Origin of the sequence: Sphingobacterium sp. DR205, assembly GCF_011064245.1 — a bacterium.
Lineage (GTDB): Bacteria > Bacteroidota > Bacteroidia > Sphingobacteriales > Sphingobacteriaceae > Sphingobacterium > Sphingobacterium athyrii.
The window spans coordinates 5,305,777-5,421,119 of record NZ_CP049333.1 but is presented as its reverse complement, the minus strand read 5'-3'; the positions used below and the strand labels follow the sequence as shown (position 1 = coordinate 5,421,119).

The following is a 115,343-nucleotide window of genomic DNA, read 5'->3' as shown; positions in this document are numbered from 1 at the left end:
TCTGGCACGGCGGAAGGGAAACGGGTGAAGAGGCCGGCCCCCTGCGGGTTGTGGATGTCATCCGGGATTCGGGCGCTGATATTGTGGCCATGCAGGAAACCTATGGGTCTGGCGAGCGGATTGCCAAAGAACTGGGCTATCATCTATACCTCCGTAGCACGAATCTATCTATCTTGAGCCGGTATCCCATCGTGGATACTTTAGACGCATATGAACCGTTTAACAGTGGTGCCGTGACCATCAATGTTCAAGGCCAGCCTGTTGTTGTCGCCTGCAACTGGCTCAACTTTCCCTTCGATTATTGGGAAATGCTGGAAAAAAGGCAGGTAATTGATTCTGCCAAATGGATCCACGCGTTCGAAGGTGAGAAAAATACGGATATCCTGCGCGGAATACTTCATAAACTGAGCTCGTCCATCTCAAATTCGGAGGATGTGCCCGTTATTGTATGTGGTGATTTCAATAGTGGTTCACATTTGGACTGGATACAGGAGACCCGGCATTTAAATAGCGGTTACGTAATACCTTTTCCGGCAACTTTGTTGATGGAAAAAAATGGTTTTGTTGATGCCTTCCGCCAGATTCATCCAGACCCAGTAAGACATAGAGGGATAACTTGGACACCTGTTAATCCCGCAGCACATCAGGATCGCATTGACTATATTTTTTATAAAGGATGCTCTTTACGTCCTATTGACGCTGAGGTCATCAATACTCACTCAGAGGTGTATCCTTCGGATCACGGTGCAGTTACCGTAACTTTCAGGATGCAGACTAGTCCGGATGATACGAGACGACCGTAGCCTCAAGAGACCTTCCTGTGACACCTCCTTTTATCAAGAAATTGTGAGGTGCCACAGGATCGTAATCGATGTTGCATTTGGGCGTTAAAATCGGAGTTATTATTTTAGGGAATTATAATTTTTGTAACGCTTGCGATTCTACGTGTGGTTGGATGTCCATCAGGTGTAATGGCTTTTACCTCATATGGAGATTTTAAGAGTAGTGTATGCAATTCACGGATAAAATTTTCAGTAAGTGGGAAACCGCCTTTAACGAGCTCTTCAATCCATTTAATTGCTTCATCATGTCCTGTTATCTCGATATGGTCTTTTAAAGGTTTTCCCTGTGCAGTAATTCCGTGCAATAGAAGAGCTTTTGTTTCACCATATGTCAACGAGTTTCCTTCTAGGGCACAGGAGTGGTAAGTCCAATCAAATCTGAATTTTTGTTTTATACTGTCTGAAATTTCTTTTTCGATAAGGAATCTACCCAATTTTATTTTCAATGACAAGATTTGTTTAATGTTCATCGATTTTCCGGCTAAAGAAAAAGACAAATGAGGCATAACTTTTCTATTTCAATTTTTTAACAGTCTTATTTTCTACGAGCGACCTCATTGGCATCATCCCTCTGAATATTAATTTTTTATTCTTATTCATACTTTTTGGTTTGATAAGTTACTCTTCTCAGTTTGAAAAAATTAGACGGAATAATTGGCTATTATTTTATTAAAATGCGAGTAACGAATAGAGAAGTCACGCGAAGTGATAAATGACCAATGTAATTAACAGTTTTTTTCCACGGGATTTAGATAAACGTAATTCATCATTTTGTCAAACATAGCCACATATAATGCAAAAATCTAAATACTATAAGAGGGAAGTAAAATTATATAGCTGCGATAATCTCTTTTAAGGATTCATCTTCAGGATCTCGAGAATTAACTGAGGGATAGAATTTATCAAGAATTTTTTGTATCAAAGAAAAGCTTTGTGGAGATTGTACTTTAGGGGCAGCTAATGCATCAATAAGCTCGCCAACAAGTTTAACCTTTTTTGCTTCATATTGAGAGGTCATGAAATCCCCATCTTCTGCATTTTTATGAAGAAGTAGAAGCGAATCAATTTTTTTGATTTCGTCCAGGAGGTCTAAAATGTTATATACTTCTGACTTGGTCATTAGATTCTCTATTATTTATTTCATTAATCCTTTTTGTATTTTAATACCCCTTCTATTACGATACCAATTTCATAAGTTATTTCCTATCCAGCGTTTAGTGTTATTGGAAAGCTATTTAAGCCAACATATTTTCCAAACCTCTCGAATTCGAGAGGTTTGGAATTAAGGTATTATTTTCTGCTAATGACTAAAATGTACTGATATATTTTTTATTAGTAATCCACTTATCAATTAGACCACTTCTTTCACCAAAAGATTAGATCATTAATTTGATTTCATTGGTCAAATTCCGGAGTAATTGTCTTTGCAATTGTGACACTACTTCCGTGTTAATGGAAGTTTCATAATCAAAGATATATTGGATGGCTTTTTGTCCGTTTACAGTAATCTTTAATATAGGATGGACGTTGTCCAAAACCAACTTTAGGTCTATTATAAGCTTGGTTTTATTATTGCCACCTTTTAGTCCAAGATTCTCAGTCCGCCAAATAATCTCGCTGATATCTTCTTTATATAGATCTACTCCAAAAATCTCTAGACTTTTCTCTCCTGTAAGCTTAGCTGCCAGATCAGCAGGTATTCCTTTTAGACCGAAGGAGGTCGTCGCATTTGCTAAAACACCACCAAATGATTGTTTATGCTGTTTTTCATCTATAAAAATAGAGGTGTTAGATTCTGCAAACAGGTCAGAAATTTCGCTTATGGTCTCTTCAAAGAAAGGTTTGGTATCCTTAATAAAGGTGTTAATTGTTCTATAAGCTAATGTAGGAGATTTTGTCTTTTTTTCTTTCTTAAGTCTCGCCTTTAGAAGCGCTAATTCTTTTAAGGCATCGTCGTCCTCTTCAATATTTTCACCCTGAGCTCCAGAAATCATTATTTGTAATGAACGGATCAGGTTCATTGCAATATAATTAATGAACGGCTCGATTTCTCCGCCATCAGCCTGCTGTAAAGCAGAAAAATAATTCTCCTTGTCTTCTGTTTTTATTATAACAGGCGGATAGCCAAATTTCATTAATATAAAATTCATGATTATTCGGGCGGTACGTCCATTACCGTCGTCAAAAGGGTGAATTCTAATGAAGCGGTAATGGAACTCTGCAGCAAGAATAATCGGATTTAAATCTGGCAGCTCGCTTTCTGACCTATACCAAGAGATTAGGTCATGCATTTTAGCTGGTGTTTCTTCTGGTGTTGCAAACCTGAAAATTTTGCCAGTTTTTGTTTTAACGTGATTTGGTGCTGTTTTATATTGTCCGACTGCGATTCTACGTGTGGTCGGATGTCCATCAGGTGTAATGGCTTTTACCTCATATGGAGATTTTAAAAGCAGTGTATGCAATTCACGGATAAAATTTTCAGTAAGTGGGAAATCGCCTTTAACGAGATCTTCAATCCATTTAATTGCTTCATCATGTCCTGTTATCTCGAAATGGTCTTTTAAAGGTTTTCCCTGTGCTGTAATTCCGTGCAATAGAAGAGCTTTTGTTTCACCATATGTCAAAGAATTACCCTCTAAATTGTTGGAATTATAATTCCAGTCCAATCTAAATTTTTGCATAATGATTTCTTCTTGCTCTTTTGAAAGAGGTCGAATAGAATCTAATTCATTTTTTAATAAAATAGCTTCCTCTATTGGTTCCATATTTGAAAAGTTATTTTTTCGTTATATTTTGCTTGACAAGCTCTAATAAATCCGTACGTGCTGCTTCAAGTTGTCTTTCAAACATTTCAATTGTTTCCTTTAAAGGATTATGGATATTTTCAACGTTTGCCGCGATATTGGACGCTGACACACCGCAATTTTCGTAGAAATTATTTGTATTGTACAAAACTTTTTCTTCGGTAAAATCACGCAATCCTTCGAAGGTGACACCAAGTGCATGCGCAACCTCTGTCAGTTTTTCATCGCTGATATTTTCTGCTTGTTCTAATTTGGAAACAGCTTGTTTCGATATGTTTAGTTTTGTTGCTAAATCAGTCTGAGTCCAACCTCTTAATTTTCTTATTCGCTCAATTTTTCTGCCTCTATGGAGACTTATTTTATTTGTTATAACTTCTGACATATCGATTCAATTACAGGTTGTTTTGATTCTTTAAAATTTCAATTTTCTCACGTTCACTAGCTAGTAATCGTTCGTAAAGCTCTATAACCTTTTCAACTGGACTAAATACTTGATGAATTCCATGTGCGTTTTCATGAATTGCCGTATTATCTATTTTGTTCTCAATACTATAGAAAGCTTGATTCTCGTTAAACTCCTTAATCACATCAGGTGTAACATTAAAAATCTGAGCTATTTGAAAAATTATTTGATCGTCTACAAAGTTCGAATTTTCTATTAATGAATACTCGGCTTGGCTGATTCCAAGTTCTTGAGCTACCGCCTCTTGTTTAAAACCTTTTAAGTTTCTAATGAATTTTATATTTGGCCCAATTTTGATTGTTTTTTCCATGATTTATGCTGGCTTATTAGACAAATATAAGATAAAAGTCAACCTAAAACAAATAAAAATCAACCTAATTTTTTCTTTTCGAAGATTAATTTATGCTTTCTTTGTGTTATTAGGAACCAAAAATGAAAAAACAGCTGTACAAAAATTTAGTCCGTTCTCCAGAGTAGCTCTCGAGGCGAAAAGTCCACAGGACTTTTTTAATCGTAAAGAGCGTGACGACCCTACTATATACCTTGGAAACTAACCAATCAAACGCCCTTCGATTTTTTATTAACCTTATTATTTATTTGTGACCTAAGCTAGGCTTAGGAGCAAAAGCGATGCATTTGTAAGTATCCGAAGGGATTCTAATCCAGCAGGTCACAGCCCGATTAACACCTTTAAAAATGACTCATTTTTACAAGGGTGGGAGTGAACTGCCTATTGGTACACCATGCTCCTGCCTAAAACAAACTAAATCGAACTGTTTAAAATTGTCAGTCCTCTTCTTGAGTATTGTAATGTTTTCTATGTTTAGTTTATCAGCTCAGACGCCCCGCAAGGATAGCGGGGCCGATGGGCCTTTAACAGTATCTGGTACTGTAGTATCGATAATAGATGGTAAGCCGATACAGGGCGTATCGGTCCGTATAGAAGATGAAAACCTCAAGACATCTACCAATAAAGATGGGTCTTTTGCCATGTATGTAAAGAACCGCAGTGGTAAAGTAAAATTCACCTATGTGGGATACAAGACCTTGGAAGCCACCTATACAGTCGGTGCTCCACTACAGATCCGACTACAGGCTAAAGAAAATCAACTGGAAGAAGTGGAAGTCGTCTCTACCGGATACCAAAAGATTCCTAAAGAAAGAGCGACAGGAAGTTTTGAACTGATAGGTAAAGAACAGTTCAATATCAATAAATCGACAAACATCCTATCCCGTCTGGAGGGGCTTTCCCCGTCATTTATCTTTGATAAACGCTCCACGGCAAGTACCCTGATGCAGCAGATGCGCCTGCGTGGACGTACAACATTCTATGGTAAAGCAAGTCCTCTGATCGTATTGGACAATTTTCCATACGAAGGCGATATCATGAACATCAACCCTAATGATATCGAAAATGTTACGATCCTAAAAGATGCCGCAGCAGCTTCCATATGGGGGTCAATGGCCGGTAACGGTGTTATTGTATTGACGACAAAAAAGGGAGCGACAACAGGAACAACAAAGGTCGATGCGAATATTGACCTACAGCTGACCGAAAAGCCGGACCTGTTCTATAGGCCTGATGCGAGCAGCCGGTCTTTTATTGAAATGGAAGAGTTTCTTTTTGATAAAGGGTTTTATGACTGGCAGCTGGCTGCGCCCGAGCGGACCATGTCCCCAATTGTGCAGCTCCTGGATGAGCTGAAAAAGAACAGAATTGATCAGGATACCTACGACAGGCAGAAAGCTATTTTTTCGGCACAGGATGTCCGAAAGGATTACCTGAAATACATCTACCGCAAGGGATTCAATCAACAGTACAATGTTAATTTTTCAGGTGGAAACCGCCTCCTGGATTTTGTAGCTTCCGGAGGATACAACAAGAGCCTCAATTCGTTGCAGTCCTCTTCGGGTGACCGCTATAACTTTCGCACCGCCATTAATGCACGGCCGACCCAGCGCCTACAGCTAAATCTGAGTACCGTACTGAGCCGCAGCAGCGCAAAGAACCTGGGCAGCGAATCTTCAATAGCGTATGGTGCGCTGTATTCCGGTGACGGGAGGTCCAATTACCCTTATATCAGATTAGTGGATGACAACGGAAATTTTAGAGACCTGGAAACAGTGACGTTTAAAGGTTCTTTTATCGATACACTTTTTAATGGGCAGCTGCTCCCTGCAAGATATAATCCGGGGAACGAACTGCAGGCCAGTGAAAATGTAAATACCACAACCGATATCATGCTCAATCTGGGCGGGCAATTTAAGATCAACGCATACCTGCAGCTGATGCTGAACTACCAATATCAGGAGTCAACAAATAAAGTTACAAACTGGCAGGGCCTGCAGTCCTATTTTACACAGCACTATATTAACCTATTCTCCCAATATTCCCACACTGCGGGACTAAAACACATCATTCCAATGGGGGATATCTATACCACGCAGGATGGAAAAGTTCATGCCAATAACCTGCGCGTGAATGCGCAGCTCGACAGATCGTTTGGAAAAGGGGAACTTTTTCGGGTCAGCGGCATCCTCGGTGCTGAGCTGAAGGATTTTCGGAACAGGATCGATGGCAATAGACTGTATGGATACGATAGGGAAACACTGAACTATCAGCCTGTCGACTTTCTTGGTACATTTCCCCTGCTGGGTGGACTCGCCGGATCGGGTGTTATCCCAAATGGCACTATGCTCGAGGAATATAGGCAGCGGTTTTTATCTGTTTTTTCCAATGCTTCGCTGACCTACAAAAATAGATATGTGCTGAGTGCCAGTGCCCGGCAGGATGCTTCTAATCTCTTTGGTGTATCGACAAATGACAAATGGCAGCCGCTATGGTCATCCGGACTGAGCTGGGATATTTCGCAGGAGCCTTTTTATAAAATTTCTTTTCTACCGTACCTGAAGCTAAGGATGACCTATGGCTATAACGGTAAGGCGGTAAATGATTACTCGGCTTATCCGACGATGGAATATGGCGGTACAAACAGCATTACGGGATTGCCCTATGGGTATATGGTCAATCCGCCCAATCCCAAATACCGGGCGGAACGTGTGGGAATACTAAATTTTGGGATCGACTTTGCTTCCCGCAACCAGTGTATTTCCGGTGCTATCGATCTGTACCGCAAAGAGGGTAAAGATATCGTCGCACGGGCAAATGTGGATCCTACCGTTGGATTTGATAATCAGGTGCTGAATGTCGCCAGCTTTGTCAGCAGGGGATTGGAGGCCTCCATCAGATCAGTAAACATAAAAACCGGCAGCTTCCAATGGTCGACCGACTGGATCATCAATTTCAATAGGAACTTTACAAAAAAATATAACTATAGGTCTACTTCCGTGTCAAGCTATATGGAAGTCGGTATTGTGCCCAATCCTATTGTCGGCAATGACCTGTATGCCATCTATGCTTATCGCTCTGCTGGCCTTGATCCCGAAACTGGCGCTCCGCGGGGATACCTAGGTGGTGAAGTAAGTAAGGATTATCCAAAGCTCACCTCGGTGTCGATAGATGATGTGCGGTTTATGGGGTCAGCGATACCGCTCTATAATGGTTTTTTGAGAAATACTGTTCAGATAGCTGATTTTAAGCTGTCCTTCACCTTACAGTATAAATTTAAGTTTTTCTTCAGACGCACAGGGATGAGTGCGCTGGCATTCGCAAACTATTGGATGTCGCATGAGGATTATGACCGACGCTGGCAAAAACCGGGTGATGAACGCATCACTGATGTGCCCGCTTTTATGTATCCGCTCAACCTGGCGATGGAGAATTTTTATAAGGCCTCGGATGTCCTTGTGGAACGGGGTGACGCTATCAAGCTGAAAGATATCAATCTTGAGTACAACCTAAAGGGGAAAATACCGGGGGTGAGGCAGGCATCCCTATTTTTAAATGCCGACAATATAGGTCTGATGCTGTGGAAGAAAACAAAATATCGGATAGATTCCGACTATGGTACGGCAATTCCTTTACCGGCTATCTATACCCTGGGACTAAATATTTCACTTTAACGAAGCTATCATGAAACCATCATGATTTATTCAATCACACAGAGGAATGAATAACCGAGCAAAGCGAGCTCATGAATGCCGCTTAAAATATACGCTCGATGAATAAATCTGATAGCTTCATCACAATTGAAACCGCCGAAGGCAGCATGAATACCTTAAAGGGAAAATGAAATAATGAATAAACAAATTTATTAGGATGAAAAAAATAAATCTATTTAGGGCGGCAGTGTCTATCTTGTTTTTTACAGCATTCTTGGGCTGTACAAAATACCTCGATATGAAACCCGACCTGCGCAAAGCAGTACCTACGACCTTAGAAGACTGCAGTGCCCTGTTGAATAATTACAGTATAGTCAATCAGGGCTATCCATATATAGGCGAACTGGCATCGGACAATTTTATGATGACCAGCTCCAATTGGCAGTCTGTTTCCATCGTTGAGGATAAGGAATTATTTGTCTGGAACACGGACATTACCCCGCCAGCTACCCAGTGGTCCGCACAGTATAAAAAAGTATATGTGGCCAACCAGGTGCTGGATGTGTTGAAAACGTTGGATGAAACCCAGCAGTCTAGAACATTAAAAGGTGAAGCACTTTTCTTTCGGGCCTACGCGCATTTTTCACTGGGCGAATTATTTGTGCCGATACCGTTAACCAACGGTACCAATAAAGACAGCGAAGCTATTCCGTACCGGAAAACGCCAAATATCGAGGATAGGGTAGAACGGTCGACCATAGGCGAATTCTATCAGCAGCTATTGCAGGACGCGAATGACGCAGCAATATTGTTGCCACCTACTGGAAATGTGCCTTCTACCCCGACCAAGGTTGCCGCCAATGCTTTGTTGGCGCGAATCTATCTTTACCTGCAGGATTATCCAAGAGCTGTGCAATATGCCAACGCCTGTCTCCGGGAAAAACCGGACCTGCTGGATTTTGAAACGCTCAACGCCGCAAGCAACAACCCCATAGCAAGATTCAATAAAGAGGTGGTTTTTCAGGCTATCGCTGTAGGGAGTGCCACGTATACCCGGACACGATGGAAGGTGGACAGTACACTGATGGAAAAATACGACGATGCCGATCTGCGGAAAGCGGTTTTCTTTATTAAAAATGCCGACGGAACCTATTCCTACAAAGGAAACTATGACGGTCAGCTCAATCAGGCCCCTTTCAGTGGCCTGGCGGTAGATGAAATACTGATCTCGCGTGCCGAAAGTTACCTGAGGACGGGAAAGGTCGATTCCGCTTTAATGGATCTCAATATGCTCCGCAGGTCCCGCTGGGTCAAGTCGCAGTTTACCCCCATTACCGAGAAAGATCCTCAAAAATTGCTGAATATCATTTTAATGGAGCGTAGGAAAGAGCTGATCATGAGGCAGCGTCGCTGGTCGGATCTGAAGCGCCTCAATCTGGATCCTTCGACCACGCAGGCTCTCTATCGAAATATAGAAAATAAGGAATATGTATTGCCTCCAAATGATGCGAGGTACACGATGCTGATTCCGCTTGCTGTTTTAGAAAACTCAACCCTACAACAAACAAAAAGATAGTTATGAAAGGTATATATAAATTGATGTGTATGGTGATGGTCGTCTATTGTTCTGTAAGGACAGCAGTGGCCCAGCATAAAGCCGTTGAGGAAATGGATCTGCCAAAAATAGGTCAGGCTGTGGAGGATCTGCATATAGGGACACTGCTGAATGGCAGACAGGGGCAGAAATTGTCCGCGTATAAAAAAGACCTTGTTGTCCTGGATTTTATGACAAGTACCTGTACGAATTGTCTGGCATCCATCCCTAAAATTAAAAAACTTCAGGAGTCTTATTCCGGGCAATTGAAAATTATTCCCGTGGCCTATGAAAGCAGGCAGATTATGACCGAAGCGTTAAAACGTTCTGGAACCCCTGACAATTTATCATTGGATTTTGTTGTGGACGATACGGTTTTCAACCGGATGTTCCCGCATCGTACGGTGCCCCATCTGGTCTGGTTGTATAAGGGGAAAGTAGCTGCGGTCACCTATGGCGAGTATCTCAATGAAAAGGTTATTGAGGAACTGCTGAACAATAAAACTATTGATCTTCCCATAAAAAACGATTATCTGGAATTTGATTATACGATACCGCTCCTGCCCAGATATACAGACAGTACCAGATCATATTCAGGTATCATAGGCTACCTGGAGGATGCTGATACAAAATTTGGCGTGCAGGTGGATTCTTCGGATGGGACTATCCGTGATTACGCGGTCAATGTCACGGCACTGCCGTTTTATTTCTATTGTTATGGAAAAATGCAGAAATTACCCTTTATGAAGCCTTCGCGGATAAAGCTGATGGTCCGCGATAAGGATCGTTTTATCCACAATCCGGATGTTGAACTTTTCGAAGAGGACTGGAAAATTAAAAATAGTATTTCCTATGAGCGAACGGCCCGTTTAACTGACAGATCTGCTGATCGCATGATGGCCATTGTACAGGATCTGGACAGCTGGTACAATGTCCGGACCAGTTTTGTAAAACAAAAGATGCCGGTCTGGGTGATCAGGGAAGGGGAGCCAGCCACCGTAGATACTGCACAGATGCGTTCTTTTGTGTCTGATTTTGCTTTTATGGCAGACTTAAATGTAGCTATTCCACCGCTAATAAATGAGGTGGATAAAAATAGGAAGATGCATGCCGGAAAATGGGATTCATTCGAGTCTTTAAATAATATGCTCAGGCAGAGTGGTCTTCAGCTGGTTGCTGAGGATAGGGAAACAACTGTTTTTTTAATGGAGGAAAGACCATAGACACAGAAGGGGCCACGCGTGGCCCCTTTAATTACTTAATGGATGATCCCATTAAGATTTCAACTGAACGTTTGTAGAAGAAGTTCTGGTGTTGAGCGCTGTAAGCATCTCATTTCTCAGATCTTCCGTGATTTCAGGATGACCACTACCGTCATTATCTGCCTGAAGTGCACAGATCTGATTATTTCCAGAACAACTTGGCGATCCCACCGGTTGGTAACTCGAAGGTTGCCCAGGATTGGAGGGATCAATTAATGAAAACCATGCCATAACTGTATGATTTAAATTTTCTAACTTTAGATTTATGAACTGATCACAATGCCGCTGTCCCATATCGGTCAAAACGTTGGACAGCACATTGGCCCCGCGTCCGCCCATAGCGGACGCTCTGGTCTGGCGGTGGGACTCCTTATTCTGCCAGACCATTTTCTCTATACCGCCCAGGCGGGAAAGTGGTAAACCTACGGCCATGTCGGTCTCTGACTGGCCCGGCGCAGCAACAGCTTCCCGGCAGGATCCATTGATCCCCCGCAATGACATGGGCTACCTCTGCCAGCCCTGCTGGATGGCCCCGCTCTGGATCAATCCACATTGAGCTGATCGGGCGCGTCTCTGAGGTATACCTGCTGTCCTGTCCTTTGCCGTTTGACTGTTGTTGCATCATTGTCATCATTTTTGTTTCATTTCTCCGGCCTTATATCAGGTATATGTAGGGTGCTCAATTTCTTTTTTTATGTGCCTGGCCCCGTCATTACCTGATCTCAATTGCCTATATGTTGATCAATCATCCAATCACCAATGGGAGAGGAGACATCCGTAATTGTCTGCCCGATCAACTACAGTAAAGTTAGTAAGCAAATCAGCCGGTCAGATCTCATATTTCTGAGAAAATGACTTCATATTTATGAGAAAATAATCTCATATTTCTGAGGTTTTTCATTTTATCTCCCTCCTTTGGAGCTATAAACTCGAATAGGTATTGGGGTTGATGCCCAAAAAAGAGCAGATATCTTTGATGCGGCAATAATGTGCAGCAAATGGATAATGATGCTTGAATGCTTCTTTTTTTTCTTTGGAGCTCATGTTGATCAGCCCGCCCCGAAAGGTGCGCTCCGACAGCAGGTGGGCGAGAAAGGCGTTGAGCTGCTCGGAAAACCGCGGGTGCTGCTGGACAATGCTGACAATATCGGGCTGACGGATCAGAATGGCCATGCTGTCCAGTTCGGCCTGAAAATAAATGTCACCCGTGCTGAGCGTATGATAGATCGCCTCATCTGAGCCGATAAAATCAAGCACCTCCGAGCGGATATGCCCAGCAGGGGAGCGGCCTCCCGTGGGTAGATCAACATTCGATTGTTTCTTTTCATTGTTCTGATTTTTGGAGGCTCCAAAAGTCATATCAGACCGGGATAGAAAGAAGGATCAGGTATGGATAGAGCATCGATCAAGTACTGCCTAAGCGTAGATACAGCGTCAATAGTGCGTCAAAGGTGCACTTATAACGCACTTACCACGCACTTAGTTCATTCCGAAACGGTACATGGCGCAACAACGCTTATCGAATCTGTGTTACCGGTTTATCTACGCTTGGTCTATACTTAACGGCAAGTTTGAACAGGGGCTGCAGCTATTGGTCTGATTCCTCTCCATGGCTTCAAGAGGCCATGTTAACAGCTTTAAGGTACCTGTTTTTTTGTAATTTACGACCTTTTTTAGCCATTTTTTCCATCCATTGCCATCTCTTCCCGATCGTTTGGGCACCCTATGCATCTTCGTATTGTCAACATCAGATAATGTCATGGCAAAACAAGTAAGTTTAATCAAATTAGAAGGAAACGTCGGGGACCTTTCCTTCTTTAAATCAAAAACAACCGGTTTTCAGGCTCGCATGAAGACCGGAGTCTCGGGCGACCGGATCGCCTCCGACCCTGCATTTGCCCGCACCCGGGAAAATGGCAGCGAATTTGGACGCGCGCAGCAATATGGTAGGCGACTGCGGGATCTGCTGCGCGATGCTTTGTTCCAGAATTCGGACAACAAATTCAGTAGCCGCCTGGCCAGTAGATTTTTAAAAGTGATCCAGAGCGATACGGAAAGCGCCCGTGGCGAACGCGTCCTGAAGGCCGAAAACCTAGTGATGCTGCAGGACATGGAATGCAATGACCGCACGAAGCTGGGGGCTATATCACTGGTGCCGATCACACTGGTTTACGACCGCCTGAGCGGTGACGGCACGCTGGAATGCATGGGGCTGATCCCGCACCTCAACATCGCCAAACTGCAGGGGGCCACGCACGTGCGCTATACGATCGTGCTACAGGAATTTGGCGGCGATGACAGTGACCAGCGGCCTGCGATAAATAGGTCGCCCTATGTACTGCTGCGCGAGACTACGCCGATGAATCTGCAGCTGACTGCCACCCTGGAGGCTGATACAGCCAGATCTGTCTTGCTGCTGGTGGGGATGGAATACTTTCAGCTGGTCAACGGAGCCTATTATCCGCTTGCCAATGGACAGTATAATGCCCTCACTATTAAACGGGTCTATGTGCCTTAGGAACGGGGAAAGCCGGCAGAAAGCGAGTCAATAATACTGCGCGGCGTTAAAGTGGCGCCGTTGTGTAAAGACCGTAGATGGCGGGGATATTACCCAAAGTCTACGGTGCTTTGCTTCCCTGATCGCCGCAATCTATCGGATGAATATTTATTTCAAACAAAGATTACTTTAAAACATTAAGAAAATGTCAATTAAACACACCTTGAGGCTCCACCGGACTTATGGAACCCTGGGCACCAACGGAACCCTATATTACAATAACCAAAAGGTCTGTCATACCATCGAGCTGCCGGACCGGAACAATCTGCGGCGCCTGAGCTGTATTCCGGCAGGTACATACAGACTCAAAAAACAACAGTTCAGCAAAAATGGTGAGCAGATTGCTATTACCAATGTGCTGGGCCGCGAGGCTATCATGTTCCATGCAGCAAATGATGCCCAGCGGGATCTGCAGGGGTGTATCGCACCAGTGACAACGATAAAAGGTGAGGGGAGAGGCGAGGAAAGCTTAAAAGCACTCAATAAACTTAAAGCGCTTGTATATAGCCTTTGGGATATGGGCGATGAAGTGTTTCTCCAGATCCGCTAATCTGTTGGATATCAAACTTGAGATCCAATTGGCGTCTTATGAACTTATTTCGAAGAGACAGGACACTTTAATGATGCCTCCATTAAAACTGAAACCGCGAAGGTAACATGAACCGAGTGCAACGAGGTCATGAATACCATTGAAAATAAATACGTATGAATAATACCTTGGTTAAAGAATAAATGATTAACAAATGAAAAAAATAATCAATAAAATTGGGCGAGTGCTACAAGTGATCTTGCTGGCACCTGTGAAATTGCCGGGGAAGGCACTGGATATTTTAAAATACCTTTCTATTGGTGTGGGGATTATTGAATCCGTGATTGATGAAAAGAAAGAACCCGAAAAGGAGGAGACTGACAAGGAAGGAGAAGGGAAGGATGAAAATCAATGATATCCGCATAGGTGCAATTGGCGGTACGCTATGTTCGCTGTGGGCGAGTGTTTCTTTTGGCGATATCCTCCAGACACTCTTGACCGCAGCCTTAGGGACACTGGTCAGTTTCGCAACAAGCCAGTTGCTAGGGAGATGGATTAAGCGAAAAAAGTAAGGGAGAAGAAAACCTATGTGACGTATTTGTGATGGTTTTACGTGAAGTTCAACAAAAAACTTTGCAAAACATACCGTTTCGAAGGATTGAAAACGGGAAGGGAGAAAGTTCCAAAATCGTCATAAGGAAAATGAAAAAGCCGTTTTACGTGAGTAAAAACGGCTTTTTTAGCAAGTGCCCCCACTGAGGCTCGAACTCAGGATCCACAGATTTTGAGTCTATAGGACTGCGTGCTTCAACAAGGTTAAAAATCTTTGTTTCCTGCTTGCCAGAGCAATGATAAACAATTTCTCAATATTCAAAATTTAGGGCCGTGACGTATCTGTGATGTTTTTTAAGGTACGTCATTTGCTGTCCAGCTAGCGTAATACGCTTATTAGCTGATCACTTAAATAAAAAATTGAACCTTATTGTTTCAACGTTGCAGCAGGATTCACCAATATCGCCTTCACGATCTGGTAGCTTACTGTGAACAAGGCTATCACCAAAATACTAATTCCGGCCAATCCGAATGCCGAGAGCGGGATGGGCGAACGGTAGGGATAATGCTGTAGCCAGCTATCCATATAGAAATAGGCAACGGGTGATGAAACGATAATTGCCATCACGTAACATCATCGCTGAACTTCTCGGCGTACTGATCATCGACGAATTGGTATTCGAAAGGTTCGGAGGGATTATAAGCCGTAAATACCTTCCCCACAGCGGCGAGTCCCGCATTGATACTTCTAGCTGGATTCAGGCGTACGGTAACGGCCAGGATATGATAGATGGAGGGTGTAACTGCCCTATACGGTGATTCGAACACAATATCCTTAATTACGCCGATAATATGGTACACCATTCCGTTCCATTCGATCATCTCCCCGATAGAGTGTTCGAAACCGATAAGTTTTCGGGCTGCTTCGTTGATAATGACACCAGACGAGTCGGTTGGGTAATCTTTTGAGAAATCCCTTCCTTCCTTGATACGCCACCCGATAGTTTCCGTACCCGTGTGTTACGTTACTGACTGCAAAACCTGCCCATTTTTCCGACAGCTGCGATTGGATTTTTCCAATTGATATTTAACAAAAGTCCCAGTTCAGGACACATTACCAATCCGGATCTTGTAAACCGTATTAAGATGTAAGCCAGTTTAACTAGATCGATAAATTAGAATCTGTTTTGATGGTTCATGCAAGGTTTATTTTGTTAATTTTGAAGTTATAATTATTTTAATTTGAAAAGAATACAAATATTAAAGGCGGGCCTGAAACTTTTTGTGACCCAGGGCGTTCATGCGGTTACCATCGCTCAGATCGCAGCCGAAGCGAAAGTGGGAATAGGTACGGTTTATCGAAACTTCAATAGCAAAGAGGATATCGTCCAACAGATATGGATACTGCAGAAGTCCGAGGAATCTGCCTATGTTTTCCAAAATTATATTCTGCAGGGTAGTATCCGCGAGCAGTTCAATTTTCTCTGGGAAAGGGTAATCCGGTATTTTTTGGAACATCCCCTGGAGTTTCATTTTTCCTACCAGTTTGCAGCATCACCTATTCTCACAAGAGAGATTCACGAGGTAGCAATGAAAGATTTTCTACAGTTTGATGAGTTGTACGAGAGGGGTCTAAAGCAAAACCTATTTAAGCCATTAACCGCAAGACGTTTAAGGCTTTTCACCTTTAGTACAATAAACGGATGGATTTTGTGGGCCCTGGATGAGAACATGACCCTTGATGATGCAACACTTGCTATGTTTCTGCAGATGTCTTGGGATTCGATCAGTGTAGCATAATTTTTCCTACAAAAACTGACGGAATATTCCGTCAGTTTTTGTAAATTCGTTTTTAACTTAAAAAAAGATATTATGTCAAAAAATGATTTGAAAGGAAAAGTAGTACTAATTGCTGGGGGAGGTAAAAACCTTGGCGGATTACTAAGCAAAGATTTTGCAGCTAAGGGGGCAAAATTAGCAATACATTACAACAGTGAAAGCTCAAAAGCTGAGAGTGAAAAAACATTAGCTGAGGTTGAGGGATTAGGAGCCGAAGCATTTTTATTTCAGGGTGATTTAACTAAAGTAGAAAATATTACCAAGTTTTTTGATGAAACGATTGCTAAATTCGGAGGTATTGATATTGCTATCAATACGGTCGGTATGGTATTAAAAAAGCCGTTTACCGAAACTACTGAAGAGGAGTACGACAAGATGTTTGGGATCAACTCCAAATCAGCCTATTTCTTTTTACAGGAAGCAGGAAAGAAGGTTAATGATCACGGTAAAATCTGTACGATAGTGACTTCGTTATTGGCCGCTTATACAGGTCTGTATTCAACATATGCCGGAGCAAAAGCTCCAGTAGAACATTTTACCAGAGCCGCTTCCAAGGAATTCGGATCAAGAGGTATTTCTGTGACGGCCGTAGCCCCGGGTCCTATGGATACTCCTTTCTTTTATGGCCAGGAAACGGAGGATGCAGTAGCATACCATAAATCTGCCTCAGCGTTGGGCGGGTTAACAGACATCAAAGATATTGCGCCATTAGTTGAATTTTTAGTGACTGACGGCTGGTGGATCACCGGGCAGACTATTTTTGCTAACGGTGGATACACAACAAGATAAAACATTTAAAGGCAGTTGAAAGATTGACCGCCTTTTTTACAATTTAAATTCACAATAGTTATGAACGAACTGAATGTCATCAGAAGACAGCCAACCCATAATCTCCCTAAAAAGAAGATTTTGTGTCTGGTATCCAATCCTGCACAGCTCCATGGCATGGAAGTTGGATTTTTTGCCGAAGAAATGACACGGCCATTTTTCGATTTCATTAATGCAGGTTATGATGTAGATGTTGCTTCTCCAGATGGAGGTCGCGTTATTTTTGACGGTCATAGTAACCCAGAAAACCCAAAAGGAGCTTATCCGAATGACCTGATCAGTATCGGTTTTGTACATCACGCGACATTTGGCAAATGGATGGAGGACACCATTCCTATTGCAGCGATAAATGTTGCTGATTACGATGCTATTTGCGTAGCTGGCGGAGGTGCACCACTGATTACATTTAAGGACAATGTAAAATTACACCAGCTCATCGCTGACTTTTATGAAGCCGGAAAAATTACCTGTTTAATTTGCCATGGCACATCTTTACTTCTATGGACAAAATTAAGCGATGGGACACTTTTGGCTGATGGCAAAACCTGGACCGGATTTGCCGACAGTGAAGAAGAAATGATCAATCAGATGTTCGGAATGACGGTAAACGATTATACGATCGAAACAGAAGCCCGGAAAAATCCAGATACCAATTTTGAGGTGGCTGGCCCGCTAGAGCCATTTGCGATCAGAGATGGCAGACTGATTACCGCACAGCAACAGCACAGTAGCTTTTTGGCATCCCAATTAGTTATTGAAGCTTTATCTGACTAATCTGCTTTCTAATCGAAAGAAAAGGAAACGTTGAGATCTGTTAGGAAATCATGACACAATGCCAAAAAAAACAATAAATTATGAACAGGTACCAATCAATATTCGATAAACAAAAGGAGTTTTTTTATACCGATATCTCCAAAACTTACGCATGGCGGCTGTATCAATCAGACCAACTTGCATTGCTGGATAGACAGCCTGCCATTTGGCAGGGTTGGTTATGCCGGTATGGGAAAATATTATGGAAAAGCAGGCTTTGATGCCTTGAGCAATACCAAAGCCATGTTGATTGGCAATCCGGATCTGGAACTGGATGTGTTTCCACCTTATGAAGGAAAAGACATTGCGAAAAATTTAAGTGTTTTTGGATAAATATGGAGCAACAAGAAGCTATTGATTTGATTGGAAAAGCGATACCGCAGCGTGCCAGTCCTCAATTATGGGCAGATCTGGGTTGCGGAAGGGGAACTTTCACTGGCGCATTGGCACACTTACTGCCAAAAGGAAGTCATATATATATGCAATAGATGCTCAATCGCAAAACTTGTCAAAGGATATAGGGGACAATGTTTTCATTGATTTTATAAAAGCGGATTTTGAGATATTTGATTTTGATTTCTCGAACCTTGATGGAATTTTAATGGCGAATGCTTTACATTATATAAAAAATAAACAGTTGTTGATCCATAGGCTGGAAAAGTATCTGTCGGCAGATAAGAAGTTTATCATTGTAGAATACGATACTCAAATTGCGAATCAGTGGGTGCCGTATCCGATAGATTTTACAAACCTAAAAGAGTTGTTTACAGCCCTCGGTTATTCAAAAATTAGTAAAGTAGGAGAACAACGATCAATATATGGAAAAGGCAATCTGTATGCCGCTGCGATTGAAAAAACTAATTAGAAAATAAAAATATGATCTTAAGAATTATTAGTTCGATATTGATGCTTGTTGCAGTATTTATGGGTTTAAAGCAGGGTTGGGCGATGTTCTCCGGAAAACCTGAAATGTTAGCCATGTTCGGTAAATGGAATATCAATAAAACAGGCTTAATGGCTATTGGAGCAGTCACCATGTTAAGTGCATTATTGATCATTTTCCCAAAAACATTTGTGTGGGGGAACTTTTTGATGGCAGCGGGTATCCTATTGATTATCTGTTTTCATCTTTTTGACAGAGATCTTAAAGGAGTAGCCATCGAATTACCATTTCTCTTGCTGAATCTGATCATTATCTATTTACAGCATCCACTTAAAAACGGGTCATTATGAACAGTAAATTTCCAACGATGAAAACACTTCCGATCAGTCTTGTTCTTGCTGTTGGTCTGTCATTTACGGCCTGTGGACAATCAAAAACTCAAAAATCAGAAACAACAACTAAAGAAAAGCAAAAAATGGACACGAACCAACTGACAAACGAAACTGTAAAAGCAGCTTTTGGTGCATGGCAAAAGGGCGATAGCAAAACCTTTTTATCCTACTTTGCCACAGATGCAAAACTTTACGATGACGGCAATCCCCGAAACTTTCAAAATTTTGTAAAGGAAGCCTGTGGGCGTGAACGATTTACCAGCATAGGAAAGGTAGAAAATGAAGGAAAAGATATTACCGGAAACTTTCATACGGAAAGCTGGGGCGATTTCAAGACCTATTTTAAGTTTAGCATCAATTCGGATGGTAAATTTGACAGATTAGATATTGGGCAGGCTAAGTAATTGAATTCTAAAGTCTATTTCTGCTTCGATGAATAACACGATAGCTTTTCTTCAAAATAGAAAATACGAATTATTGCTTTTGGCATTACTTCAGCATCTTTTTATAGGCATTTTTCTGACCGATCTTCATTTTTACACAAGGGTCGTGTGGCCGATAAATATGTTGATATTGGGATTGGGAAGCATTTTTATATTTACAGGCAAGCACAGCTGGAGACATTGGTTCAGGAACATTCATTTTATAATCGTACTGCTCCTGCCTATTGGCATTCCTTTTTTTAAAGATGTACCTTGGTATTTCACATTCCTGAATATCAATTATGTCATATTTTTTGTATTTCTGTTTCTAGAATTATTGCGTTTCTTAATGAGGCCGGGATATATCAATAGTGATATCATTTCTGCTTCTGCATGCGGATATTTTTTATTGATAGAAATTTCAGTATTCCTCTTGCAGACTTTTGAGTATTCCGATCGCAGTTCCTTTAAAGGACTTGATACAACGTCTCCGGCAGGTATTTTTATAGACTTGGTCTATTTTTGTTCCATCACTTTCACCAGTATAGGCTTTGGAGATATTACGCCATCTACTCATATTACCAAATTGATTACAGCTTTTATCGGTATAGCCGGTCAATTTTATACCGTGGTGCTGGTCGGAATTTTAATAAGCAAATTTTCATCAAAAAATTAGTCATATGAATATAGGTTCCCATTATAAACTTTATCATTTTATTCCCTGGACAAGGGTAAAGATTTATAAAATGCTCGTTTTGAGTATTATTCCCACATTGCTGTTTTGTTTTGTAGGCTGGAACTGGCTTGCTATCCCCTGGGTTCCTGTTGCATTATTGGGAACAGCGGCAGCATTTATTTCGGGGTTCAAAAATACCCAAACATATAACCGTAGCTGGGAAGCCCGTCAGGTCTATGGGGCTATCATCAATAACAGCCGTAGTTTCGGTATTTTGGTAAAAGATTTTATTAGAACGGATGATAAGGTAGAGGAGTCCGCTTTACATCAGCAGGTTATTTACCGTCATTTTGCCTGGCTTACAGCATTACGATTTCAACTCAAGGAAACAAAAAGCTGGGAACATGTAAAGACAAAAAGCTACAATAGAGAATATCTACAATATTATAAAGTCCCTGAATGGGAGGGGAAAATTGAAGATGAACTCAAAGCTTATTTAAGTGATACTGAACTACAGTATGTGTTTTCTACCAAGAATAGAGCGACGCAGATCATTGCCCTACAGTCTGCCCAGTTGAGAAAACTGAACGAAGATGGTAAAATTTCAGATTACAATTATACGGCACTGGAAAATCAGTTCAAAGAATTGTATGATCAGCAGGGAAAATGTGAAAGGATCAAAAATTTTCCTTATCCAAGGCAGTTTTCAAGTATCAACCTTTATTTCACGAATGCTTTGTGTTTTTTGCTTCCTCTAGGGTTTTTAGGGGAGTTTTCAAAAATGATCGAAAAATTTGGAGACAATATAGTATGGCTTACCATTCCGTTTAGTGTGCTTTTAGGCTGGGTATTTTTGGTTTTAGAACAGATAGGGGAGAGTACGGAAAATCCATTTGAAGGCAATGCCAATGATATTCCTATTACCCAGATCAGCAGGAATATCGAAATTGATCTACGTGAGATGTTGGGTGAGAAAGAGCTTCCACCTGCCATACAGCCCGTTAATAATATTGTCATGTAAAAAATAAAAAAATATGAGTATAGCATCTGTAAGAAAATGGTATCCGAAGGCGTTAACGTCTATTGATACCGTCAATCGGTTGTTGGACACGATTGAAACACATCTGGAATTAAAACCTAATCAGTTAATGCACGCGGACAGTATGTGCTGTGATGATGTCAATGCGATACAATATCCACCCAGAGCTTATGAAATGCTTGGCCCATTTCACATGGGTGGGCTTGACGGCTTTCCCTTTGCAGGTATTACAGGAATGAATGCCTTTGCACATCACGTTCCGGAAGACGGAGCGGTTGTCATATTTTATGCACCGCACATTGGGATTACCAAAGATGGAAATATAGGCGAGATAAGCAGGATAGGGCAGCGTAGTAATTCCGCCTGCTGTGGTGCAGCTAAAGGTGCTTTGGGAAAACTTTCTGCGGGTCAGATTATTGAGGGAAATGTAACATCACTGGATTTTCAGATGAATACTATTGAACAGATTTTCCTGCACAGCAAAGAAAGGATACTGAATGCAGAGAATCAGCTATTTGAGGCAACTGAAGTAATGTATGAAGCTATAGATGAACGCATTGAAGTATTGGTAAAAGAAACCAGCTATCCTTGCAAATACGTAATCCTTGTAGGCGGCATTTTTATTAATGGCGATAAAGATATGGGATCATTCTGTCAATACAAAAAGTTTGAATACATCAACCTTGAATCGGGTGAAAGAAAAAGTCTGATGACCGAATATTATGAATAATTAAAAACTATCATCCAAAAATATCAACTGCGTGTGTTGCTTTTTTGATGTAAATAAGTAGGCAGAATAAAAAGAGCATTATTATTGATTAAGTATCCTTAAAAATGTTCTCTATTTTTATGATAAATTATGCCATTGAAATTGTTTAATAGTGAATTAGAATTTGTAAAGCCTGATTGGAAAGGCAATACGTTAAATAGTGACGGCTTGTATACTAACTTGTATGGCGATGATATTAAGGGGTTTGGTGATCTGTGGCGTTGGATGTCCAGCACCAGGCCACTTACAAAATTTAAAAAAGGACAAGCATCACCCTTAAGTTGGAAACCTATAAGCAATATTATAGATAAAAGTAGAAATGGAATTATTCCTATAGGCCACGCCTGCTTTATTATTGATTTAAATAATATCCGGATACTAATTGACCCTGTTATTGCTCCTAACCTTTTTATGAAACGATATACAGAAGTGCCGTTTCAGATAAATGAGTTAGTTAATGTTGATTACCTTTTACTGTCACATAATCATCGCGATCATATTGATAAAAATAGTGTTATTCAGTTGTGCAAGTATAATCCTGGAGCCATTATTTTAACAGGGTTAGAAATCGGAAAAATTTTAAAAGGTTGGGGCCTAAAAAATGAAATTCAGGAAGCAGGATGGTATCAACGATATAAAACGAAAGAAAACCTTGCTATTGACTATTTACCAAGCCAGCATTGGTCAAGACGATGGATTACCGACACAAACCTAAACCTGTGGGGTTCGTTTATGATACAGGATAAGGTAGCCCAAAAGAATATTTACTTTGCAGGAGACAGCGGCTATGGGGATCATTTCAGTGATATTGGGTATGACTACAATATAGACTTGGCATTGATAGGAATTGGAGCTTATGAGCCTCAATGGTTTATGCACTCAGCACATACAGGGCCATCAGATGCGTTTAAAGCATTCAAAGACTTAAAAGCAAAGTACTGGATGCCTATGCATTATGGAACATTTGACCTTAGTGATGAACCCATTTATTATCCTGAAAAAATACTAAGGGAAAAACACCCTGAAGCACTTACCAATATAATCTGGATGCAAATTGGAGAGAAGATAACTATATCTTAAGTAGTTCATCTACAGCTAGCCAATATCTGAAGCTAAAAAACTCCATAACAGCGAGATGATATGCAATATATTTATCATTTCTGATTTAAAAGCAAATGCATTACATAGCGTTACCATTCATTGCATTATAAAATTGCTATTTTAGTATAGCAAAGATAAAAAGCACCAAATTGGATAGAATTGAAGAGTTTAAACCGGACAATTTTAAAAAAATAATCAATGTCGACCGACTGGCTACCAAAGGTATTTTCAGCGATTTTGTGATTGAATCCCTTACTTCTTTAAATGAAACGGCAATTCTACCTTCCGTTCCTCATCGTAAGACAGTGAACGATTTTGTTTTCATAACAAAGGGTGAGTTGTCAAAAATGGTCTGCTCGGATGTATTCATATTAAAGTCTGGAATGTTGATGCTTTTGCCTGCTTATAAGATCCGGACGATCTTAAAAAAAACAGGAAATATTGAAGGCTTTTACGGTCATTTTTCAGATGATTTCATCAGTGATCTTTCGTCTCAAAAAAAGTTAAAAGAAATTTATAATTATATTGAACTGATCTATAACCCTATTTTCAGTTTTGATAAGGAGGCTGAAAATCGAATTCAATATTTGCTACAGCAGCTCTTTTTACTTTATGAAAAAGATATGGGAGGTAGTCTATTAAAATCCTATTTAAATACCGTCCTGCATGAAATTGCCAATTTCATCCAAACGCTACCGTCGCCTGTATTTTCTCCGAAGGAAGCATTAATACAACGCTTTAGGAGATTAATTACTGATAATATTCAAGAGACCCACAAAATACAGGTGTATGCAGAAATGCTCAATATCACACCCAATCATTTAAATAAATGTGCAAGATCTGTAACAGGGAAAACGGCATCAGCTATTATAAACGAAGCACTAACCATGGAGGCAAAGGCACTTTTGTCATTACCCAACCATACGGTTTCTGAGACTGCATTCGTCCTGGGATTTGAAGATGTTTCCTATTTTTCCCGGTTTTTCAAAAAACATACTAACCTTCAGCCTAGCGAGTATCGAAAAAAGATTGATTTATCCTAGTCTTTGATTTTTTTGTTCTACAATTATGATTAGGATCTGAAGAAATTTGTACTGTCATAAAAGTTAAGAACAAAAAATCAATGGACAGGATATTTTTAATTAATGTATTATTTCTTTTTTCCTTCAAAATTTTCGCGCAGGAAAATGCTGTTCGGGAAGTGAAAAACCCGCCTGTTGTGTTCGAAATTTTACCGGGAACAAGTGGATATGCGGCACAAATGACAGTTAATAAAACATTTCGTGACTTTCCTAAATTCGGATTTTTCAGTGTTACCAATTTTTCCTCGAAATGGAGGGAGACCTATTCCAGAGATATGATGAATCAGATTCATCTCACTTATCAGTTTGCCAAGGGGCTTAAGATTTTAGTAGGAACACATTATACACCCAATTCCGGTTTGCGTCCGAATACGGCGGTTTCATATACTTATTCCTCCCGAACACTTATGTTTTCCCTGATGCCAAGGATTGATTTGTCTAAAAATAGTAATTGGGAAGGATTTGCTATGCTGGAATATAAGCCGCAATTGAATCAGCACTGGAATATTTACACCCGGGTGCAAGGCCTGTATTGTGCAACGGTGAAAAATGGAGATCATGCAAGAAGCTATCTGATGCTCAGGGCAGGATTGAGTTATAAAGATTTTCGTTTTGGTTTAGGAGTCAATTGGGATACATACGGACCAGAGAAAACAAGCAAAGAGAATTACGGAATTTTTATAGCTTCCAACGTCTTCAATTAAAAATGATCGGTAAGCAAAAAACATCTGCATTATTATTCCCAGCGAAATATGGTCATCAGTTGAAGCATAGGGGGGCGGATTATCAATTGTTTCAGATGCTGCTATAAACCGGGATACAATTTCAATAGGGTCACAATTAAATATTCAAAATAATGAAACACATAATTTTTAAAACTTACAGCACATTCACCGGATTAATATTACGGTGTACATTGGGCCTCATTTTTCTGCCACACGGCCTGCAAAAAACAGTAGGATTGTATGGTGGTGCAGGATTTACCGGGACGATAAAAGTCTTTACCGAGCAGCTGCATCTTCCGGCAATTATAGCATTCGCGGTCATTATGATAGAATTTTGTGGGGCTGTTTGCCTCTTGTTGGGACTGGTTACACGATTCTGGGCAATTGCTTACGTAGGTTTATTGTTAGGTATCATGTTTACAACACATTTTGAAAATGGTTTTTTTATGAACTGGTTTGGAAACCAAAAAGGGGAAGGCTGCCAGTTTGATTTATTAGCCATAGGAATAGCAGTCGCTTTAATTGTGGAAGGCGGGGGCAAATATTCAATGGACACATATATTTTTCGAAAAATATCTTTAATATCAAAATAAAGTAATATAGACTTGAACATACAATCATATTTTGAAAAGATTCAATTTCAAAATATTGCCAAGCCAGATTATGAAACACTGACACAATTAGTAAAATTGCAAACACGGTTTATTCCATTTGAAGATGTTGATGCGTTTACTGGCACATCACCATCCCTGCAAATGAATCTATTTTTGAAAAATTGGTTTATCAACAGCGTGGAAGTCCGAATTCTCTACTTTTAAAATAATCCAGTTTTTTTTGGGAGAGGTCAATTAAAGTTCCGAAAAGTTCACCATAAAATCTACAAATGGGATGAAGATCTTTGTAATATCAATTTTAAAACATTAAAATAAAAAGAAAAATGGCAAGAAACGATTTAAATGGAAAAGTAGTCTTAATTGCGGGAGGCGCGAAAAACTTAGGCGGCTTATTAAGCCGTAATTTGGCAGCAAAAGGTGCCAAAATCGTTGTTCATTACAATAGCGATAGTACGAAATCAGACGCCGAGAATACATTGGCAGATATTAACAGTGCAGGCGGAGAAGCATTTATATTCCAAGCAGATTTGACTAATGTAAAGAATATTACTAAACTATTTGATGCAGCAATTGAGAGGTTTGGCGGTGTTGATATTGCTATTAATACAGTAGGAAAGGTTTTGAAAAAGCCTTTTGCCGAAACGACTGAGGAAGAATACGATAGTATGAGTGACATTAATGCCAAAGTGGCCTATTTCTTCATTCAGGAAGCGGGCAAGAGATTAAATGATAATGGAAAAATAAATACAATTGTCACTTCTTTACTTGCAGCATATACAGGGTTTTATTCAACTTATGCAGGTGCTAAGGCCCCAGTTGAGCATTTTACAAGATCAGCCTCCAAGGAATTTGGAGGTAGAGGTATTTCGGTGACTGCCGTTGCTCCGGGACCGATGGACACTCCGTTTTTCTATGGTCAGGAAACAGATGATGCAGTCGCTTATCACAAATCAGCCTCCGCGTTGGGAGGACTAACAGATATTAAGGATATTGCTCCTCTGGTAGAATTTTTGGTAACTGATGGCTGGTGGGTGACGGGGCAGACCATTTTTGCAAATGGCGGGTACACGACGCGATAATGGAAAAAAATAGGACTATAAATTCTTAACAAGTAATAGCCGCCTCTTTGAGGTGGCTTTTTGCATCATAAGCTTACATGCTTAAACCTTTTTTAAACAAAAATATTTGCAGTCTATTAAACCAAACCTTTCACGGACTTGTTCCAGTTGAAAATAATTACCACAATAAACAGCCTATGAATAATCCGGATAAAAACAAATGACCCTAAAGAAGAAAGAGACAACACGACGAATGAAGAATCACAAGTTGAAGAACGCGAGTGGAAAATAGATGAACAGCTTGAGCAATCGTTTTCAGCCAGTGATCCGCCATCATATTCCCGGCCGGGAAACGATAGTGCCGAGTATTGGTAAATTTAAGATCCTAACGACATTTTCTGCATAAAAATTTATTTCGAAATGCCAATATAATACTTTTTTGTGTTTGGTAATCATATGCACTGGTTGGGATCCAATGGGGAATATCAAGATAAAATAAATAGCGATTTTTTCTAGCGGTTGCTGTTAATGGAGATGCTATTAATATATAATAAAGGTATAACCAGATGCCCCAGTTTTTTGAACCCCAAAAAAGGAGCGAATCTTATTCCCTTTGATTAATATATATTGCTCTATTGTATTTTTTGGACTTAGCCTGTATACATTGGTGCGATCTTTCTCCTCTAGATAATGGAATTTGGTCTTTTCATTTTCACCAAATGAATCAAAATGTGAAATTACGTAATCTCTATTTTCAATATCCTTTTTTAATAGAGAAAAATGCTCATTAGCATTGCTCAATGGCTGTCTCAGACTCTTTACCGAGCCTAATGCATGTTCGAAGCCAATTGTGTCTGAATAAATGATATGATCCTTTACAATTTGTTCAGGACTGATGTTCAGATCATAAATTTTTTTATAAAATAGCTCAATTAATTGGCGCTGATCATTTTGGCCTTTATAGAAAGTTGATAGGGCTATGAGCATATTGAATAAGAGAAGTAGAGCTTTCATAATTCATTTACTTTAATAATTATGTCTTCTTTTTGAAAAAGCTTAGTCGCCAGACTCACATCAAAAGGGCCTGATGTTAATCAGACCCTTTCTCTTAGCGTTTATCTGCACAGTAATTTTTATGTTTCCTATCGTTTCCTCTTTTTTGTTTCGTCATCCAATGTGCTTTGAATACTATCGGATTTTCACTGTACGACGCCGATTTTTATGGTTGACCTTTCTGATGAAAGGTAGCTTGTCAGCGGTTTCTATAGGAAGAACAGGAGCTGATCTGAAATAGTTTTTTGGAAAAATTGTTTTTTGGGTTTTTAATACCTGTTACTTCACCTGCACATTTTCACAATTCACCGAGTTTTTCCGATCGTTGGTCTAAAAGCTATAGCCGATAGGTCTGCTGTATTGTAGTTTTGTATCAGCATCTCCAAGGAAAAATGATGCAACAATATTAATATCCTTGCGACAATTAGAAAAGATTAAAAAACTAACAATATAAACTCCATGATGATGAATACTTCCGTAAAAACATTTGTAGTAACAGCCCTAGTTGCGGTATCAACTTTTGCTGTGGGCGCTGAAAAATCAGTATTTATATCAGAAAAATCAACAGTAAATCTATCAACTGCAGATTTTGCACTCGCCCACTACATTGCGGTAACTACCGAAGGTGCGTCAGCAGCTGTTGAGCAGTTGTTTGCTGATGATTTCATCCAAAAGATTCAAGCTTCCAGTCAACAGACTTACGGACGCAGCGCTGTGATTAAATGCTTAAAAAAACAAAAGGGAGAAATTCTGAATTGTAAGGTGATTACGAAGATCGTTGAAAAGTCTGCAGATTATATGATTGCAAAAATTATACTGAAGTTTGAGCGCTTTAGCATTACTGACCTTGTGACGCTGGTCTATGAGGACGGTAGTTGGAAGGTCTCCACTTCGGTTTATTCCTATTAACAAAAAAGAGTTATCAAAAAGTATGTGCTGTAAGCCGTATTATGATATAACGCCTTTTCACATCAAAAGGCCTATTGAAGGCCCGTTTGATGTGAAAATAATGGAGCGCGAGATCAGATCAGCTATAGAGGCTGAATAATAAATTGGCGAAGCAGGAGATAAATGGTCTTAACTGCCCATTGTTGGCATATTGGCGGCTCTTGTCTGTCAATGCGAAGACTAACAAACACACTGAAATCAATAAACCATTAAAAAAGCAAAGAGCTGAGTACCTGAACTGTATGGTGAGCATCGGTTTCTTTCAAAAGTTAGCAGGTTATATGGTGGTCAAGGCGAGCTTCGGTACACCAAAAATGATTTATACAATATATTCTATTGCTAAATTGTTAAAAATGGTTATTTTCTTTACCAATACGGCCGTTTTTTGCTACAATTGTTTGTAATTGTAAACTAATACAATCCATAATAAGATAACGATTTGATTAACCTCAATGGTTAGTCTTCTTCTTGGATAATGCTGTTCCATAAATCGAAGATGGGCCTTGTCTGTTGAAAATCTTATGTAAGGCAGACCGGAGATTCTAAAAGGTGTATGTTAACTTTTAACAATTTATATGTTAACGAATAAAAACTTATGTTTTGTAGCTTTTGCTATGCTATCAGGATTTTGCTGTTTTGGGCAAGGATACAATCGGGTCAAAGTTAAGATAAATCTTCATGGAATTGATAATGAAAAGCTCGTTGTAAGGTTTGATGATGGCATAGTATTGGATGAACTTAAACCAAATCAGGGAGATTCTACCTTGCTTATCGATAGGCCAATTAATACCCCCTATCCCAGAATAGGTATCATTTATAACCGCAAATATTGTGAAAATTACTTTATAGACGACAACGTAGCCGTTTTGAATCTTTTCTACGATGCAAACAAAAAAAATACGCAGGTTTATTCAGATAAAAATATCAATATTACTGTGATTGATACCATTTCCAATAAATTTTATGGGGATCTGAGAAAGGATCAAGAGGTCGAACTATCCAGGTTGACTCCCTTTTTTAAAAAGCATGGCCACGAAATACGCACTAACGATTCTGTTAAATATGAGCTAGTCAGTCTTATAAAAGCAATAAATGCAAAATCAATGAATTTTCTAGCCGCTAACGCCGATGATTTTTTCTCTTTTTACTATTTTAAAGATCAGGTGCTTGGGTTTACAAGTTTTATGGAAAGTGATTCTGAATATTTTACGCATCTTTTAGCGTATTACAATAGCACATTCCCAGAAAAATTCAGACAGACCGGCGAGGGGAAACAGATCGCGACAGATTTAAAGCAGCATATATCTCCTGTGCTCCTAAAAGAGAATATGACTATGCCAGAGATCCATTTTAAAGATAGCCATGGAGACAGCATCTTATATAAGAATCAAAAGGAAAACTTCGTCTTACTTGATTTTTGGGCTAGCTGGTGTAGCCCTTGTGTACAACAAATTGCCGATATAAAAGCATTAGCTGAGCAATTTTCAACGGACAGTCTGAAGATCGTCAGCATTTCCATAGATCGTGATTCGATAAGCCATATCAATAGTATAAAGCAACATAAAATGGATTGGGTACATAGCTTGGATAGAGGAGCGGTACTGAGCGGATCACTGGGAGTCACTAGTGTTCCAACTGTGCTATTGTTAGACCGAAATAGAAAGATTGTTTACTATAAAAATGGCGGGAAACTTGATGTCGATAGAATACGGGCAATCATACGGAAGGATTGATATTCTTTTGTTACAAAAAAAAAAGGAAGATCATGTTGTTTTTTTTATCTTACGGGATAGATTTTCGATTAGCACACTTATTTTAATCAATTCACATGAAAAAATCTTCAAATCCACTTTCTATTTTCTCTTTCTGGGTATTGTCATTTTGCCTGCTTTTATTTATTTCCTGTTCCAAACAAGATGATACAACAGGGGAGAGATTAGTCGCGCTGAATTTTAAGAATATCGTCCTAAGTACAGGATTCACAGATAATGTCGTACCTATCAAAGCCGATAAATGGATCATTTCCTACGTTAAGGATGGATTAACTGGGGAGCTGCTAAGAGATTCTAGTGGCAATGTGCTAGAATTGGAAAGTGTAGGCACAATCCAAATGAAAGAAGGATGGCTAACTTTGGAGAAGACAGCCGACAATGAGTTAAAACTAACGTTGCTGGAAAACTTCAATGAGCAGCCGCGAAATTTTGTGATCGGTATCCAATCGACGGATAGACAAGATGAAATGAGCTTTACTCAATCAAGAGGTGAAGAATACGAACTGATCAATAAAGAAATTGAAGAAGTAAAGGGCAGCCGCAAAGTATATGTTAGCAGCGAGGGATGTAGTTCGATGGTAATAAGAAATGACTCAGGTAAGGAGAAAAATGTAGAGACATTTGAGATCTTTAAAGATGTCAGGTATAGTTCCGAATTCTTGAGCAACAGTTATGGCGCTTTTGACTGGAACAATAAAAAAGATGTCAGTATTTTTATGGATGAGATATTGATAGACGGCGCTAGCCATTGGCAGGGGAAGGTCCCTTACGTTAAAAACAAGACCTTTGAAAGCTATCTTAAACCGGGCAATAGTCAAAAGATATTGCTCAGAGCCCATTCAAGCCTTTCTGTGCGTGGCGAGTTTACCTATCTTGAGCGGATCTGTAATTATACATTTACAATAAAAAATAAAAACTCAGGACATCGATTCAATATAAAGGGAATCTGGAAGCAGAAGGTACCATTGACTCCTCATACGATTCTTGAATAAACAGGTGAAAATTAGTGCGAATTTGCATTTCCATACCTCTCTATACTCCATAGTGGCCAGTTCGCGCAGGAAAAACTTATTGAAAAACTGTGCGGACTATTAACGTATCCTTGGGATATGGAACATGTCACCCACCTGCCGCAACCAGCGTTGCCACATTACCCAAAGATAAAAAAATAGATTCCTGGACGGTTCAAACGCTTTATTGTCAATTGAAATGATAACCAAGCGGAATTTAGCTGTTACATACAGACCATCATCACCGATGGGGACTTTTGCGAGACTCATACCAATCAATTGCAAATAAAAATCAGATATTGTATGGCCTCCAAAAATTAAAAACAGCCGAGCTCGATACTGAGGACGAGGAAGCCATCGCACACTCGTATTCTATATTTTCGCTAAAACATAAAATCGAAATCACAATCGACCTCAATCTATTTATCGCGAATACTTTCCACCCTGTAATATAAACCGGCCAATCCACCGCTAATTCCTTTCTTGTACAGTAAGAACAACAGTCGATTTGAAGTAGTTTAAAAAAAAATATGTACTTTACATGCGGTATTATTGCTGTAGTACATATTACAAAAAGTAATTTTACGATGAAACTAAAAGTTCTCGTTGCCCTTTTAAATACAAGCTTTTTCCTTTGTTCTTGCAATTACAAGAGCTTAACAAATTCGACATGGAAAAATTGTGGTGATAATGTTGGTTTACAGGATATTATTGTATTCGATAGCAGCCATAATTTCGTGCGAAATGACACGGTTTATAATAGGTTAAGTATCGACTCGCCCATCGCGGTAATTGACAGGATTGATACTTATTATGGCGAAAGGAGATTATATCTGAAAAGGCTTTCTGATCGTAAAACGTATAGATTTTGTGAGCAATAATTGACCATGTTAAAATATTTTGATTTATCTAATCAACTCAATATTGACCACCGGCAGATCATAGATTTTTTTGCCCGCAATTACCGCTGATATTCTTATCAATTATGGATGCAGCTAAAGATTTTAAGTACGGAAATATTATTTTGTTTTCTTGCCTTATGATAAGCGCTGAAAGGTTATTTATCTATACTTTTATTTTAGTCAAAAATGATCTTGGGGGAAGAGATAGTTGTGATCCAGGATTATAGATAAAAAGTAACCTTATTATGAGAAAAATCAGCGTTTTAAACTGGGTATCGATCGATGGTTTTATTGCAGGTATTCATGGGGAGACAGATTGGTTTCCCTGGGATAACGAGATTGAGGATTTCTATGAACAGCGGCAGAATAAAGCGGATACCGTTATTTATGGCAGGGAGACTTATGAAGTAATGTCTCAATACTGGTCCGATGAAACTTTGACTGCATCTGATCGCCCATCGTTTGTTAATTTCATGAACAATACACCAAAGATTGTATTTTCAAAATCGCTTGCCAACGCTGTATGGAACAATACAAAAATTGTTAGGGAAGTTAATAAGCGTGATATTGAGTATTTGAAGTGCGGGCAAGGAAGCGATATTCTTATTTACGGAAGCGGTACTATTGTTTCTCAGCTCTCAAAGTTGAAATTAATAGATGAATATGCATTAATGGTGTATCCCGTTGTTCTCGGTTCGGGAAAGCCTTTATTTCCCAATATATCAGATAGGATCAAACTCGATTTAATCACTACTAAACGTTATTCTTGTGGTAGTAATTTACATACTTACCGTCCCTATAATTAATTTTGAAATTAACCTTTAAACAGCAGATTTTGCACTAGACCATTATGTTGCGGTAACAGCAGGAGGTGAATCAGCAGGAGTAGAGCAATTATTTGCTGAAGATGAGATTGAATCACAAAATTGACCGTAATGTTTCAGTGCTGATTTTTAAGTTTCGTTTGGCACCGGAGGATTTAATAAGGTTTATCAAACGAATATTTATACGATCTGTTGATAATATTGCAATGATAACAATTATTAATACAGGTTGAAGACAATCCACCAGTGAATCATGTTTTATTAAGGCTGGGTCGGGAAACGTGGCTTTTTTATATCAAAAGGGCCTGATGTTAATCAGACCCTTTCTCTTAGCGTCGTGTTGTACAGCAATTTTTATGTTTCTTATCGTTTCCTCATCCAACGTTTTTAGCATACTGGATTCTCACTGTACGACGCCAATTTTATGTTGATCCTTTGTCTCGAAAGACAACTAATAGGCATTTTGTATAGTAAGAACAGCAGCTGATTTGAAATAGTTTTATTGAAGCATATTTTTATCAAATAGAACTGTTTTCCACCAGTTTTTTTGCCGTCCATTCAATCTTACTTTTTCCATTCCTTAGCGAATTAAAAAAGGCCGGTTCATTATTTTAACATTTACGTAGATCTTTCATATATCTGAGAACAGAATCCTCTGCTTTATTGTAAGAAATTTTGTCGTTGAATAAATCTTGACGTAAGGTTTTGTAAAGTTGTACCGCATTAGAGAGCGCATTCAGTAGGGATTCTTTATTGTTAAAGGATAATGTACTTTCCAAAGATTTAAAGTCATCATGTGCCAATGTTGTCTCTACTCTGCGTACACCTCTGGGAAGATTTTTATTTTTGATATGAAGAAGAGGACCGAATATTACCATACGTAAATACGCCATAAAATCAAGTGCTTCAAAATATTCACCCCTTCCAATTTTTGTTAGCCCATAATGCAGCCATGTCCAAAATCTGTCCTCGATCCATTGGTAGTCAGGAGTAGGAAATTCTGCTTTAGTCGTGCTAATTATCTTTTGCAACGCTTCGTCGTTATCTAATAAGATGACCGGATCTTCAATTCTGTCGCAAAACTCATCAAGTGTGACAAATTTGATATCAACGTGTAAAAGCGGTTCGTCATACAGACAGATTAATAATCTTTTTTCACCAACATGTTCACCTGTAAAAGCCGATAGCAGGTTTCCGAAACGGCTAGCATACTCGACCATCAGCGATTTGTCTGCGTTCAGATTATCTTTGGTGACTATTACCAAGTCCAGGTCTGACCACTGATCGATTTCATTGGTGACCCACGATCCAGCTCCTGCCAGTCCGACAATAGTCGGGTCATTTTTTAGGATATGAATGACATTTTTTGCAAATTCTTTCTGCATAAGAACCTATTTTGAAATAGCAATATAACGCTTTTTTGTCTGTGATACTAACGTTTTATTTTCGGGTCTTTGTTAATATTTTTGATAGTTCGTCGGGTTTGATATCCAATTACCTTACAGTTTTGGAATTCACCTCCCCATTCCCGCTATTTACCGAGTTTTCCTGCTCATTAATCTAAAGCCCATAGGCTAGGAGCGTGTTGTGCCGTAGTTTTGAGTCAACAAATAAGAACAGATAAACTAACACGATAAAATAAAGACATTATGAACTCATTCGTAAAAACATTCGCAGCAGCAGCCTTGATCGCAGTATCCACTTTCGCTATGGCAGCTGATAAGACAGCACCAAAGACGGAAAAAGCAACAGTAAACCTTTCCACAGCAGATTTTGCGCTGGAGCATTATGTGGCGATCACAAGCCAAGGCGAATCAGCTGGCGTAGAGCAATTATTTGCTGAAGATTTCAGCCAAAAGATCCAGGCTTCCAATGCACAATCTTATAGCCGTGTTGCGGTGATCAAATCCTTGAAAAAGCAAAAAGGTGAGCACCTGAACTGTGCCGTAAGTACCAATATTATCGAAGAGTCAGCCGACTATATGGTGGCTAAGGTGACCATGAAGTTCGAAAACTTCACCAAGACTGACCTTTTGACTCTCGTACGCGAAGGCAATAGCTGGAAGGTATCCAAATCAATCAATTCGTATAAATAAGAGCCATCTCAAGTAAATATATAAATGTTGTAAAGCCATACCGAAAGATGTGGCTTTTATTTTTATTGCGCAAACGCCATTAGAGCGGTCAATATTGATTGAGCTGTAATAAAAAATTAAAAATTATAGTCTATTCCAAAGCTTATGTACCGGGGTAAGAGCCGGTATTCGGTGGTGGATCGCGAGATGTCCGTGAGCATAGCGTTTCTGAAGGATCGGGTGTTAAAGATGTTTTTGGCCGTTATGTCAAAGCGGGTTTTGTACTTTTTGAGGTCGTAAAATACTGAAAAATCCGAAAAATAATAAGTTTGGGCCTCTTGTTGGGGCATAGTTCCAAATCGATAAACTTCGTTCTTGAGGCTCATCTGCAAATTGTCGCCAAAGCGCAAAAAGAGATTCAAGAAAGCTTGACCATTGGTCAAGGTGTTTGTTATACCTTCCGTGCGGTAGCTGTTGGTTTGCAGGAGATAACCTGTATATATATTGAAGCTGGATTTCCATGAACTTCTAAACGATAGCCCATAATCGTATCTATTTGTGCGGATTTGCCTGCGCCCTAAGCCGCTGACCAACGTCTCGTAGTCAGACCTGTTGAAGCCTACATTCAAGCGCATATTTCCGTTTAAGGGTTTCAGATAATAATTCAGTTCTCCTTTAAAATAGGTAAGGGTTTTGTTTTTGAGCATGTGCTGTTGCACGAGGTTAAAATTGGGGTTGAGGTCGCTTTCCGTTCCAATATAGTCAAACAAGATCTGATGCCCGATTTGAAGGTTGGCAAAAAAACGGTCGCTCATATTGCCGTAGGTGTACAGGAGTGTTCCACCCGAACTACTCATGGTAGCTAAATTATCCATACCTTTTACAAAATTGCGTACACCGATGGTGTAATAGTTAGGTATCAAGTCGGTAAGACTGGCGTTCTGCTGTTGAAAAAACAAATCGGTTTCCAGCCGTCCTTTGTGGTGTATTGCCCATTTGGCTGATAGTCCGGGCGAGAGCTGTAGGTTGTTTTTGTGTTTTTGCTCTTCAAAATTAATCAGCCCACTATATGCCATGCCCACTTGCAGCTGGGGAGTAACTTCCCAAGTGCGGTGTTTTACCGTGTATTTAGAAATAAGATTAGTCTGAAACAAACGGAGGGTCATTTCGTTGGCAAATTCTGGTGGATACATTATCGTTTTGCGTTCCGCTTCCGGGCCGGGCAGTAGCCGCAATTGGCTGTTGAGCTGCTGCTGCTGATAGGTTGAACTTAACCCGAGTTCGAAAAAATTGCCGTTTTGTTGTCGGCTGACATAATGTGTGGTAGCCCCCAGGTAGTGCAGGTTGTTGTCTATATGCTGTTGTACCTCACTCACCGAGTGGGGGCCGAAGAGGTCTTTGTAATAGTATTGATTGATGCTGTAATCAACCGGCGACTGCTGGTTGATGAAGCGTATAGAGCTCACCAGTGCTTTCCGCTCCGACAGTTTGTAGCTGTACGTTAGGTTGTGGTTGGTGAGGTAGCCTTTGTTTTTGGTGGTTTCTAAGCTAGCTATGTTATTAAAAAGCAGTGTGCCCACCTCATTGGTGTTCAGAGATCCCAGCGTACCAGTATAGTTCAGTGTGGTTTGTGGGTTGGGTTCGTACTGCACTTCCAGTTTGGTGAAATAATTGTCGATTTTGCGGGCAAAGTCATAATTTTCGGTGGTGGTAAATTGAATGTCTTCCAAGCTGTACTCCTGCACGGTATTGCGGTAAAATGATTTTTTTGTAGGGTTGGCAAATCCTAGCCATTTAATCTTGAATGCAGCTGTAGGGTTTAAAATGGTATTTAATGAGATGAGTCTGTCGTTGTTGAAATTCGTGCGCCGATAATCGAAGTTAGGCAGGTTGGGCGTATTGTCAATAAGGATAGGTGTTCTTACATCCACACCAATCTGGCCGGGTTCGTTGGCCGAACCAGACTGGATAAGGTGGTTGATGCTGCTTACGGCATCGTAGCCATTGTTGTTGGCGCTGGCCAGCAAGTAATATTTGTTGCGCTTGCCAAAATTCATGAGGTTGGCGCTTGCTTGGTTATATTTGGGGTCAATTGGTGAGCCCTGTAAACCCACCGAACCCAGCCACTGGCTTTTGCTATCAGCTTTCAGTTGCAGGTTAAGGGCTACCTTGTCCGAGTTTTCGATGCCTTTTAATTGTTTGTTGTTGGAATAGCGCTGCAATACCTGAATTTTTTCCAGCGGCTGCACGCTCATATTTTGTGTAAGCAGGCGGTAGCCTTTTTCAAAGAAATCGTCACCTTCTACCATTACCTTTTCCACTTCTTTGTTACCAATCTTGATGCTGCCATCGGTACCTACGTTGATCCCCGGAATTTTGCGCAGCAAATCTTCTACGTTGCGTTCATCGCCCTGTAAAAAAGAGTTTACCGCCAGTTCGATGGTATCTCGGCGATGTAGGTAGGGTTGTTTGGCGTGTACAATTACTTCTTGTAGCCGCTGGACGCCACCGACTTGCATCTGCACGTCAATAAGGGTGTCTGCTTGTGTCGGAGCAATGGCTAGGCTAAGTGGTTTAAAGCCAAGTGATTTGAATTGTAAAATGAATTTTCCGCTTTGCTTGGTCTGCAAGCGGTAATTTCCCTGGGCATCGCTAAAAGAATAGGTCAGCATTTGGGAATCGGCGGCAAGGCGCAAAGCAATGCGCACACCGCCCAGAGCTTCATTTTTTACGCTAACCCTGCCATGTATGACTACCTGTGCCTGTGCAAATAAGGGCAACAGGCATAGCCCGAGCCATCCTATTAACTGCTTAATTTTTTTCCCACTCATATACTTGCTCTACACTGCCACGAACTTTTTTGCGTTCCACGGTTACGCCTTCTATCAGGGGCATTTTACTCATCATCATGCGCATCCGCTCTTCGGTTTCGAGATCTTCTTTTTTTATGAAGCTCTCCAGGCTGAGTTTGGGCAGCGCATTCATGTATTTTTCGTTAACGGGTACATCGCCTGTGTAGGGGTATTCAATTTCTTTTAGCAACCAGTAGTGCGGGTTGGCCCCTTCGTTGTATAGCATGACGATAAGACCAGGCAGACCGCCAAATTTGTAGGGCCCGGCGGGTACCGGAATATCGTTGGTATAGTAAGCTACTAAGGTAGTACCACGGTAGGTGACGGTGGCCTTGTGGCATATATGTTTGCCCAGGGTATCGACATCGGTGTAGCTGGTGTTCCACGCCAGGGGCGGAAACTCGTCGCTAACGAGGTAGTTGCTGCCTTTGAACGAGCGGGTTTCGACCAGTTGGGGCGCATTACTTTTTTGGATAATGATGTTTCTGTATGTTTTGCCCATATCAAGGGTAACGGACATGCTGCCGCTCAGTTCTTCTTCACTACTGTTAGGGGCCTGGGGCTTGAGCTGCGGCAGCGAATCGCGAACGGACGTTTTTACCCCGTTCTGAAAATAAACCTCTTCCCGAAAAGTAGCTATGGGCGATAGCAGGTATTCGTACACTGCCTTTAGTTCTTGGCCATACGAAACTGTTGTAGCCAATAAAAATAGAAAGAATAGAGAGTATTTGTACATGATCGTTGGGTTTGAAAAAGCGAGGCCTGAGCCCCGCTTAAATTTTTGCATTTGTAATTCAATTGAAATATAGTTCTCAGACTATATCCCTAGTTCGCCACTTGCAAGCATATGTCTATAAATCGTTCTGCAGTTGGCGAAGAATCCTGAACAGGAATTTTCTACGTAAGTTTGCGAAGTGAAGGTGTCAATCACTTGGCCGCTGCTATTGTAAACATTTAGGGTATAAACACATTTTGTCAACATGCTTTTGCTTTCCTTTGACGCTTCGGTAACTTTAACCTTAGCGTTGTTTTTAGCTAGCTTGTAATTGGTTGTTTTTACATTTGCATTTTCTTTAGAAACTTTTGCACCTGTTCCGGCAAATGCCGCAGTTGATAACGTAGCTACTGCGAGCAGACTCATGACTAATTTTTTCATTTTTTTATATTTTTTTGTTTAACCATACATGCCTTTTTGGGACATGTTTTAATTATCTGGTAATAAAAGTAGGACAAGGAAACGAATTGATTTTGGCCGTTTGGTATTCGCAAAGGTTGAACTATTATTCGCCCTGACTTATTCGATTTTTAGTTTTTGTTAGACCCTTAAAGCATTGTACATATCCGAACAGTATGTTTAAAAACTGTTCGTATGCGCACATTTCCATTTTAGAAAAGCTCATTATAGAGTCTAGGAGGCATAAATAAGTTCATTGGGGCGACCATCCCACGTCGCGGTATGTGGCTTTTACTTTTAATGATATGGAGACAGTCGGTTGTCAAAGAATTGGGAATCCTACAACGAAGGTGATCTTCAAAAGGGACTATTTCAAAGAGACATCACATTCATATAATAGAAGTGGAAATATGTTGGATGATGTAGTTAATCTGCTGTTGGTTGATCCATTCCGATTATGGGAAACCAAAGTTTAGTTAGTCTGGACTTTTTAACACACAAAAATCCCCTGTTTGTACAAAAATGAACCATTTCTGAACAAATCAATACCATTAGCCTAATGGAGGATAGCTACTTTTGTTTACCGCCCAGATAAATTAACAGTGATTGAAACAAAGTGTTAACGTTTTAACATGAAGAAGAAAGCTGATAATACGGGCACTAAATAACCAGCTAATGTATGAGAAAATAGCGGGCTTAAACGTATTCTATATACGAGCGATGTAGCTTCATGATTGGATTTCTAAAATACGATAAATAGAGAGCGGTAGAGATAAAGACCTTCTCAGAGATGGAATAACAAATAGACAGATGATATTGAAAAGAATACCTAAAATTATTTTATTAGCCATATTATGCGCTTCTGTGTTGCTTGGCTTTAGTCAAAAAGATAGCGGTCAGAATGACCTGAGCAATGGCGATTATATTATTTTAAAACCCAAGTACGACGACCATTCGTTCCTACGCAACCCTTTAAATGGCTGGGTAATGTATGCCCCCCGTAACGCCGACGATACATATTGGGATATCGAATATTTTGTGCCGGCATTGGGAAAAAAAGTGAAGGTCATCGATTATGCTTCGACATGTTATGTGCGTACGAGCTGGTCTTCTCTGAACCCTAGTGATGGTGTTTATGCCTGGGATGACCCAAACTCCAAAATAGGAAACCTCATTAAAGGAGCACAAAAAAGAGGGTTACCCATTGCGCTGCGTATTGTGGTAGACGGTCGTGACCAAGGTCAAAATACACCCAGATTTGTGTTTGAAGCTGGCGCCAAGTATTATCTGGAAAATAAAAAGTATCCTGATAGACAGACCCCTATCCGCAGGATGCGGTATTTAGAAAATATTACAGCAAATTTATCACAGCTCTAGCACAAGAATTTAATGATCCTGATAAAACTTCTTTTATTGATGCCTATGGTTTGGGGAAATGGGGCGAAGCACATTTTGTAGTTTATGAAGATCCAACAATAGCAACTACCGAAAGTACCGAAAAAATAAAGGAAGAAACGTTGGATTGGGTAACCAATTTATATGCTCAAACCTTTACCAAGGTGCCTTTGGTTATCAACTATCATCGTTTGGTCGGTCATCCGGAAAGTTGGGGAGCCGTTAATCCAAATAGTGATCGCTTATTGGACAAAGCGATTGAGAAAGGTTATAGCCTACGCCAGGATGCTTTTGGTATGACAGGCTACTATCAGGATTGGGAAAAAGATTTTGCAAAGAAATGGAATTTCAAGCGTCCTATCATTATGGAGGGCGGTTGGATTATTGCTCCGGGTAAGCATCGTTACTGGAAAGATCCAAGTGGAAAATATAGAGAAGGGCACGATGAGGATGTGCGAAAAGGAGAATTTGACGCTTCGGCCGAAGCTCATGTCAACATGATGGATTTTAGGGCGGGAGGAGAAACCGAATCCTGGTTCAAATCCTTTGATCTCGTTCAACGGTTTAATACGGAAGGGGGATATCGCCTATATCCCCAACAGATCAAGCTGCCTAAACGTATTAAATCCGGTGCGGTAGCGCTAATTTCTCATCGTTGGCAAAATAGGGGCTGGGGCTATTTTCCTAACAATATTCCACAATGGAATTTCAAATATAAAGTCGCTTTTGCGCTTTTAGATGCCAAAGGGAATGCGAAAAAGATTTTTGTAGATCAGCAAAGCGAACCGTCTACATGGTTGAAAGATGCTACCACAGGTTACGAATTACATGCTAAAATAGATCTGCCTGCTGGAAATTACAGCTGGGCAGTCGCTATTGTTGATACCGCAATGAAAAATAAACCAGCAATTCAGCTAGCTCTTGATGAAGCTCCACAGGTTCATGGTTGGACAAAGCTGGTAACGTTGCAAGTACGCTAACTTAAAAACCAAATTGTTGTGCTTCCCTTTCTCATCAGCACTAATAATCGCTATGAATGTATTCGGTCGATGTGCCATGTTGAAAACGAGGAAATTTAGTGAATGTGCGACTTGCATTTACAATTTTATTAAGAAGTAAACCTATTATGATAAAGCTGAGCAATCTATATTTGATATTGTCCCTGTTTTTTAGTCTGATCACCGTTAAGGTTGTCGCGCAGCAAAACATGACCAATGTGTATGGTAGGCGTGTACAATCATTAAACGGAAAATGGGACGCCATTGTAGACCTATACGACCAGGGCAGAAAAAATAAAATCTACCTGAATAAAAAACCGGAAAGCAAGACCGATTTTTATGAATATTCCTTTGATAACGGTCTACGTCTGAATGTGCCTTCGGATTGGAACAGTCAGCTGCCTGAACTTAAATACTACGAAGGTACCATCTGGTATGGTCGAAAGTTTGACACAGTGAAAGAAAGCAATGGGAGATTGTTCTTATATTTTGGTGCTGTAAGCTATCGTTGCCGTATTTACCTCAACGGAGAAGAAATAGCACAGCATGAGGGCGGTTTTACGCCCTTTCAGGTGGAAATAACCGATGCGGTTAAAGAAAAGGATAATTTTTTGGCAATCGAAGTCAATAATACCCGGCAGGTAGATGCCATTCCGGCAATGGCCTTTGACTGGTGGAACTATGGCGGCATTACCCGTGATGTTTTTTTAGTAAGCACGCCAAAAGTTTTTATTGACGATTATTTTATTCAATTAGACAAAACCGAAGCCGATAAAATCAATGCTCATGTAAAGCTTTCAGATAAGCTGGCCAATTCTTCCATCACCATCGAAATACCGGAATTGCAACTTACTCAAACGCTCAGGACAGATGCTCAGGGAGAAATAAAGACATCATTTATAGCAAGGAAAATTATACGTTGGTCGCCAGCTGCACCAAAACTGTATAAGGTAAAGATTTTAAGCCAAGAGGATCAGATCGAGGAGGAGATAGGCTTTCGCAATATTGGGGTTAAGGGGGAAGATATATTTCTGAACGGCCAGCCTATTTTTCTAAAGTCCATTTCGTTTCATGAGGAAATACCGCAACGCAAAGGCCGTGCTTTTTCGCAGGCAGATGCAGTAATGCTGCTTTCAGAAGCTAAAGCTTTAGGTTGCAATATGATTCGATTGGCACATTATCCGCAAAATGAATATATCGTGCGGACGGCCGAAAAAATGGGCTTTTTGTTGTGGGAAGAAATTCCCATATGGCAGGGGATCGACTTTGAAAATGAATTGACCAAAGAAAAAGCGGGCAAAATGATGCGCGAAATGATCTCTCGAGACAAAAATCGCTGTGCCCTCGCTTTTTGGGGGGTAGCTAACGAAACCCAGCCGTCCGAACCTAGAAATAATTTTATCAGGCATTTGATAACAACCTGCAAAAGTATGGATACCACCAGACTGGTTACCGCCGCTTTTGATTTGGTCCGTTTTCAAAAAGAGAAACAGGTATTTGTCATGGACGATCCTTTTGTTAACGAATTGGATGTAGTAGCCGTTAACAAATATATGGGCTGGTATCATCCCTGGCCAATCACCCCTGATAAAGCCAGATGGGAAGTGGCAAGAGGAAAACCGTTAATTATTTCTGAATTTGGGGCAGAGGCGTTGTACGGCAAGACCGGCGATGCAGATGTTGTCAGTTCATGGAGCGAAGATTACCAAGCAACCTTGTATAAAAATAACCTCGAAATGTTTAAGCATATTCCAAACCTGCGCGGAACTTCGCCCTGGGTACTTTTTGATTTCCGTTCGCCATTCCGTTTTCATCCGATCAACCAAGATGGCTGGAACCGCAAAGGATTAGTATCAGATCAAGGCTACCGAAAAAAAGCCTGGTTTTTAATGAAGGAATATTATGATAATAAATAAGACCTCAATCCTTGCACTTCCAAAACAGAACCTAAAGAAGATTATCACAATGACACTTGTTTTTTCATCGTCGCGTACAAAAATATTTAATAAAAGAATGAAAGCACATAAAAAATCGAATCACAAAATGGACGAATACAAGGTAAGTATATACAAATACGCTAAGATGCTATGCTTACTGGGGCTCTTCGTGCAAGCAACCCTATTAAGAGCGCAAGATGTCATCGATTTATCGGGTGCTTGGGGTTTCCAGACCGATGTCATGGATTTCCGTAGAGGTTCGTTGTCGCCGCGCTATAATCACGTTTTACAAGAAACGATCAAACTTCCTGGCATTACCGACGATTATCAGATAGGATATAAAAATCCGTATAAATACATTGACCGTCTGACCCGAAAATACGAATACATGGGGCCGGCATGGTACCAACGGGATATCGAAATCCCTGCCGACTGGAAAGGTAAAAAAATATTCCTATATTTTGAACGCACCCACTGGTTAAGTTCAATTTATGTGGATACCAAAGAAGTTAGCAGCATCGATTATGTAAGTGTACCCCACAACCACGATCTTACAGCATTTGTAAAGGCCGGAAAAACGCATCGAATTACAGTCTGTATCGATAATAGGTTTCAGTATAATACCCATAAGTGGAACCATGCACATACCGAATTTACCCAAATTAATTGGAACGGTATCTTAGGAGAGATGAAATTAATGGCCATCGATCCGGTTTATTTGGAAGACCTTCAAGTTTATCCCAACATAACTGATCATTCCATAAAGGTAAAATTACAGGTAAATAATGTGACTAAAAAACAGGTAAAGGGCAAGGTTTCCTTTGCTATCGCTGGAACAAACTACAGCCTTAAAAATGAAATCGCATTAGTAAGTACCGATTCGATCACGTATGTGGAGACGAATATTCCCTTGGGTAAACAGATTAAACTGTGGGATGAGTTTAACCCCAATCTCTATCGGATCAGCTGTCAGTTGAATACCTCCGACGGCAAAAATAGCTACCGACATGAAAAATCGACGACCTTTGGTATGCGTGAAGTAAAACAAGGGAAAAACCATGTGTTGCTCAATAATCGCCCTATTCATTTACGAGGCAACGTAGAAAATGCAGTGTTTCCAAAAACAGGACATGCTCCGCTCGATGATGCCTCTTGGGAACGGATTATGGTGCTGATGAAGGAATACGGGATGAACCATTTACGTTTCCATTCCTGGTGTCCCCCTGCGGCGGCCTTTCGCATGGCAGATAAACATGGAATTTACTTTGAGGTGGAGATGCCCATGTGGGGCAAAGATGCGGAACCTGACGAAGCCAGATATAACTTCTTCCGTAGGGAAATTAAGGCTATTTTGAAAGAGTACGGCAACCATCCTTCGTTTATTTTGTACTGTAACGGCAATGAAATTACCGGCAACTTCGATTTTATCGAAGAACTGACCGCCGAAGGCAGAAAAGCTGATCCACGACATTTATATAGCGGTTCTACGGCTAGAACACGGGTCAAATCGGATCAATATTACGTATCCCAGCAGACCAACAAGGGGCCTGTAAAGGTTTACGAAGGTCTACCCGGTACCGACTGGGATAAGAATATGGAATCTGATGTAGATGTTCCTGTGATTTCGCACGAATCGGGACAACGATGTATCTATCCGAATTTTGATGAGATAAAGAAGTATTCCAACAGCCCCGTTGAAGCGCGCAATTTTGAAGTATTTAGAGATCTGCTGCAAAAAAATGGCATGCTGGATCAAGCGAACGATTTCTTTCGGGCATCCGGTGCACTGACCGTACTGGAGTACAAGGCCGTGATCGAAGGCTTGTTGCGCTCCGGTAAATCAGCAGGCTTCCAGCTCTTGTCAATGAACGATTTTCCTGGACAAGGGTATGCTCCCGTAGGAATCTTCGACCCATTCTGGGATTCTAAGGGGCTGGTTACCGCCGAAAAATTCAGGGAGTTTTGTGCGCCGACAGTCGCTCTATTGCGATACGATAAAAGTAGTTATTTCAATACCGAAACATTTAAGGGAAAAGCCGAGGTCTATAACTTTAGCAATTCAGCCCTTGAAAATGCCAAAATTAAATGGTGGTTGACCGATACAGCGGGCAGAGTATTGCAAAAAGGATCGCTGAAAAAGCAAACCATTGCCAACGAACATGTATCGCCAGTGGGTGAATTTGAGATTCCCCTAAAAAACATCAGCAGCCAGAAGGTTACGGTTCATCTTGCAGTTAATGATAAGATTAAAAACAGCTGGGACATTTGGGTATATCCAAAACATCAAAATCTGATGCAGTCTACAGATAAAGTATTATACACCGATATTTACGATGATGCGGCAAAAAAACAGTTGGCTCAAGGCAAAACAGTTGTTTTTTATCCATCGCCAGCCAGCGTAAAAGGTCGAAAATCAATGTTTCATAATCATTTCTGGAACCCCATTATGTTTGCTTGGGCACCGATGACGATCGGTAACCTGGTCCATCATGAACAGGCCATGTTTAAGGATTTCCTTACTTCGTCCCATACCGATTGGCAATGGTGGGATATCCTGAACAATGCAAAAGTAATCGAAATGCAACATGCACCACAAAAACTGCGTCCCTTTATACAGGTCATCGACAGCTACGATAACAACCAAAAATTAGGTATTGGTTTCGAAGCAAAGGTGAATGGCGGGAAACTGCTGTTGCTGGCATTGGATACAAAAACAGATATGGATAAGCGTCCGGCCACCCAGCAGTTGTTGTACAGTATTGATAAATATGTGAATAGCGATAAATTTTCGCCGCAGGTACCCTTGGACGAAACTTTTATTCAATCATTTTTAACGAAATAAGGAAGGTTTAAACGATGTTAAGAACAGTTGTATTTCCGATGATGACGTTTCTTTTAGGCCAGACCCTAATGGCACAGGAAATTATATTTGAGCGAAAAGCTCCTGTATCCCAAGTTTATAAAGAGGCGGTGGAAGCCGAAGATGCATTGCCCATGAACGATTTGAACATCGAATTTGGCTATGTGCTTTATCAGACCGAGATAAATATAGATACCGAAAGTAAAGAGCTGGAATTGGAAAACGTACGGGATTATGCCGTGGTCTATGTGGACGGCAAGTTACAGGGTACCCTGACAGATCAGGATAAAACGTTGATCATCCAAGTAGATCCGGGCAATCACACACTCCAATTTTATGTAGAGAACATCGGGCGGATCACCTATGGACCAGAAATTACGGATAATTCAAAAGGGCTGTTTGGCAACGTTACCTTAGATGGAAACAACATCCAAAACTGGAAAATGGTTCCCCTAAATGTACGCAATTACCCAATAAAGGATTTGGTGTTTGAACAAAACCCAGGCACTGATACACCCGGTTTCTATCAAGGTCAATTCGATTTCAATCATCCTCAAAATATGTATCTTAATATGACCGGATGGGGAATGGGAGAGGTATGGTTAAATCAACGGTATTTGGGGTCTTACTGGGAAGAAGAGAAGCAACAATCAATATTAATTCCATCTGAAAATCTAGTGACCGGCAAAAATGAACTTGTGATCTTTGAACTCAAAAACAATCAACAAAAGAAAATAAGTTTGTCTCCAACCCCTATTTTTAAGTAAATAGGAGTTACGGTTTTAGGATGTATCTGAAAAAGAGTAAAAAGGAACGTATGTCGAAATTTTGACACAGCCCTTTGGATAATTAAAAGAGAATCGTAGCTTAAAGAAATGCTTGTCTTAATAAAATACAGCTCGGCATTTTGACAGTAACCTAGCAAGTGGAAAAATTTTTGATTGAACTTAAACAGCTTTAGTAGGATTGGTAAATGAATAAATACAGTCTGGTCATATGTTTCATTGTTTTTTTTGGACAATCTGTTCTCGGTATTGATCTCTCGAGGTACAGATTTCACCTTATGCCCGAAACTTCGTATTACGGCGGTATACAAAGCATTGCAAAAGACAGCTTAGGGCGTATCTGGTACACCGGTCCCGATGCGCTATTCATGTACGATGGCAATAGCTTTTATCAGTTAAACGATATCGTTTCTGCGATCAAACCGAAACAGAAATGGGGATACGGTTCGTTAATCCGGGATAAAAAAGGAAATCTATTTTTAGCTTCGGGCCACGGCTTATTAAAATTTGATTACGAGCGATTTTCTTTCATAGTCGTGGTTCCGGGAAAAATCCGATCATTATGTGTACATGGTGATGGCCAGCTTTACATGCTTTCAGACAATAGTGTACTTCGTTATCATCCACAAGATGGAAAAACAGAAAGCTTTTTATTGCCCAAAGACAAGTCTTTCCAAAATATATTGAGTACCAGCGACCATGTGTTTTTAACGCAAGGCGCGATCATCTACAAAGTAGAAATGACTAAAAAAAGCCTGGTCCGGTTTGCGGATTTTGGCAGTACAACCAATCAAGTGAACGATGCGATCGCATACCGTGGCTCCTATTACTTTTTGACACAGCGGGACGGGATCCATGTAACAGATTTGACAGGCACCTTAAAACAGAAAATTCCCGTAAGCATGGGAGGGAACCCATCTGTTTTAACCAAAAAATTGTATGTGGACCACACTGGGGTGATCTGGGTGGCTACGCAAGCTGGATTATTTCTTTATGATCCCGCCAATGAGAGCAGCAGCGCCTTGCAGATGAATCTCAACGATGCTTATTCATTGCCTAATAACTCGATATGGACAATCTATGCGGATCCGGACCAGGGGGCCTGGATAGGTACCTACGGTGGTAAAATTGCCTATTGTTCGCTCTACGACTCCAGGGTACGCTACTTTAAACCCAGTCCAGGAGGTCTAAACCATCCCATTGTCAGCAGCTTTCAGGAGGACCATCTGGGAAATATATGGATCGGCACCGAGGGGGGGAGTCTCAATTATTGGAATAGAGAAAAAGATCAGTTTAGTCGCCCTGAGCAATCGCAGGGCAGTTCTTCAAGCCCCAATATGATTAAACGCCTGAAGTTTGATGGCATGAGCAAAAGCCTATTGATTTCGGCCTACAATGGTGGTATTGGCCGTTATGATGTGGTCAATCACCATTTCAACAGTTTCGATTTTCGCTCTCCGGAAAGCAGGCAGCCGCTTACGGTTTATGATTTTGTAAACGACAAGGAAGGTACCTGGTGGATGACAGATCCCGATAAATCATTTTTATATCGCAAGAAGCCACTGGGTCCGGTAGAAATGGTGAGCGTCATCGACGCTACTGGGGGGAAATTGAATCTGGAAGTCGAAGCATTATATGTGAATAACCAAAATCAGCTCTGTTTAATTAGCCATCAAGGTTTTTTTGTTGTAGATGCCCATACCTTAAAGGTGTTGAAACACTACCTGGTCAAAGATGCCTCCTATTCTGCAAATTACCTGTGCAGTTATACACTCACCTCGAATGGCGAAGTCTGGTTGGGAACATTGGGCAAAGGTGTAAATGTGCTCAAAAAAGATGGAACATACATCAATTATAGTGCAAGTAGCGGATTTCCGGCGAAAATGGTATTTGGCCTATTAGAAGATAACGCCACGAAAAATGTTTGGTTAAGTACCAGTGATGGTCTTTATTGTTTCGATCGGAAATCCAAAAAATTTGAGAAAGCCAGGTTCTACCAGGAAAATAAGATTGGTTCGTTTTACATTCATGCCGCTTACAAGACATCCAGGGGTGAAATGCTGTTTGGTGGCACCAATGGATTTCTGCTGTTCGACCCCGCATACCTCAATAAAAATATGCAAAAGCCAAAAGTGTTTTTTACAGGATTTTTGGTCAACAACAAATTAGTGAAACCAGATGAAGGCTCGTCAATTTTAGCCAAAGATATCAGTAGCCTTTCTAATCAAAAAGAAGATCAGATAAGACTCTCCAGTAACCAGTCTAATGTCGAAATCAAGTTTTCGGCAAATAGCTATCTTTCAGCGGATAAGAATCAGTTTGCGTACCGGATGTTGGGACTTGGCGAAGAATGGCAAATTAGTCATGCAGGTCAGAAATCTGTACAGTTTCTCAATCTCCCGGGCGGAGATTATACCTTCGAAATCAAGGCTTCCAACAATGATGGGCAGTGGGGCGATCAAATATCGCGATTGTATATCCACGTTGATCCGCCATTTTTCTTGTCCTGGTGGGCCTATTGTTTCTATGCGGCACTTGTTTTTGCCCTGCTCTTTTTTATTATGCGGTATTACAGCAATAAAAGAGTGTTTAAGGAGCGTTTGGCACTTGAGCGTTTAAAAGAACAGAATATGCAAGAGCTGAATCAGGCGCGTACAGACTTTTTTACCAATATCTCGCATGACTTAAAAACGCCGCTAACCTTGGTTTTACAACCACTTAAACAACTCAAAGAAACAATTGTGGCCAATGATACTGCTTTGGTTTACATGGATTTAATAGAGCGGAATGTCTCCAGAATACAGCGGATGATCAGCCAATTGCTACGTTTTCGCGAAATCGAAAGCCAAAAAATTACACTCAATCCGCAAAATGGCGATTTTATCAACTTTGTAAAGGATATATTTGGCCTATTTGAACTCTATGCCAATAAAAAAGGCGTTGAAACCAATATTTCGGCGCATAAGGACAGTTTATATGCTGCTTTTGATTATGATATTATCGAGAAAATATTGACTAATCTTTTCTCCAATGCTCTAAAGTATACACCTGACAATGGGTATGTGGGCGTACGTATCTATCCTGCTACAGCAGAAGAAAAAGAACGGTTTTCGGTGCTAAACCCAGAGGGGACAGAATATATCTCCATCGAAGTTTTAAATACCGGCGATTGTTTTTCCGAAGAACAGATTGCAACGTTGTATACCTCTTTCAATCGGCTGTCGTCGCATAGGCCAACTTTTGAAGAAAGTTCAGGACTAGGGCTTGCCATTGTAAAAGAACTGGTAGATGTGCTTGAGGGCAAAATATGGATGGTCAATAAGACCGATAAAATTTCATTTACCATTTCCTTACCTTTAAGAAAACAGGCCGGTTCAGGCGATATGCAGTCTAACGTGTATGATTATACTGTTTCTGAAATCGACGAGATTATCACGCAAGATACAGTAATGCCTGAAAGCGGATCTATCCCTATCAAAAAAACAGATAATATCCTGCTCATTGAAGATGATCAACAACTTCGTGTCTATCTGGAGCAGCGCCTGGCCGAAAAATATAATGTATATACGGCAAGTGACGGAGAAGAAGGCTTAACAAAAGCTGAAAAAATATATCCGCAACTCATTATTACCGATCTGATCATGCCAAATCGCAGTGGTTTGGAAGTCTGCCGTAGCCTTAGACAAAATTTTAAGACGAGCCATATTCCTATTATCATGATTTCGGGTACCGGAGATGATAATCAGAATAAAATAAAAGCATTGGAATATGGGGCCAATGTGTTTATTGATAAACCCTTTCATGTCGATTATCTCTTGCAACAAACAGAAACTATTTTAAGAAATCAGCAGGAACTAAAAGAAAAATACAGCAAACATATTCAGGTGGATCCCTCCAATGTTACCGTCACCTCCATGGACGAGGAACTACTGATTAAGGCCATTCAGGTCATTGAAGAAAACATTGACAATGCCAGTTATTCTGTAGAGGATTTTGTGGCTGATATGAACGTGGGCAGAACCATTCTCTATCAAAAAATACATGATATTGTTGGGATGTCGATCAAAGAATTTATTTTGAACATGCGCCTGAAAAGAAGTGCTTACCTGTTGGAGAAATCGGATTTGACCGTAGCAGAGGTTGCTTACCAGACCGGGTTTAACAATTCCAAATACTTTAGCGTCTGTTTCAAAAAGCAATTTGAACTGAGCCCTTCCGAGTTTAAGAAAAAGGTTTCCAGTGGAAAGAAATAAAAAGAACAGCCAATTTTGACCGATAACCCTTTCAGCTGGGAGAAAGGCAATTCTATATTTTTGAAATCCTAATGATAATGAAAATGACAATTTTTAAAAAAAAGCTTCTGCTCACCTATTTGATTTGCTTGTGTAACGTATTTTATCTGGCAGCGGCCGTCAGCCAAAAGGTAGAAGAGACTTTTATCAGCCCCAATAAATACAAAACTGGTTCCCAATCAGAGCGGATACAAAAAGCCATAAAGGAAGCAAAAAATACGACTGGAAAAGTAGTGATCCCTAAATATGATGCGGTAGCGAAAAAAAGTGTCTGGCTCATTGATCAGGCCATTTTGCTTCCCAGTGATTTTGAACTCGAATTGAACAACTGTACCATTAAGCTATCGGATAAATGCCGGGATAATTTTATCCGTTCGGCAAATGCCGGATTGACCATCAAAGACATCGTACCCTTAAAGAATATCCGGATTATTGGCAAAGGCAATGTCCTTTTAGAGGGAGCTGATCACCCCAGGGCTACAGGTGACCACAATAAAACTTTGTCCCTAAACCCTAACGGATTTGGACAATCCTACGGTACCGATGCTGGCAAACCGGGAGTGAACCAAAAAGGCGGATGGCGAAATCATGCCATTATATTGGCTTACACTGATGTATTTGAAGTTAGCGGTATTACGCTAAAAGATTATCATGGTCATGGATTAGTACTGGAACGCTGTACAAATGGTAAGGTGAGTGATATGACCTTTAACGTGAGGCAGGCCGTCACTGTTGATGGAGTGGACAAACAGATCTTAAACCAGGACGGCATGGGCGTACGTTTTGGCTGTAAAAATATTCTTATTGCAAATTGCAAAGGTAAAAGTGGCGACGACTTTATTAATATAGGGTTGACAGATACGGGAGTCGGAGCAGGCGAAGAAAATGTAAATGTGGTCAGTGGTTCGATCTATAGGGGCGAGATAGACAATATTTCAACTATTTATCTCCAGAACTGGCAGGACTTCTATTCCATTTCACACCGATCCATACGGATTATGCCCGTGGGTAAACTTCGGATAAGCAATGTTTTTATCGAGAATATGGTCATCAGTCCTTTAGCGAAACAAGGTTTGGTTGTCGAATATGCCGAACATGTGAAGGGCCTATTCGTACGAAATCTAATCAGCCATCAGCCTATAAAAGCCAAAGGTATCTCGCAGGCTAGTTTCAGGGATATTATTTACCAAGGCAAGGATGAAGCGATCGATGTACAACAAAGTGAAACAGTTGTCCTTGATCATGTAATGCGTATAAAGAATTAATTATAAATCGCTCTATATCCCTATTATAGCGCGAAAAACACCTGTTTTTGCCTTTTGTACAAAATCAAACCATTTTCGTACAAAAACGAACCCTATGAATTGGTTATGATGATAGTTTTGTCTTAACCAATTTTAAAAAAGCAAAATATGTGTATGAAAATTCCTCCTGACCACGTGATTAAGCTCACGAAGGGTAACCCCAACTTTACAAAAAACATGAGCAAGGCGCAACAGAAGTTTATGCTTCGCCAATGAGTCCGAAAACGAAATTTTTCGATCAGCATCGCGCATGCATTTGCAGCAATGAAATGTTATTTATCACAAGAAGTTAAATTAAAAATCCAAGCCTATTGAAGCAGACCTATTTTTAAACTCATAGTCTTTACGAGAAAGGGAACGTAAAGAACGCAAGTAAATTTTAAACTAACCAATATAAATCAATGATACAAAAGATACATATCTGGCTCAGGAGCTGGGTAATGAGTGCCACCCTATTATCGGTGGCGTCCAATTACGCTTATTCGCAAGCAACAGATCAAATGCAAGTCAAAGGTCTGGTGGCCAATGATGCAGGAGAAGGACTTAAGGGTGTTTCCGTCATGATTAAAGGTGCGAAAAACGGGGTGCAAACAGATGCAAATGGTCATTATACCATCCGGGCGGCATCCACTGCTACGCTACTATTTACCTATACCGGTTTCAATAGCCAAGAAATAAAGGTCAATCCATCTGGAGTCATCAATGTGAAGATGTCCGGAAACAATGTCCTGGACCAGGTCGTGGTCGTAGGTTACGGTACCGCCAAGAAAAAGGATCTAACAGGTGGTTTGGCTGTCGTCGGAAAAGAGCAGCTCAGCATGGTATCTACCTCCAACCTGATGGATCGTTTGGTGGGACAAGTGGCCGGTTTCTCCATTACTACCGGAGAGGCCGCGCCAGGAGCATCGCAAACCTTGTTGATACGCGGTGAAAATTCTATCTCGGCAAATAATAGTCCACTGATTATCTTGGATGGTATTCCGTATAGCGGTTCACTGGCAGATATAGATCCTAACAACGTGGAGAACCTTTCTATATTAAAAGATGCCTCCGCGGCCGCTATTTACGGTTCGCGTGCGGCCAATGGGGTTATTCTGATACAAACCAAAAGGGGGGCATTGGGTAGAGCGCAGGTAAATTACAAAGGTTTGATCGGTATGGCCGAGCCCATGCAACGCATCAATGTCATGGGCCCAAATGAATACATCCGCTTTCAACAAGATATTGCCCGTATCAGGCAGGGATACACCGGTGCTTTGTTGGATCCTATTGCAGGCGATATTATTAGCGTAACGGAGCGTGGCAATTATGCGAAAGGTATTACTAACAATTGGCAGGATTACGTCTTTCGAAAAGCCATGACCATGGATCATCAGCTGAGCATTTCCGGTGGTACCGAAAATACAAAGTATATGGCTGCTCTGGCAGCTTTAGACCAAGAAGGTGTGGTGTACAATTCCAAGTTGTCACGTTTAAATATAACCACAAATGTAGATCAGACTTTTAATAAGTGGTTAACGACTGGTGTTGGCCTGCAATATACCCGAAAAAGCGACGGTGGTATTACGCCCAATTTGGAACATGCTATAAAACAAAGTCCTTATGGCAGCTATAAAGACGAATCGGGAAAGTATGTGCCCGAGCCCATGGAGTATTCATTGATTGTCAATCCGATGCGCAACGTCAATGCCATTCAGGATAGGTATAATAACAACTTCTTTCTTTCTGGCTACGCCAACATTTTGCTGCCTGTGGAAGGGCTCTCCTTACGATCAAATTTTGGTTATAATTACCGGAACGGATTTACAGGAACCTATTACGGACGCAACACCTTTGAAGGCAGGGATCAAGGTACACAGGCCGGAGGGAGTGCTTCCATCAACAATTCCAATTATAACGATTATACCTGGGAGAACCTGCTCAAATATGAGCGGCAGATCGGCGATCATCGTTTTGATGTGACGGGTTTATTCAGTATGCAAAAAACAAAAAGCTGGTCAACAGCCCAGAGCGGAGCAGGTTTTGTAACCGATGATACCGAATACTTTATGATCGGTTCGGCCAGCCGGCTTGTTTCCAACAGCGCTTCCTTATCCGAATCCGCAATGTTATCCTATATGGGCCGAATAAATTATGCTTATAAAGGCAAGTATCTATTGACCTTAACCGGGCGTACGGATGGAGCTTCCGTATTTGGTATAAACAATAAATACGCATTTTTCCCAGTTGCCGCAGCGGCATGGCAAATCGGAGAAGAGCGTTTTCTGAAAGATAACGCCAAATGGCTGGACATGCTTAAAATTCGTCTTTCTTACGGCGCCAATGGTAACCAAGCGATTACACCCTACCGCACATTGGACCGTCTTTATTCAAATGTAAAATACATTTGGGGTGACGATGGAACGGCCGTTACAACAGCCTATTTGGCGGGAGATGGCGTGGGTAACCCTAATTTGAAATGGGAGACCACCTATTCGACCAACCTGGGGCTGGACTTTCAGTTATTTAATAACAGACTGGGGGGAACTATCGATGCCTATCTCTCTAAAACGAAAGATTTACTGATGACCCGTACTGTGCCTATCATGAACGGGTATAACCGGATTTGGGACAATATTGGTGCGACTCAAAATAAAGGGATTGAGGTCACCTTAAACTCAGCGAACGTTAAAGGAGAAAATTTTCAATGGAATACGACTGCTGTGTTTTCCTTAAACCGAGACAAAATTGTCGAGTTGAGGGGGGATGGTATCGATGATATTGCCAACAACTGGTTTATTGGTCAACCATTAAGAGTATTCTACGATTATAAAATGATCGGTGTATGGCAAAATGGAGAAACCATTACTGTTGATGGGGCAGCGCCCGGAGCCGCCAAACTGTACGATCGCGATGGTAACGGCAAGATAGAGACCAGCGATCGAATGGTTATAGGGTCTAAGAACCCACGTTATACCGCTTCGTTGGCCAACAGATTTTCGTACAAAAATTTTTATGCATCCGCGTTGGTTACAGGTGTTTTTGATGTATGGCGCGATGATCACATGGCCAATCTAGGGGCCTGGACTTTCGGAATTACCAACTATGTACACGATGCCAATTATTGGACGCCCGAGAATCCCAATGCGACGATCGTTTCGCCGGGCTATCTCAATCCATTGGGACACGGCTATTATAAAGAGGTGAGCTACGTACAGGTAAAGAACATCACCCTTGGCTATAAGTTGCCACACAAAATTGCTAAAAAGGTAGGTGTAAATGGTATTGATGTAAACGTCAGCGTCAACAATCTCAATACTATTTCTAATATCAGGGAGGTACTCAATTACGACAACACCTGGATGGCCTCTTATCCAACGGCACGATCGTATATGTTTGGCTTAAATGTAAACTTCTAATCGAATAGGATATGAAAATGAAAAATATTATCACAACAAGTTTGGGGCTTATGGTATTGTTCTCTCTAGGGGGCTGTAAGAAGTTTCTGGAAGAAGAGCTGAAAACTGAACTGGCGCCATCCAATACCTATACCAGCACCTATGGTTTCGAGGTGGGCAGCGCAGGTTTATATACACTCACCCGGTCAGAATACAATACCTATGGCGAAGGTGGCGCCTTTATCCACAATGGTGCCTGTCCATACGAAGCCTTGCAAGTATCTACGGATATCGCTGATGCCATCAATAGCGATGGCTCACTGACGGCTTTTGCCAACCTTACACTTACAGCCTCAGAGCGGTTTGTGGGTACCTACTGGAATTGGGCTTACAATCTTATTTCATCGGCAAACCTCATGCTGGTGTATTCCGAGAAAAATACCAATTGGGATACGCCGGAAGATAAAGCCCGTTTTCAGGCTGAGGCCCGCTTCTTTCGGGCTTACGCCTACCGTACCTTGGTTTATCTCTACGGCGATGTCCCTTATGTAGAAACCATTCTATATGATTTTCAGCTGAATTTTACCCGTACACCAAAAGCCGAAGTTATCGGACATATGGTAGACGACCTGAAGTTTGCCGTAGATAACCTGCCCACCAATCCGGACGGCGTCAAAGAAGGGAAGCTGACCAAATGGGCGGCAAGCCATTTGCTGAGCGAAATCTATCTGTTGCAGGGCAATCATATCGAAGCCGAAAAGGCGGCATTGGCGGTCATTAATAGCGGTTATTATACCCTCATGAAAAGCAGGTACGGTGTCAATGGCAGCAAACCGGGCGATGTATTTAGTGATCTATTTCTGGAAAATAATCAAAATAGAAAAAGTGGCAATAAAGAAAGTATATGGGTTTTGCAATTCCAGTTTAACACGATTGGCGGTGGTACCAATTCGGATGATTGGACGCGCAGAGCCTGGATACCGAACTACTCGACGATTACCGGATTTGTTTTGGCGGATACCCTAGGTGGTCGTGGTATCGCACAACTGGTTCCGATGAAATGGTGGGTAGGCACCGCGGGTACCAATGCCTCGGGCAATGTCCCCGGTATTTTTGAAGCAAATGATATCCGTAATTCGGGCTACAACATGAAGCGCAACTGGTATTACAACAACGCGAACGAGGCTTCACTACACGGCAAGAAAGCTAATATTACCGAACAGACCTGGTTTACGACAAAAAGTTTATTTCCGGCGATTACCAAATTTTTTTACGGACGTACTGAAAATTTAAGCTTGACTGGTAGTTATAAAGATCGCATGAAATTCCGTTTGGCCGAAACCTACCTGTTGCTTGCCGAAGCCTATCTGGGGCAAAATATGCCTGATAAGGCCGCGCAGGCCGTCAATGAGGTACGGAAAAGAGCGGGGGCATCCGAAATTACCGGCGCACAGATGGATATGGATTTTCTGCTCGATGAGCGTATCCGCGAATTAGTCGGGGAAGAAAGCAGAAGGTTTACTTTGGTACGTACCAACAAATTGGTGGAGCGTGTCAAAAAGTACAATAACGCCATTAAAGATAAGATCACAGATAATAACATCTTGTGGCCTATTCCGCAGGTGATCAGGGATGCAAATACAGGAGCACCATTCCCTCAGAATCCGGGTTATAATTAATGGTAGCGGGAAGCTGTCCGAATAGCATTCGTATTTTCGGCAGCTTCCCGGTCTGATGACAAAACAGCAGCTGCGCGAGTCAAGCGCGTGATACTATCCAAATGTTCGTAAAAATATAAACCAATGAAAATAATCAATTATTTATACAAAGCTTTATTTTTCTTATGCATGGTACTGTGCCAGGTATCGTGCAAACAGGAAATTCAGGATATACCCAAAGTCAATGAAACGATGGAGCTTCAGCCCTCGTCAGAAAACATTACACTGGACGAGGTCAATATGACCAAAGATATTGTCACATTTAACTGGAAGCCCGCCAGGGCACAGTCAGATGATCATGTGGTCAGCTATATTACCATGTTAGATGTGGTTGGGAACAATTTTGGCACCGGTACAGCCATATTCAATTATGAAGATGATAATGTATTCAGCAGAAGCTTTACTTCTGAACAATTGCAAAATTGGGCTAACGAAAAATGGGGCATACCCACAAATAAGAGCTTTACGCTGGAGTTTAGGGTGGTTGCCCAATGGGAGGGTGGCGCCACTTTTCAGGCACCCGAAGTACGGACCGTAAGAATTACCGTTAACCCAATTAAAACGGTCGTTTTTGATGCCGATAAAGTGTTCTTAAGCGGAAGTGCCGTTGGCGAAAGTAAGGTGGAGATGCCTAAAACATTGGAAAACCTAGATCAATATGCCTATGTATTGAATTTACAGCCGGGCGAACTCGAAATTCCGGTCGAATTTAACGGGGAGACCAATTATGTGGTTACTGCCGATGGAAACACAGTATTAAACGATGGAAACGCTGTCGGTATCAAGATGAGAGAGCGTGTGTTCTCCTGGAAAATAGAAACTGCTGGAGAATACCGCGTGGTGGTCAACATGCAGAAAGCCACAGCAACGATCTATTCACCGGCAAAAGCCCTCGCAGCAAAGACCGTGACCTGGACGGGAGATCAACCTTATACGACCACTGTGACGGATTTATGGATGCACGGAAGTATTAATGGTTGGGGAACTCCGGTTAAAATGGATTGCCAGGTAAGTTTGGCCGACCCGCAAGTTTTGGTCTATACCGGCGGTAAAGTGGGCACTACCAAGTTTATCGTGACTGGGGATAACAGTAATAACAAAAATCTAGCTTACGCATTTAGCGCTCCACCCACATCTGATGGTGTGGCCCAGACTCTGACGCTCACTTTAGGAAAAGTAACCGAAATGGGAGGGGGAACTGTAAAAGGTAATCGCGATTCTTATTTCACCATTCCCGCCACGACCAATGTGCTGATTTTTGATTTAAGAAACATGACAATTCTGGCGTTAAAACGATAAGCGATCGTATAAAAGCGCATAAATTAACTTTAACATTTTTGAAAGTGAAAAATATAAACTATAAAAAATCCTGTCTCAAAGCATTTGCTGTCATGCTTTGCTTTCTAGCAGTTTCATGTAAGAAAGATGGCGCTGATATTGAGCATGCTATGCCGGGTACCTTAGTGAAACCCAGTTACAACAGGAGTTCTATGTTTCGTAACCCTTTAAACGGCTGGGTCATGTACGCTTCAGCTTCGGGCAATCCCTCTTATTGGGATACCCAATTCTATGTACCTGACTTAGGTAAAACGGTCAAAGCGATTGACTATGCATCAGCCTGTTATATCCGTACCAGCTGGCGCACCTTTAATCCTGCCGATGGCATGTATGCCTGGAGAGATCCCAGCACTTCAATCTATAAAATGATCAAGGGGGCACAAGATAAAGGATTGCCAATCGCCTTTCGTATCGTCGTCGACGGTCGAGACCAGGGGGCAAATACACCGCAGTTTGTGTTCGATGCAGGAGCCAAGTATTATGTCGCCAATGCATCTTTTCCGGACAGAAAAACGCCGGTGCTGCAAGATCCTATTTTTAGAAAATATTATAGCAAGCTGATCGAGGAACTGGCAAAGGATTTTAACGATTTAAATAAAACCTCTTTTGTAGATGCCTATGGACTCGGATTGTGGGGCGAGGGGCACAGTGTCATTTATGAAGATCCCAATAACCCCTCCGGTCAAAATATTGAGGTCATCAAAGAAGAAGTCGTAGATTGGATTTCGGATGTGTATTCGAAGAACTTTACAAAGGTCCCCTTGCTGATCAATTATCATCGCGTAGTCGGCGACCCAGCGGGCAATGGAGCTCCAAATCCTAATTCGGAGAAGCTGTTGAATAAGATGATCAACAAAGGGTACAGCCTGCGTCAGGATGCTTTTGGGATGACCGATTATTATCAAAGTTGGGAGAAAAATTTTGCCAAGGCCTGGAATTTTAAACGTCCGATTATTATGGAAGGCGGCTGGATTACTACAGGCACCCATCGTTACTGGACTGATCCAAGTGGTAAATACCGACAAGACCATCCCGAGGACGTTCGGCAGGGCGAATTTGACAGCTCCTTGGAAGCAGGCGTAAACATGATGGATTTCCGTATCGGTGAAATTGAAAGCTGGTTTACCAAATCCTTTACCTTATGTCAGCGTTTTATTTCTGAGGGTGGCTATCGTTTATATCCTGATCGGGTTTATTTGCCGGAGAAAGTCAATGCGGGTAGCGAAACGATAATTAACCATCGCTGGCGGAATATGGGCTGGGGTTACTTTCCGAATAATATTCCCCAATGGAACTATAAGTATAAAGTAGCTTTTGCACTTCTGGATGAAGAAAATAACGTAAAAAAAGTTTTTATTGATGACAATGGAGAACCTTCAACCTGGATAAAGAATACTTCAATATCGTATGAGTTAAAGGCGAACGTGGATGTACCTGCCGGCAATTACACCTGGGCTGTCGCTATTGTAGATACGACAAATGAAAATCAGCCGGGAATACGGCTTGCCGTAAATGGGGATATGACCAGTACCGGATGGTTAAAATTATTGAAAGTACAGGTGCAATAAAAAGTACCAAGTGATAATCAAAAACAGCCACCAGTAGTTATTGAGGGCACTGAAAAAGTTCTTTAAAGCTTTTAACAAAAAAAGGAGTGGAAAATCTTAGATTTTCCACTCCTTTTTTTGTATCTTATAGTTGTATTTTATGTTCATCCAATGTTAGTTCAACAACAAAAAATCCAACTTAGTGAATATTCCAGGCTCTACGATCTGATTGTTCCTAAAGACAATCTACTTCGCAAGATCAATGAAATGATAGATTTTAGTTTCATTTATAATGAGCTTTTGGATAAGTATTGTTCAAATAATGGGCGGGCTGCAGAAAGCCCTGTCCGGATGTTCAAATATCTGTTGTTGAAAACCATATTCACCGTTTCAGATGTTGATGTTGTGGAGCGCTCCCGTTACGATATGTCCTTTAAATATTTTTTGGAGATGTCACCTGAAGAGGATGTCATCAATTCCAGCTCTCTGACGAAGTTCCGTAAACTGCGGCTTAAGGATATGGATCTGTTGAATTTATTGATAGGGAAAACCGTTTCCATAGCATTGGAAAAAGGTATTATCAAATCCAAGTCCATCATCGTTGATTCGACCCATTCGCTTTCCCGGTCGAATCCATATTCCCCACTTGAGGTGCTCAGACAACGTTCAAAATTACTGCGTAAGGCTGTATATTCGATGGATGAGGATTTCAAGGATCAAATGCCTCAGAAAAATGAGTCAAATGATATCCAGAAAGAAATAGCATATTGTAAGGCGCTTCAAAAGCTGATTGAGTCTGATACGACTTTAAGCGAAATTCCAGCTGTAAAGGAGAAACTAAACCTGCTAAAAGAGACCGTTGAAGATACCCAGGAGAACTATATAATTTCCAAAGATGTGGATGCCAGAGTTGGGCACAAGACCGCAGACAGTAGTTTTTTTGGTTATAAGACGCATTTGGCAATGACAGAAGAGCGTATCATAGCAGCAGCAGTTGTTACCTCAGGAGAAAAGGGGGATGGTCCTGAACTACCAAAACTATTGAATCAGGCCCGGTCCAACGGAATGGAGGTAGATACCATCATAGGTGATGCGGCCTATGCTGGAAAGGAAAACCTGAAGCTTAAAGACCAACAAGGCAATAAAATCAAAATTGTAGCCAAGATAAATCCTGCAATCACCCATGGTGCCAGAAAAGAGGAAGAAAAGTTTGACTATAACAAGGATGCAGATATGTTTGTCTGTCCAGCAGGGCATCTGGCAATGTACAAGCGAGTGCAGGGTACAAAGATACACCGGTGCAACCAGACAATGACGTATTATTTCGATGTCGAAAAATGCAAGGTATGCCCACTAAGGGATGGATGCTACAAACCGGAAGCTAAAAGCAAAACATATTCAGTCTCTATACGAACAGATGAGCATATAGAACAGGAGGTGTTTCAGCAGAGCGAATACTTCAGGGAAAAGTCGAGGCATAGATATAAAATTGAAGCAAAAAACAGCGAGTTAAAGAATGTTCATGGATATGACAGGGCGGATTCCTACGGCCTGGAAAACATGAAAATGCAAGGAGCACTGGCTATATTCGTAGTAAATCTAAAAAGAATACTCAAATTCTAGATTTGAGAGTCTCATTTCTGAAAAATCCTTTTCGAAAGTAGAAAACGCTCTCTAGATTCAAAAAACATACCAAAGTCGACCTTAGAGGAAAAAATAATATGCCGCTAAAAAATGAAGCGGATGAACATCTTATGATCTGTTCATCCGCTTATCTTTTTATAGACTATTTTATGTCTACTTTTTCAGTGCCCTAGTAGTTATTGGGTGGCTGTTTTACGTCAAAAGGGCCTGATTCTCATCAGACCCTTTCTCTTAGCGTTTATTGTACAGTAATTTTTATGTTTCCTATCGTTTCCTCTTTTTTGTTTCGTCATCCAATGTTTTTAAAGACAATTGGATTTTCACTGTACGACGCCAATTTTTATGTTGAACCTTTCTTTCGAAGGGAAGCTTGTAGTCGTTTTGTATAGTAAGAACAGTAGCCGATGTGAAATAGTTTTATTTGAGTAAATATTTTTGATAACTTGGATTAACATGAGCTTATCTAAAAATTTAAGCACGAAAACAACTTTTTTTCTTGCCTTATGGTAAGCGCTTAAAGGTTATTAATCTATAATTTTATTTAAGTCAAAAATGGTTTTGGAGCAAGTAGCATTATGATCCAAAAATTACACGTGAAATTAAGCTTATTATGAGAAAAATCAGCGTTTTAAACTGGGTATCGATTGATGGTTTTATCGCCGGTACACATGGCGAAACAGATTGGTTTCCCTGGGATAGCGAGATAGAGGATTTTTATGAACAGCGACAGGATAAAGCTGATACTATTATTTATGGCAGAGAAACCTATGAAGTAATGTCACAATACTGGTCCGATAAGACTTTGACTGCAGCTGACCGGCCATCGTTTATTAATTTCATGAATAATACGCCAAAGATTGTTTTTTCAAAATCGCTTGCTGAGGCCGACTGGAACAATACGAAAATTGTTAGGGAAGTCAATAAACACGATATCGAACAATTGAAGCGTGGTTCGGGTGGTGATATTCTTATTTACGGAAGTGGTACTATTGTTTCTCAACTGGCAAAGCTGGATTTAATAGATGAATATGCATTAATGCTATATCCTATTGTTCTCGGTTCGGGAAGGCCATTATTTCCCAATATATCAGATCGGATCAAACTCGATTTAATCCGTACTGAAAGTTATTCTTGCAGAAGCAATTTGCATATTTACCATCCTCATAATTGATATCTAATGAACTTTATTGCGAATTAATGCTGGTGTTGCATTTTAATGACTGTCGGAAATTCTTCACCTCCCTATTTCCGCCATTCACCGAGTTTTCCTGTTCGTTAGTCTAAAGCACGTAGGCTAGGGGCCTATTGTGTTGTAGTTTTGAATCAACAAATAAGAACAGATAAATAAACTAACAGAATAAAATAAAGACATTATGAACTCATTAGTAAAAACCTTCACAGCAGCAGCCCTAATCGCAGTATCCACTTTTGCGATGGCCGCTAACAAACCAGCATCAAAAACTGAAAAAGTAACCGTTAACCTTTCTACAGCAGACTTTGCCTTAGAGCACTATGTTGCTGTAACTACGGAGGGAGAATCAGCAGGGGTTGAGCAATTATTCGCGGAAGATTTCAACCAAAAGATCCAAGCTTCCAATGTACAGTTTCATAGCCGTAGTGCGGTTGTCAAATCCTTGAAAAAACAAAAAGGGGAGAAGCTCAACTGTACGGTAGCTACTGACATTATCGAAGAGTCTGCCGACTTTATGGTTGCTAAAGTAACACTAAGATTTGAAGACTTTACCAAGACTGATCTGGTAACTTTGGTACGTGAAGGTAATGATTGGAAAGTGTCCAAATCAATCAACTCATTTAGATAGTCTCCAATAACTAGTGGTGAGTCCAGTCAACTCAGGGCTGACCACTAGTGAATCATATGTTTATTTAAGGCCACCTCGTTAGATGTGGCTTTTTTACGTCAAAAGGGCCTGATTCTCATCAGACCCTTTCTCTTAGCGTTTATTTGTACAGTAATTTTTATGTTTCCTATCGTTTCCTCTTTTTTGTTTCATCATCCAAAGTGTTTGAATACTATTGGATTTTCGCTGTACGACGCCAATTTTTATGTTGGTCCTTTCTTTCGAAAGGTAGCTTGTAACCGTTTTGTATAGTAAGAACAGTAGCCGATGTGAAATAGTTTTAAAATAAATATTTCGATACTTTAAATTGATATGTTTTGAAATAAGCTTATACATATTGGGATTACAATCGTAATTCCTAATCCAAATATCTCCTCGCCATTTTTTCTATCAGCAATTTGATGTCATCATATCGGGCGAGGTTCAGAAGCCAATCTTTAGGTATACCTTCCAGCCCATAGTACAAACCAGCTAATCCACCGGCAATCGCAGCTCCGGTGTCTGTGTCTTCGCCAAGGTTGATAATAGCTAATACAATATCCTTATAATTGTCTTTCTCCATAAAACACCATAGGCTTGATTCTAAACTATCAATCACATATCCACTAGACCTTAGTTCGGCATATGATTTAGATCGAATGTCATGCAAAATAGTACTATTAAAATGAATTCTTTCTGAATCAGGAAAATTGCTGTCTTCCCAGAATTTGGAAATTTGGTTTCGCATTTCAGTATAAGCCTGCTCTTTGGCCAGGCCAAGAAAAATGAGTTCGGCTAATTTGAGATAGATAAAACATGCCATTGCAGCTCGAATGTGCTTATGCGTTAAGGCGGAAATCTGCCAAATTTTCTCAAATTGTTCCGCCGACCTAAGTCCTTTGATTTCAAATAAAAGTGGCAGGATTCTCATCAACGAACCATTGCCGTTGTCTTGTTCTTTTGCCCGATATCTTAGCAAATGTAGCTCACTAATTTGATCGGATTCAACAATACATTTAAGTTCACTGATTGATTTAGCTGTAGTGATACCGATATCAAAGACTTCCCCTCTTGCCGTCCACAATATGCCTTCCTTCCAGTCTATAAATTTTTTGGACACATCCACCAAATCATATTCACCTAAAAGCGAGTCTGCAAGACACAAAGTTAAAGATGTATCATCAGACCAAGTACCCATAGGTTGATTATGGCTGCCAAATCCAATCATGTGAGTAGCTGGATTTTTTTGCATATCTTCTTTCGACCTGAATTCAAATGGTACACCAAGGGCATCACCAACCGCAATGCCATACAATGCTCCATACATTTTACTTTTCGCTTGGCTAGTAGGCGTATTTGGATCACTAGCGGATATGTTTGATTGTTCGTTCATAAGTGATTGGACTATTGATTTTACATTAATATAATAAAAAATATTTACCTTCCCATTTCCGCCATTCACCGAGTTTTCCTGTCTGTTGGTCTAAACCCCATAGGCTAGAAGCGTATTCTGTCGTAGTTTTGAGTCAACAAATAAGAACAGAAAAAAACTAACACAATAAGATAAAGACATTATGAAAGCATTAGTAAAAACATTCGCAGCAGCAGCTTTAATCGCAGTATCAACATTCGCTATGGCGGCTAACAAACCAGTATCCAAAACTGAAAAAGCAAACGTAAATCTTTCAACAGCGGACTTTGCACTTGACCACTACGTTGCGGTAACGACCGAGGGTGAGTCAGGAGGCGTGGAGCAATTGTTTGCCGAAGATTTCAACCAAAAGATCCAAACCTCCAATGCACAATCTAACGGTCGCAGCGCGGTTGTCAAATCCTTGAAAAAACAAAAGGGAGAGAAACTAAACTGTGTGGTAAGCACCGATATCCTTGAGGAATCAGCCGACTTTATGGTTGCTAAAGTAACTTTGAAATTTGAAGATTTTATCAAGACTGATCTGGTGACTTTGGTTCGCGAAGGTAATGACTGGAAAGTGTCCACATCAATCAATTCATACAAATAAGAGCCATCTCAAATAAATATATAAATGTTGTAAAGCCACCTCGTTAGATGTGGCTTTTTTACGTCAAAAGGGCCTGACGTTAATCAGACCCTTTCTCTTAGCGTTTACTTGTACAGTAATTTTTATGTTTCTTATCGTTTCCTCTTTTTTGTTTCGTCATCCAATGTTTTTGAAGACAATTGGATTTTCACTGTACGACGCCAATTTTTATGTTGAACCTTTCTTTCGAAAGGAAGCTTGTAGCCGTTTTGTATAGTAAGAACAACAGTCGATTTGAAATAGTTTTATACAAAATATCTTTTCAAACCATTGTTCCAAATCAGCTTGTCAGATTGACAAGCTCTGTCAAAATTATTACGATTTTTCCACACGGGTACCTGTCTCGGACTGTTTGATCGCAAAGGCGATCTGTGCTATCGCTTTTCCTCCCTTTTAAAATTAGTAATTCATCACCGAATTCTCTACTTTTAAATGCTCCAGTTTTTTGGGGAGAGGTCAGAAAATTAGTTATGATGAAAAGCGTGTGTATTAGTGAATTTTTGAGAGCGATAAAGTTCATCGGCATCGGCATAATCTTAATACTTTCTTTGAGTTCCTGTCATAGAAGGTTTAAAGAGAAAATTTTGATTAAAGCCGTAACAGTAAATAGTGACATGTTTGGAGCTGCAGATTACGCTGTTGAAATATTTGAAGACTCATCCTATCGGATGACTGATTATTCAATGGATCTTGATTCTGTTACATTAGAATTAATAGATCCTAAAGAAAACCCTCAAATGTTAGCAAAGAATACACTTGTAGGTAAAACTCTAATAGATGGAAATGTTTTATTCTTTACTCCTGTTTTTAACAATGTGAATAGAGCAATTTTAGAAAACGGCTATATGGATTTATATAGTGGAGAGAGTTTTTTTAGAAGGCTTTCTTTGCAAAAAGGGGAAATTTATTCCATAAATTATTTCGATCAAAAGAGATTTAGAGATTATGCTGTTTTTAATGCGCCAAGAGATACAATTTTTGACAAGATTTATAATCTGAAACAAAAAGATTTAATTTTTATTGATTCTGTATTAACATCAGTTCTGACCAAAACAGTAGGTAACAATGCCTTTTACAAACAACTTAAGGTCTATAGCAATTCGGATAGTACAATTGTTGATGTAAATATGTTTTTAAAAAACGACAAAAGCCTGAAGGATATTTATAAATTTTACCCTATAATTTCTTTTGACGCACCGACATATGAGGGCGCTTATGGAAAATTAGAAATCAATCTTTCTAGACGTACTTCGTCGAACGTCTTTTTTGATAATTTGTAGTATTGGAGGCTCGATAGATTTAATCATTATTTCAAATTTAAGATTTTTTATTGTTCTTAACTTGATATGCCGACTAAGTTAGCAACTCCAGTTTTTTATACCTGACTACCGTTCTCGATCTATACGACCGCAAATGTATCGGTTGGAGTATTAGTGATGGGATGAAAACCGAAGAAACCTCCTTGGCCGCTTGGAAAATGGCAATTAAGAACCATAAACTTTCTCCCGGTCTAATCTTTCATTCAGATCGGGGTACGCAGTATGCATGCGAAAAATTTAGTAACATGTTAGATTCCTATAAAATCGTTTCCTCTTTTTTGTTTCGTCACCCAATGTGTTTTCTATACTATTGGATTTTCACTACACTACGCCAATTTTTATGTTGATCCTTTCTCTCGAAAGGTATTTAATAGCCGTTTTGTATCGTAAGAACAGTAGCCGATTTGGAATAGTTTTATTTGAGCAATTTTTTTGATAACTTGAATCGGCTATTAAAAATGGAGGAGACCTTTTTTATAAAAAACTTTTAGCGCACTATATTTCCAATTTGGGACAGGAGTTATAGCATTGACTTGGTAAAAAAGTTCATCTCGGGATAATGTCTACTTGCAAAGTAATCTTTATGTTTCTGATTCAGTGTGACATGCTTGAAAACATAGATTTAGATTTTTGAAAAAAAGAATGAAATGGAATGTAGGATTGTTCAAGTCCTATAATTGGTATTAAAAAGAAAAAAATAGTTATGTTTAACCTATTTAAGAAAAAATATCGAAAATTAAGAGGTTGGGAAATAACAACTTTACAGCAAGTGTTTAAATTATTAGGCAGTAGGTACGAACACTATATGGGGCAGCTAGAATTTGTACATAAAGTTGGTATTAATAGGTCTGACATCCCCAATATAATTAATTGTCAACATCCTGTTTCATTCTATAAGGAATTCGAACGTGAATTGGACGAAAATTTTAAAGTGGAAGGAATTATAATTGGAGATTTAATAAAAAAAGAAAGTGTAAATGTTACGCTATATTTTGGACACAACATATTTTTGGGTTATTCAACAGATTTACAAGTAGGATCATTTCAATTTGACGATAAAAATATTGATATTTCTAAAATTAGAAAAAAGTTCTGGGGCGATGAACGTAGTATTATTGCTAAAAAAATTCTTACGAATAAAGAATTAAAATACATCAATATCGGAGATATTTATATAACCAACATTGATGGAAAAGATTATTTTCACTTAAAGGAGCTTGAAGAAGGAGATTTTCTAGGGTTTGATCAAGATGGCAATTTTTTTATACTTACTCATGACCCATTTAAAATACAAGATATCGATCGAGAAAGCGTAATCTATTTTTTGACCTAATGAATACTTTTATGGCTATACTGAATTGACAAAAAACTGTTAAGCTATCACTTATGGTATAAATGATGCTTAGACATCTGGGGCAAAAGAAATATGCATTAAAATGAAAAACCGACTATTAATTATACTATTTCTGATAAGTAACTATGCCTATTCGCAAAAGGCTACATTTGTGATAGGAAAAAACTATGAAGGGGTTATTTTTCCAAAAGAGCATCCTATTTGGGGGTTTCCTCCCGAAAGTGGACGTTATACACCAAGTGAAGAAGATATTACAAGAGCAGAAAAGATCTTACAGGATAGCATTGGGACGGATTATATAGCAGAGAATCAAAGGCAGTATAAGAAGCTAACCATAAATAAGAAAACGCTGAGGAAATATATTCGTCAATATCTTGGTTATTTGACCTCGGAGGGTAATGTCATTATCCGAGTATATTTATACAGAGGAATAGAAATGGATGACGAAAAGTTATCAAAGGATATTATTGAGATTCAAGACGGAGGAAGTAATTATTGGAATATTGATATAAACTTGTCTACAAAAGAACTATCCGGCATGAGTGTGAATGGAATAAGCTAAACAAGATCATGCGAAATGCTGAGTTATCCATAGAAAGATATACCTTAATTTACTATTATGGATCAAATGATTATGAAATGTATGGTTTTCTTAGTTGCTGTAGTATCGTCGTGCAGGGTGAAATCGGACTTTGTGACAGTGAAACACGTTGTCTATAAGGGAAGTATATATAAATTGGATATTCCCCGCGGATATCAATTTACAGGCTTTGAAGCCGGTGTCGAAAACGAAAATATTTATCTGTATCCTGACTCTAGCCATATTTATATTACCGACTTTAAGCATACGCCTAATGCAAATAATATTAAAGCACTTGGAGATAGTATTTTTCAGTTAAGATTCCAAAATGAAGACCTGCTAAAAGAGGTAAATAGGAGTATTGGAATAGAAGTAGCAAAAGTGCTGCCTGATACTTTTGAACTTTTGGGAGTTGACAAAGAAGGGAAGTATTGGAAAGATGTGAATATAGGAAAGACAGCTGTTGGTTATAGTAAGGTGCCTGAGGGCAAAGTGCCGATCTATGAACGGGTATTGTCATCGTTTAGAAGGTATTAGTTGATGGTTTCCTCCTTCGTGGAAGAAGTAATTAAGTATAAATTTTTCGTGCATATATTCAAGTCTGGCAGTATAAAAGCATACATTGAAATAGTGGAACATATGACTAAAATAATCCTAACGCTTATTCACTTTCTTATATTGATTGGCTGTAAATCGTCTATTGAATCGACTGACTATTTTGGGCAGGCTCCTCCTGATTCTATCCCCACAATTTTTGCTCCAGGTATTGTTTCAGTGGAAGGCCGATTAGAGCATGGTATTTCATTTACACCCGATGATCGGGAATTAGCATTTGGTGTACTCAACAAGGACGACTTCAGTGGGAAAATATTTTATGCTAAAAAGATTGATAAAAAATGGACTGAACCTGTGATTTTTGAACCATTAAAAAGTGAATGTGCCTATCTTCCTTACTTTTCCCCTAATGGTAAATCCCTGCTTTTTACTCAAGGTAAAGTTGATGCTGATAACGCCTATACTGATATTTGGATAGTCGAGAAAGTTAATGATGGGTGGGGGGCTCCAAAAAAGCTAGAAGCTCCGATAAATTCGGCAAGTAGAGAAGCTAATGCCAGTATGACATCTGATGGTACTATCTATTTTTCTTCTAACAGAAATTGCGAGGGTAAAGATAACTGTCACACTGCGGATTTGTACTCTTCAAAACTTAATGATAATGCATATCAAATCGTTGATATTATTTCTGAATTTGTCTCATCAAATGATGAGGAAAGTGTATTCATTTCGCCAAAGGAGGATTACATCATCTTTTGTAGATATACAGACAATGAAAGCGGGGTGGATTTATATATCAGTTATCGTGATATCAACAATCACTGGGTTGAACCCCAGTTGGTTGATGAAACCATAAATTCAAAAGATTGGGAGAGAAGGCCATTTGTGAGTATTGATAATAAGTTTCTATTTTTTACCCGACTGCAAATTGGAGAAAAAGGAATAAACGAATCAGATATCTATTGGGTCAACGCGTCAAAACTTTTTAAGCCGTTTGTTTATAATGCTCTTTCTGATATAACGCTTAGAATAGGAGAGAAATTCGAGATATCCGTCCCTAAAGATTATTTTAAAGATATAGACGATGGACGATTGGCTTACAGCGTTAACCACCACCAGTTTGACTGGCTCAACTTTGATAGTGCGCAAATGAAATTATCGGGGCGCCCAACCGTGGCTGGAGATTTTGAGCTGACTTTCACAGCAAGTGATATGCATTTAAATAAGACAAGCCATAAGGTTATAGTAACCGTAAAAAAATAATCATTGCTTTAGGGCTTTTGATTAACCTCCCCATTCCCACCATTCCCCGAGTTTTCCTGTCCATTGGTCTAAAGCCCATAGGCTAGGGGCGGATTGTGTCGTAGTTTTGAGTCAACGAATAAGAACAATATTTGTCAGATGCTTTAGGTAAAGGTTTTTCAGAAGCCAATTTATGGAACATGAGGCAGTTCTACCAAGTGTTCCCTGAATTTGACCAATTCTCTACGCAGCGCGTAGCGAATCTTAGCTGGACAAATATCCGTTTGATTATGAGGATCGACGACCCCAGTGAACGGGACTATTATATCAAGGAGGCCACAGGGCAAAATTGGACATCCCGTGTATTGGAACGGAATATCAAGAGCGGTTACTATCGTCGCTTACTTTCTACCCAACAAGCTCAAGCACTTTCTGATCTGGAGAAATATAATCCGGCCGATTTTATTAAAGACCCTTATATTGCCGAATTTTTGGATGTGCCTGAAGATTTGACTGGAAAAGAGTCTATTTTAGAAAAAGCATTGATCAACAATTTGCAAAAGTTTCTACTTGAATTGGGAAAAGGATTTTCCTTTGTCGAGCGTCAGATGCGCATCAGTACGGAAACTTCCCATTTTTATGTGGATTTAGTTTTCTACAACTATCTGCTCAAGTGCTTTGTGGTAATTGATCTGAAGACAACCAAGCTCAGCCATGGTGATATTGGCCAGATGGATATGTACGTTCGTATGTTTGATGCACTGAAGCGTGGAGAAGACGATAATCCGACTATTGGCATTATACTTTGTGCCGAGAAGGATGAAACTATCATAAAATATTCCGTTTTAAAAGAGAATAAGCAGCTGTTTGCTTCGAAGTACAAAACGGTATTGTAAGAAAACAATAGTCCATGGGAGGCTTTTGAGAAGAAAAATTACTTTTCTGCAACGCTCACAATTTCAATTCCCATGGATTAAAGTCAGTTCCTATTATAATTTTTTGTATTTTAGTTTTACTTCCTACCAGAATAATTTCGGAATAAAATTAGGCTAAACTCAGTTCATAGAATGGAATAATCAGTCGGGAATAATTGAGGTATTTTTTTATTAAAATTTATGGTGGATAAGTATTAATCTATTCAGGAAATTCAGCGTATGTATCAGTTTTTTAGACAATACCTTAATACAATTACTTCAAGCATTATCTGCGATGAAGAATTCCAGCTTATCGAAGAAGCATTTACTTTGAAAGCAATGAAAAAGAAACAATTCCTTTTGCATGAAGGCACTGTATGCAGATATATGGCTTTCATCATAAAAGGAGCGATGCGTCAGTATTCAATTGATGATAAAGGAAATGAGCATATTGTCCGATTTGGTATAGAAGGCTGGTGGATGAGCGATAGGGAAAGCCTAAGGTCATTGAAGCCTACGAAATATAATATTGATGCATTGGAAGACTGTCAGCTTATGATAGCAACAAATGATCAGTTAAACTGGGTGAAAGAACAATCGCCTTTGTTTTTTAAAATGGCTCACATTCTTGATGAAAGACATTCTATTGCTGCCCAACATCGGATAGAAGCATCTATGAACTATACTGCTGAAGAGAAGCTAAAAGACCTGATTAAAAATTATCCTGATTTTTTAAAAAGATTTCCGCAAAATATGTTGGCGTCCTATCTTGGAATCAGCCCCGAAACATTTAGCAGAGTCCGTAAGCAAATAGGACGTCAATAGTATACATTGAGACCATTTTCTCTTTCCATACTTGATCTATATCAAGTGAAATTTTTGTTGTGCACCATTTTTATTTATTTCTGGTCTTATCATCTTTGATAAACAAATCATTTTTGAAAATGAAAAGAATAAGTTTCATGTTTATATTGGCTTTAGTACTTGGAATCCAATATAAAACCCTCGCACAAAAGGTAAATAACCACAAGCAAGAGGAAGAGAACAAAAAAATTGCAACTACATTTTTCTATACGTTTTACAACGATAAGAACCTGGAAGAAGCAAGAAAAATGATGCATCCTGATTTTATAAATCATCATCCTTATTCTGGTAAAGGAATTGATGAAACCATTGATGCGGTTAACAAGCATCTTTTCGGTAAGTTCCCGGAGTTTAAAGTGTACATAAAGCGGATAGCCGCAGAGGGTGACCTCGTATGGATACAATGTTATACACAGGATTTTCCGGGGGATCATGGCAAAATGTCTATGGATATCTGGCGTATTAAAGACAAGAAAATTGCTGAACACTGGGATATTATACAGGATATTCCAAAAGATGTGGAACCGTCTTCAATGTACAATTAACTCTTTTTTTAGTTATGGATTTAGAAAATACAAAAGGTAGTTTACTATCTGATCTTCATTTTGATCTGCGAATGAATCCGGTCTATTATTCCTACGCCTTACAATGCTATGGTTCGAATTGAAAATAGACCTATTCCATTACAGAACTCTGAAATAAATCTTAGATTACGTTGCTATTATCTTTTACAGGTGGAAGGACCATTACCTGTGTTTTACTGGATTGATGGTGGTAGGATGATGGGAGGAACACCAGAACAGGATGATGGACAAATTTATCCCGGAGCAGTACATGGTTTTGACTGGTATATTCCAAAAGAAAAAATGGCGATCTCTTTTTTGCAAAAGCGTATCAATGCAATACGGTTAGCACTAGAAAGCAGTAAAACCGCCATCAATAATTAGTTCGGCCCCGGTCATGAAGGAAGATTCTTCACTGGCGAGAAATAAAATACCCATTGCCATTTCATCGGGACTTGCACCTCGTCCTAAAGGCGTACTGCCTACCGCCATCTCCCTAAAAGCATTGGCGTCACGCATATCTTGTACCATCGGTGTTTCTACATATCCGGGATGGATGGAGTTAACACGGATACCCTGTTTTGCCAATTCGATGGCAGCTCCTTTGGAAAGCATTCGTGATCCACCTTTCGAGGCTGTATAAGCATTTCCACCCGCATTTCCTGTGATACCCGCAATGGAGGATACATTGACGATAGATGCACCTTTCTGCATAAAAGGTACAGCAGTCTTAATCCCTAGAAACGGACCTAATAAATTGGTTGATAATACTTGCATAAACTCTTCAGCAGTTCTGTCGGGCAAAGAAGCCAGCAGATCCCCTGTTATACCCGCGTTATTGACAAGGATGTCAATCTTTCCAAATCGGTTGATCAGTGCCTGTATGGTTTTCTCCCAGTCTGCTTCTTTAGAAACATCTTGAATGGCATATAGGGTATTACCTCCGTTGCTTTGAATATCTTTTGTAACTTTTTTCAATTTTTCTTCCCTTGTTCCAGTAATCATTACGGATGCGCCTTCGGAGGTAAATAACTTAGCAGTAGCTTCTCCGATACCTGATCCACCACCGGTGATGAGTGCGACCTTTTCTTTCAATCTAGATCTGGTTAACTGTAGATTATAGGTGTTGCCGTTATTGATCATAGCTGTGGTATTTTAGGTGATTTGATTAAACAAAATAGCGACATAATCTTCGGACAATTATTGATACAGATTAAAAAATCAACTTGATATAGATCAATTCAATTTCATGCTGTAAATCATCTCAATTGATCGGATAATCACCCATCTTGCATCTATATTTTCAATCATTAAAACAATCAAATCATGGCTACAGAAAAAAATCCAAAAGCGGGACTAGGAGCGCTTCTAACACCAGATAACTGTGCATTGATCCTTATTGATCATCAGGCTTTTCAGTTTGCAGGTTTGCGCAGTCATGACTCGCAAACAGTTATCAATAATGTCGTGGGATTGGCCAAGGCGGCTAAAGTATTTGGAGTACCTACCTTACTGACCACTGTCATGGAGGATAGAGGGGGACTACTGCTCAAACAATTACAAGAAGTGTTTCCTGAACAAAAACCACTTGATCGTACCTGGATCAATGCATGGGAAGATAAAAATGTTATTGAATGGGTAGAGAAAACAGGTAAAAAGAAAATTGTAATCGCTGCATTATGGTCTGAAATATGTCTTGCGATGCCAGCCATTCAGGCTGCCGGAGAGGGCTATGAAGTATATGTTGTTACAGATGCTTCGGGAGGAGTAAGCCTTGAGGCACATGAAATGGCTATTCAGCGCATGATTATGGCCGGAGTAGTCCCTATAACCTGGGGCGTATTTGGAGCTGAATTACAACGTGATTGGGCACGCACAGACACTGTACCTGAACTTGCGAATACTTTAATTGACCATTCAGGTAACGTAGGAACGAGCCTATTATGGGAATGGCAACTTTTGGCCACCGTTCCGGATTCATCGTCCGGGGTGTAATCAAATGATTCCGGACATAGACAAAAAACTCTAAAAAATAAGAATATGAAAATAGGAACAATTGGTGCCGGTAGAATTGCAAAAGCTGTTGTTAAGCATGCATCTGCGGCAGGATATGAAATAGTAATGAGTAATAGATCCGGTGTTTCTTCTCTCAGCGAAACTGTGAAGGAATTCGGGTCAAATGTACGAGCAGGGACTCAGATGGAGGCCTTGGAAAGTGATATCATTTTATTGTCAATACCTTGGTCTGAGGTTGAATCTGTTCTTAAAGGAATCGATTCACCGTGGCATGGTAAAATTATAATTGACACAACGAACGCAGCAAGTTTTCCTGGTTTCAAACCTTTGGACTTGAATGGCAAAACATCAAGTCAAATCGTTTCAGAGTTAGCAGATGGTGCAGCGGTTATCAAAGCCTTCAATACTGTGGAGGCGGCAATATTAGCAGATGACCCGAATGAAGGAGGGGGTAACCGTGTAATTTTCTTATCAGGAGATAATTACGATGCAAAAAAGACCGTGATGGAATTACTTACAAAGATGAACTTTGCAGGTGTTGATTTAGGAGGACTTGCCGAAAGCACCATTCAACAGGTAGGAGGTCCTCTGATAACCAAAAATTTCATCAAACTACCGAGGTAGTCGGTTAATACCAGCAAACGGATTAGATTTGGAGTTTTACATAAAATGAGATTATGTAAAGAAATGCCAGTTCATGATTTGTCTTGGACCATTTTGGACATATTGTGCTTTTTATCTGAAATGTCACAAACCAATGATAAATCATAATGTTATTAACATTTATTGCTAATCAGTTAAAAAAAAAGCTTAATTTGTAGTCAAGCCATAGTGATTTTAGATATATAGATGACTCATACTACTCATAATAAATTAGTTATATTTATTTGGTCCATTGCCGATGATTGCCTTCGCGACGTATATGTCCGGGGTAAATATCATGATATTATTCCCCACTTTGACGTATTACGTCGTATCGGTTCTTTGTTGGAAACGGCTAAAGATGCGGTCCTTGAAGAAGTGCGGTATCAGCGGGAGGTATCAACAAAAATTGCTCAACAATTTATCTTAAACTTTTAGGCTATGGAGAAACAGAGTAATTTACTTATTTATCAAAGTGAGGACGGTGTTACACGCATTGAGACACGATTAGAGGGGGAAACGGTCTGGTTGACACAGGCGCAAATGGCCGATCTATTCCAAAAAGGAAGGACGACTATTACGGAACATATTAAGCATATTTTTGAAGAAGGAGAATTAGAGGAGGAAGTGGTATGTCGGAATTTCCGACATACCACTCAGCACGGTGCAATCGAAGATAAAACGCAGCAACGTGAGGTAAAATATTATAACCTCGATGTTATTATCTCTGTAGGCTACCGTGTAAAAAGTCATCAGGGTACCAGGTTCAGACAATGGGCTACTGCACGTTTGCGCGAGTATATTGTCAAAGGCTTTACGATGAATGATGAGCTGCTGAAGCAAGCCGGGGGCGGAAATTACTTTGACGAGTTATTGGCTCGTATCCGTGATATACGCTCATCCGAAAAAGTCTTTTGGCGCAAAGTCTTGGATATCTATGCGACCAGTATTGACTACGAGCCTAAGACGGAGGTCTCACAACACTTAGGCTCTCTTTTAGTTTTATTAGTTTCGTGAGGCCTGCGGATGAATCTAATGTTGTATTTTTCGATGTTTTTTGTCACAAATATTTACTAAATTTGTGACAAAATTAACTAATTTATGTTTTGGAAAGCGTTGTAAATAAGATAAAAGAAAAGATTATTAAATCAGGAAGAGGTGGGTTGTTTTTCGCTGATGATTTTGCTCGATTGGGTACATCTGCCAACATCCGAAAGGTGCTTTCCCGATTAGAGAAAGATAATCTATTGGTTCGTTTGGCGCAGGGTATTTATTTAAAACCTAAACAAGACCCTTTGTTAGGTGTTGTCTATCCCAATATAGAAGAAATTGCAAATCAGATTGCGAACAGAGACAAAGCTCGTATTGCTCCGACAGGAGTATTAGCGTTGTATTTATTAGGGCTGACTACGCAGGTGCCGCTAAAAGCCGTTTATCTAACAGATGGTTCACAACGGGATATCAAAATCGGTAAGCGTACAATCAAATTTAAACATACTGTACCTAAAAGTTTTGCTATAAAAGATGGTTTATTGCATTTGGTTGTTTCGGCATTTAAAGAACAAGGTCAAGAGGGACTTTCTGAAGAATTCTTAAGCACGGTCAAACATTCAGTCAAAAAGATAGAAAAACAAGTTCTTGATTCTCAATTGAAATATGCGCCAGTATGGATTCAGAAAGAAATAAATAAGCTTTATCAATCTTAAAATTATGTGGCTAAATCTTAACACGGAACAAAAGAGCCTTGTTCTAGATCAATTAAGCAGTATAATGGGATTACCAGTTTTTGTTATTGAAAAAGACTGGTGGGTCTGTATCGTCTTGAAGGCTGTATTTGCAACGAAATATGCTGAGTTTATTATTTTTAAAGGCGGTACATCACTAAGCAAGGCATATCAACTGATAGATCGTTTTTCAGAAGACATTGATTTAATAATCGACCGACATCTATTAGGTTTCGACGAATTAGATTCAAAATCTCAAATAAAAAGACTGAGAAAAGCCTCCGGAGGTTTTATTATCAATGAGTTTAGAGAGGAATTGATCATCCAATTGGAAAAATTGGGAGTTCCTAAGGATTCCTATGAAATTCGTTATAATACTCATGTAGACGATACTAGCGATCCTAATACGCTGGAAATTTATTACCACTCGATAGCACCAGTCGGTCACGCATATATCCAACAAAGAGTACTCTTGGAAATGGGCGCCAGATCGCTAACTGAACCGTTCGAAATACAGTCGGTCCTATCTTTTATAGATGAGCATTATAAAGATACAGGATTTGCTCAGCCAGCTTTTAATGTTCAGGTTGTAATTCCTACACGGACCTTTATAGAAAAAGTTCTCTTATTACATGAAGAGTTCTCTAAGCCGATTGATAAAATCAGGACTAATAGGCTAACTAGGCACTTCTATGATATAGATAAGATTATGAATACTGATTTTGGAGCAAAAGCCATTGAAGACGAAGAATTATTTAACACAATAGTCCAACATCGCAAAACAGTCACTCCACTACGAGGAATTGACTATTCCAGCCATCAAAAAGGGAGGTTAAGGATCCTTCCGCCTGAAGAGGTAATAAAAGAGTGGGGGGCGGATTATAAAGCCATGCGTGAAAATATGATAGTGGGAGAAAGTTTAACATGGGAGGATCTTCTAATAAGTATCAGAAAAATTCAAGATAGCATGAATCGTTAAGGGGCAAAATAGCAAAATATTCTAAGCGATTAAGAAAATATAATCACGATAAAATAACCGTTAGATATCACAGCAATCTATATGATTCTACTAAGTTTTTAGACGCTTTTGATATTATAACTGATAAAATATACAATAAATCATGCTCAGATTAAAAGCTGCATGGCAAATTATAGCTCCCCAAATAGCTCCTGATTTCACCTTGAAGAAGTAAAACAGTCTGCTCACAAAATACATTGACAAACACCAGATGAGTGCGGGTATGAAAAGAAAATGCCAACCGCCTTGCAGGTATACTAGTCCGAAATGTGCAATGTGGGTTAAGGCAAACGCCGAGCTATCTATTATTGACGCTCCACGATTTCCAAATTTCGAAACAAAGGTTTGATGAACTATCCCTCTAAAATAAAGTTCTTCACCAAAGGGACTAAATAACATTCCTGTACCAGCCATGATGAGGAACATTTGCCTTTTTGCCTCTATCGTTAAATCTGAGGGAATCTTGTAAGAATTCGCGATATATACATACCAGTTTTGATAACTGTCCTGATAAAGGGATTTACCCAGGAGGAATAACAAATAAGCATATAAGCAACCGCTAATAAAAGCTATGCACAGCCACGTATAACTTTTAGGTCTGTTCCACCCAATGGCCTTCATACCCTTTTTATTCAAGAACATGAAAGGAACAATAAAAGATAACAGCATTATTAAACCAATAAAACGATAATCGGCATATTTCATCTTCCCATTCCCGCCATTCACCGAGTTTTCCTGTCCGTTGGTCTAAACCCCATAGGCTAGGGGCATATTGTGTCGTAGTTTTGAGTCAACAAATAAGAACTAAAAACTAACATATAAAATAAAGACATTATGAACTCATTAGTAAAAACCTTCGCAGCAGCAGCTTTAATCGCAGTATCTACTTTCGCTATGGCAGCCAACAAACCAGTATCAAAAACTGAAAAAGCAAACGTTAACCTTTCCACAGCAGACTTAGCACTTGACCACTACGTTGCAGTCACTACTAAAGGAGAGTCAGCAGGCGTAGAGCATTTATTTACTGCCGATTTCAACCAAAAGGTTCAATCGGCAAATGCAAAGACCAACAGCCGCGATCAAATTGTAAAATACTTTAAAAAGCAAAAAGAAGCGAAGCTAAACTGTGTGTTAAGCACCGATATCCTCGAGGAGTCGGCAGATTACATGGTTGCCAAAGTGATCCTAAAATTTGAGGATTTTACTAAAACTGATTTGGTGACTTTGGTGCGCGAAGGTAACGACTGGAAAGTATCCAGTTCAGTCAACTCCTATAAATAGTCTCTAATAATTAGTGGTCAGTTCGATTACAAAAGTTGACCACTAGTGAATCATATGTTTATTTAAGGCCACCTCGTTAGATGTGGCTTTTTTACGTCAAAAGGGCCTGACGTTAATCAGACCCTTTCTCTTAGCGTTTTATTGTACAGTAATTTTTATGTTTCCTATCGTTTCCTCTTTTTTGTTTCGTCATCCAATGTTTTTGAAGACAATTGGATTTTCACTGTACGACGCCAATTTTTATGTTGAACCTTTCTTTCGAAAGGTAGCTTGTAACCGTTTTGTATAGTAAGAACAGTAGCAGATGTGAAATAGTTTTATTGGAGTAAAATATTTTTGATGACTTGAATTAGCTTGAGTTGCATTGTATAACCAGTATTGGAATGTCTTAGAAATTCGAGTTCCGGAACTCGTAAATACAAGAAGATTTTATAGTACGCAGAAGACTTGTGCAGCAGGTTTGTGTAATCCCTATAGTTCTCCTCCGTATTTTTTATTGACACACTTGGTGGGACAGTCCCCAAAAATTAATCTGTATTTTTCACATTCGAAGCCGAAGGCTTTTCTTCGCCATCAATCAGTATAATGTTTTTAAGTTTATCTAACTTTAGCTCTTTTAGGATCTTTACCGCACGATTATGCTCGGCTTTATTGAAGTGCAAAATGGCAATTACAGATTGATCTGTACGATTAGCTTTTTTATAAATATCAACTTGGTATTGGAGGTTTTGTTTAAGCTTAGAGCTTTTTGCGAGCTTAAGTTCAATTACTGTTTTGTCATTAGCACCTTTGGAAACGGTAAAATCGACAGGCCCTCTTCCGTTGTTAACTTCTGAATTTATATCCCAGATTGAATCCGAACAAATGGATTTGAAAACCAATTGAAACGCAGATTCATTTTGATTTTCAGGGCTCTTGAAGGCCCTATTGCCATTGTTGTTTTCGATGAATCTCTTCAGTAATTTGATACGATAGATCGCCTCTTCAAATGAACTTTTTGTTTTCTTAACTGGATGTGTAAGCATGCCATAACGATCTATCTCTATTATTTGCTCACTATTCTCATTAGCGGCATTTGGAACATTTAGAGAGGGAATCGAAAACCTTTTATTTTGCGATGGATTTTCTTGGTGTAACCTCATCGCTTCTTCTAAAGAGTTGCATTGAATCAATTCAGCCATCAAAGCGTTGAATTCATCTTCATCCGAATCTTTGAAATAATCGAACAGTTCCTTTAGATCTCTATCCAACAGTGAGAACACTAATTCCAGCGTAAGGAAATTTGAATTTGTTTCTTTTCTGAAATTGAGATACTTATTCTTGTATGCGATTATTATCGGAACATCAACAGACTCAAAGGTAGATTTAAAGTTAATAGCGGCGGATGAAACGTAATTGCTAATGCTTGCAAGCGCTCGGTCTCCGGACCAAATATCTAATTCGGCCAATTTATCCATTACAGGGTGATAAACCTTCGAAAGGAGAATCTCGAATTTAGGGCTTATTTCCTTTTGAAGGACATCATACTGCTGTTTATCGCGGTAATTGTCGTGAGGTTTTAATTGATTCCTTTGTCCAATTAACTTTTCAAGCTCTTCACAAATTGGTAAATACTTTCCTATATAATTCTTTTTGTTTGAGTCTAGGAAGCTAATGAATTCGAAGATATTCTGTATTTCTGTAGTAATCATGTTAAGCGGTTATAACTATGACATTTTTTAGAACTAGTGCATTCTAATATACATAATTCAAAAACATTATTCTAACCTTTGCTTTAAGGCTATTCAATATTCATCGCCTTCCTCTGCCTCAATAACCACTCATAAATTTCAGGTTTAGTTTCATAAAGATATTGAATTCCATGTCCTTCACCTTCGAGTCGATGGAAAGTGATATCGCCATTGCACTTCTTAAGTGATTCTTCTATTCGTTCTGTTTCGTGTATGGAGATATCAGCATCAGCGGTTCCGTGAAATGTCAGGATGGGGATGTCTTTGAGCGTGCAAATGCGACTGGTGTCACTGTCATTTATACCACCGCATAATGGAACAATAGCTGCGATTTTTTCAGGATGATTTAATGCTGTAATGTAGGTCCCATAGCCACCCATACTTATTCCGGTCAGATAAACGCGACTTTTATCGATGTGGTAGTTTGAGGTTACTTCATTGTATAATGAATCAAACCAATTTTCTGTAGACCAATATTTGCCTTCTGGACATTGGGGTGCGACCATAACAAAATTGAAATCCCTTCCCTTGTCTACTAAATAGGGAAGACCATAGATCTTTAGTTTTTCCAGATCATTTCCTTTTTGAGATCCACCGTGGAGATAAATAACGAGTGGATATTTGGAAGTATCTGTATTATAATTTTTAGGGAGATAGGTCAGGTGTTTGTAATTTACTCTTTGTTTTTCTTGTGCAAAGGATTGCCAGCTAAAAAAGCCAAAAAAGCTAATTAAAAGAACGCTGGCAAGTAGATAGTTCCTTGAACTGAAAATTTTGATAGATAATTGGATAGTCATTGTAATTAGACGTGAACCTTATTCTGAATACAGTTTCTTTTGCACGAGCAAAGGGAATTATTTGCTAAATTTAATCGGGTTTCTTTCCCCATAAAAAGGGTTGTTTTCTCAATTGCTGTTCATATTGTTCTTTGCTTATAAATGGCCATAGCTCGTGATCGCCCGTATTGTTAAATGCTTCATACTGTTTCTTTCGTTCATTTAATTTCACGTTATAATGTTGTCCCAAGCTCAGGACAGTAAATAACAGGTCTTTAAATGATAACCGTATTAACAGATTTATACGATCAAAGTAGGGCCACTCGTACTCAAAATCGGAATTCAGGAATAAAATAATCCGAGCAATGTCTTTTAGTTCTTTATCCGAAAGTTGGTATTTACCCGTAAGTTTACGATTTTCTAAGTCGCTATACAAACACCAGCTTAGCTCGAGCATTGGCCTTATAATAGGATCATCAGATTTTGCCTCTTTTGAATGATAATATTGTTCAGGCAGCCAGCCGAAAGAGACATCGTCAGTAATTGACTCTTCAAACTCATCATTGCTAATAAGCCCGACAACTAAATGTCTTAAATGATACGCAAGTACCTTTCTGCGTGTTAGGTCAACCATATTAGAATGTTTTCTTAAAGATAACCAAATATTCATTTGTTAAGATATTAAACACAAACTTCACCTCCCCATTCCCACCATTCACCGAGTTTTCCTGTCCGTTGGTCTAAAGCTCGTAGGTTAGGGGCTGATTGTGTAGTAGTTTTGAGTCAACAAATAAGAACAAAAGAACTAACAATATAAAATAAAGACATCATGGACACTTTAGTAAAAACATTCGCAGCAGCAGCCTTAATCGCAGTATCAACATTCGCTATGGCAGCTGAAGGACCAGGAGCAAAAGCAACAAATGCAAACGTTAATTTTTCCACGGCAGACTTCGCACTAGATCACTATGTTGCGGTTACCACCGAAGGTGAATCTGCAGGCGTGGAGCAGTTATTTGCGACAGATTTCAATAAAAAAATCCAAGCATCCAATGCACAAAATCATAACCGTAGCGAAGTCGTTAAATCCTTGAAAAAACAAAAAGGAGAGAAGCTGAACTGTACAGTAAAAACTGACATTATCGAAGAGTCAGCGGATTACATGGTTGCCAAAGTAACCTTGAAATTTGAAGACTTTACCAAGACTGATCTGGTTACTTTGGAACGTGAGGGCAATACCTGGAAAGTATCCCAATCGTTTAATTCGTATAAATAAGAGCCATCCCTTACAAATATATAAATGTTGTAGAGCCACCTCGTGAGATGTGGCTTTTTTACGTCAAAAGGGCCTGATTCTCATCAGACCCTTTCTCTTAGCGTTTATTTGTACAGTAATTTTTATGTTTCCTATCGTTTCCTCTTTTTTGTTTCGTCATCCAAAGTTTTTGAAGACAATTGGATTTTCACTGTACGACGCCAATTTTTATGTCGGCCCTTTCTTTCGAAAGGTAGCTTGTAGCCGTTTTGTATTATAAGAACAACAGTCGATTTGAAATAGTTTTATAAAAAATATCTTTTTAAACCATTGTTCCAAATCTGCCTGTCAGATTGATACGCTCTGTCACAATTTACTGCGATTTTTTGTTTAATTAATTAAATATTACTACCTTAAAGTTATAAACAGATCAGTCAGATCATTGACTGATCGTTAAGCTATATTTTTCGATTATAAACTTATTGTGATTTCTCACAGCAGCGCCATGGGAATCACGAGCTATTTAACCGATATCCAATATGAACCAACAGTCAGCAGATCAACATCCCATCTTAGAGGTATTTCTCAGTGATAAGCCAGATGCTCCCACATCATACTCCAATTTTAGTTTAAAAGATCAGGGCACCATTATAGATTTTCAGGAATATATTTTTGGAGATTCCACCATCAAATGCCACTACCTCTATGGCAACAATATTACCGCCTGCTTCTTCGCCAGTTTTACCGAAGATGAAAAAAAAATATACACTATTCCAGCGGAGCCAGTCGTCACCTTTCATATACAATTGTCTGAGGACTGCCTTTTAAGGTTTGCACATGGGCAGGAGCAACACCGCGTTACTAAGCGACAGTGTCGTTTATTCTGGCAGAATGATCAAATCATGGCTCATCAACCGGCACAGAGCGAGTCTGACTACTTGAATCTGTATATCCGGCCCGGCCATTTACTGGAAATGGCAGACCGTTATCCGATTTTGAGTGAACTGGCGATGGATGTCGCTACAAAGGCTCAAGGTTCGCTAGATTTTTTTGTAGGAAGGGCTGACCAACAACTATTGGACTCCATTGATGATCTGTTACTTGAAGTGAGGACCTATCAGGTAAGCGACCAGCGCTTTACCCATCTGTGCGAATGTCTCTTGCTCAGATGTCTAGATATTCCCGTTAGCGTGGAGCCCCCGCCTACAGATGCGGTCAAACGAACTTTTGACAGTGCTTTCGCTCATTTGGAAGATAATGTATTTTCTGAGGAGCAAAATAGTAACCTATGGAGCATAGCACGCTATTATAATAGAAATCAGCTGATCGAAAAGTTTTATGAATTCAAAGAAGAATATCTACGTCTCAAAGCGGATCGAAATAAAAGTAAAGCACTTATGCAGCAGGTCAAAGCCTGTTATCACCGAGTTATGGGCGATTCGGCAGATGTCCTGGCTGACACCTATTTCTGGATGGCAACACAATTGGATGAGCAGAAGGAAAGATTTAGCCTGACCGAGCATGAGGAGCAAACCCTGGCCGAGGCGATTATTACTCTCTGTGATCAATCCTTTGAGCTGTCTACCCCAGGCCCAGATCAGCTCGAATTTTATACCCGCTATACCGGGCAGCCCTATGCCGGTGATCTGGGGTTACAAGAGTTTGGCCGGATATTGAATATGTTCGTCCCCAATTTGGATTTGCCCCTGGACAAACTGGACGAAAGTAAAGAGAGCGGGGCCATCATGGACCAATACCTGCAGGACCATCTCGGATTTACACCCTTATCGCATTTTACAGAAAAAGGCGAAATGGACAAACCCCGAAAAGTGGTGGAGCTTTATCATACCCTTATGCAACAGATGACCGATGAGTTCACCATTACTGATACGGGTGATATCAAGAAGAGCGATCTGATCCGTATCCTTGATCATGCTTACCAGCAGAACGATGTCATCATGCTGTTGCTGTTTGAGATCCACCACCTCACAGATCAGGAGGATTATGTCAAGAGCCAAAAGTTTAATAAAATAAGTGCGTGGGTGATGGTGTTGGAAGAAACCAACGAAAACTGGTATGATCAGTCCTACAGCAGCAAGCAGGATGAGCTATTTGGCTATTTGGTGCATGTTTATATGCGGTCAGGCAATGATATGGAAGCTGTGGAGCAACAAGTTAGACAAACCAAGGAGATATACGACAAGATGGTGCCAGCATTTCTTGATATTGGCTATGCCATGGAATCACAGACGGAAAAGAATATGTTTATGCTGTTGGCCGAATCATTGATTATTGCCGCTCAAACTCCTTATGAAGAAGGGGAAAGTTAAATATGAAAAGGAAGAAGAAAACCAAAGCTCCAGTCAATACCGCTAAAGAGACTCAGGAAAGATATCGCGCCTATATCAAGTCGATTAAACTACTTTTCGAAAAAATGGTCGGTCCGGGCTACTTTGAGATGCTTTCTCCAAAGCTATTGGCTCAGTTTTATAAAAACCGTTATCCGGCACTAAAGATCATTATTGATGACGACGTTATTGCCGACACTCAGAGCCGAGAAAGCTATCGGGCAAGCATTACTGGTCTTATCAAAAAATGCACGCTCACCCTACCATCGGGCGAGCAGATTTTTATTTCGACTTTTTTTACGGATTTGGCACTTATTGTTCATTTTGTCGAGTTCCTTTCTAGCCACTGTATTAAAGAGCATGTCAAGATGAGGACTGCTTTTGCGCCTTATCTGACCTCTGGAGACTGGCTTTTTCAAACGAAGACTAGAGCTTTTTATACATTGAGCTTTACGAACGAGCAGTTTTATGATCCTATCAAAGGTACCTTGCAGTTTGATGTATCCGATCTGGCACTGACTAAGCCCGGCGGGCGAAATCAGATCCGTTTGCGGAGGTTGAAAAACAAATTGGATAAGCAGGAGATCGATGGCTTTGCAAGACCAATTGTGGCCATCGGTGATGCTTCGGTTTTCGTAGGCGACTGGACACAATGGATACAATTCGATCCGGCGAGGTTCGGTATCACCCATATTTCCGATGCGGAAGCCAAACCACTCTATATACAGCATCATGCGCTCAATCGTTTCGAAGAACGCACCTATAGTCCCAAAGGCTTCATACAGATTTACCTTGCCCAGACTTTTATTTATGGTACACCCGAGGTAATCGTATATCGTGGGCAGGTACTCATCGCCTGTTATTGTGCCAGACACAAGGTTGGCTATTTTCTGGTGAGCTATCATGGTGATAAATGGATCATACGTACCTTTCTTTTTCTGACAAATGAAGGTACTCCCGAGGGTACAAAGCTCAAGGAGATCATAGGATTGGAAAAAGAAGACGCTAAATATCTGATGATAGACCGGGTCACCGCGTTTTTGGATTATGATATTGAGCATGATCAGCGGCTTCGGGATTTGTTTGAAACTGCGGGCTGCGGTTCGCTTTTCGAGTATATCAAGCTTTTTGTACGTCCGGAAGATGGAGTCAAAAATAGCGCATCGATCGCTAATTACCTTTTTGGTAAAGCGGACGAATACGGCGAGTCAATTCAGATATGATATCAATATAAGTTTTTTACCTCCCATTTGTCTAAAATTAAGAAGTAATGATATTATACTTACTTGTCAAAAAGACTTCTTTGTTTATATTTTTCTTTATTATCGGCGTTTTTCGCCGATAATATAAGTTTTGTTAAACAAGTATAGTTATCACAGGGAAACCATCATTATTTACCCAGATATCGTGTCCTCCAAATCGCCATTTTATTTCTCCGAGTTTTGTTCTTCTTGCCTGATTAATTAATAATTTAGTACTGTTATTTTAAAATTTGAGAATTGTAGCAGGCAGTTTGGTTATATTAGATTTATGGTAAAAAGATCAGTCTTAGAAAAGTTATCCGATAAGGATTTGTTACGGTATATTACAGAAGATACCCGATCAGTCCCTGAAGCTATAGAAATGGCTTTCGATATTCTGAAAAAAAGAGGCTACTTTTTTTCAGAATTAGAAATTGTTCAGATAAGTCAACTAATAGAATCGAAGAAAAAAGAAGAGCTTGATTATAACGCCCTTAACACATGGGATATTGACGAAGATACTAAAAAAGCTACAGTCAGTTTCTATTCACAAAGAGCAATTTGGTATTTTAGTATACTATTCGGATTATTTACAGGCGCTATATTGTTAGCAATAAATTTATTCACATTATCTAAGAAAAAAGAAGCGGTGATGACTCTCCTCTTTGGATTTGGTTATACGATAGCGCTAATTTTAGTATACAAAGAATTTAAAGATTATTTTGATCAAAGCAGGTTCACTGGTATTTTGTTATATGGAATAGGTGCAGCAGTATTGCAGTTTGGGTTTTGGGATCAATATTTGAAGGGAATAAAGTACAAGAAAAGAAGCATAATTGTTCCGCTTGTTATATGTTTAATTGTTTTGAGTCTAATCATATTACGTCTTATAATGTTCATAAGGTGATTTTTACTTTCAACAATAATGATAAGCAAGCCTCTCAGCCCATTTACAGGCCTCTGTATTCAATTTCTAAATTGTTGAATGTCCTGGAAATTATTCCATTATTGCTCGATATTTCAAAATCATCCTTTATCTCGATTTTATGGGCCACTGCATTTTAGCTGTGGTTCTTGTAATTTTCTACTACGATAAGGTCAATATCCGGGTAGTCTTTACCAAGTCGGTCAATTATAGATTTTACATCTTCCCAATTCAAACCTCCTAAACCAGCCCCTATTTTTGGCAAGGCTATTTTTTCGATGTTATTTTGGCGGGCATATGCAAGCATCTTTTGAAATGACTCTTCAATAGCATCGAGTTCCGCTTTGGTTCTCCAGCTTTTTTGGGTGCCAAGATTGAAAACAGTTCCTTCACCATAGTTATAAGCGAAAACGTCACCTAGATTAAAATCACCATCTTTACAACGCTTTTTGTATTCCAAATACATTTGGCGATATTTTTCTTTAAATTGTAAAGCGATACCTTTCCCCATCGCTCCTGCACAGTTACAGCCATGAGCATAATTTTTTACATCTGATAAATTGAATATATTTCCGAATTCTAAGTATGTAATCATTCTTTTTTAGTTTTTATTCCGTTATTCAAGTCATTTTTAAGAAATTGTCCTTTTACCATTTCAGGGGTTGAGATTCCTCTTTCCAGATCAGCAGCCTGAATTCCTCGTAATGGTTTCCATCACCGATGGTGTGTTTATCCCGGTGTCCTTTACCCAATAAAAGTTTATGGATCATACCACTACAAGAGGCTACCCACAATGTATGGCCATCATCTGAAGCAGTGATTCCACTTATTGTCGAACCTAGAAAGTGTTGCCAACGTTTTATCCCATTTTTATCAAAGGCCTTTATATAACCGTAGGCATCCCCAAGAATATAATAGTCGTCAATTGCTACACCAGCATACACCCGCATGTTGCCATCTATTACGTTGTATTGATCGCTTTCGGTATATGGTTCAACATTCGCTCCCTTTAGTTTATCAGCATCTATACCGATCGTTATACCACTATAGAAATGGCAAGAATTGGTAATCAGTTGGCCATCATCATGTGAAAAAAGACAGAAATGAGGATAAGAAGACTGTGGGCCAATATTTCCTAAAGTATTTCCCTCCGCATCCATAATAGCATGGTCATAACACTGGTCACCCGCAACAATATAAGCGTTGTCATTAGACAAAGTTGCATTTTCCATGTCTATATTGGGAGACCAATCCTCATCATTACTTTCATTAAGCGGATGGATCAGCTTTTCGGCATCTTTGACAATTAGATAGATTCCTTCAGAAGTGACCAGGAGAATTTTTTTACCATCGTTAAACGGAACAAGCTCGGTGATACCAAATTCAGCGGTTTCGTTAAGTATAAATTCGGCAATCAATGGGCCTTCCCAGCCATTATAAGTAGAAATTTTTCCTAACACCGCTATTGCAAAGATATTACCGCGTTTGGATTTTCCAATTGCAGTGATATTATCTTCTAGTTCCAGAATTATATCATTGTCCAGTATGTAGGCCTGTCTTTTCTGATATGATGTGCCAGTCAGAAAAACAATCTTTTGATTGTCTATAAAATGAAGCATTTCTATGCTTTGCCCTTGTTTTTCCAAAAATGGTATGAATGGTTCGTGAGCAGGTGGAAAACTTTCTCGGAATAGGTCAGTTTTTTGCTCTCGATTTGCCGTTCTAAGGAGACTAAGGATTTCATTCGCCAGATGGTTTCTTTTGTCCTGTGGTTCTTCTCCTTTCCAGTTTTCCCAACCATTTTTTTCTCCAAATTCCACCATTTTATTTATTGCAGAGGTGTATTGCTCGCCCTTACTATTCCACTCTTCCTGAATATTAGGTTTATTTTTTTTGAAAAAATTAAACATGCTCATTATTTAAAATGTCGTATAGAAGTCCCAATCATCCACTTCACACTTGGATTGTTGGGAGAATGAATATGAGCAAAATTATTATGAAATGCAACCCATTTCACCTCCCCATTCCCGCCATTCACCGAGTTTTCCTGTCTGTTAGTCTAAAGCCCATAGGCTAGGGGCTGATTGTGTTGTAGTTTTGAGTCAACAAATAAGAACTAAAAAACTAACACAATAAAAAAAGACATTATGAAAACACTAGTAAAAACATTCGCAGCAGCAGCTTTAATCGCAATATCAACATTCGCTATGGCGGCTAACAAACCAGTATCCAAAACTGAAAAAGCAAACGTAAATCTTTCCACAGCAGACTTTGCCCTTGACCACTATGTTGCGGTTACGACCGCAGGTGAGTCAGTAGGAGTAGATCAGTTATTCGCGACAGATTTCAATCAAAAAATCCAAGCATCCAACGCACAAAACCACAGCCGTGAAGCAGTCATCAAATCTTTGAAAAAACAAAGAGGAGAGAAGCTAAACTGTACAGTAAAAACTTACATTATCGAAGAGTCTGCCGATTATATGGTTGCTAAGGTGACTTCAAAATTTGAAGATTTTACCAAGACTGATCTGGTGACTTTGGTTCGCGAAGGTAACAACTGGAAAGTGTCCACATCAATCAATTCATACAAATAGTATCCAATAACTAGTGGTTTGCCAAGATCAGTATAAGGTCAGATCACTAGTGAATCATATGTTTATTAAGGCCACGTCGGGAGATGTGGTTTTTTATTTGTATAGACGGAGGTTGTTACCAAAGCGTCATGCGTTAAAAAGAGTTAATAACATTGCTTAATGTTTAGTTTTATAATATTTTTATTGTAAAACTAACTGAAAATGAGTAGACTACAATTGTTGCTACTATTGCTCTTTATCACAAACTTATCTTCTGCACAAGATCTGAAAGGTACGATTAAAGATAAGCATTCGGGTGATATTCTTATAGGTGTTTCGATCAAAGTGCTTCGCGCAGCAACTATTCCGATGGTAATGGCAACTTTACATTGTCGGGCATTAAGCTTGGAGATACAATCACCTTTTCTTCAATCGGATATCGTGAGGAGAAATATATAGTTGGTAATAGCAATCTTGATAATCTGGTTATATATATGGAGCAAACAGCAATTTTGTTGGATGAAGTCAAGATCAATTCTTTAAGAAATTATAAGGCTGATTCCTTAAAGTTTCGGGAAGAATTTGCCAAGACCTTCAATTATAGCAAACCCAAATTTAAAGACATTTTCATCACCAAAAACTATTCTTCAAATGTCCCGAGACGCCCTAATCAGGCGAGCAATAGTACCGCCTCGCTGATAAGTGTTGATGTGCTTTCTGTTATCTCTTTGTTGGGGAAAAAACGTAACCCTCAATCCAAGCTCCAACAGAAATTGATAAAGAAAGAAGAAGAGCAGTATCTTGATAATATCTTTTCAAAACCTATGGTTCAAAATTTGACGGGCCTTAAAGGGGACTCTCTACAAACTTTTATGCAGTTGTACCGCCCGAATATTGATACAGCGAAATACATGTCCGACTATGATATTATCCTGTACCTCAAAAAGAGTTATCAAGAATATATCAAGCCTTAAGTAGCTTTATCGTCTGAACTACTCTTTTTTTGTTTTGATAATGTCATAACTACTATTGCTATTTGGGATATTAGCATAATTGAAAGCCCTCTAGTAAAAGAATCATCTTCTCCATTTATACAACGAAAAAATATAAATGATACTTCCAAAAGCATCAGATAGTACATTAGTTTTCTAAAGATTGATTCCATGATCTTTCGAATTGGTAACTTTTCTCTATAAATCCCTCTTATACCAATTTACGCAAATAAATCCTGTGTCGCAACTTTAAAGAAAAGGAAACTTGGCTATGGATGTCCGTTAATCTCCCCATTCCCGCCATTCACCGAGTTTTCCTGTCCGTTGGTCTAAAGCCCATAGGCGAGGGGCATATTGTGTCGTAGTTTTGAATCAACAAATAAGAACAACAGAACTAACACAATAAAATAAAGACATTATGAACTCATTAGTAAAAACATTCGCAGCAGCAGCTTTAATCACAGTATCCACTTTCGCTATGGCAGCTGAGACGTCAGTATCAAAAACTGAAAAAGCAAACATTAACCTTTCCACAGCAGGCTTCGCTTTAGAACATTATGTTGCGGTAACTACCGAAGGAGAGTCGGCAGGCGTGGAGCAGTTATTTGCGACAGATTTCAATCAAAAAATCCAAGCTTCCAATACACAAAACCACAGCCGTAACGGAGTCGTTAAATCCTTGAAAAAACAAAAAGGGGAGAAGCTAAATTGTGTGGTAAGCACCGATATCCTTGAGGAGGCAGTAGATTATAGGATTGCTAAGGTGACGTTGAAATTTGAAAATTTCACCAAGACTGACCTGGTTACTTTGGAACGTGTGGGGAATGAATGGAAAGTATCCAAATCGATTAATTCGTATAAATAGGAACCATCTCAAGTAAATATATAAATGTTGTAAAGCCACCTCGTGAGATATGGCTTTTTTACGTCAAAAGGGCCTGATTCTCATCAGACCCTTTCTCTTAGCGTTTATTTGTATATAGACAAGTGTAATTTGAAATTAATAATATTCGTATTTAAATTCCATTTTTGAGGGATTTAAAGATTCGGTTATTTTTTCGATTTCTAGGTTATTTTCGTCATAATTCGAAATGGTTTTTTCAATTAATGAATTATTGAAATCAGTTTTAATGGATTCTATTTCATTGTTAGCGGAATCATATGTGTATTTGACGATAAACTTTTTATTTTGAATATTATCAATCACCCGCCATTCTTTGACGAAAGAATTGTCGTTTAATATATACTTATTTTCATATTGCAAATTGCCTTTGGGGTCTAGTAATCTTTCAATATGGGTATTCGTAATGGAACCGTATAAAGATTCTGATTTTGACGTTATTTCTCCCTTACTATTATAAACGATTTTGACGTTTCCCTCTTTTTTACCTGCATTTTTATTTATTCTTTTTACTGCTCTGTCAGGATTGTAATATTTGGTCCTTAATTGATGTCCGTTCTCATCATATTCCCATCCCAATATTTCTGTTACCTGATTTGGTTCAATATAGGCAATCATTTTAATTGAGTTACCGAATTGATCGTATTCATAAGCATTTTTTAGCGTCATATTGGAAAGGAACATTTCGGATACCAGCACTTTGCCTAATGAATTATATGTAGTACGATTTGTTAATACACCTTTTTTGGGGAGTTTCCTATTGGGGCTATGCTTCATAGACATAAATAGAAATTTGTTTCACTTTGCCTGTTGCTATCTTCTTTTCCGCATCTTTATTTTTCATTGTCCAAGGCCCTATTTCAGTTTGCTTATTCCTTTACTAGAGGAGAAAATTATCACAAAAAACAAGCTTAAAATTTTTATTTTTTTTATCATATTATCTTTACTGTTGAAGGTTTATTTTTTTTAAAAAAAATAGAGTTACATGGCACTTCTTTCTAGATTTCGTTGCTGAAAATAGGTTAAATAAAGGAATAATTAAAAGGTATCCGTTCTACTAAGTATATATTGACTTAGTAGGACGGATACGAATATTTGATGTTATCAACGGTAAACAAATTATGGCGATTTTCGGTATTCCTTTCTTACCGCCTATTTAAATATTTTAATGCAATTCCATTACCCCTTTATCAGATAAATTTGTGCCAGTAACTTTCATCAGCCTAATAAAGCAGGTTATGAAGTAAAAGTGAATGCTTATAAATTTTGAAAAGTCTTTTTGCTTATTGCTGCATCAGGTGTAGAGAATACGATATAAGAAAACAAAATTGTTAATGCTTTCATAAAACTGGCTCGGATAAAAATAGACGATCAATAATAAGTGTATTTAAAATAGTTATTTAAAAAAATGGATCAACATGGAACTATTAGATATTTTAGAAAAATTAATTATTCCCGTTGTCACCGGGATTGGTGGTTATTTTGTTGGGAGACCTAAACAGGAGGCAGAAGTTGTGGCGACCAATGTTGAAAATGCGGGAAAGGTGATCGATAAGTGGGCAGCCTATGCTGAAAGACTGGAGAAAAATATAGAACAATTAGGTATTGTCATAGAAGATTTGAACGATGCGCTCCAACTTGCCAATAATGAACGACTGGCTTGTGAGAAAACCTTGGCCAAATTGAAGATTAAGTATCATGATTTAATGCAACTCTATAATGAACTACTGCTCGAACTTCAGGAACTCAAAGGCAAAAGCAATATAAAAGATGGACAGGATAGTATTGTTCGCCAATAATGTTTATACGAAGCTAGGAAGCCTTATTATTTGCATTGAGGTTTTTTCTTGGTACTGATTATCAAGATTCCTGCTGTAAAATAAGACAAATTGCCCCAAAGAGCCCAGTATTTTTATTAGGGCACTGAAAAAGTAGACATAAAATAGTCTATAAAAAGATAAGCGGATGAACAGATCATAAGATGTTCATCCGCTTCATTTTTTAGCGGCATATTATTTTTTCCTCTAAGGTCGACTTTGGTATGTTTTTTGAATCTAGAGAGCGTTTTCTACTTTCGAAAAGGATTTTTCAGAAATGAGACTCTCAAATCTAGAATTTGAGTATTCTTTTTAGATTTACTACGAATATAGCCAGTGCTCCTTGCATTTTCATGTTTTCCAGGCCGTAGGAATCCGCCCTGTCATATCCATGAACATTCTTTAACTCGCTGTTTTTTGCTTCAATTTTATATCTATGCCTCGACTTTTCCCTGAAGTATTCGCTCTGCTGAAACACCTCCTGTTCTATATGCTCATCTGTTCGTATAGAGACTGAATATGTTTTGCTTTTAGCTTCCGGTTTGTAGCATCCATCCCTTAGTGGGCATACCTTGCATTTTTCGACATCGAAATAATACGTCATTGTCTGGTTGCACCGGTGTATCTTTTTACCCTGCACTCGCTTGTACATTGCCAGATGCCCTGCTGGACAGACAAACATATCTGCATCCTTGTTATAGTCAAACTTTTCTTCCTCTTTTCTGGCACCATGGGTGATTGCAGGATTTATCTTGGCTACAATTTTGATTTTATTGCCTTGTTGGTCTTTAAGCTTCAGGTTTTCCTTTCCAGCATAGGCCGCATCACCTATGATGGTATCTACCTCCATTCCGTTGGACCGGGCCTGATTCAATAGTTTTGGTAGTTCAGGACCATCCCCCTTTTCTCCTGAGGTAACAACTGCTGCTGCTATGATACGCTCTTCTGTCATTGCCAAATGCGTCTTATAACCAAAAAAACTACTGTCTGCGGTCTTGTGCCCAACTCTGGCATCCACATCTTTGGAAATTATATAGTTCTCCTGGGTATCTTCAACGGTCTCTTTTAGCAGGTTTAGTTTCTCCTTTACAGCTGGAATTTCGCTTAAAGTCGTATCAGACTCAATCAGCTTTTGAAGCGCCTTACAATATGCTATTTCTTTCCGGATATCATTTGACTCATTTTTCTGAGGCATTTGATCCTTGAAATCCTCATCCATCGAATATACAGCCTTACGCAGTAATTTTGAACGTTGTCTGAGCACCTCAAGTGGGGAATATGGATTCGACCGGGAAAGCGAATGGGTCGAATCAACGATGATGGACTTGGATTTGATAATACCTTTTTCCAATGCTATGGAAACGGTTTTCCCTATCAATAAATTCAACAGATCCATATCCTTAAGCCGCAGTTTACGGAACTTCGTCAGAGAGCTGGAGTTGATGACATCCTCTTCAGGTGACATCTCCAAAAAATATTTAAAGGACATATCGTAACGGGAGCGCTCCACAACATCTATGGTTTTCAACAACAGATATTTGAACATCCGGACAGGGCTTTCTGCAGTCCGCCCATTATTTGAACAATACTTATCCAAAAGCTCATTATAAATGAAACTAAAATCTATCATTTCATTGATCTTGCGAAGTAGATTGTCTTTAGGAACAATCAGATGGTAGAGCCTGGAATATTCACTAAGTTGGATTTTTTGTTGTTGAAATAACATTGGATGAACATAAAATACAACTATAAGATACAAAAAAAGGAGTGGAAAATCTAAGATTTTCCACTCCTTTTTTTGTTAAAAGCTTTAAAGGACTTTTTCAGTGCCCTCATTTTTATACTGGGCTCTTTTTATTTATTAGTCTTATGTTTCCCTTCCTACATAAGTTTTTTTAGACTTTTCGGTAGATCATAGATACCGAGAGAAAAGGGCATTTTTCTCACCAAAATCCATCCCTTCCAAGTGTAATTTTGTCTTGTTCCCTTTTGATATATATGCATTATAGCAGTTTTAAGCCCTTTTTTTAGGTTGTTGGAGGCTGCTTGGCAAAGGCTAAATAAGAGAACAACGGGTTCGAACACCGTGAAAAGATAGATGTCGTATTACAATAAAAAGAAGATGAAAAATGAAAAGAAAAAACGAAAAGAATATAAACCATAAAGTCGGAGGGATTGGATTTGCAGCAAAAACAAAACCTGTGGTAAACAATGCTAATCCAGATGATCTCGATGGGAGACGAAGAAGCTTTACGAGAGACTCCAAGCAGAAAAGAAAGATTAAGGATAATCGCCGATCAGCAATTGATGAATTAGAATTTATAAACTAAAGAATAATGTTATGTCACAAAATATATGTATACAGACCAGCAGGTTTGGCATTGGTGGTGAAACACTTTTCCCGGGCACAGCTTTTCAATTTGAAATTCAATTTGTCAGTTCTGAATTAATGGCTTCTGACGTACTTGCCTGTGAATGGTTTCTCGATGGTATTCTGGTTGATAGTATCAACAGCTTGGAATTCACAGGACAAGGGTACTGTGGTGATCATATTGTCGCCGTGCGAATATTGACTGCGGATGGATGGTCTGGGCTTAAGACAATGGCTTTTGCTAATTGTAAATCTATATTGGCTTCACAGGTTGACTGGCCCGCTTCTTTAAAGGAAGGGAGCTCGTCACCATTCAACGTGTTTAGGACTTTTACCGATGGGACTAAGTTTGATATTTCGGCCTCCTGTACCTTCACCGTTAGCGACGGTGGATATTTTGAAGGCAATATCCTCCACGTCGATTATAGCCCAAGTTTGGCTCCAATAAAAATGATCGAGGTTACTGCTCATACCGCTGAGGGTGAGCTGCTTGGACCGGAGCAGGTTGCCATTACAAATATTGATAAACCTGTGATTTTCATTGAAGACTTCGATTACATGGTCGTTCGCTATAGCTGGCAGAATGGTACCTCCTTAGGGCTTGATGTTGCGGTGGGGTTTGAAAATACCGATTCCGACGTCAATAACCAATATGTAGGCTATGGTCAGTTGGGGCCTACTGTTCCTTCCGGACGGAATATGCAAGATGCCTATCTGTATTGGCCAAATGATAATATAAAGGAATCTGGAGAAGAATCTGTACTGATCAATTTGAAAAAATTTACGCAAGATTTTGCCGCAAACGACATAAAAGGAGACTTCTCCTACATTGATTTTGCAAGGTCAGATTTTAGTGTGGATGATGTCAAAAATCTCGGTGATATAGGACTATACGCTATTTGGCGGGGCAAATCGGAGCAATCGGAGCTTTTTAAAGTACAGGTGACGACTTACAAGGGTGGTACTATGCAGCTACAGGGATCGCAATTTGTGAATCAAACTGGGGTAATGCACTACAATGATGAGTATACGTTCTCCACAACGAGAACAAATAGCAATCAGCTCGACGCATATTATCGTCTTGGCAAGCTTCGCTTCAATAAAGCTACTAAACGGTCAACCATCGAACTCTATGATGGGGCCTCTAATTAATTTTAAACGAATAGCAAATATTATATGTCAACAAATATCATAAACAAACGTTACTATCCGTCGCTATCGGAAGTAATTACTGTAGATGACTTGCCTGAGTTCTTGCAATTTGCAGAGGAGGGGCTGGGTGGTTTGCTGGATCGCATCCATTATAAAAATCTGCAGTATTCGAGATCACCGCGGGGCGATTCAGCTTATTATAGCCTGGATGTCATCGCCAATAATATTGGGCTTGGCTTGCCATTCGGCATGCGGCTAGTCTTGAACCCGGATGAAGATGGCAACAGTAGCATCTCTTCCTTTCCGGTATCGCTGCAGTATCAATGGGAGATGCTCGCTTATCTCAGGTCTTTCAAGACGCAGCAGTTTGCCTTTACACCACAGGCATTTTTCGATCTGGGACTCCAGATTTTCAAGATCAATGAAAACGTGGCAATCGCGCACATCATCAACAATTTTATCGTGTCGGACACCGGTATTCAGAACAAATTTGTTCAGCTCGTGAACGCAATTAATAGCACTTTCCCCGAAGCTAATTTGGTCTTACCTACAGATGAAGAGCCTACAGCGGCAAGCCTCGCCGAACTGATTAATAGCAATAGTCATATTGATCAATCTGTATCGGCGGTTCTGTTTGATACTTACATCAGTGCTGATCCAAGTCGTGCCAGAGAAAACCTGGATAGGTTTTATCAGGATATTATACCGCTGGGCATAGAAGAGTATATACGCGGTTTGATCATACCCAAGGTACGTGCGACGGTAAAGCTTGCTGCTGGAATTGAATTCCCGAATAATATTCTTAAACCTGTAGATGCTCACGGTGTGGAGCTACCGGATCGACGGGCGCTCTTTAAATTTGCCGAAGCAACTTTCTATGCCGATACCGAAGCTGGTATTGGCTCGGATATCGAATTGGTAGGTTCGTTGGAGCCTGGTCCATGTATGATCGGCAATACTGGATTTATTGTTGAATTTAACAGGGCTAAATTAGATGTCAGCAAACAGCGAAATATTCCCGAGGCGGATTTGGCTGGATATGGCCCTGATTTTAACGGTCTATACATCAGACGGGCGGGTATCAAATATATGGGGCTTGGAGAGGGCGATGTTGGATCCCTGGCCATTGTAGGCGATGACCTCTTTATCGGTTCGGGAGGGCTGTCCGGTCGTATCGCACTTGAATCAGATGGTGTGCTCCAACGCAAGTTTGGTAGCTTCTCCCTTGCATTGGATCGTTTTGCCGTAGATTTCAATAGAGGCAAGGTACGACAATCAGCTATCTCGGGCACCTTGACCATAGATAAATTTCGACAAGGTTCGGATGCATTTGTCATTGCTGTTGATGCTCAGATTGAAGATGACGGCAACTTTAGGGTGCTGGCGAGAACAGCGGAAGAGCCAATAAAAATTACGATGCCCGATGTGCTTGAAATTAAGATCCGCAGCTTGAAGTTAGGCCGGGAGGATCGCGGTTTCTACGTGGAACTAGCCGGAACTTTGGATTTTTTGGCCGATGTTCCCGGATTGGGCAAAGTGTTGCCTAGAAATATTGAGGTTCAGCGATTCCGTATTTGGCAAGATGGTGATCTTGAATTTGAAGGCGGAAGCTTTATGGTTCCACAGGCTATTTCCCTCAAAGTAGGTCCTGTCAACATGGAGATCAAAGAGATCAGCTTGGGGGCCTACGCAAGACAGCATCGCGGTATTGAACGCAGGTATCGGTATTTTGGGTTTGATGGGATGATCAATACTGGTCGTGCTGGAGTGAAGGCCACTGGAGATGGGATTAAATATTATTTTACTGTCGATCACAATGATACAGATAAGCCATTTGACAGTTTTACCAGCGTTGATGGTATCGGTATTGATCTGACAATTCCGGGCAATGTGAGCAAGGAGAATGCGGCATTTATCCTGAGCGGGTATCTGAGCATGAACAATCCCGATCCGAATATTGAGACATCCAATGCGGGGACAGAATATACCGGGGCTGTGAGCTTTGCTTTACCTAAGTTGCGGCTGAGTGGTTCAGCCGCTATGCGTCTTAATCCCAAGGTTCCTGCATTTATTGTTGATATTGGACTGGATCTTCCTGCTCCAATTCCGCTGGGGCCTACAGGTTTGGGGATCTATGGCTTCCGCGGTTTGATCGGGCAGCATTATATGCCATCGAAAAAGGCTGTTACACCGGCGCTGTCGGAGGAAGCAACCTGGTGGGATTATTACAAAGCTAAAAGTAAGATTACTGGCCGCGAGGGCATTGAGATCGATAAGTTTGCCAACGAACCGGGCTTCTCGGTTGGGGCTGGGGCGAGTATAGCGACGACCTTTGATGGCGGTTATACATTCTCTTCCAAGTTATTTCTGATGCTGGGGCTACCCGATGTGTTTTTACTGCAGGGGCAGGCAGGCATACTGCGTAAGCGTCTTGGACTTAATCAGGATGTTGATCCACCATTTAGCGCTATGATTTCCATTGATAGCAAATCTGTCATGGCAAGCTTGGGTGTAAACTATCGACTGCCAGAGGGAGGGTCATTAGATGGAAAAATCCTCAGTGTACAGGGGAAGATGGATATGGCTTTTTTCTTCAACAATGCATCAGGTTGGTACATCAATCTCGGCAAGGACCAACCCGAGTCTGAACGTGTGAGGGCAAAGGTGCTCACGTTGTTTGAAGGACATTCCTATATGATGCTCTCAGCCAAAGGCTTTAAGGTGGGCGCGGGTGCCAGATTTGATTTTCAGAAAAAGTTTGGCCCAGTGGCTGTGGGCTTAGGTGCTTATATTGATCTTGCAGGCTCGGTTAGTTTCCGCCCAATTCAATTGGGGGCGCAGGCTAAATTTGGTGGCTATGCATACCTGAAGGTCTGGAAGTTTAAGTTTGGACTATCTGTGGATATTGTTTTAGGTATAGATGCCCCCAATCCATTTCGAATTTATGGCTCCTTGGGTGTCAAGCTCAATCTGCCTTGGCCGATCCCAGATATCAAGTTTAAACTCGCCGTTGAGTGGACATTCAATAATAATAGACAACCCTTAGAAGAGCCTATTGAGATCCTGAGGTTGCCAAGTGAAACGGAAAACTATATGCCAGCTGCGGCAATAAATATGTTATCCGAGGAGAGCTTTCCGATCAACTTTGTCGACCGGATTACAACCGGTGTGATCGCCGAAATTCCGGCGCCGGGAGCTTCAGGTTGGCGCTACAATTTTACTTCCGAGCAGGAGGTTAAGAAGGTGACCATTCCATTGGATAGTTTTATTGATATCGATTTATTGAGCCCTGTAAAGCCATATGCGGCTACGCGTCTTGGCGGTGCAATGAACCAGCTTCCGGAGGGATATCTGCAAATGGTACCACCCGAACGGGGACTGAGCGACCAGGTGAAACATGAACTGTTGCTGACAGGCTTTGATATTTTCTGCTGGGCCGACAATAGCTGGAAGCCTTATCAGGTCTACGATGCTGTTACCGCAATTGTCGATGCCAACAATGGTGTCGTTGACCTGGGGACACTGAAAGATGGTTATTGGCAATTTGACGAACCCAATAAGTATAAGAAGATCCGTCTACTCTCCCAGCATATGTTTTCAATGGCTAAAGAGGAGGTATCAGTAGCTCGGGATATGGATGCACTGAATTTTAAACGCAAAGACCTGTTCTGCTTTGAGGATGCGGTAAAGAAATACCAGGTTGATTGGAAATATTTGCCATCGGGGCTTATTTACAGTTCAGGTCGCACTTTCGAACGTGAGGGGTTTAAATTTTCGCTCCAGGGTATTTCCGCCGTTATTGCTTCTGATATCAGCACGGTGAACAACAATTTCCGTTTGCGCGAAAATGGGGGAAGTCTGAACATTCTGCTATCAGAACCGCTGACTTATTTTCAGTTAAGGGTTGCAAAAAGTGAGAATACAGGAGAGGTCAAATTTGTTCGCCATCAGCGTATGCCGACAACATTCGGTGAGACAATTGTTGAGCCAGTTGTGGTTCATACGATAGCACTGGAGCGGACCGATGATGTGCAGGAACTTGTTTACGAAAATCTGGGACAACCGATTCATGAGGTTATTATCAAGCTCCATGCTAAGCGTGTACTCGGGTTTGAAGGTAACCTAAAGATCGGTGGTTACGAAAGATTGCCATTATCAACGAGCATAACCACAGCGCATCAATACGAAACCAAGAAAACTATTGCAGATGTTGTCCTTTTGAATCGGGCGCTCGAACCAGCGGAACTACTTACATCCGATCTGGAGACATTGCCGGGGGCAGTGGGCAACTGGAATGGCTACGAACGTTTGGATCATATTGGTGGTCATCATGCTGTTCTCAGCAATGCACCGATCCTCATGGATACCCTATGGCTGAAGCCTGCTTCTGATACATTGATGAAGCTTTCGCGTAACTTTACCTATCTCGCTAATGCAGATAGCCTGCAGGTGATGGCTTCTCCAGATTTGAAGGTAGAGGAAGGTGATTTTTCGATCGCAGTAACAGCGATGTTCAGTGCCCTGGAAACAGGAGTCAGTACATTGGTATCCAAAGTGTATACACATACTGAAAGTAGCGATAAAAAAGGTTATGCAATTCATTTGGTACGTCAGGAACGGATTGTGTCCGATCATGATTACCGGGGTGATCAGGCTTTGCCAGCTTACGATGTTGTTTTTACAAGTTATCATGACCAACAGGCCAGCAGTATTATTGCTAGCGCTGAGATGACAATGGATTGCAGCAGTGGCATTATTCCCGTGACACAGTACGCACAGGTGGTCGTAACAGTGTCGAGAGCTCAAAATCAGGTCAAGATCTATGTGGATAAAGAACTCAAAGCGACAGCTCCCATTCCCGCGGAGTTGCAGCTTGATCCCCCGCGTAATTTTGCAACTGATATTGCCGAATTGATCTATATGACCGAAGCAGTACATCGCCGTGTTGAGGAAAGTGAGATGACACGTGAAGGATTTATTGAGGAAAATCAAGCCATTAGCGCCAATTTGAATCAGACCATTCAACCTGTATGGCGACCAGATACGATGTATGCTATCGTAGTAAAAACCAAGGATGTTGTGAATGACGATGTAGCAGGTGCTGCAGAACGGGCTTTTATCTATGGCTTTAAGACAGCTGGCCCGATCGGACATTTCCACAAAGAGAGTGCGGTATATGAAGCATTGGCAAGTGAGGATCAAACGGCATCGTTTAAGCTTGCTAATCTGAGACATTACATCGACTACGAGCGCTCGTTCCCAGATGCGATGGGAAGACAAGATCGGAGTAAACCCCTCTTTTATGAAGAGGCCAAAGTTCGATTGCTCTTTAACAAAGCCTATCTCAATGCGATGTATAGTGATTGGGACAATTATCAGGGACGACCATCTATTCAGAGCCGTTTAGATGTCAAGCTGGTGGATCCCTATGGACAAGTTTATGAGCAGCAACTGGTCTGGGAAGAGTTGCCGGAGCAATCCATTAATGATAGCAACTTCCGCAGTTTGCCTTCCGACCAACAGCGGATTTACCTTCTTAACCGTGCCGCATTTCAGGATGCCTGTAATGCTAGTGACATCGCTATTGTTCGCAAGCGTAAGCGGGGAGAGTACCAATTTCCACATTTGCTACCCAATCGATTGTATACCGCATTGTTTGAATCGGTCTACAAACCCGATGGCCATCCAGCCCAGCAGGCTGAGGTACACCGCTTTGGCGTCATGACCTCGCGTTATGCCAATTTTCACGATCAGGTTAACAGAGCGCTGACCGTCGATCCGATTGTGCTTGAAATGGCCGACACGGAGGTAAATGGTCTGCTCAAGGATCTTTGGAATGGAAATTACCAGGGCGATGATGCCCATATTCTTCGGTATACCGACAGTTTTGAGCGGATGGTTTACGGTGGTTTGCAGATTAAACAGCTACAGCAGTATGAACACACCGTTATTCAGCCGATTGTACAACAGGATCCGGTTACCAAGAGACGAAAGATTATTGGGGTGCTGGTGCGTAATCCAGAACCGTTCAATCACCCCAATCTGCCTAAAGAGCAGCTGTTGGATACCCTACAATGGGGTCAGGAACGGGAGGATGGCCAGTTTGAAGCCAATGACGCTATCAAAGCCCTTTATTCCCGCAACCTTTCGGCTGCCTTGCTCAGCAATACGGATCTGTCGATCACCCCGGCGGACATCCAGTTGCGCTTTGTTTTCAAGGAGTTTGATGGACAGGATTATGTGGCTTCAGCGGAAGTTATCCTGCCACTGACCTTGACCGATCAGATCGATGATACGGCTACATCAAGTTATAATTCAAGAATCAATCTTTAGATAAAATAAAAATGACCAAAGTAATAAATTACCATGCTTACCATGCAGATTATAGCGTTATCGCTGACTGCCTGGATGCCATTTACCAGCTCGAAGGAGCTGGTAAATTTGACAACAATGGCACATTGTTGCAGCAACTGCGCCGGTTGGAAAGTGATGTACTGAAGAAATTGTACACCCGGGCGATCTATCTTTATGCCGAGCTTTCTGGGGTAGCTCCAGAGTCCTCACCGTTGCCAGACGATTATTTTTATGGCGATTTTGACCAGGAGGATTTCCTCTTTGACGACTTTTACGTAGGTTATGTGGATTTTGACAGTACTTCATACAATGTGCTTTTCCGTACGATCCTGCTTATTTTTCAGGAAATCAAAAGTCGTGGGTTTAAACTGGACGAAGATATTCAACTGCCTTTAGCGGATGCCGATCTTGTTGCTTTTTTGCTTGCTTTTTGGCAGATTCAGGCGAGTATAAAGGCGATGGGAATTCCCGTCTGTATTGATCAAGAGAATAGTCCCTTTAACAATGATAGTGGGCTGATGCTCCAAACTTCAGGTGCAGATGGCACCCAAGGCATCGTCCCAGGGGTACATCTACGTTGGAGCTTTGCCGGAGATCTTGGACATCAGCATTTGCCCAAAGGCAATTATTTTGACCACAAAAATGTTCCCTTGCAAGGATATAATCAGACCGATGACTTTGTCCATATTTATCGTACCCCCTATAAGGCGGACAATACGCTATTTGTGGATTTTCTGATCCATCGTCCTGTGGTGCTCGCAGCAGAAAGGACTTGGATTTATACCATCAACGAAACAATAGATAGTCAATTAAGGACAAGCCACCTACGTATTGTGTTTGAAGATGAGGCAAATTATGATCAGCTTTTGGGACCTTATGACCCTGTTGGGGATCCGCAGGGATTTATCGATCAGTATCAAGGTGTCTTGCGCATCGATGTCTATGGTAAACCTTATTTTCAGCTTGGGTTAGCGGTTTCCAATAGCAGCGATATTGCACAGTCAATTAAATTGGAAGGCATTTCGGGACTTGTCACAGAGAATGTGCCAGCAACTGGAGACTTGAGCAGCTATGCGACTGAAATCATTGATGCTGAGCGTAGCCGTACGGTGCTGTTTACGGCAGAGAACCTCAAATATGTACGGATCAGAAAGGCGCAACAGCTTATCCTAAAGGGACTACAGGTGGAAACTTACGAAGGACTGCTGGCAGATCGTCAATCGGAGGATTGGACAGAGGTGGGCGAGGGCTTTGCATTGTCCCTGGACGATGTGGAAGTATTTGCCCGGCTGGAAAGCCCCCAAAAGCCTATCGACAACCTTTGGCCACATTTTAACGAAGGAACCCGGCTTCGTGCAGCCAACTATGTCGATAAATGGCAATATGGCGATGCCGACGATCCCGCCCTGCGCAATCTTGTGAGCAAGTATCTGGCGCTGTCCGAGACCGATCCGCGTGCCATGGAAGAACTACAACGTGATGAATCCGTTACCGAGGAAGTGGAGACGGTTCGGGTAAGCTATCTCGATATCATCAATCTGATTGGTATGGATTATCATTTCGCACGAATGTTGGGTCTGGGGCATATTGATCAGGATCTGGAGACAGATTTAGGTAAAAAATACATCTATCAGGCACGCTACAGCAATAAAATGGCTGAGACAGGTGTCATAAAGCAGTATCAATATACCAGTATTCCTGCATCCCGACTTGATGACCGTAAACCTGAAAAGCCGCTGATGCGCCCATTGACCTATACGTTCCCCAATAGCATGGGGACACTCAACGATATGCTGGATACCCAAGGTTACCATAAGACCGAGCGTATGCGGGTAATCAATATCGGTCGTGAAAAGTATTATGCTGAGGAGCAAGGGCATAATTTCTTTGCAGACCTCAATGTTCCGGTCAATCACAATCCAGCTTTGCAGCCAAAACCCGTTTATTACGGTGTCGAATACCGCAAATCAACTGAGGAACACTATGTCAAACCAGAGATTACCTATTCGCTTGAATTGGGGGGAAAAGATTATTATGACTATGATGACAGCCATTCGGAAGGAGTATTGGAGACTGTTCCCGTCCTGGACAATGCCGAAAGTCTGTATACCCACTTTATCACAGCGAATGGAAAGCATGTCTACGCCATTTACGGGATAGACTGGTTTGGCCGGGTGTCAGCAGTCAGTACAGAAGTATCGTCAGATGAGACTGTTTTTCCTGCGATCAATAAGCTGCAGCCACCGAGCAATGTTGCAGTACAGTACCTACAGGAAGAAGATCCCCTTATTTTCACGACACAAACCGAGCAAGATTGGTTACGGGGTCGTAAGCAGGCTTTCCCTGGACGCGACATCGGGATAACGCGTGTCACCTTTGATTGGTTGGATATGGTAGATGTTTCAGATCTCTCCTCAACTACTATGGGTGAACTAGGAGGTATCATCAAAGCAGATAAAGCACAGCCGCTTTTTTTGGATCGGATGCCTCTACAGCTCATCGGCCAGATCAGGTCAATAGAAGAAGTCGAAGGAGAGCCCACATTGTCGCGTATGACCACGGCACCACATATCCTGATCGATGGTAGTCAACTTGTGCCCCAGCTTCCTGCAGCGGATCTTGATCGCTTTCGGGATAGTATTCTTACAACTGCTGATGGCAATTTCAGAATACATTCTCTCCTGAGTGGACAGCAAGGGGTAGATATTATGCTTTATAAAAGAAGGTCAGAAAGTATCGTTTCCGATGAGGAAGAGATTCCAGCTTACGGTACGGCAGTGCAGTGGCAGTTGCCTAAAAGTGGTGATAAGTTTACCACGATCGAAAATTTGGGGCAGCACAGCAACTGGGCGCCGGTGCAAGCCACCGTATCACTCGTCGATTTTGCAAGTCCTCAACAGCCAATAATTGAAACTACAGTGGACATTGAAGGCAATCGCAGTCAGGTCTGGGTAGGAGGCATTACCGAGGAAGCTCAGGTCAGACCATTATTTGGGCCACAGGTGGAGACTGATGAGCAGCTGCCTGGTTATTACGAGGTTAGCATACCAAATTATACTTTACAGGCCCACCCACAGGTGAATATCCCTTATCAGGCTGGTCAGCCTACAGGTAATTCTCCAGATCAGGTCAATCCGGCCCATGTGGAATGGTATCGAGGGATTATCCGTATGCCATTGGCCGGGAATACGGGCGATAAATACAAAGAACTGCAAGTTGTGCGGATTGAATCGCAGGATCCTTTATTGCTTTATGTGGTTGATCCTGGTTTTGCAGATAGACCGATCGCGGTGCCGACTATTCCAGAGGCTACTGTGAAGGTCAACTTTCACCCAGGATATCGGGCTTATTTCTTTAATGAGCCGATGCCGGGACAGCTTCATAAAGCCAATATTGAACCGGCTGAAGGTGTCAATGACCGCAAGACGCTATTGACCTTGTACAGTCAGGATACAGTACATGAAGGTTTTACATCAGGAATTGCTACTCCAGCAGTGCTATTGGCTTTGCGGCATGATGAGCCGCAGGATCTCGAACCACCGGTAGCATTGGGTGAAGGGGGGGGCGCAGCACAACGTCGGACAAGATTCCGTCGCGCTGTAGCACAACCGATGGAGGCGCAGAAAGTTCGTCCGGATTCGACCGGTATGGGAGCCTTTACATTTGATATAAAAATTGCTCCCGACTGGGGTGGAAAGGTGCGCAATCCCTTTGGTCATGTTTTCTATCGTACAGATGAGGACGAACTGCTGGAGGCGCTGTATAAACCGGAGACGGTACAGACGATTCGGACCTCGCTTTCCGCTCTGACCGCCGATCCCTATTATTATCAGCGGTTCCATGAGCTAGCCAATCAGATTTTTCCGTCTGCAGATGCGGTAGCCTACAATGTGTTTGAAGCAACACCACAGCCCTATGGTTTCCCTGTCCCTGATAAATCGGGCTTGGATTTAAGTTCAGATCCGCTGGCAGTCAAAAAGCTTAAATATATCGGAGCAATACAGTCCGTGCTAATGCCGATAACCGAGCAACCTGTGATTTTTAATTACGTTAAGGAGGGGCAGCGTACAGAGAATACAGTTCCTGTTATCCGAAATATAGATGGACAGCTATTGGATCCCAATGATGCGACGTTCAATCCGTTTCCCATGGTGCGCAAATTTACCGATCCGCAATGGCCAGACACTTGGTTTCTGCGTTTTACGGATTACAATCTGAACAGCAATTCACAGAAACTCTATTTCTATGCTGCGGTGGAGATTAATGCCAAACTGCAACCGGGGAATCTGAGTCCCTTTGCGGGGCCTGTTATGGTGATGCAGACAGTAGCTACAGAGGCGCCCAAGATCAAAGGGTATGAGTTGCTGCGCAATGAAACCATGGAGTCCAAGTTGCGGGGTATCAGTTTTACTATTGGTGGTTTTTCGGAGGTCGATAAAATTGCTAAGATCCGTCTCTATCGCTTTGCAACATCCGAACAAGCGGGACGACTTTCGGGCTATCAAGCGGAGATTGAAGATCTCGTAGATGGGACAGGACAGCAAGTTTACAGTGTTGTCGATACATTTTCGGCAGTAGACGGAGCGACTTTTTCCGGAGCGACCTACTATTACCGTGCGGTTGGCGTGCGTACAGTGGTCAATGAGCAAGGAGGATTGGAAGAGGTGTTAACAGTTCCATCCGAAATTATTGTGGTAACGATTCCCGATGTGAGGAAGGCGGCATCACCTGTATTGAACTATGATCAGACAGCATCAAAATTGACCTGGCAGCCCATCGGTACAGACTACAGCTATTACCTTTTCCGACTGAATAATCAGGGAAATTGGATCAAAGTCGCTGGATTTGAAGCATCCGAATCCAATCGGGAGATGAGTTATAATCTTAGTGCCAGCGATTACCCAAAACAGGATGGAGATGGTGGTGCCTTGTACTACCGTTTTAAGCTCACTGTCGCCAATACCTTGGGTGAGTACAGTATAAAAGAAAGTGAATTAACAGTGTAAATAAATTTTAAGAACAATTTAAAAATTACAATTATGGCAGATATTATCAGTAAAGATCCAATCAGCGATGGCTATGTGGATCAGGTCATCAAGGCAAATGAAGCCTTAGATGAGAATTCGTCAAATACGCAGGGTGTGCAGCTCAGGAAATTGGTGAAAGACCTCCGTGACCGGCTTGAAACGGAGGTGGAAAAAAGTAGTGCGGTTATTGCGGGCAAAGTGGATGCTGTGGCAGGCAAAGGACTATCGACATTGGACTTTACACAAGCAGATAAAGATTCCATCGACAATTTTAACAACTGGTCCGAGGATGTTGCATCGAGAGATTATGTTGATGCAAAGGTTGCACCATTACAGAGTAGTATTGACAATCTTAACAGTGGCGCTAATGGAATCGTTAAACTATTGGACGCGCCTTTTGGGAAATTATTCAATAATCAAAACATAAATGAATTTGCTTATCTCCGTTACGAGGGACCAAACGGAGCCCAGGCTTATCAGATAAATATACCTGTGGAATTCTATTCGGATGTGAACGGCAAAGGATTTATACGCCTTAAATTTTTACTGAAAATAGTACCGAAAGAGAATGGCATTGTTAATGTTAAGGCAAATTTCTTTGGAAATGGTGCACGTGGTTTTGGGATTGTATCAGAGATGATGCTAGCATTTCAGGAAAAGGAATATCTCGTAGAACTGCTGGTGAAAAGGGGTATAGATGGTACTGAAATATTTGTTTTAAGGGACGGTCAACAAATTCCGGATCAACATTCAAAGACCGATGACGGTACGGTGGAAATAGAGTGGGAAGATTTTCCAAAACGAATTGATTATATGATGTTCTCAACTTCCGCTGGTACAGGTCGTGCAGACGCGACTATTTCAGGTTTGACAGTGGAAATTGCAAGCTTGACGAGTTAAATTGGACTTATAATGTGTTAATTTTAAATTTTGATTGTCATATTCTCGGAGCTCTAGGTACTATACCCGGGGCTTCGTTGTTTTTAAGCCTATTATGGATGCCTAATCGGGTCATGTTTGATGTAAATTTCATTTCTAAATAAGTTCTCTTTCTATCAGACTATCTATCTAAAAATATCAATTTTATCTAGTTTTCGGTACTTCTCATTTACCGATAGAAAAGACCAGTTTTCCATCTATTTGGGGCAAGGTTCCATATTACATTTGTCTTATTCAAAGGAATATAGCATCGCGTTTCAATGGAGACAGGTATTTAAATCTTCAATAGCGGAAAGCAAAAAGCTAAATAACAATGAATATGGAGCCCAGGGTGAAAAAGCTGTGGACTGATGCAAGTAGAACTCCTTTTGGGAGCTATTTGAACGTCTTATGACGATAAGACGAAAAAGTCCAGATGGTAAAATTAGTTTAATAAAAAAGATAACAATGAACAATGATAATTCATATTTCTTCCTAGCCAATGGAGACTTGATATCCCAGCGCAAGGAACAGGCATTTGGTGTTATTGACGAGCAGAAATTTCAATTAACAGCGTCGTTCGATTCCAGTACACCTAATATGGCCTATGCCATTTGTAAAGGTCAGGTGTTTATTCTGCCACAGCAGGGCAAGGAATCCGATACGGTCAATTTGGTATTAAAGCCCTATATACAGCCACTTACGGGTACTAAGATCAAATATTTTATTTATCGGGGCTTGCAGCGTGCAGATTTTTTTACAGCAGGGCAATCTCCTTTAGTTATAGCAACAGACAGCTCAGACTTTGTTACTACAATTAACCGAGGGTTCGCCAACTTGTATAATAACGGTGAAATTCCACCTTTTAAAGCTGAATATATTGGTTTTGAAGCGGGTTTTCAATCCGATAACCTGCTTTCTTCGATTTTCTTTAAGACGTCTGTTTTGAGCAGCGATAATAACATTATCACTGAAAGTGATGCTTATGAACTTCCGATGATCGATATAGGCAAATCTTTGGGTCGATTTAAGCAGGGTGAATGCGGTATAGATGTCGTGTTGGACTACGGTGATTTTGAAAATCCCCAAGATGAAAGTTTATTCCAACTAGATCTCGCTTATGCTGGAGCGCAAAAAGCAATGATTGACCTAAGCGGAATGACAAATGATTATAAAAAGAAATTAAAACGGGAGCAGATTGCACAGTTTCTGGATATAGCGGCTTTTTATGGCAGTCAGGTAAATCAAGGTCGAGTCAACAGCGTCTTGGGAGAACGTAAAGGAACTGCGATTTATGAAAATCTACTGCAGCAGTTTTTCACTAAGAACAAAGTATATGTGTATATCCAAAGTGATCGGGGTAGATCGTATAACTTTTATAACAATTATACAATCTCGCCCACAGCTAACACCTGTATTTTTAAGGGGGAAATCGAGAATGCCCTGACGGAAAGTGCTTATCAGACACTAGGGTGGCCATTATTGATAGACGATCAAGTCCAAAATCATGATCTTTTGGAAAATAAGCTACTATTGCGTTTTCCGATTGACTATAATAACCACGTAGGCTGTTATGTACAGTCAGGTAAACTTCAGGCTTCGGCAATAGATGGGCTGATTACAAGAGAAGAATTGTCTGAGCAAACTGTGCCTGGTGCTGTCCGTTCAGATTATACCAAGCCAGTTGTTTTGTTGCACCCCAATATAGGACCTAGTGGTTCAAAGATTCCTATTACCACATTTGACAGGCTTTTATACCAAGGTAAAAAAAACAATTATTTGGGATTGGAGGAGCTTGGTATAGAAACAGCACTTACTGGAAGTCTCGATGATATTTTTGATCAGCTTAATGCTGTCGCTGTATTCAAAGGAAGCGAAGAAAATGCTAATTCCACATTAGCGATCCACAAATTAAAATTGGTGAGTCCTTATTATAACAAGGATCAGAAAGGTATCTGGGCGACACAAACGGTCGTTGTTAAAGACCGTTTGGATTTCTCAAACGACGTATATCGTGTTACTTACCGCGCGGAAGCCAGAGAAGCAAAGCATCGCTTGATTGATAGTGGCGAGGCGGGTGTCGATACGCGGACCAGTGCTTCTACACTACAATCAGTAGGATCTGGAGATTTCAACCGATTAAATGCTGGTGGCACTTTTGACTTTGTCTACTTTTCTGATTATCAGTTGAAAGTTCCGGGATTGATTCTTACCTCAAGTGACGGAAAAGGAGTACCACACATGCAGATTGGTCTGGTGAAATCTGAAAATGAAAGGATTTTGGAAGCTATTGTGTCTTCAGGGTTGCAAAATGTTCAGCTTATGTTGCTTGACCTACATGGTGCTGGCAATCAATTTATTTCCGAAGAAAAAATAGCGTATAAAAAATACAGACTGGCACTATCTGGAGAGAACATTGAAGGACGGCCAACGCTGTATCAGATTGAGCAGGACATTACGGTTTATACAGTCGATCAGTACACCTACTTTTCTTTTCTCTATGCGAGTAGCATCAATGATCTCTACGGGATGCCGGAAACCAGAAATAGTTATGTAACATTTAAAATCAATTAATTATGGGATTAGCAGGAATATTGAGTACGGGATATGCCGTAAAAAATATTGATAAACTAAGCAATATATCCTATCATGTCTACTTAGGTACAATCATTGGATTTCAATATAATGGTATCAGCTATAGATATTTTGATGCACAGGATTTTCTTAAAGGCGATTATAATATGCCGATCAGATTTCGTCAGGGGAAGACGGATGAAGAAATATTTTATGTAACAGCAGGGTTCTATGAGGAAACTAAATTTCTGGCCTATCTTTCCAAGCAATATGATTATGCCAAACTGGTTATTGAAAATAAGTTTGATACCAGTGTACTTCCTAATGCTTCGATTGGAGTGGATACAGTGAAGATTATCCGAGTAAAATCTACGGCACCTTATTCAGAGGAGTTCAAGTATGAAGAGATTAGCTGGCTGTATCAGGGAAATCCCGTCTATGACCGGGATCTCTTAAAGTGGATTATCCCGGACAACGCTTCGTTTGGGACACAAAGTTATGAACTGAGCGGAACCGCAGGCAGCTATTACGCTAATAACATTCAGCAGATTACAACGAGTTCACGTATTAATCCCAATGATTATGGTCAGGCGGCCGGTTTGCTTGGGGCAATTGCCCTTGTCATTGACCAAATCGTGTTGGAAGTATTTCCAGTGCTGGACAGCGCATCTGAATTTGGAGATTTTATCATTGCACAAAAAAATTATTGGCGAAATGAACTTATTCATACTGATATTTCCTTGACCGAACTGAGCGCTTATAACACGAGTTTGGTTACACTTTATGAAAGTGTCTATCGCTCGCAAAACTATCTCAATAATGCTGATGGAAAGAATAAATTGCTAAAACTCGGTGCTATATTGTCCGAATCGGCATTGCGGATAGTTCCGTTAAATAAACGCATTGAAATTTTGCGGTTAATGAGCCGGCAATCGATTGAAGGTGAAGTGATAACTGTTGTGACAAACGACATTGACTACGAAGCACTAATTATCAGAATCGTCAATTCCGTTCAGCCTAGCGAGGCCGATCTATTTTTGGAAGTATTGGCAAAAATGGAAATAATCAGTTCCAATAAAAATAAGACCCTATTTGAGCTGCTTTATTCTGGAATCGATAATGGGCATATGTTGGTCGGTGTAAACAATCTCGATCGCTTTATGCAAGGAATGTATCGGATTTGGCTGCTGAGTGCGTATAACCCAAAGGATCAGCTTGCAGATGAAGACATCAAAGAAAAAGATTTAAATAATGTTGTTTGCATCAATTACAAGACTGACACAGCATTCCTTTTTTTTAACGATACTAATTATTATTTCGAATTTGCGGGCAATCAGATTCTTGTCAAGCCAGATGACAGCTCAGCTTTACTTGAAGAGCAATCGCTGCACATGTTTCGCTGTATGATATTGATGGGTACCGAGCATATTAGTGGCAACCAACAGATTATGGAGGTCAATATCAACGGTCAACAGGAAATGGCAATTCCGTTATTTTATTTGAAGTATATCGACGATAAAAAGGCGACGGAAAATTTGGTGACCGGGATACAGATCGGTGTCGATATTGCTCTTACGTTAGCGCCGATAGGCAATCTTAGTAAATTGAAACATATAACCAGATTGACAAAGTTTGGACGTGCAATAGCCGGAAAAACGATTGTAGAGGGGCCGGGAGAGGTGTTGTTACGGCTTGAGTTGGCTCAGGGAGTCGTTTCGGCAGTCGAGATCACAGCGGGATTGGCATCTATCTATTACAACTATGCGAA

At 40.3% G+C, this 115,343-nt stretch carries 102 protein-coding genes and 1 pseudogene (2 of these 103 only partly in view); 76 read left to right on the top strand and 27 right to left on the bottom strand.

From position 1 onward, the window contains the following. Positions 1-803, top strand: partial view of an endonuclease/exonuclease/phosphatase family protein gene (locus tag G6053_RS23265; protein ID WP_165308697.1) — the 3' portion only. 67 nt of this gene lie to the left of the window's left edge; 803 of the gene's 870 nt are visible here — the last part of the coding sequence; its start codon lies off the left edge, out of view; it ends in the stop codon at positions 801-803. 104 nt (positions 804-907) lie between these two features. On the opposite strand, the gene G6053_RS23260 is transcribed toward G6053_RS23265, so the two are convergent. From G6053_RS23260 to G6053_RS23240, 5 genes are all read right to left on the bottom strand, one after another. Continuing rightward, positions 908-1,312, bottom strand: a complete 405-nt coding sequence (locus G6053_RS23260) for a hypothetical protein (RefSeq protein ID WP_206531808.1) — start codon at positions 1,310-1,312, stop codon at positions 908-910. 359 nt (positions 1,313-1,671) lie between these two features. Continuing rightward, complete coding sequence (locus tag G6053_RS23255) at positions 1,672-1,962, bottom strand: hypothetical protein (protein WP_165308696.1); 291 nt, start codon at positions 1,960-1,962, stop codon at positions 1,672-1,674. Positions 1,963-2,218: 256 nt separating this feature from the next. Further along, positions 2,219-3,607, bottom strand: coding sequence for a Fic family protein (locus G6053_RS23250; protein ID WP_165308695.1), 1,389 nt, complete (start codon positions 3,605-3,607; stop codon positions 2,219-2,221). 10 nt (positions 3,608-3,617) lie between these two features. Beyond that, complete coding sequence (locus G6053_RS23245; RefSeq protein WP_165308694.1) at positions 3,618-4,028, bottom strand: helix-turn-helix transcriptional regulator; 411 nt, start codon at positions 4,026-4,028, stop codon at positions 3,618-3,620. A gap of 10 nt (positions 4,029-4,038) precedes the next feature. Continuing rightward, complete coding sequence (locus G6053_RS23240; protein WP_165308693.1) at positions 4,039-4,419, bottom strand: helix-turn-helix transcriptional regulator; 381 nt, start codon at positions 4,417-4,419, stop codon at positions 4,039-4,041. A gap of 509 nt (positions 4,420-4,928) precedes the next feature. Between G6053_RS23240 and G6053_RS23235 the strand changes: the two genes are divergently transcribed. From G6053_RS23235 to G6053_RS23225, 3 genes are all read left to right on the top strand, one after another. Further along, a complete protein-coding gene (locus tag G6053_RS23235) occupies positions 4,929-8,132 on the top strand; it encodes a SusC/RagA family TonB-linked outer membrane protein (RefSeq protein ID WP_165308692.1) in 3,204 nt (1,067 codons plus the stop codon). A 196-nt stretch (positions 8,133-8,328) separates the two neighbouring features. Further along, the gene (locus G6053_RS23230; RefSeq protein ID WP_165308691.1) at positions 8,329-9,687 is read left to right on the top strand and encodes a RagB/SusD family nutrient uptake outer membrane protein; all 1,359 of its coding nucleotides are present in this window, start codon (positions 8,329-8,331) and stop codon (positions 9,685-9,687) included. A 2-nt stretch (positions 9,688-9,689) separates the two neighbouring features. Beyond that, positions 9,690-10,928: a hypothetical protein gene (locus tag G6053_RS23225; RefSeq protein ID WP_165308690.1), complete on the top strand. Its 1,239-nt coding sequence runs from the start codon at positions 9,690-9,692 to the stop codon at positions 10,926-10,928. 51 nt (positions 10,929-10,979) lie between these two features. Here G6053_RS23225 and G6053_RS23220 read toward each other — a convergent pair whose 3' ends face one another. From G6053_RS23220 to G6053_RS23205, 4 genes are all read right to left on the bottom strand, one after another. Then, complete coding sequence (locus G6053_RS23220) at positions 10,980-11,399, bottom strand: hypothetical protein (protein ID WP_165308689.1); 420 nt, start codon at positions 11,397-11,399, stop codon at positions 10,980-10,982. Then, positions 11,338-11,592 carry a hypothetical protein gene (locus G6053_RS23215; protein ID WP_165308688.1) on the bottom strand — a complete coding sequence of 85 codons (255 nt, stop codon included), beginning with the start codon at positions 11,590-11,592 and terminating at the stop codon, positions 11,338-11,340. The genes G6053_RS23220 and G6053_RS23215 overlap by 62 nt, the downstream gene beginning before the upstream one ends. Before the next feature lie 296 nt (positions 11,593-11,888). Continuing rightward, the gene (locus tag G6053_RS23210; RefSeq protein WP_165308687.1) at positions 11,889-12,326 is read right to left on the bottom strand and encodes a hypothetical protein; all 438 of its coding nucleotides are present in this window, start codon (positions 12,324-12,326) and stop codon (positions 11,889-11,891) included. A gap of 183 nt (positions 12,327-12,509) precedes the next feature. Further along, complete coding sequence (locus G6053_RS23205) at positions 12,510-12,728, bottom strand: hypothetical protein (protein ID WP_165308686.1); 219 nt, start codon at positions 12,726-12,728, stop codon at positions 12,510-12,512. On the opposite strand from G6053_RS23205, the gene G6053_RS23200 reads away from it, so the two are divergent. The 4 genes from G6053_RS23200 (at position 12,727) to G6053_RS23185 (ending at position 14,625) form a co-directional block, all read left to right on the top strand. Continuing rightward, positions 12,727-13,485, top strand: a complete 759-nt coding sequence (locus G6053_RS23200) for a hypothetical protein (protein ID WP_165308685.1) — start codon at positions 12,727-12,729, stop codon at positions 13,483-13,485. The two genes, G6053_RS23205 and G6053_RS23200, sit on opposite strands and share 2 nt — an antisense overlap. Before the next feature lie 184 nt (positions 13,486-13,669). Then, positions 13,670-14,074 carry a DUF5675 family protein gene (locus tag G6053_RS23195; protein ID WP_165308684.1) on the top strand — a complete coding sequence of 135 codons (405 nt, stop codon included), beginning with the start codon at positions 13,670-13,672 and terminating at the stop codon, positions 14,072-14,074. Between the two features lie 193 nt (positions 14,075-14,267). Then, complete coding sequence (locus G6053_RS23190) at positions 14,268-14,468, top strand: hypothetical protein (protein WP_165308683.1); 201 nt, start codon at positions 14,268-14,270, stop codon at positions 14,466-14,468. Next, positions 14,455-14,625, top strand: a complete 171-nt coding sequence (locus tag G6053_RS23185) for a hypothetical protein (protein ID WP_165308682.1) — start codon at positions 14,455-14,457, stop codon at positions 14,623-14,625. Before G6053_RS23190 ends, G6053_RS23185 begins: the two co-directional genes overlap by 14 nt. 407 nt (positions 14,626-15,032) lie before the next feature. Here the strand turns inward: G6053_RS23185 and G6053_RS23180 are convergent, their stop codons facing one another. Both G6053_RS23180 and G6053_RS23175 read right to left on the bottom strand, forming a co-directional pair. Continuing rightward, positions 15,033-15,230: a hypothetical protein gene (locus G6053_RS23180; protein ID WP_165308681.1), complete on the bottom strand. Its 198-nt coding sequence runs from the start codon at positions 15,228-15,230 to the stop codon at positions 15,033-15,035. Further along, positions 15,230-15,595 (bottom strand): ABC transporter permease, encoded by a 366-nt coding sequence (locus tag G6053_RS23175; protein ID WP_346774528.1) that lies wholly within the window; start codon positions 15,593-15,595, stop codon positions 15,230-15,232. The genes G6053_RS23180 and G6053_RS23175 overlap by 1 nt, the downstream gene beginning before the upstream one ends. A gap of 252 nt (positions 15,596-15,847) precedes the next feature. Here G6053_RS23175 and G6053_RS23170 point away from each other — a divergent pair, with 252 nt between their 5' ends. The 16 genes from G6053_RS23170 (at position 15,848) to G6053_RS23095 (ending at position 26,867) form a co-directional block, all read left to right on the top strand. Then, on the top strand, positions 15,848-16,405 hold the full coding sequence (locus tag G6053_RS23170) for a TetR/AcrR family transcriptional regulator (protein WP_165308679.1): 558 nt from the start codon (positions 15,848-15,850) through the stop codon (positions 16,403-16,405). Between the two features lie 72 nt (positions 16,406-16,477). Further along, positions 16,478-17,233, top strand: coding sequence for an SDR family oxidoreductase (locus G6053_RS23165; protein ID WP_165308678.1), 756 nt, complete (start codon positions 16,478-16,480; stop codon positions 17,231-17,233). A 60-nt stretch (positions 17,234-17,293) separates the two neighbouring features. Beyond that, a complete protein-coding gene (locus tag G6053_RS23160) occupies positions 17,294-18,046 on the top strand; it encodes a type 1 glutamine amidotransferase domain-containing protein (RefSeq protein WP_165308677.1) in 753 nt (250 codons plus the stop codon). A 177-nt stretch (positions 18,047-18,223) separates the two neighbouring features. Next, entirely contained in the window at positions 18,224-18,418 is a 195-nt protein-coding gene (locus tag G6053_RS23155) for a hypothetical protein (protein WP_206531807.1), read from the top strand. Positions 18,419-18,420: 2 nt separating this feature from the next. Next, positions 18,421-18,573, top strand: a complete 153-nt coding sequence (locus tag G6053_RS23150) for a hypothetical protein (RefSeq protein ID WP_165308676.1) — start codon at positions 18,421-18,423, stop codon at positions 18,571-18,573. Between the two features lie 17 nt (positions 18,574-18,590). After that, positions 18,591-18,950 carry a hypothetical protein gene (locus G6053_RS23145; protein ID WP_165308675.1) on the top strand — a complete coding sequence of 120 codons (360 nt, stop codon included), beginning with the start codon at positions 18,591-18,593 and terminating at the stop codon, positions 18,948-18,950. A gap of 11 nt (positions 18,951-18,961) precedes the next feature. Continuing rightward, complete coding sequence (locus G6053_RS23140) at positions 18,962-19,318, top strand: DoxX family protein (RefSeq protein WP_165308674.1); 357 nt, start codon at positions 18,962-18,964, stop codon at positions 19,316-19,318. After that, the gene (locus G6053_RS23135; protein WP_241254816.1) at positions 19,315-19,764 is read left to right on the top strand and encodes a hypothetical protein; all 450 of its coding nucleotides are present in this window, start codon (positions 19,315-19,317) and stop codon (positions 19,762-19,764) included. Before G6053_RS23140 ends, G6053_RS23135 begins: the two co-directional genes overlap by 4 nt. A gap of 28 nt (positions 19,765-19,792) precedes the next feature. Further along, complete coding sequence (locus tag G6053_RS23130; protein ID WP_165308673.1) at positions 19,793-20,458, top strand: potassium channel family protein; 666 nt, start codon at positions 19,793-19,795, stop codon at positions 20,456-20,458. A gap of 4 nt (positions 20,459-20,462) precedes the next feature. Next, positions 20,463-21,479, top strand: a complete 1,017-nt coding sequence (locus tag G6053_RS23125) for a bestrophin family ion channel (protein ID WP_165308672.1) — start codon at positions 20,463-20,465, stop codon at positions 21,477-21,479. A 13-nt stretch (positions 21,480-21,492) separates the two neighbouring features. Then, positions 21,493-22,227, top strand: a complete 735-nt coding sequence (locus G6053_RS23120; RefSeq protein WP_165308671.1) for a hypothetical protein — start codon at positions 21,493-21,495, stop codon at positions 22,225-22,227. A 129-nt stretch (positions 22,228-22,356) separates the two neighbouring features. Next, a complete protein-coding gene (locus tag G6053_RS23115; protein ID WP_165308670.1) occupies positions 22,357-23,346 on the top strand; it encodes an MBL fold metallo-hydrolase in 990 nt (329 codons plus the stop codon). A 170-nt stretch (positions 23,347-23,516) separates the two neighbouring features. Next, positions 23,517-24,410 carry an AraC family transcriptional regulator gene (locus G6053_RS23110; protein ID WP_165308669.1) on the top strand — a complete coding sequence of 298 codons (894 nt, stop codon included), beginning with the start codon at positions 23,517-23,519 and terminating at the stop codon, positions 24,408-24,410. 80 nt (positions 24,411-24,490) lie between these two features. Beyond that, positions 24,491-25,153 carry a hypothetical protein gene (locus G6053_RS23105; RefSeq protein ID WP_206531806.1) on the top strand — a complete coding sequence of 221 codons (663 nt, stop codon included), beginning with the start codon at positions 24,491-24,493 and terminating at the stop codon, positions 25,151-25,153. Positions 25,154-25,305: 152 nt separating this feature from the next. After that, entirely contained in the window at positions 25,306-25,767 is a 462-nt protein-coding gene (locus G6053_RS23100; protein ID WP_165308668.1) for a DoxX family protein, read from the top strand. Between the two features lie 344 nt (positions 25,768-26,111). After that, complete coding sequence (locus G6053_RS23095; protein WP_165308667.1) at positions 26,112-26,867, top strand: SDR family oxidoreductase; 756 nt, start codon at positions 26,112-26,114, stop codon at positions 26,865-26,867. Between the two features lie 519 nt (positions 26,868-27,386). Here the strand turns inward: G6053_RS23095 and G6053_RS23090 are convergent. After that, positions 27,387-27,860, bottom strand: coding sequence for a hypothetical protein (locus G6053_RS23090; protein ID WP_165308666.1), 474 nt, complete (start codon positions 27,858-27,860; stop codon positions 27,387-27,389). Positions 27,861-28,358: 498 nt separating this feature from the next. Here G6053_RS23090 and G6053_RS23085 point away from each other — a divergent pair, with 498 nt between their 5' ends. The 3 genes from G6053_RS23085 (at position 28,359) to G6053_RS23075 (ending at position 31,611) form a co-directional block, all read left to right on the top strand. Then, on the top strand, positions 28,359-28,808 hold the full coding sequence (locus G6053_RS23085) for a nuclear transport factor 2 family protein (protein WP_165308665.1): 450 nt from the start codon (positions 28,359-28,361) through the stop codon (positions 28,806-28,808). A 614-nt stretch (positions 28,809-29,422) separates the two neighbouring features. Next, on the top strand, positions 29,423-30,580 hold the full coding sequence (locus tag G6053_RS23080) for a TlpA disulfide reductase family protein (protein ID WP_165308664.1): 1,158 nt from the start codon (positions 29,423-29,425) through the stop codon (positions 30,578-30,580). Between the two features lie 95 nt (positions 30,581-30,675). Then, positions 30,676-31,611 (top strand): hypothetical protein, encoded by a 936-nt coding sequence (locus G6053_RS23075; protein WP_165308663.1) that lies wholly within the window; start codon positions 30,676-30,678, stop codon positions 31,609-31,611. 99 nt (positions 31,612-31,710) lie between these two features. On the opposite strand, the gene G6053_RS23070 is transcribed toward G6053_RS23075, so the two are convergent. Next, positions 31,711-31,899 carry a hypothetical protein gene (locus G6053_RS23070; protein WP_165308662.1) on the bottom strand — a complete coding sequence of 63 codons (189 nt, stop codon included), beginning with the start codon at positions 31,897-31,899 and terminating at the stop codon, positions 31,711-31,713. A gap of 877 nt (positions 31,900-32,776) precedes the next feature. On the opposite strand from G6053_RS23070, the gene G6053_RS23065 reads away from it, so the two are divergent. After that, positions 32,777-33,337: a dihydrofolate reductase family protein gene (locus G6053_RS23065; protein ID WP_165308661.1), complete on the top strand. Its 561-nt coding sequence runs from the start codon at positions 32,777-32,779 to the stop codon at positions 33,335-33,337. A gap of 629 nt (positions 33,338-33,966) precedes the next feature. On the opposite strand, the gene G6053_RS23060 is transcribed toward G6053_RS23065, so the two are convergent. After that, positions 33,967-34,740 carry an aminoglycoside 6-adenylyltransferase gene (locus G6053_RS23060; RefSeq protein WP_165308660.1) on the bottom strand — a complete coding sequence of 258 codons (774 nt, stop codon included), beginning with the start codon at positions 34,738-34,740 and terminating at the stop codon, positions 33,967-33,969. A 264-nt stretch (positions 34,741-35,004) separates the two neighbouring features. On the opposite strand from G6053_RS23060, the gene G6053_RS23055 reads away from it, so the two are divergent. Further along, the gene (locus G6053_RS23055) at positions 35,005-35,451 is read left to right on the top strand and encodes a nuclear transport factor 2 family protein (RefSeq protein ID WP_165308659.1); all 447 of its coding nucleotides are present in this window, start codon (positions 35,005-35,007) and stop codon (positions 35,449-35,451) included. A 116-nt stretch (positions 35,452-35,567) separates the two neighbouring features. Here the strand turns inward: G6053_RS23055 and G6053_RS23050 are convergent, their stop codons facing one another. From G6053_RS23050 to G6053_RS23040, 3 genes are read right to left on the bottom strand one after another with little or no spacing between them, the layout of a single operon-like run. After that, positions 35,568-38,261, bottom strand: coding sequence for a hypothetical protein (locus G6053_RS23050; RefSeq protein WP_165308658.1), 2,694 nt, complete (start codon positions 38,259-38,261; stop codon positions 35,568-35,570). Next, on the bottom strand, positions 38,242-39,069 hold the full coding sequence (locus G6053_RS23045) for a GLPGLI family protein (RefSeq protein WP_165308657.1): 828 nt from the start codon (positions 39,067-39,069) through the stop codon (positions 38,242-38,244). The genes G6053_RS23050 and G6053_RS23045 overlap by 20 nt, the downstream gene beginning before the upstream one ends. Before the next feature lie 30 nt (positions 39,070-39,099). Further along, positions 39,100-39,438 (bottom strand): hypothetical protein, encoded by a 339-nt coding sequence (locus G6053_RS23040; protein ID WP_165308656.1) that lies wholly within the window; start codon positions 39,436-39,438, stop codon positions 39,100-39,102. Between the two features lie 828 nt (positions 39,439-40,266). On the opposite strand from G6053_RS23040, the gene G6053_RS30825 reads away from it, so the two are divergent. From G6053_RS30825 to G6053_RS22975, 14 genes are all read left to right on the top strand, one after another. Further along, entirely contained in the window at positions 40,267-40,833 is a 567-nt protein-coding gene (locus tag G6053_RS30825; RefSeq protein ID WP_241254815.1) for a hypothetical protein, read from the top strand. A gap of 50 nt (positions 40,834-40,883) precedes the next feature. Next, positions 40,884-41,831, top strand: a complete 948-nt coding sequence (locus tag G6053_RS30820) for a DUF4832 domain-containing protein (protein WP_241254814.1) — start codon at positions 40,884-40,886, stop codon at positions 41,829-41,831. A 146-nt stretch (positions 41,832-41,977) separates the two neighbouring features. Further along, positions 41,978-43,765 (top strand): glycoside hydrolase family 2 TIM barrel-domain containing protein, encoded by a 1,788-nt coding sequence (locus G6053_RS23030; RefSeq protein ID WP_165308655.1) that lies wholly within the window; start codon positions 41,978-41,980, stop codon positions 43,763-43,765. A gap of 97 nt (positions 43,766-43,862) precedes the next feature. Beyond that, a complete protein-coding gene (locus G6053_RS23025; protein ID WP_241254813.1) occupies positions 43,863-46,628 on the top strand; it encodes a sugar-binding domain-containing protein in 2,766 nt (921 codons plus the stop codon). Positions 46,629-46,642: 14 nt separating this feature from the next. Then, positions 46,643-47,413, top strand: a complete 771-nt coding sequence (locus G6053_RS23020) for a hypothetical protein (protein ID WP_165308654.1) — start codon at positions 46,643-46,645, stop codon at positions 47,411-47,413. Positions 47,414-47,709: 296 nt separating this feature from the next. Next, a complete protein-coding gene (locus G6053_RS23015; RefSeq protein ID WP_165308653.1) occupies positions 47,710-51,684 on the top strand; it encodes a hybrid sensor histidine kinase/response regulator transcription factor in 3,975 nt (1,324 codons plus the stop codon). Positions 51,685-51,761: 77 nt separating this feature from the next. Further along, positions 51,762-52,988, top strand: a complete 1,227-nt coding sequence (locus G6053_RS23010) for a glycosyl hydrolase family 28 protein (protein WP_165308652.1) — start codon at positions 51,762-51,764, stop codon at positions 52,986-52,988. A 440-nt stretch (positions 52,989-53,428) separates the two neighbouring features. Further along, positions 53,429-56,425 (top strand): TonB-dependent receptor, encoded by a 2,997-nt coding sequence (locus tag G6053_RS23005; protein WP_165308651.1) that lies wholly within the window; start codon positions 53,429-53,431, stop codon positions 56,423-56,425. A gap of 11 nt (positions 56,426-56,436) precedes the next feature. Further along, on the top strand, positions 56,437-58,083 hold the full coding sequence (locus G6053_RS23000; protein WP_241254812.1) for a RagB/SusD family nutrient uptake outer membrane protein: 1,647 nt from the start codon (positions 56,437-56,439) through the stop codon (positions 58,081-58,083). 123 nt (positions 58,084-58,206) lie between these two features. Next, a complete protein-coding gene (locus tag G6053_RS22995) occupies positions 58,207-59,421 on the top strand; it encodes a SusE domain-containing protein (protein WP_206531805.1) in 1,215 nt (404 codons plus the stop codon). A 44-nt stretch (positions 59,422-59,465) separates the two neighbouring features. Further along, positions 59,466-61,028, top strand: a complete 1,563-nt coding sequence (locus tag G6053_RS22990) for a DUF4832 domain-containing protein (protein ID WP_241254811.1) — start codon at positions 59,466-59,468, stop codon at positions 61,026-61,028. A 150-nt stretch (positions 61,029-61,178) separates the two neighbouring features. Further along, entirely contained in the window at positions 61,179-62,630 is a 1,452-nt protein-coding gene (locus G6053_RS22985) for an IS1182 family transposase (protein WP_165308650.1), read from the top strand. Positions 62,631-63,261: 631 nt separating this feature from the next. After that, positions 63,262-63,822 carry a dihydrofolate reductase family protein gene (locus tag G6053_RS22980; protein WP_165308649.1) on the top strand — a complete coding sequence of 187 codons (561 nt, stop codon included), beginning with the start codon at positions 63,262-63,264 and terminating at the stop codon, positions 63,820-63,822. A gap of 202 nt (positions 63,823-64,024) precedes the next feature. Further along, complete coding sequence (locus tag G6053_RS22975; RefSeq protein WP_165308648.1) at positions 64,025-64,471, top strand: nuclear transport factor 2 family protein; 447 nt, start codon at positions 64,025-64,027, stop codon at positions 64,469-64,471. 397 nt (positions 64,472-64,868) lie between these two features. Here G6053_RS22975 and G6053_RS22970 read toward each other — a convergent pair whose 3' ends face one another. Further along, positions 64,869-65,882, bottom strand: a complete 1,014-nt coding sequence (locus G6053_RS22970) for an ADP-ribosylglycohydrolase family protein (RefSeq protein WP_165308647.1) — start codon at positions 65,880-65,882, stop codon at positions 64,869-64,871. Between the two features lie 181 nt (positions 65,883-66,063). On the opposite strand from G6053_RS22970, the gene G6053_RS22965 reads away from it, so the two are divergent. The 10 genes from G6053_RS22965 to G6053_RS22915 all read left to right on the top strand — a co-directional run bounded on the left by G6053_RS22965 (position 66,064) and on the right by G6053_RS22915 (position 74,324). Continuing rightward, a complete protein-coding gene (locus G6053_RS22965) occupies positions 66,064-66,510 on the top strand; it encodes a hypothetical protein (RefSeq protein WP_165308646.1) in 447 nt (148 codons plus the stop codon). A gap of 623 nt (positions 66,511-67,133) precedes the next feature. Further along, positions 67,134-67,829 (top strand): hypothetical protein, encoded by a 696-nt coding sequence (locus G6053_RS22960; RefSeq protein ID WP_165308645.1) that lies wholly within the window; start codon positions 67,134-67,136, stop codon positions 67,827-67,829. A gap of 742 nt (positions 67,830-68,571) precedes the next feature. After that, positions 68,572-69,201, top strand: coding sequence for a hypothetical protein (locus G6053_RS22950; RefSeq protein ID WP_165308644.1), 630 nt, complete (start codon positions 68,572-68,574; stop codon positions 69,199-69,201). Between the two features lie 103 nt (positions 69,202-69,304). Beyond that, positions 69,305-69,784 carry a hypothetical protein gene (locus tag G6053_RS22945; protein ID WP_165308643.1) on the top strand — a complete coding sequence of 160 codons (480 nt, stop codon included), beginning with the start codon at positions 69,305-69,307 and terminating at the stop codon, positions 69,782-69,784. A 57-nt stretch (positions 69,785-69,841) separates the two neighbouring features. Beyond that, on the top strand, positions 69,842-70,339 hold the full coding sequence (locus tag G6053_RS22940) for a hypothetical protein (RefSeq protein WP_206531804.1): 498 nt from the start codon (positions 69,842-69,844) through the stop codon (positions 70,337-70,339). Positions 70,340-70,441: 102 nt separating this feature from the next. Continuing rightward, on the top strand, positions 70,442-71,620 hold the full coding sequence (locus G6053_RS22935) for a putative Ig domain-containing protein (RefSeq protein ID WP_165308641.1): 1,179 nt from the start codon (positions 70,442-70,444) through the stop codon (positions 71,618-71,620). Positions 71,621-71,751: 131 nt separating this feature from the next. Next, the gene (locus tag G6053_RS22930; protein WP_206531803.1) at positions 71,752-72,495 is read left to right on the top strand and encodes a PDDEXK nuclease domain-containing protein; all 744 of its coding nucleotides are present in this window, start codon (positions 71,752-71,754) and stop codon (positions 72,493-72,495) included. 258 nt (positions 72,496-72,753) lie between these two features. Beyond that, entirely contained in the window at positions 72,754-73,338 is a 585-nt protein-coding gene (locus G6053_RS22925; RefSeq protein WP_165308640.1) for a Crp/Fnr family transcriptional regulator, read from the top strand. Between the two features lie 119 nt (positions 73,339-73,457). Continuing rightward, a complete protein-coding gene (locus G6053_RS22920; protein WP_165308639.1) occupies positions 73,458-73,922 on the top strand; it encodes an ester cyclase in 465 nt (154 codons plus the stop codon). 108 nt (positions 73,923-74,030) lie between these two features. Then, positions 74,031-74,324, top strand: coding sequence for a hypothetical protein (locus G6053_RS22915; protein WP_165308638.1), 294 nt, complete (start codon positions 74,031-74,033; stop codon positions 74,322-74,324). Here the strand turns inward: G6053_RS22915 and G6053_RS22910 are convergent. Further along, a complete protein-coding gene (locus G6053_RS22910) occupies positions 74,292-75,083 on the bottom strand; it encodes an SDR family oxidoreductase (protein ID WP_165308637.1) in 792 nt (263 codons plus the stop codon). The two genes, G6053_RS22915 and G6053_RS22910, sit on opposite strands and share 33 nt — an antisense overlap. A gap of 183 nt (positions 75,084-75,266) precedes the next feature. On the opposite strand from G6053_RS22910, the gene G6053_RS22905 reads away from it, so the two are divergent. From G6053_RS22905 to G6053_RS22880, 6 genes and pseudogenes are all read left to right on the top strand, one after another. Next, the gene (locus G6053_RS22905) at positions 75,267-75,935 is read left to right on the top strand and encodes a hydrolase (RefSeq protein WP_165308636.1); all 669 of its coding nucleotides are present in this window, start codon (positions 75,267-75,269) and stop codon (positions 75,933-75,935) included. 36 nt (positions 75,936-75,971) lie between these two features. Further along, positions 75,972-76,580, top strand: a pseudogene (locus tag G6053_RS22900) (NADPH-dependent F420 reductase); the annotation flags it as partial. 225 nt (positions 76,581-76,805) lie between these two features. Then, positions 76,806-77,036: an SAM-dependent DNA methyltransferase gene (locus G6053_RS22895; protein ID WP_206531802.1), complete on the top strand. Its 231-nt coding sequence runs from the start codon at positions 76,806-76,808 to the stop codon at positions 77,034-77,036. Between the two features lie 3 nt (positions 77,037-77,039). After that, the gene (rhuM, locus tag G6053_RS22890; protein ID WP_165308634.1) at positions 77,040-77,615 is read left to right on the top strand and encodes a RhuM family protein; all 576 of its coding nucleotides are present in this window, start codon (positions 77,040-77,042) and stop codon (positions 77,613-77,615) included. Positions 77,616-77,704: 89 nt separating this feature from the next. Beyond that, a complete protein-coding gene (locus tag G6053_RS22885) occupies positions 77,705-78,304 on the top strand; it encodes a DUF6088 family protein (protein WP_241254810.1) in 600 nt (199 codons plus the stop codon). A gap of 4 nt (positions 78,305-78,308) precedes the next feature. Continuing rightward, entirely contained in the window at positions 78,309-79,301 is a 993-nt protein-coding gene (locus G6053_RS22880) for a nucleotidyl transferase AbiEii/AbiGii toxin family protein (protein ID WP_165308633.1), read from the top strand. Positions 79,302-79,415: 114 nt separating this feature from the next. Here G6053_RS22880 and G6053_RS22875 read toward each other — a convergent pair whose 3' ends face one another. Further along, positions 79,416-80,045: a CPBP family intramembrane glutamic endopeptidase gene (locus G6053_RS22875; protein ID WP_165308632.1), complete on the bottom strand. Its 630-nt coding sequence runs from the start codon at positions 80,043-80,045 to the stop codon at positions 79,416-79,418. Between the two features lie 129 nt (positions 80,046-80,174). On the opposite strand from G6053_RS22875, the gene G6053_RS22870 reads away from it, so the two are divergent. Beyond that, a complete protein-coding gene (locus G6053_RS22870; protein ID WP_165308631.1) occupies positions 80,175-80,621 on the top strand; it encodes a nuclear transport factor 2 family protein in 447 nt (148 codons plus the stop codon). Positions 80,622-81,148: 527 nt separating this feature from the next. Here the strand turns inward: G6053_RS22870 and G6053_RS22865 are convergent. The 3 genes from G6053_RS22865 to G6053_RS22855 form a co-directional block, all read right to left on the bottom strand. Then, a complete protein-coding gene (locus tag G6053_RS22865) occupies positions 81,149-82,312 on the bottom strand; it encodes a PD-(D/E)XK nuclease domain-containing protein (RefSeq protein ID WP_165308630.1) in 1,164 nt (387 codons plus the stop codon). An 89-nt stretch (positions 82,313-82,401) separates the two neighbouring features. Next, the gene (locus tag G6053_RS22860) at positions 82,402-83,148 is read right to left on the bottom strand and encodes a dienelactone hydrolase family protein (RefSeq protein ID WP_165308629.1); all 747 of its coding nucleotides are present in this window, start codon (positions 83,146-83,148) and stop codon (positions 82,402-82,404) included. A 70-nt stretch (positions 83,149-83,218) separates the two neighbouring features. Next, positions 83,219-83,761 (bottom strand): hypothetical protein, encoded by a 543-nt coding sequence (locus G6053_RS22855; protein ID WP_108635536.1) that lies wholly within the window; start codon positions 83,759-83,761, stop codon positions 83,219-83,221. Positions 83,762-83,956: 195 nt separating this feature from the next. Between G6053_RS22855 and G6053_RS22850 the strand changes: the two genes are divergently transcribed. The 4 genes from G6053_RS22850 to G6053_RS22835 all read left to right on the top strand — a co-directional run bounded on the left by G6053_RS22850 (position 83,957) and on the right by G6053_RS22835 (position 88,878). Continuing rightward, a complete protein-coding gene (locus tag G6053_RS22850) occupies positions 83,957-84,403 on the top strand; it encodes a nuclear transport factor 2 family protein (protein ID WP_165308628.1) in 447 nt (148 codons plus the stop codon). 518 nt (positions 84,404-84,921) lie between these two features. Continuing rightward, entirely contained in the window at positions 84,922-86,712 is a 1,791-nt protein-coding gene (locus tag G6053_RS22845) for a hypothetical protein (protein ID WP_165308627.1), read from the top strand. Between the two features lie 2 nt (positions 86,713-86,714). Further along, entirely contained in the window at positions 86,715-87,953 is a 1,239-nt protein-coding gene (locus G6053_RS22840) for a hypothetical protein (RefSeq protein ID WP_165308626.1), read from the top strand. 307 nt (positions 87,954-88,260) lie between these two features. Next, complete coding sequence (locus G6053_RS22835) at positions 88,261-88,878, top strand: hypothetical protein (protein WP_165308625.1); 618 nt, start codon at positions 88,261-88,263, stop codon at positions 88,876-88,878. Positions 88,879-89,032: 154 nt separating this feature from the next. Here G6053_RS22835 and G6053_RS22830 read toward each other — a convergent pair whose 3' ends face one another. Beyond that, positions 89,033-89,491, bottom strand: a complete 459-nt coding sequence (locus G6053_RS22830; protein WP_165308624.1) for a macro domain-containing protein — start codon at positions 89,489-89,491, stop codon at positions 89,033-89,035. Positions 89,492-89,543: 52 nt separating this feature from the next. Further along, positions 89,544-90,806, bottom strand: a complete 1,263-nt coding sequence (locus G6053_RS22825) for a hypothetical protein (RefSeq protein WP_165308623.1) — start codon at positions 90,804-90,806, stop codon at positions 89,544-89,546. Positions 90,807-91,043: 237 nt separating this feature from the next. Between G6053_RS22825 and G6053_RS22820 the strand changes: the two genes are divergently transcribed. The 4 genes from G6053_RS22820 to G6053_RS22805 all read left to right on the top strand — a co-directional run bounded on the left by G6053_RS22820 (position 91,044) and on the right by G6053_RS22805 (position 93,326). Continuing rightward, positions 91,044-91,490, top strand: a complete 447-nt coding sequence (locus tag G6053_RS22820; protein ID WP_165308622.1) for a hypothetical protein — start codon at positions 91,044-91,046, stop codon at positions 91,488-91,490. 201 nt (positions 91,491-91,691) lie between these two features. After that, the gene (locus G6053_RS22815) at positions 91,692-91,928 is read left to right on the top strand and encodes a hypothetical protein (RefSeq protein WP_165308621.1); all 237 of its coding nucleotides are present in this window, start codon (positions 91,692-91,694) and stop codon (positions 91,926-91,928) included. Between the two features lie 35 nt (positions 91,929-91,963). After that, positions 91,964-92,443, top strand: coding sequence for a hypothetical protein (locus G6053_RS22810; protein WP_165308620.1), 480 nt, complete (start codon positions 91,964-91,966; stop codon positions 92,441-92,443). A 436-nt stretch (positions 92,444-92,879) separates the two neighbouring features. Next, positions 92,880-93,326 carry a hypothetical protein gene (locus G6053_RS22805; RefSeq protein ID WP_165308619.1) on the top strand — a complete coding sequence of 149 codons (447 nt, stop codon included), beginning with the start codon at positions 92,880-92,882 and terminating at the stop codon, positions 93,324-93,326. A gap of 135 nt (positions 93,327-93,461) precedes the next feature. Here G6053_RS22805 and G6053_RS22800 read toward each other — a convergent pair whose 3' ends face one another. Next, positions 93,462-94,145 (bottom strand): hypothetical protein, encoded by a 684-nt coding sequence (locus tag G6053_RS22800; RefSeq protein WP_206531801.1) that lies wholly within the window; start codon positions 94,143-94,145, stop codon positions 93,462-93,464. A 635-nt stretch (positions 94,146-94,780) separates the two neighbouring features. Between G6053_RS22800 and G6053_RS22795 the strand changes: the two genes are divergently transcribed. Next, entirely contained in the window at positions 94,781-95,161 is a 381-nt protein-coding gene (locus G6053_RS22795) for a hypothetical protein (RefSeq protein ID WP_165308617.1), read from the top strand. 310 nt (positions 95,162-95,471) lie between these two features. On the opposite strand, the gene G6053_RS22790 is transcribed toward G6053_RS22795, so the two are convergent. After that, positions 95,472-96,905, bottom strand: a complete 1,434-nt coding sequence (locus tag G6053_RS22790; protein ID WP_165308616.1) for an IS1182 family transposase — start codon at positions 96,903-96,905, stop codon at positions 95,472-95,474. A gap of 403 nt (positions 96,906-97,308) precedes the next feature. On the opposite strand from G6053_RS22790, the gene G6053_RS22785 reads away from it, so the two are divergent. The 7 genes from G6053_RS22785 to G6053_RS22755 form a co-directional block, all read left to right on the top strand. Continuing rightward, positions 97,309-97,509 (top strand): hypothetical protein, encoded by a 201-nt coding sequence (locus G6053_RS22785; protein WP_165308615.1) that lies wholly within the window; start codon positions 97,309-97,311, stop codon positions 97,507-97,509. An 11-nt stretch (positions 97,510-97,520) separates the two neighbouring features. Next, positions 97,521-98,702, top strand: a complete 1,182-nt coding sequence (locus G6053_RS22780) for a hypothetical protein (RefSeq protein ID WP_165308614.1) — start codon at positions 97,521-97,523, stop codon at positions 98,700-98,702. Between the two features lie 24 nt (positions 98,703-98,726). After that, positions 98,727-105,035, top strand: coding sequence for a hypothetical protein (locus G6053_RS22775; RefSeq protein WP_165308613.1), 6,309 nt, complete (start codon positions 98,727-98,729; stop codon positions 105,033-105,035). Between the two features lie 11 nt (positions 105,036-105,046). Next, a complete protein-coding gene (locus tag G6053_RS22770; protein WP_165308612.1) occupies positions 105,047-110,062 on the top strand; it encodes a hypothetical protein in 5,016 nt (1,671 codons plus the stop codon). A 33-nt stretch (positions 110,063-110,095) separates the two neighbouring features. Beyond that, on the top strand, positions 110,096-110,983 hold the full coding sequence (locus G6053_RS22765; protein ID WP_165308611.1) for a hypothetical protein: 888 nt from the start codon (positions 110,096-110,098) through the stop codon (positions 110,981-110,983). A 486-nt stretch (positions 110,984-111,469) separates the two neighbouring features. Beyond that, entirely contained in the window at positions 111,470-113,575 is a 2,106-nt protein-coding gene (locus G6053_RS22760) for a hypothetical protein (protein ID WP_165308610.1), read from the top strand. Between the two features lie 2 nt (positions 113,576-113,577). Further along, positions 113,578-115,343 carry the 5' portion of a hypothetical protein gene (locus G6053_RS22755; RefSeq protein WP_165308609.1) on the top strand. The gene runs 1,330 nt beyond the window's last position, so 1,766 of the gene's 3,096 nt are visible here — the first part of the coding sequence; its start codon is at positions 113,578-113,580; the stop codon falls past the right edge of the window.

Coding starts and splice junctions, on each gene's coding strand:
- G6053_RS22880 (WP_165308633.1), top strand. CDS start 78,309: ATGTGGCTAAATCTTAACACGGAACAAAAGAGCCTTGTTCTAGATCAA.
- G6053_RS23230 (WP_165308691.1), top strand. CDS start 8,329: ATGAAAAAAATAAATCTATTTAGGGCGGCAGTGTCTATCTTGTTTTTT.
- G6053_RS23070 (WP_165308662.1), bottom strand. CDS start 31,899: ATGAGTCTCGCAAAAGTCCCCATCGGTGATGATGGTCTGTATGTAACA.
- G6053_RS22810 (WP_165308620.1), top strand. CDS start 91,964: ATGGAGCAAACAGCAATTTTGTTGGATGAAGTCAAGATCAATTCTTTA.
- G6053_RS22965 (WP_165308646.1), top strand. CDS start 66,064: ATGAAAGCATTAGTAAAAACATTCGCAGCAGCAGCTTTAATCGCAGTA.
- G6053_RS23195 (WP_165308684.1), top strand. CDS start 13,670: ATGTCAATTAAACACACCTTGAGGCTCCACCGGACTTATGGAACCCTG.
- G6053_RS22940 (WP_206531804.1), top strand. CDS start 69,842: ATGGATCAAATGATTATGAAATGTATGGTTTTCTTAGTTGCTGTAGTA.
- G6053_RS23045 (WP_165308657.1), bottom strand. CDS start 39,069: ATGCAAAAATTTAAGCGGGGCTCAGGCCTCGCTTTTTCAAACCCAACG.
- G6053_RS23015 (WP_165308653.1), top strand. CDS start 47,710: ATGCCCGAAACTTCGTATTACGGCGGTATACAAAGCATTGCAAAAGAC.
- G6053_RS22820 (WP_165308622.1), top strand. CDS start 91,044: ATGAAAACACTAGTAAAAACATTCGCAGCAGCAGCTTTAATCGCAATA.
- G6053_RS22975 (WP_165308648.1), top strand. CDS start 64,025: ATGAACTCATTAGTAAAAACCTTCACAGCAGCAGCCCTAATCGCAGTA.
- G6053_RS22795 (WP_165308617.1), top strand. CDS start 94,781: ATGGAACTATTAGATATTTTAGAAAAATTAATTATTCCCGTTGTCACC.
- G6053_RS22970 (WP_165308647.1), bottom strand. CDS start 65,882: ATGAACGAACAATCAAACATATCCGCTAGTGATCCAAATACGCCTACT.
- G6053_RS22875 (WP_165308632.1), bottom strand. CDS start 80,045: ATGAAATATGCCGATTATCGTTTTATTGGTTTAATAATGCTGTTATCT.
- rhuM (WP_165308634.1), top strand. CDS start 77,040: ATGGAGAAACAGAGTAATTTACTTATTTATCAAAGTGAGGACGGTGTT.
- G6053_RS23115 (WP_165308670.1), top strand. CDS start 22,357: ATGCCATTGAAATTGTTTAATAGTGAATTAGAATTTGTAAAGCCTGAT.
- G6053_RS23005 (WP_165308651.1), top strand. CDS start 53,429: ATGATACAAAAGATACATATCTGGCTCAGGAGCTGGGTAATGAGTGCC.
- G6053_RS22895 (WP_206531802.1), top strand. CDS start 76,806: ATGACTCATACTACTCATAATAAATTAGTTATATTTATTTGGTCCATT.
- G6053_RS23080 (WP_165308664.1), top strand. CDS start 29,423: ATGTTAACGAATAAAAACTTATGTTTTGTAGCTTTTGCTATGCTATCA.
- G6053_RS23085 (WP_165308665.1), top strand. CDS start 28,359: ATGATGATGAATACTTCCGTAAAAACATTTGTAGTAACAGCCCTAGTT.
- G6053_RS23050 (WP_165308658.1), bottom strand. CDS start 38,261: ATGAGTGGGAAAAAAATTAAGCAGTTAATAGGATGGCTCGGGCTATGC.
- G6053_RS22925 (WP_165308640.1), top strand. CDS start 72,754: ATGTATCAGTTTTTTAGACAATACCTTAATACAATTACTTCAAGCATT.
- G6053_RS22910 (WP_165308637.1), bottom strand. CDS start 75,083: ATGATCAATAACGGCAACACCTATAATCTACAGTTAACCAGATCTAGA.
- G6053_RS22905 (WP_165308636.1), top strand. CDS start 75,267: ATGGCTACAGAAAAAAATCCAAAAGCGGGACTAGGAGCGCTTCTAACA.
- G6053_RS22860 (WP_165308629.1), bottom strand. CDS start 83,148: ATGACTATCCAATTATCTATCAAAATTTTCAGTTCAAGGAACTATCTA.
- G6053_RS23240 (WP_165308693.1), bottom strand. CDS start 4,419: ATGGAAAAAACAATCAAAATTGGGCCAAATATAAAATTCATTAGAAAC.
- G6053_RS23210 (WP_165308687.1), bottom strand. CDS start 12,326: ATGACTTTTGGAGCCTCCAAAAATCAGAACAATGAAAAGAAACAATCG.
- G6053_RS23065 (WP_165308661.1), top strand. CDS start 32,777: ATGAGAAAAATCAGCGTTTTAAACTGGGTATCGATCGATGGTTTTATT.
- G6053_RS22825 (WP_165308623.1), bottom strand. CDS start 90,806: ATGTTTAATTTTTTCAAAAAAAATAAACCTAATATTCAGGAAGAGTGG.
- G6053_RS22865 (WP_165308630.1), bottom strand. CDS start 82,312: ATGATTACTACAGAAATACAGAATATCTTCGAATTCATTAGCTTCCTA.
- G6053_RS23215 (WP_165308688.1), bottom strand. CDS start 11,592: ATGATGCAACAACAGTCAAACGGCAAAGGACAGGACAGCAGGTATACC.
- G6053_RS23225 (WP_165308690.1), top strand. CDS start 9,690: ATGAAAGGTATATATAAATTGATGTGTATGGTGATGGTCGTCTATTGT.
- G6053_RS23140 (WP_165308674.1), top strand. CDS start 18,962: ATGATCTTAAGAATTATTAGTTCGATATTGATGCTTGTTGCAGTATTT.
- G6053_RS23150 (WP_165308676.1), top strand. CDS start 18,421: ATGGAGCAACAAGAAGCTATTGATTTGATTGGAAAAGCGATACCGCAG.
- G6053_RS22760 (WP_165308610.1), top strand. CDS start 111,470: ATGAACAATGATAATTCATATTTCTTCCTAGCCAATGGAGACTTGATA.
- G6053_RS22835 (WP_165308625.1), top strand. CDS start 88,261: ATGGTAAAAAGATCAGTCTTAGAAAAGTTATCCGATAAGGATTTGTTA.
- G6053_RS23025 (WP_241254813.1), top strand. CDS start 43,863: ATGAAAGCACATAAAAAATCGAATCACAAAATGGACGAATACAAGGTA.
- G6053_RS30825 (WP_241254815.1), top strand. CDS start 40,267: ATGATATTGAAAAGAATACCTAAAATTATTTTATTAGCCATATTATGC.
- G6053_RS23260 (WP_206531808.1), bottom strand. CDS start 1,312: ATGAACATTAAACAAATCTTGTCATTGAAAATAAAATTGGGTAGATTC.
- G6053_RS23185 (WP_165308682.1), top strand. CDS start 14,455: ATGAAAATCAATGATATCCGCATAGGTGCAATTGGCGGTACGCTATGT.
- G6053_RS23095 (WP_165308667.1), top strand. CDS start 26,112: ATGGCAAGAAACGATTTAAATGGAAAAGTAGTCTTAATTGCGGGAGGC.
- G6053_RS23250 (WP_165308695.1), bottom strand. CDS start 3,607: ATGGAACCAATAGAGGAAGCTATTTTATTAAAAAATGAATTAGATTCT.
- G6053_RS22945 (WP_165308643.1), top strand. CDS start 69,305: ATGAAAAACCGACTATTAATTATACTATTTCTGATAAGTAACTATGCC.
- G6053_RS23040 (WP_165308656.1), bottom strand. CDS start 39,438: ATGAAAAAATTAGTCATGAGTCTGCTCGCAGTAGCTACGTTATCAACT.
- G6053_RS22920 (WP_165308639.1), top strand. CDS start 73,458: ATGAAAAGAATAAGTTTCATGTTTATATTGGCTTTAGTACTTGGAATC.
- G6053_RS23060 (WP_165308660.1), bottom strand. CDS start 34,740: ATGCAGAAAGAATTTGCAAAAAATGTCATTCATATCCTAAAAAATGAC.
- G6053_RS23125 (WP_165308672.1), top strand. CDS start 20,463: ATGAATATAGGTTCCCATTATAAACTTTATCATTTTATTCCCTGGACA.
- G6053_RS22845 (WP_165308627.1), top strand. CDS start 84,922: ATGAACCAACAGTCAGCAGATCAACATCCCATCTTAGAGGTATTTCTC.
- G6053_RS23255 (WP_165308696.1), bottom strand. CDS start 1,962: ATGACCAAGTCAGAAGTATATAACATTTTAGACCTCCTGGACGAAATC.
- G6053_RS23105 (WP_206531806.1), top strand. CDS start 24,491: ATGGACAGGATATTTTTAATTAATGTATTATTTCTTTTTTCCTTCAAA.
- G6053_RS22790 (WP_165308616.1), bottom strand. CDS start 96,905: ATGTTATTTCAACAACAAAAAATCCAACTTAGTGAATATTCCAGGCTC.
- G6053_RS23130 (WP_165308673.1), top strand. CDS start 19,793: ATGAATAACACGATAGCTTTTCTTCAAAATAGAAAATACGAATTATTG.
- G6053_RS22985 (WP_165308650.1), top strand. CDS start 61,179: ATGTTAGTTCAACAACAAAAAATCCAACTTAGTGAATATTCCAGGCTC.
- G6053_RS23120 (WP_165308671.1), top strand. CDS start 21,493: ATGAGTATAGCATCTGTAAGAAAATGGTATCCGAAGGCGTTAACGTCT.
- G6053_RS22765 (WP_165308611.1), top strand. CDS start 110,096: ATGGCAGATATTATCAGTAAAGATCCAATCAGCGATGGCTATGTGGAT.
- G6053_RS22780 (WP_165308614.1), top strand. CDS start 97,521: ATGTCACAAAATATATGTATACAGACCAGCAGGTTTGGCATTGGTGGT.
- G6053_RS23135 (WP_241254816.1), top strand. CDS start 19,315: ATGAACAGTAAATTTCCAACGATGAAAACACTTCCGATCAGTCTTGTT.
- G6053_RS22980 (WP_165308649.1), top strand. CDS start 63,262: ATGAGAAAAATCAGCGTTTTAAACTGGGTATCGATTGATGGTTTTATC.
- G6053_RS23165 (WP_165308678.1), top strand. CDS start 16,478: ATGTCAAAAAATGATTTGAAAGGAAAAGTAGTACTAATTGCTGGGGGA.
- G6053_RS23010 (WP_165308652.1), top strand. CDS start 51,762: ATGAAAATGACAATTTTTAAAAAAAAGCTTCTGCTCACCTATTTGATT.
- G6053_RS22995 (WP_206531805.1), top strand. CDS start 58,207: ATGAAAATAATCAATTATTTATACAAAGCTTTATTTTTCTTATGCATG.
- G6053_RS22815 (WP_165308621.1), top strand. CDS start 91,692: ATGAGTAGACTACAATTGTTGCTACTATTGCTCTTTATCACAAACTTA.
- G6053_RS22850 (WP_165308628.1), top strand. CDS start 83,957: ATGGACACTTTAGTAAAAACATTCGCAGCAGCAGCCTTAATCGCAGTA.
- G6053_RS23090 (WP_165308666.1), bottom strand. CDS start 27,860: ATGAAAGCTCTACTTCTCTTATTCAATATGCTCATAGCCCTATCAACT.
- G6053_RS23160 (WP_165308677.1), top strand. CDS start 17,294: ATGAACGAACTGAATGTCATCAGAAGACAGCCAACCCATAATCTCCCT.
- G6053_RS23205 (WP_165308686.1), bottom strand. CDS start 12,728: ATGACATTATCTGATGTTGACAATACGAAGATGCATAGGGTGCCCAAA.
- G6053_RS22935 (WP_165308641.1), top strand. CDS start 70,442: ATGACTAAAATAATCCTAACGCTTATTCACTTTCTTATATTGATTGGC.
- G6053_RS22775 (WP_165308613.1), top strand. CDS start 98,727: ATGTCAACAAATATCATAAACAAACGTTACTATCCGTCGCTATCGGAA.
- G6053_RS22805 (WP_165308619.1), top strand. CDS start 92,880: ATGAACTCATTAGTAAAAACATTCGCAGCAGCAGCTTTAATCACAGTA.
- G6053_RS22915 (WP_165308638.1), top strand. CDS start 74,031: ATGGTTCGAATTGAAAATAGACCTATTCCATTACAGAACTCTGAAATA.
- G6053_RS23235 (WP_165308692.1), top strand. CDS start 4,929: ATGTTTAGTTTATCAGCTCAGACGCCCCGCAAGGATAGCGGGGCCGAT.
- G6053_RS23100 (WP_165308668.1), top strand. CDS start 25,306: ATGAAACACATAATTTTTAAAACTTACAGCACATTCACCGGATTAATA.
- G6053_RS22800 (WP_206531801.1), bottom strand. CDS start 94,145: ATGTCTATGAAGCATAGCCCCAATAGGAAACTCCCCAAAAAAGGTGTA.
- G6053_RS23075 (WP_165308663.1), top strand. CDS start 30,676: ATGAAAAAATCTTCAAATCCACTTTCTATTTTCTCTTTCTGGGTATTG.
- G6053_RS23200 (WP_165308685.1), top strand. CDS start 12,727: ATGGCAAAACAAGTAAGTTTAATCAAATTAGAAGGAAACGTCGGGGAC.
- G6053_RS23190 (WP_165308683.1), top strand. CDS start 14,268: ATGAAAAAAATAATCAATAAAATTGGGCGAGTGCTACAAGTGATCTTG.
- G6053_RS22840 (WP_165308626.1), top strand. CDS start 86,715: ATGAAAAGGAAGAAGAAAACCAAAGCTCCAGTCAATACCGCTAAAGAG.
- G6053_RS23020 (WP_165308654.1), top strand. CDS start 46,643: ATGTTAAGAACAGTTGTATTTCCGATGATGACGTTTCTTTTAGGCCAG.
- G6053_RS22855 (WP_108635536.1), bottom strand. CDS start 83,761: ATGGTTGACCTAACACGCAGAAAGGTACTTGCGTATCATTTAAGACAT.
- G6053_RS22870 (WP_165308631.1), top strand. CDS start 80,175: ATGAACTCATTAGTAAAAACCTTCGCAGCAGCAGCTTTAATCGCAGTA.
- G6053_RS23030 (WP_165308655.1), top strand. CDS start 41,978: ATGATAAAGCTGAGCAATCTATATTTGATATTGTCCCTGTTTTTTAGT.
- G6053_RS23180 (WP_165308681.1), bottom strand. CDS start 15,230: ATGGCAATTATCGTTTCATCACCCGTTGCCTATTTCTATATGGATAGC.
- G6053_RS22785 (WP_165308615.1), top strand. CDS start 97,309: ATGAAAAGAAAAAACGAAAAGAATATAAACCATAAAGTCGGAGGGATT.
- G6053_RS23000 (WP_241254812.1), top strand. CDS start 56,437: ATGAAAATGAAAAATATTATCACAACAAGTTTGGGGCTTATGGTATTG.
- G6053_RS22950 (WP_165308644.1), top strand. CDS start 68,572: ATGTTTAACCTATTTAAGAAAAAATATCGAAAATTAAGAGGTTGGGAA.
- G6053_RS23055 (WP_165308659.1), top strand. CDS start 35,005: ATGAACTCATTCGTAAAAACATTCGCAGCAGCAGCCTTGATCGCAGTA.
- G6053_RS23245 (WP_165308694.1), bottom strand. CDS start 4,028: ATGTCAGAAGTTATAACAAATAAAATAAGTCTCCATAGAGGCAGAAAA.
- G6053_RS22830 (WP_165308624.1), bottom strand. CDS start 89,491: ATGATTACATACTTAGAATTCGGAAATATATTCAATTTATCAGATGTA.
- G6053_RS22770 (WP_165308612.1), top strand. CDS start 105,047: ATGACCAAAGTAATAAATTACCATGCTTACCATGCAGATTATAGCGTT.
- G6053_RS23220 (WP_165308689.1), bottom strand. CDS start 11,399: ATGGCCGTAGGTTTACCACTTTCCCGCCTGGGCGGTATAGAGAAAATG.